Below are 115,343 nucleotides of genomic sequence, written 5' to 3' on the forward strand. Positions count from 1 at the left end.
GTTTCTAATTTTCGCCATTGTTGCTGTTATTGTTATATTTCTTTTGTATGCAATATGGAATATCTACAAAGAGGTAATATCAGAAAAGATCGATTTTTAAACGCAAATCAGCATTTCCATGGCTACCATGGCAATAATACGCTCAATAATTTACAAACCTTTTTAAGGGTAAAATTTAGATTTCCTTTTTTAATTGAAAATACTCTTCGTCTTGGGTTGTAATATGTAGAATTAAACCAAGTACGGTTAAATTGACGAGAGTGTTTTCTGCATCTATTCTTGAAATAAATGCAATTCTGCTGAACTGACCAGCAGTAATTTTAGGGTTTACCTTAAAATGATCAAGGAGTACTTTTTCTTTCTCGGAAAGTGTCAGCCTTAATGATTGTCTGTGTCTCTCTGCCTTCCAAATCTTAAGTTGAATGTGAGTGGCAACTAAGTTTTCATCTCTGAACCTCACAAATGCTTTGAAGTCTCCATTTTTATCAGGAGCCTTATGAGGTTTCTTTTTGCTAGGTTTTATGACAACCTCAAGAATGGTCTTACCGTTAACTGTCCATTTTGCAATACTAAAAGGTATTTCAGGTTTACAGTACATCTGGGCTGCAGCCTCAATCATATAGTACTCCTCTTCGGAATCGATGCCTACAATGGCACCATTATCCTTAACACCAATAAGAAGAATTCCACCATCGGTATTTGCAAAGGCGGCCATTGCTCGGGCAATCTTTTTCGAATCGGTTATAGAGTGCTTAAAATCGAGCGTTTGATGCTCACCCTGTTTAATTAGGTTTATAACATGCTTGCTCACTACTCACTTTTTGTGGGATCGTTTATCCTACCCATAAATAGTATTAAACCTGAGGTTTTTTCTCTAATTAAAAAAACATAAGGTCGATTTACAATAAAAGTTCGTTCAATACCAATAGATTTCATTGCAATAACAACTGCTGTTGCAGCAGTTGCTTCAGTGCCTTCTTCATTCACCTCGATAAATGCTTTATGAAAAACATTAGAAATTTTCAGATCGTTTCCTGAACTCATCTTCGAGAAATCTGCATCATCAGAGAAGGGTTGTGGCATTCCCATATCTGAGAGTACTAGCTTTAATTGATAACCTGTTGATAGTTTATATTTTGGGATTGATATAGAAATGCTTTGTTCTGTCAACCCATTAATAATACTATTCAAATAATCCTGATTTATACCCTTTATTAATACGTCTACATTTTGGTCTTGCTGTGGAAGAATTATCAGCATCGAAAAATTGTTGCCAGAATAAGGCAGTTCTATAGCCTGAACTTTATCATCCTCAAAATAATCAAACTTACTTTTAAGGCCAATCATTTTGCATTTAATGGACTTTTGAGGAGTAACATAAAATTTAGCATCGCCTGTTCTTTCCTTTTGAAATTTCGTTTTCCAGTTTGCTTTAAAATAAACCGCATTGGTTAATACCAATCTTGTTAGGGTATTTAATGAATTAATAGGAAGAAGGTCTTTAATCCTGTCGGATGTTGCTTTTGATATATTATTGTTTATTAAAATCCGACTATCTTCATATTTATTTATAAAGTCTGCTCTTTCCAAAGAGGCACGATATTCATCCTTTAATGTTTTATCAAACGCTTTTTTTATGGTGTATGTCTTTTCAAGCCATATGGTATTTACCATGCTTAACTTTATGGAATCTGCCTTTGAACTTAACAATTTGAGTATACTTCCCTGCTGCCTATGAAATTTGCTACTGTTCGTAGGAAAATGAAATACCTTAGAAATCTGATTTTGTGTTTCCCCGTTTGCCCCAACATAAGTCATGCCCATTGCTGTACTAATGCTAATTGGGGAGAAAAAAACATTTCCTGTCCCATTTCCTGAAACCTTTTTGAAGAAATCGAAAGCGAACTGATTATTATAATCTGAAATATTGCTTTTTTGTGCTTGAGCATGGCTGTTAAACAATAGAAAAAAGCCAATTAGAATATTAAGTGTTCTCATTTTCCTTAGAGTATTTGTTAAAAGCGAAAGTACTAATTTTAGATTAACTATTATTCTTACCCATCTCTTTTGTTGACAACAACCCACATGCAGCTTGAATATCCTGGCCTCTTGATGCTCGAATTGTTGTAAAAACACCTTTAGTGGTTAATGCATTCCTGAATTCCATGATCCTCTCATCAGGAGTACCTTTCAAAGGGGTTAGTGGTATGGAATGGAATCGAATAAGGTTAATTCTACATTTCAATCCGCTTAGTAGTTTTACCAATGCCTTAACATGCTTATCGGTATCGTTAACCCCATCGAACATGATATATTCAAATGATATTCGTTGCTGTCTTCCAAGATCAGCCCTTTTAATTTCTGCAATTACCTCTTGAATAGGATAAACATTTTGAATAGGCATAAGTTGGCGTCTCTCATCATCAAATGGGTTGTGTAAACTTATAGCCAAATTACAATTACTCTTCTCCAAAAATGTAATCATAGCAGGAATTATTCCGATTGACGAAACGGTAATTCTTTTGGGACTCCAAGCATAACCCCATTCCGAGGTCAGAATCTCAAGGCTCGACAAAACATTATCAAGATTATCAAACGGTTCTCCCATACCCATATATACAAGGTTTGAGATTGTCTGAAACTCAGGAATGCTCCTAAATTGATTTAGTATTTCATTCGTAGAAAGATTGCCTTGAAATCCCTGTTTTCCAGTCATACAGAAGAGGCATCCCATTTTACAACCTGCCTGCGTTGAGACACAAAGGGTTGCTCTTTCGGTTTCGGGAATATATGCTGCTTCAACAAATTTATTGTTTGAGGTTGTGAAAAGATATTTTTTTGTTCCATCAGAGGAAACATCAACCTTTGTGAATGGTGTTAATCCAAATTCATACTTTTCGGATAGCTGTTCACGAATTTTCAGCGACAGATTTGTCATCTCCGAAATGCTTGAGATCTCCTTTTTGTAGAGCCAATCAGCAATTTGTTTTGCAGTAAAAGCAGGGAATCCTTCATCTTTTACGATTTGAGTTATTTCGCTAAATGTTAAACCATATAGTTGTTTTTTACCCTTGAGATCATGTTTCATGGCTCATGTTTAAAAGTAAATCTCTGCTAAAATATTTCTATAGGGAATCCCTTTTGAAATTAGTATATCCCTTGTATCTACTACCATTTCAGCAACACCGCAAAGGTAATACTTTTTATTAGGATCAACTTGATGTTCCTGAATGTATTGGGTAACCCGGCCATTAAAGTAATCAGTTGAGTAGAATTTTGAACAGCATCTAATATATCTGTCACCAAGTTCTTTTTCTAAATAATCTGCATAGTAAAAATAATCTGGGAAACTAACACCATGTATTAACGTTGCAGCCCTTCCTTTCCCTGATTTAAGCATCGATATAAAAGGAGCAATTCCTGTTCCTGTTGCAATTAAAATCGGAGAATCATTGTTTTCAGTAAAACTGCCAAATGGAGATGAAACTAAAATCTTATCTCCCTTTTTTAAAAGTGAAAGCATTGGCGTAAGTTTACCATCCGCTTTTTCAGTATAGAGAATTTCAACATAATCATCATTCTCGCCACTGGCAATGCTATAAAGTCTTGGTTCTATTAGAGTGTTAATACCAAGCCCAACAACCTGACCTGCTACAAAATTAAAGGTTCGCTTAAATGTCAATATGTAGGCATCTTTTGCTAAATTTTTATTGTCAACAACAAGTACCTCTTTGTATTTCAAATCATTCCATGTATTCATATTAACGATATTGCCTTTCCTCTATATTAAACTCTTTATTCTATTAAAAGTTCAATGTACTTTGGCTTTTCGAAGCAGGATACAGTTGATTCTTTTTAAAATAAACCTTTTACTACTATTTTTGTTTCGTTAAATAAAATATGAAATTTATGAAGACCTTTTTGTGTAAGACCTGTAACCAAAAATTTGAAGCCGAAGGAATGAGAGTTGATTGGAACGATCCAATTTATGGACCTTGTAGCAAGTTTACCGCAACATGCCCTTGTAATGGAGAGGATTGCGATGAATATCGACCTTTAAAAAGCAGTAAAGAGGAATTGATGCCAAGTGGTTCATGTGGATCTGGGGGATGCTGCTGCAGAAAATAATTAATTGAAAGGTTGGGAATTTAAGTTTGGAGCTAAATAAATTTCTGATAAAATTTTAACTTCGCTTAAATTCTAATCAACCAAAATGGATTCTTTTTTTAAAGATTTTGGCAACATAATAAACGGAATCACCCACCTATCGCCAAAGGAAGCATATCAACTTTGCCTTAAAGGAGCAATTCTGCTTGATGTGCGACTTGAGATTATGGCATCCTACAAGTCTTTTGACGTTCCGGAATATCTGCACTGCCATCATCAGGAGATATCGAACTATTTTGATAGGCTTCCAAAAAATCGACCTATAATTGTTGCAGATGCTGTTGGACTTCGTAGTAAGGAGGTTGTTATTTTTCTAATTGACAATGGCTTTACAATTATAGCCAACCTTGCTGGTGGAATTACCGATTGGGAAAAGGATGGCCTACCAATGGTTGTTGATAATAAACAAAGGCTCACCGGGAGTTGCATGTGCCAGCTTAGAGCTTGGGGGAAAAAGAGTAATTAATTGTGCTATAGCCTTAAAAAAGTTTTTTATAAAGATCCTTAATATAAAAATTAAATTCTTCATATCTTCACCAAAACTAAAACCCAATAAATGGAAATACTTAGTTTTGGTGCGTGGTGGGAAGGGTTATCAGCCTTTACCAAAATCTATTGGATGATTGCAATTCCTGCTTCTATCATATTTATTATTCAACTCGGAACATCTCTTCTTAAAACAAAGGCAGATACAGAAGTACTTGATACATCAAAAAATGCCGCCTGTGATGATAAAGAGAAAATCTCATTTCAATTAATCAATTTCAGAAATTTTATTGGCTTTTTTACAAGCCTCGGATGGAGCGGTTTGGCCTGCATTGATTCTGGGTTATCATCAACTTCAACCATCCTAACCTCTTTCATTTGTGGTATTTTGATGATGTCTACAATGGCTGTTATTTTCTACTTCTCCAGTAAATTGATGCAAACAGTAGAGCAAAATTTATAAATAACAAGCAGGAAAACCTGCTTGTTATAATGATATCTGCTTCTAATGTACTTTAACTATCGCCTAAGTTCTGCTGCCTCTTTATTCAAACGGATGTCCTCCTCGGATTCAGGTTCAATAATAATACCATGAGCACGAGGCTTTGTATTATCATCTACATGAACAAAGGAGATAAAACCATCAACAATTATAGAACTAGGATTGTTGACACGAGTAACTTTAACGTAAGAAGTAAGACTGGTTTTTCCAGCATAAACAATTTTGCTTGTGTAACAAATGCATTCGCCTGGTTTAACCGGACTGCTAAAATACATACCATGTATTTTAAGGCATATAATATATCGGGGATTTATTAATGATGATGCCGAAACAAAACCCGACTCAACAAACCATTCTGCACTTCTTCCAGCATAAAGCGTTCCGTGGTGGTTTAAATCCTCACTCTTAACAAGCCTATGCGTCGGATACTCATTAATCTTCATATATTATTTTTTAATGCTGCAAAGGTAAATTCAAAATCATCATCATGCCACAAAGTATCCATGTTATAAAACTCTGTTTAATAAGATGTAACCAAATAATTTGATACTAGGCGGAAGGATTACCCTTAAAAGAAGGCCTACTTACAAGGTAAACTCCAACAAAAACGAGGACAACAGCTACTATTTTAGGTGCATCAATAATGTCTTGTCCAACTAGAACTGCTACAAAAGATGCCAACACGGGCTGTGAATAGTTATATATACTAACAGTAGTGGCTCTTACATTTCGTAAACCCCAACTCATTAGCAAGTAGGCTAAAAATGTTGAACCAAGGAGTACGAATAGAATTGAACCCCATATAGATGCTGGTATAGTAGACCAACTAGTATCGAGTAATTCACTATAGCCAAAAGGCGCAACAAACAGAAAGCCAACAAAGAAAACACCTTTCATCACTGTTATTGGATCATATCTTTGCATAAGCGGTTTTGCAACAATCAGGTAACCGGCATATGAAAGAGTACTTAAAAAAATCATCACATTTCCTAAGAAGTGTTCTGAACTAAAACTGATTACCCCACGATTAAGTATAACTAGCAAAGCACCACTTGCTCCTAATATCAACCCAAAAATTCTTGTGAAAGTTATTTTCTCTCTGATTGCCATTGATGCTATTATCATTACAAGTATTGGATTAATTGTTACAATGATTGATGAGTCAATGGGTGATGTAAAATTTAAACCATTCAAAAATATAAATTGGTTAAAAGCAACACCAAGTAAACCTGCAGCAATAAAACGGGGATAGTCCTTTCTCTGTATTTTTTCCTTTTTTATAAAACTGGAAAGTAAAAAGTATAATGGAAACGCAATAATAATCCTAAGTAATGTAAAGCCATTTGGTTTAAGGTAGTTCGGCATTATGCCTTTTGCCACTGCATAGTTAATACCAAAAAAAATATTTGCACCTATAATAGAAAGGTGGGCTTTAACAATTTTATCTTTGAACATATTTTAATAGAGCCTTTACAGAACAGATTACAAAAGTATTTAAAAAAAATTTGGACTCATATTATCACAAATAGTTTACACACAAATTGATTTAATAACCTTTCTCAAACATATTATTTCTATTTTTGTTAGCCAACAATTTGAAAAATGCATAAAATTAAAGCCGATATTGGAGAAAGTCCTTTAACCCGAATAAAAATACGAAGTGCTATATACCCTATTATCATTGGATTAGGAGTTGTCGGGTATTTCTTTTATAAAGAATTTAATCCTAAAGCATTTGATGTAATAACTTTTACCAAATGGTCGGTTTTTTGGTTAATTGTTGCTATTGGATTTATGGGTTTTCGGGATTTTGGTTATATACTTCGCTTAAGGGTTCTTACTGAAAACAAACTCAGCCTTAGACAATCATTCCGAGTAATAATGCTATGGGAATTTACATCAGCAATCACCCCATCGGCAGTTGGAGGAACAGCCGTAGCCACACTTTACGTGAATAAAGAAGGAATTAGTGTGGGTAGAAGTTCGGCTGTTGTTATGATTACATCATTTCTCGATGAACTTTACTTTATCCTTTTTTTTCCAATCGTTCTTTTGATTGTCTCACCAACAGCACTCTTTGGTTTAGGAATAACTACTGGCGGAGTGGTTAAATTCTCCGAAGACCTATTCCTTTTCTGCCTAATAGGATATATTGTAAAATTTGTTTGGGTTGTTTTGCTCACTTATGGGCTTTTCGTAAATCCTCGTGGACTAAAATGGCTATTAATGCTTATTTTCAAACTTCCACTTCTGCGTCGTTGGAAACATGGTGCAAATAGAGCGGGTACTGATATTATCTATAGTTCAATAGAATACAGAAAAAAACCATTTAGTTTCTGGGCAAAAGCATTCGGAACAACATTTATTTCTTGGACATCAAGGTATTGCGTTGTAAATGCTTTGCTTTTATCATTTTTTGCCGTAGGTGATCACATGCTAATATTTGCTCGTCAGCTGGCTATGTGGATAATAATGCTGATAAGTCCTACACCTGGCGGTAGTGGATTTGCAGAATATATTTTCACCCGATACCTTGGAGAGTTTATCCCTGTAGAACCATTGATGCTTGGGTCTGTAGTAATAGCCATGGCATTACTCTGGAGGATGATAAGCTACTATCCCTATTTGCTGATTGGAGCAATTATTTTCCCACGCTGGATTAAAGAAAAATTTGTTAAAAAAATATCGCCAGAGATTAAATCAGAACACATTTAATTTTCTATAAAATGACAATCTATTATATCACAGGGACTAGCGTAGGAATTGGAAAAGCCATCGCAGAACAAGCTTTACAAATCGAAAACTCAATTGTATATGGATTTTCTAGAACTTGTAGCATTGAACATGAAAATTACAAACATACTTCGGTCGATTTAAGTAATATTAATGAGGTTAATAGCCTGAAATTTGAAAAACACCCTGTTGCTTTTAAGGTGGTTCTTATCAATAACGCAGGAGTAATTGGTGAGATAAAATCAATCGGGAATCAAACAAATGAATCGATAGTAAAGGTGTTTAACTTGAATACGATTTGTCCAGTTCTTTTATCTAATAAATTCATTCAAACTTATAAAGACCTTAGTGTTTCTATTGTAATTATCAATATTAGTTCAGGTGCTGGAAGGCATCCAATTGAATCATGGGCTCCATACTGCGCATCAAAAGCGGCAATTGACATGTTTTCACAAGTACTTCAGGCTGAGAATGGATATGAAACAGACAAAATTAAAATCTTCTCCATTGCACCTGGCATTGTAGATACCAACATGCAACAACAGGTAAGGGATTCCAAACCAACAGATTTTCCGCATTTAGAAAAGTTTATTGGGTATAAAAAGAATGGACAACTAGCAACAACTGATTCAGTTGCAATGAAAATCCTAAGAATTGCCGAAAAACCACTAGAACATCCAAACGTGCTACTGGATGCCAGAAATCATTAAAGATGTTATTCTTTTTCTTTAATATATTTAATAAGGGATTCAAAAATTAATTTGCCGTCTGTGTTCCCCAATTCATCATCAGAGGCACGTTCAGGATGTGGCATCATCCCAAATACATTCATATCCCGATTGCAAATACCAGCAATATTCTCAAGTGATCCATTAGGATTATCTGCTTCAGAAATATTACCATGTTCATTGCTGTATCGGAACATGATTTGACCATGCAGACGCATCTCTGCAATAGTTTCCCTGTCTGCATAATATCGCCCTTCTCCATGAGCAATCGGTATCTTTAAAGCTCTATTTCTTGGAAGGTAAATTGTAAGTGGTGAAGTTTTGCTATCGGGAACTAGAAAAACATTTTTACAAGAAAATTTCCTATGATTATTATGAAGAAGAGCGCCTGGTAGTAAACCTGCCTCGCATAGAATTTGGAAACCATTGCAGATTCCAAAAACATAACCTCCGTTATTGGCAAACTCAACCACCTTTTGCATTATTGGAGAAAAACGAGCCAAAGCTCCCGAACGAAGGTAATCTCCATAAGAAAATCCACCAGGAAGAATGATTACATCGACATTTTGAATATCGGTGTCTTTATGCCACAGTTCGACAACATCTTGCTCAAGAATATTCTTCAAAACATAAATGGTGTCTCGATCGCAATTAGATCCTGGGAAAACAACTACTCCAAACCTCATAACCTTTTTTGTATTTCCAGTCAAAGATATATATAAAAAATTACCTTCCAAAGGTTAAATGATCTTGTCGGTTTAAGGAAGTTTCATAACTTTAGCAAAACTAGTTTGAGTATGAAAACATTAAGGTTTATAGGTCTTATGTTGCTTACTGTTATTCTCCTTTTAGCATTATTCATTACCTATTCAACACTTACTTACTACAATCCAAAACAAGAACTCCTAATTGAAGAAAATTCCAAACCTGACACTATTCGGTGTGACTCCACTTTAAAAATTCTTTCGTGGAATATAGGTTATGCGGGTTTAGGCGATAATATGGATTTTTTCTATGATAGCGGGAAAAAGGTTCGAGACACATATGACAGGACAAAAGAAAACCTTGATTCTATAATTAAATTCTTATCGATCAATAAATCAAACAATTTTTTTCTAATTCAGGAGGTTGACTATTACTCCAAGCGAAGCTATTTTATTAACGAATTGGATACTATTGTTGGTAAAATCGGATACAATGCTGCACTTGCCCCTAACTATGTTGTAAAGTTTGTGCCCATTCCTCCAACCTCACCAATGGGACAGGTAAACTCAGGTATTTTAAGCTTAAGCAAATATCTCCCTAAAAAATCTACACGATATGCTTACCCTGGCAAATTTGGATGGCCTACAAGGTTATTCAACCTAAGACGCTGTATGCTGGTAAATCGATACCCTACCAAAAACGGAAAAGAATTTATACTTATCAACTCTCACATGTCAGCATTTGATGATGGTAGCCTGAAAAAGCAAGAAATGGTTTTTCTTCGTGATTACATTCTAAATGAGTACTCCAAGGGCAATTACGTTGTTGTTGGAGGGGATTGGAATCAGTGTCCTCCAGACTTCAAACTTAATACATTTGGGGAAAATTTTAAGGTAGAATTCTTTAAACTCACCAACATCAGCAATGATTTTATGCCAAGCGATTGGAGGTTTATTGATGACCCCAAACAGCCAACAAATCGTTATTTAAATGAACCTTTTTTCCCAGGAAAAACGTATTCATCAATAATTGATCTTTTTCTTCTATCTCCAAATATTGAGTTAATTCACAACAAAACATTCAATCTTAATTTTAAAAACTCTGATCATAATCCAATATCTATTGAATTTAAACTTAAAAATTAGATAGTCAGTAGATCCGGGTTAAATTTAAATTATCGTTAAAAGGATAACGATTTAAAATAAAAATCCATAAGACTTTTGCAGATTTGCAAAGTATTTATATTTTTAGCAAGTTAAAGCTTTGCTGAATTTTATTTTTTTGCTTTAATTACTAAGTGTTTATAAACAAATAGTATTGAATCAGGCGTTGGTAACCTGATAAAATCTCAGGCTTTTGATATGGTGGTAACAGATCAGGATCTTCAATACTTTGTAACGGCTCTTAAAAACGTAACTAAATATGATTTTACCGAGTATTCGGATAAATCATTAAAACGACGTCTTCTAAAAGTTCTAACCGATTTTAACTTAGACCTTTCGGGTTTAATTACTAATATCAAGTTAGATAATTGCTTTGCTGAAAAAATAGTTAAAGAGATTACTGTAAATACAACGGAACTATTTCGTGATCCCCCAGTATGGCATCTACTCCGTTCTCGGGTGCTCCCTCGATTTAAAAACAATAAGACCATTAACATCTGGCATGCAGGCTGTTCAACTGGTCAGGAGGTGTACTCGATGATGATTTTGCTAAATGAAATGGATATGCTTGATAGAGCTAAAATATTTGCAACAGATATAAATACAGATGTTTTAGACACCTCGAAGCGAGGGGTTTATAAATATCGATTTAATATAGGTTACCTAGATAATTTTGATAAAGTAATTAAACAAAACCCGTTGAACTTCGAAGAATATAATGAGGTTCCTTACGAAAAATATTTTGACATTGATAAACTAAAGGATACTATAACCATAAAGAAGTTCCTAACAGACAAACCTATTTTCCGTAAACACGATTTAGTAAGGGATGGAAATCTGTTTTTTGCAAAATTTGATTTAATTTTATGTAGGAATGTAATTATTTACTTTAACTATAGCCTACAGAATAAGGTTTTTGAACTTTTCAGTTCAAACCTTTACCCTAAAGGATGTTTATTGCTCGGTATGCACGAAACTATCCTTGGTCCTTGGGCAAATAAGTTTGAAAAAATTGGTCAAGCATATGTTAAAAAATAATATTATTCAATGTAATTAAAAATTTTTGAGATGAAGTTTACTCAAAACCTGAACCTGAATAAACGTATACTACTATTCATTATCCCAATAGTTGTGATTCTGTATGCAGCCTCTGGGTTTACGCTCTATAAACTTTCCACAAAGAGGGTAATGATAGTTGCCCAAAAAGAGATGAATGTTTTACTTAACACTCTATCGGAAACAATTCAAATGGTAGAGAATCAAACCGAATCAGGTTTTAGCAATTTCGATTATCAAATGCTTAAGCCATTGTTTAATCAAAGGGCATACTACAAAACAGATTTTCCTTTCCTAATAGATAATTCAGGTCAATACTTGATTCATGCCTTTAAGGAAGGTCAAAAAATTCCCACTTCAATACTCCAGCAACTAAAATCAACAAACAGCAAGCAGGGCGTTGTCAAATATTCTGATTATAAGGATGGTAGCAAACAAGATATGCTTTTCTATTTTAAATTCATAGATCAATACAAGGCATACTTAGGCATTTCGGTTGGTAAAGATGAAGTTCTTGAGAGAACTTCTCAAAACAGAACATTGTTAATTATCATAGTTATTCTCGCTTCAATAGTTTTCTTCCTAGCTATTACTTATACTTTAAAACCAATAATTAGTATTATTAATGAAATTAATGCTGCTGTCAACAATCTAGCAGGTGGGAAAACAGCCGATAAGATAAAGTACAAAAACAATGATGAGATAGGTCATATTGTGAATTCAATGAACCATTTGATAGACAATCTAAAGCATAAAGCTGATTTTGCTAATGAAATTGGGAAAAATCATCTGGAAGCGGAGTTTATCACTTCGGGAGAACAGGATTTACTTGGAAATTCGCTTATCAATATGCGAGAAAGTCTTAAACTTGCTAAAATAGAAGAATCAAAAAGAAAACAAGAAGACGAAGCTAGAAACTGGACAACAACTGGGCTTGCAAAATTCGGAGATATCCTTCGCCAAAACAACGATAACCTAAATAAACTTGCCGATAATGTAATTCAAAACCTTGTTAATTACCTTAATGCTAATCAAGGGGGATTATTCATATATAATGATGATAACCCTGAAAATAAGCATCTTGAATTAATATCTGCATTCGCGTACAACAGAAAAAAGTTTTTTGAAAAAAGGATTTTACTAGGAGAAGGACTTGTTGGTACATGTGCCGTTGAAAAGGAGACTATCTACCTCAAAGAAATTCCAACTGAATATATTAGAATTACCTCCGGTCTCGGTGAGGCAATACCTAAATCATTACTTATTGTTCCATTAAAACTTGAAGATTCAATTTTTGGCGCAATTGAAATTGCCTCATTCGACGAATTTAAGGATACTGAAATAGATTTTGTTGAAAAAATCGGTGAAAGCATTTCGTCAACGCTTTCGTCGGTGAAAAACAGCATTCGGACCAACCTCCTTCTTGAGCAATCACAGCAACAACGTGAAGAAATGTCCGCGCAGGAAGAAGAGATGCGTCAAAATATGGAGGAAATGCAAGCCACTCAGGAAGAAATGGCCCGCAAAACAATAGAAATGGAAGGGATGACTGCTGCAATAAATGAAGCATTGCTCTACTGCGAATTAAGCGAGGATGGAATTATCTATAACCCTAATAATAATATTCTAGCATTAATAGGTTCAACTAGATTGGAGACAGAAGGAAAGAATATATTAGAATTTATCCATCCCGAAGAAAAAGGGATGTTTCAAGGTTCATGGTCAGAAGTAATGAATGGAAACTCAAGTAGATCAACAATGCATTGGGTTAACAAAAACGGAATTGATCTTTATATTGTTGTTAATATAAGTCCTGCCTTAGATGATAGCGGTTCTATTTTTAAAATTTATTTACTCGGACAAGATGTAACTGAATCTAAACTTATCGAACTTCGAGCACAAAGCCAAGCAGTTGAACTTGAAGAAAGTTTACTGGAAATTAGGGTAGAACAGGAGCTAAACGAGCAACGGGAGGATGAGATGAAAGCTCTTCTTCAAGCTCTTGACCATACTTGTCTAGTCTCTGAACTTGAACCTTCGGGCTTAATCACTTATATCAACAACAAGAACACTGAAGTTTTAGGCGGTAAAAAAGAAGAAATTGAAGGTAAATTTATTGCCGATATAGATTATCTCGCTAAAAGCAAACCTGCAGAATTTAAAAAGTTTTGGGACAATCTCTCAAGCGGGAAAAAGCAAAGTCGAGAATTTAGTTTAACAATAGATAATAAAGAAGTTTGGATTTCTGAAGCATATACCCCAATCATCAATGAACACAATCAGATTACAAAAATAATTAACATCGGCTTCAATATCTCTGAAATTAAGCAAAAAGAAAAGGAGATGTCCGCTCTAGTTGCTGAACTTGAAACTTTAAGGAAGAAAAAATAATATAAAACAGGGCATAAATTGATATGATTAGATACGAAATTGGCATAGTAGAAACCCGAAACGTTATAAAAACAATCTTTGAAACCTATGGTTACGATTTCAGGGATTATGCACTTACATCCTTTAAACGCAGACTGGAGCAAGTAATAACGAATAATGGATTCAAAGATGCTGATGGACTAATTGATCGACTCACAAATAGCAAGGAATATTTTGACATTTTCCTGTGCGACATTACTCCTGAAACAACAGAAATATTCCGAGATCCATCACTTTGGAGGACTATTCGTGACGAAATTATAAATGATATCACGAAAGGATCTACAAGAACAAAACTTTGGATTGCAGCATTTGATTCAGGAGAGGAGTTGTTTTCTTTAGCCATCTTATTGAAAGAAGCAGGATTGCTCTCCGATGTACAATTATATGCATCGGTAATTTCTGAAAAAACTATCAATAAAATTAAATCCGGAAGAATTGATGCTAGAGAGTTAGAAGTTAATGATGCTAACTATGTTAGGTTTAATGGTAAACGTAATTTTTCTGATTATTATAAAATTGAAAACGGACAAGCAATTTTCGACACAAGTTTAATACAAGGGGTGAACTTTATTAAGCTAAATACAGTATATGATAATGTTCCAGGAGGTATTAAATTAGCTCTTTTCCGTAACCAGATGATATATTACAACCAAATACTCCAGGATAAGGTTTTAAATCAACTCTCAAATAGTGTTGTTCCTGGTGGTTATATGGTATTAGGAGTTAAAGAAACTTTGGAAAATACGAGCATGAGCAACAGATTTACTTTGTTTAATGATCCTGAAAAAATTTATAAGAAAAAAACGACATAGAGTAAATGTATTATAAAGCTGTTATTATAGGTGGGTCGGCCGGAAGCTTTCAGGTTATAACACGCATCCTCCACTCACTACCTCCAACATTTCCTTTGCCTGTGCTTCTTAGTTTGCACAGGTTGAAACACATACGTAGTGGTTTCGTTGAAGCCCTCTCAATAAAAGCATCTATACCCATTGTAGAGCCCTTTGATAAAGATCAAATAAAACCCGGAAGAGCTTACCTTGCACCCGCAAACTATCACATGTTCATTGAACTTGGTAACAAAATTGCACTTTCAACAGAGGAACCAGTAAACCATTCCCGACCAAGCATCGACTTATCCTTTGTCACAGCGGCTCAGGTATATCGAGAAAAACTTATTGGAATTATCCTATCAGGAGCAAATAGAGACGGAGCTTACGGCCTTAAAAAAATAAAGGATCTTGGAGGACTTGCAATCGTCCAAGATCCCGCAGAATGTCAGGTTAAAACTATGACTGAAGCATCTCTAAAATTAACAAAGGCTGATCACGTTTTTTCAACCCAAGAAATAATTAAGTTTTTACAAAACATAAAATCAACAGCCCCATGAGCCTGCTAAGACCAAACTCAAAATACCTACCAGGGGTTTTACTAATACTCCTGTTTGTATTTATATTATTGGTTTTCAAAATATTTCACAATGCCCTTTTGTCTTCAGGAATAAACTCAACCTCTGGGTGGGGGATATTTTCAATGGTATTAATCGCAAGCATTGGAATGATATTTTACATTCTTATACTTGATGCAAACAACAGATCGAAAAACTTGCAAAAAGAAATCGAGAGCCTTGTTTTTAGTGTTGAGGAGACTAAAATTCAAAAAGAAATAAAAAAAGAAACTATAGTAAGCGAAAAAATAGATTCTGAAAAAGAGGTAAAAACAATAATTCCAACAAACATTGAGAATTTAGTAAAGTTTGGAGAAATCCTTTTGCAAAATTGTGCTCGTCGTTTCAACATAGTTCAAGGACTTCTTTATTTAAAGAACCCGGAGGATGGGGTATTCTCATTTAAATCAGGCTATGCATTTTACTCCGAGTCTGAACCTGTAACCTATATTGAGGGAGAAACACTTTCAGGTCAAGTTGCCAAAAACAAAGCAGTATTAAATCTAAGTAAAGTACCTGATAATTACATAACAATACTATCGGGATTAGGCAATGGTTCTCCTAATTATTTGTTAATAATTCCTATTATTTCTCCAAATAGCGAAACAATCGGAGTAATAGAATTAGCGTCCTTTAAATCATTTAGCAGTGAAGTTGAAGAATTTTTTGCTTATCTTGGACACAAACTTGGCGAGAAATTAACTCAATCACCAAAATCTTAGAGTAAAAGTATGACATCTATTGGCAAAATATCAGACACTTCTAGCGGAAATGTTATTCGCCAAAGAGTTATTCTGGCTATAGCCTTTGGATTGCTCTTCCCTATATCTTCCTGGATAATTGATTTTTCTATCAAAGAAATTCCTTTCTCCCTATCTGGGATTGTTAAACTTCATAGCATTAACCCTACACATTGGTTTATTGATCTCATTCCTTTCATATTCGCTTTCTTCTCTTGGTTTCAACTAAAAAAATATTTCGAAAAAACATTATTCCTTGAGGAGGAATTGCATCAACGCGATGACGACATCAGCAAAAATGCACTATTCGCAAAAAAAATTGGAGAGGGAGACTATAATGCGCCTTTCGAGGCAACGGATGAAGAAGATGTTTTGGGTAAATCCCTCTTAGTAATGCGTGATAACCTTTTATCCAATCAACAAAAAGAATCGGAACTAAACTGGATAGCAAAAGGGAAAGAGGATATCTCATATATTTTGCGCTTACATACTAACCTTGATGAACTTTCATACGATGTACTTGTTAAACTTATACAATATATTAACATCGTTCAGGGTGCGCTCTATATTTACAATGAGGATAAAAATGTTTTAGTAAATTTAGCCACCTATGCCTATAATCGAAGAAAACACATCAATCAAGAGTTTAAAATAGGAAAAGGGCTTATTGGTCAATGCGCTTATGAAAAGGACTTTATCTATAGAACCGAAATTCCAGATGACTACGCAACCATTACTTCAGGAATTCTGGGGGATAAGAAGCCGAAAAGTCTTCTTATTATTCCATTAATCACCAACGAAAAACTTCAAGGAGTTGTTGAGTTTGCGTCTATTGACGAAGAAATTCCAGAAATCACAATCCGTTTCCTTCGTGAAGTTGGTGAAATTATTGCACGAACAATTTTTAACCTCAGCGTAAACCAAAAAACCGAAAAGCTGCTTCAGGAAGCTCAGCAAATGACTGAGGAGTTAAAGGAGAACCAAGAAGAGTTAAGACAGAATGCTGAGGAAATGCGTGCGACCCACGATGAACTTGAAAAATCTAACGCTCAACTCGAAGGTAAAATAATTGAGGTTGAGAATGCGCAAAAAAGACTTCACTCATTACTTGAAAATGCTTCTGAGATAATATCAATCTACAATCAAGATTTAAAACTTACTTACGTTAGCCCCTCCGTCACAAAAATCCTTGGCTATACTCCTCAAGAAATGATGAGTGGTAAGGACATTGATAGATTGACACGAAAAGGTGAAATTGATCTTAATCAGATGTTTGAAAATCTTAACAACAATCCACGTGTTGCCGTTACTATTCAGTATACATTTATGAAAAAGGACGGTGAGAAGATTTTCCTCGAAGTAACTGGTCGAAATCTACTTGATGATGCTGCAATAAATGGTATTATTCTCAACTCACAGGATATAACAGAACGGAAAAGAGCCGAAAAGGAAGAGCGTATGCGTAGCAAAATGCAATCGCTATCAGAAAACTCGCCCGATGTTATTTTACGACTTAATACTACTGGCCAATTCTTTTACGCTAACCCAATGGTTGAGCGTTATCTTAATATTCCTGCAAGGGAGCTTATAAATCAAACACTCAGTTCAATTCAAATAAATGAAAATCTAGCTAATTTTCTTAAAGATTCGATCAAGGCTATAAAAAATTCTAAGGAAAAGGTCGAAGGAGAACTCTCGTTTCCAACACAAATGGGAGAAACTATAATGCACGTTGTGGCAATTCCTGAATTTAATGAAAATGAACTAGAAACCATACTATTCGTTAGCCATGATATTACAGAGGCCAAACGAATTGAGATGGAGATACAAGATAAAAATCGAAAAATAACTGAGAGTATTAATTACGCCCAACGAATTCAAACATCCATTCTACCCAATAGTAGAATCGTTAGACAGTATTTACCAAAATCATTCATTTTTTATCATCCTCGTGATGTTGTAAGTGGTGACTTTCCTTGGTTCTTCATTAAAGAGGACTATATATATATTGCCGTAGTCGACTGTACTGGTCATGGGGTTCCTGGTGCGTTGTTATCTTTTATTGCTTACTTCACGCTGAATAATGTTGTTGACCACGATATATCATATTCAGCAGGAAAAATACTTGACCTATTACACTTTGGTGTTCGAAAAACGCTAAAACAGGATAGACCCGATGCTGATGCCAGAGATGGTATGGATATTGCATTATGTAAAATTCAACTTAAAAAACACGAATTGCAGTATGCTGGAGCACATCGTCCCTTATTCCTTCTTAGAAAAGGTGAATTACTAGAGTTTAAAGGTGATAGAAAGGCCATTGGAGGAATACCTCACCCTAAAAAAGGAGAAGAAGATTTTACAAACCACCAAATAGATATACTATCTGGAGATAAAATATTTTTCTTTTCTGACGGTTTAACCGATCAAGTTGGGGGTGAAGAAAAAAGAAAATATGGACCGATGAGAGTTAGGGATTTAATTTTGGGTAACCAAGAATTTACAATGCCCCAATACTCCGAACTTTTTGCAAAAGACTTTGAAGAGTACAAAGGAAATAACAAGCAAGTTGACGACCTTTTACTTATTGGTATTGAGTTCTAATTAAGATTAATATATTTGTAAATTATATAACTTTACGGGCTATGGATAAAAAAAATGTTAGAGGATTTCTTGAGTTCGTTTACGACTTTTATAAGTCGATGAAGGCTCATGAAATCACCCTTGTATATGAGGGAGAAATTACCCATCAGATTACCAAAGCCTTTACTTCCCTTACTGAGTCAAATATGGCAAAGGAGGAAGAATCTAATACTGTTCAAAAGAAAGTATTCCATGTTATGGTAGAATGCCTTCAGAACATCAGTAAACATGCCGACAGCTTTGGTTCGGACGATTTCTTGTTTGCTGGCCGAGGAATCTTTATGGTTAGCAAAGGAGACATAGAATACCATGTTACTACAGGTAATGTAATCGAGAATGCTAAAATTGAAGAATTATCTCGAATTCTCGATCACATAAACGTATTGGACAAGGAAGGTCTAAAACAACTTTACAAAACTCAAATGCGCGAAGGAAGACTTTCCGAAAAAGGTGGTGCAGGACTTGGTTTTATCGATATAGCAAGAAAAACTGGTAGAAAACTTGACTATCATTTTCTCTCTATCGATGAGGAGACCTCTTTCTTTATTCTAACTTCAACCATTTCCAGAACTGAGTAAACAAAACAACTATGAATACCATAAAAATAATGGGGACAGATGACACCCCAACTGTAATTCTAGACTCTGAAAACGAAATTTTTGAGATTTCAGGACGCTCACTACCTGAAGATGTAACTGCATTCTATGAGCCGATTTTACGTTGGCTCGAAGAGTATTCTTCTAGTCCTAATTCAAAAACCATCTTTACTTTCAAGTTGGTCTATTTTAATACTGCTAGTTCAAAACTATTGCTCGATATTCTTATGAAACTTGAGCAGATGCATGAAGATGGTAAGGATATGTTAATTCGTTGGTACTATCCGGAAGATGATGAGGACATGCAGGAAGCAGGTGAAGAGTACGCCGACATCGTGGATGTACCATTCGAACAGGTGAGTTACACTTTAAATTAGTAATACCTTTATTATATTAATAGTTAAGCAATGAGTGAAGAGATTCTCAAAGCGTTAATGCAACTTTTTGCAATAATTGCTAAGCAGGATGAGGGTGTGGTTTCGAATGAAAGGGAATATGTAGTAAACTTTCTCACCCAGCAGCTTAACGATGAAGCAGTAAAAGAGTATATCAACCTTTTCGATCAGCACGCTGGTTTACTCAATGAAAAAGAGGAAGAAGCAGAAGAAAGCGATAAGCCCAAAAAGCCTAAGCTTACTTCTGTTAAAGATTCAGTAAAAATATTGGGTATCTGTAAGAAAATCAACAAAACTCTTACCCAAAAACAAAAAATTGTTGTTCTAGTTCGTCTATATGAACTTATTAATGCTGACCGTAAGTTTACTGAGCAACGGATGGCAATCATCAATACAGTTGCAGAGGTTTTTAAACTTACCAAGGAAGAAATTAGTGATGTAGAAAACTTTATTGTAAAGAACGAACTTAGAGACCTTGACTTTTCAAGTTTCCTCACCATTCATGATAAGAAAGAGTTCGGTGATTCCTGCAAACATATCCCAACAGAGGCACTTGATGGATTTATTATCATTTTACAAATAAAGAGCGTTGATCTTTATTTCTTAAGATACACTGGAACAGAGGATATCAACCTCAATGGACTACCAATTAATAGTCGTAGAATTTATCTTTTTGCCAGTGGTAGTTCAATTAAACTACCAAAGGGTAAACCTATCTACTACACCGATGTTGTTGCCCATTTTCTTGCTGATTCCACCACGACTCGAATTTCCTACAAGGTTCAAAACCTTGAATATCGATTTAAAAGCGGAGCTATTGGCTTACGCAATATCAACTTCTCCGAGGGTCATGGCAAGTTGATTGGTATTATGGGTGCCAGCGGTGCTGGTAAAACCACATTATTAAATGTGCTTGCAGGTATCGAAATGCCAACATCTGGAAATATACATATAAATGGTATAGATTTTCATAATGAAAAAGACAAACTCGAAGGGGTTATAGGTGTTATTCCCCAAGATGATCTTCTAATTGAAGAATTAACAGTCTTTCAAAACCTTTACTACAATGCTAAGCTATGTTTCAAAGATAAAACCGAAGAAGAATTAGTACAACTAGTCCATAAAACACTTTATAATCTTGGCCTATTAGAAAGAAAAGATTTAAAAGTTGGAACACCATTAAATAAGATGATTTCAGGTGGTCAGCGAAAAAGATTAAATATAGCCCTTGAACTTATTCGCGAACCATCTATTCTATTTGTAGATGAACCAACATCCGGTTTATCCTCTCGTGACTCGGAGAATGTTATGGATTTACTTCGAGAGTTAACGCTAAAAGGTAAACTGATTTTTGTAGTAATCCACCAGCCATCATCGGAAATCTATAAGATGTTCGACAATATGATGATTCTCGATACAGGTGGCTACATGATTTATTACGGAAATCCCGTTGAGTCTGTTATGTATTTCAAACGGCTCGATATGCAGATTAACAGCGATGTAGGTGAATGTCCAACTTGTGGTAACGTTAACCCAGAGCTAATATTTAACATCATTGAGGCAAAAGTGGTTGACGAATTTGGTCGTTACACCAATATCCGTAAGGTTTCACCACCTAAATGGGAGGGATATTTTATTGATAACATCAAACTCGATAAAGTTCCCGATGAAACAAGTCCTCCTCCAAAATCTCTCAATATTCCTTCAAGGATAAAACAATTCTTTATTTATACCACCAGAGATTTTCTTTCGAAGGTTAGTAATACGCAGTACATTATCCTTAACCTACTTGAAACTCCATTACTTGCATTTATCCTATCATTTGTTATCCGCTACATTGCTGATCCAAATTCTAATATCTATATTTTCAGAGAAAACGAGAATATAAACATTTACATCTTTATGTCTCTTATTGTTGCTCTATTTATAGGGTTAACAGTAAGTGCCGAAGAAATTTTCCGTGACAGAAAAATACTTAAACGCGAAGCATTTCTCAACCTAAGCCGATCAAGCTATTTATTCTCAAAAATTTTCATACTTGTATTCCTTTCCGCCATTCAATCTATTGCATTTGTACTAATTGCAAATAGCATCCTTGAAATTCAAGGAATGTATTTCGATTACTGGCTGGTGCTATTCTCAACAGCAGTATTTGCCAATATGCTTGGATTAAATATCTCTGCAACATTTAACTCTGCGGTCACAATTTATATTGTAATTCCATTGATAATGATACCAATGATGGTTCTTTCTGGAGCCATGTTTAGCTTCGAAAAACTAAACCGTGTAGTTGGTAGCATCAATAAAGTTCCCCTTGTTGCTGAGTTTATGGTTACTAAATGGGGCTATGAGGCATTATTAGTACATCAATTCAAGGATAATAAGTTTGAAAAAGACATCTATGAGTTTGAAAAAACTGCTCGAAATGCAGATTTTAAAACAGTTTACTATATCCCTGAACTTGAAAAGCGTTTAAATCAGTGTATTGAACTTTCAGAAAAAAAGGACGATCCGAAGATTAAACCTAAATTTGACGATAACCTCGCAGTTGTTCACAAAGCCATTCAAAAAGAAACTCAAAAAGAATCCCCAGAAATTACTTTTGACCAGCTTGAAAATCTAAATACCCAAAAATTCACAAGCGATATTGGTTTTTCTGCCCTTGGTTACATAGAACAGCTTAAAGAGCATTACTCAAAGATTTTCAATGCAGCAGATCAAAAGCGCGATAGGATTATCAACTATTGGAAAGATAAATATAAAGGCGCTTTTGAAGCAAAACGTAGAGCTTATCATAACGAAAGCATCTCCGATTTAGCAACAAAAGCTTTTGAAAAAAATCCAATTTTACAATATAAGGATGAGCTTATTGAACAAATTGATCCAGTGTATCGCGATCCTAATCCTAGTTATTATTTAGATATTCGAACTCATTTTCTTTCCCCTCGAAAGCATTTCATGGGGAGATTATTCGATACATTTTGGTTTAATGTTACTATAATCTGGTTAATGACAGTAGTTTGTTACATCACTTTGTACTATGAATCGTTAAAGAAGTTATTAGAACTATTTTCGAAAATAAAGCTACCATCTTTATCTAAATAAATATTTTTTCTATCTTTACTTGATTACTTTTATGTAAAACATCTTTTATTCCGGGTTTCACCATGACGAGGAGATTTATATTTTTTATAGTCGTTTCCATACTGTTTTCATCATGCAATTCTTGTAGGAATTCAAACACTGACAAGAATCTTAATGTTGATTTTGATATACCCGACTCCATTAAGGAAGATAAACCTCTTCCAATCTCTGCAAAAACTATTGAAGAAATGTCAAATATTTCTTCACCCATCGAAACTGCTGCTGTAATTAAGGGTCTTAAGATTCCGTTCAATAAAGATTTAATTGCTAGTACAGATTACGCTGAAAATTTCAATACGAATTTTGCAAAGGCATTAGGATTGGGGATGTATGGATGTGACCTAGGATATCTAAACATGTATGGTAAAACATCAATGGTTCTTAACTATATATCAACAATAAGATCCTTAGCTGATGGTATTCAGGTTGGTCAGTTTTTCGATTTTTCTACCCTAAAAAGGCTAGCAACCAACAATGAGAACATCGATTCTCTTGTGCTCATCTCTCAGCAAAGTATGACAAGAATAGATAACTACCTTCGGGAGAATAACAGATCTAACCTAAGCGTTGTAATTGTTGCTGGAGTTTGGATTGAGGGTTTATATATATCTAGTATGGTTACTCAAGAAACGAACCATAAAAGGATGAGAGAAACCGTTGGCGAGCAAAAAGAAATCATTGGTCCACTTATGATTCTTATGAATAACTATAGGAAAGATCCGAACATGGCGAGGTTGATTGAGAATTTTGAAGAGATTAAATCAATATACAGTAATGTGAAAATAACCTCCGAGGTTGGAGAACCTACTGCTGTTGAAGTAAATGGGGTTCTTACAATTAAACCTAATGACACTCAGAATATTGATATGAGTGATGAAACCTTAAAAAAAATTATTAATAAGGTTCAGGAGATTAGAAATAAACTTTTAAAAGGATAACACTAGAATTTTATGAAAAATAAGTTCCTGATTTTTGCAATATTAATTTTCCTAGTGGGCTTTTCGGGAACCACTTTTGCCCAAACAGAGGATGAACTCGTTGAAATATGTGGTATGGTTGCTAAGGATGCCACATATCTTAAGGATTTCAAGGTTAGGTTGGATGCAGGTGATCCCCCTCCCCTTCAACGATTTTCTGTAATTCTAAAAAAAGACATAAAATATCGATTTTCTGTCTGTAACTCTAAAGATATGGAAGGAAAGGTTGTTCTGGAACTTTTCGACAATAATAGGTTAATTGCTACCACATATGTTATTGCTACTGGAAAAGATTATCCGTCCATTGATGTTGTATGTCAAAAAACTGGAGCCTATCACCTCTCATTCAAATTCAAAGAAGGGAAACCGGGACTTGCGGTTGGTTTGCTATCGCTAGTTGAAACGCTTTAAATCTTATAACAAAAACCCGACTTGAAGTCGGGTTTTTGTTATAAGATTTCTATCTCTTTGACCATTTTAAGTATTTCCGTCCAAGTTTCATCATTCATTTTCGGACCAACCACCTCAATTACCTTACCTGAAAGAATTGCACCAATTTGCCCACACTTATTAAGTGGTAACCCTTTTGCTAATCCATATAAAAAGCCTGCGGCATATAAATCACCCGCACCTGTGGTATCAACACTATTTACTTTAATAACCCCAACGTTCACAACCTCATTTTTCCTTTTGATCATTGATCCTTTTGAACCTATTTTAACAACGGCAATATCTACCATCTTAGCAATTTCATGTAATGATTCTTCGGGTGATTTCCCAGTAAAAGCTTTTGCCTCCTCTTCATTGGCAAAAAGAATATCAACATACTTCTCGATCATCTCCTTAAGAAATTCACGGTTGGCTTCAACAACGTTATAACTAGCCATATCTAAAGATATCTTAACCCCTTTCTCATGAGCAAGTTGCATTGCCTTCCGAATGAGGTCGTGGTTCTGAACAAGGTATCCTTCAACATGAAAATAACTATAACCATCAAACATATCGGAAGTTATCTCATCAGGAATCATTTCGATTGCTGCACCAAGATAAGTTCCAAAAGTTCGTTCAGAATCCTTTGAGATAAAAACTGTTGCTCTGCCTGTTTGGGCTTTACCTTTTAGTAAGATGGGCTCAATCCCATTCTTTACCATATCATCACGATAGTATTCGCCAAACTTATCATCACTGATTTTTCCAATGAACGAGCATGGAATTCCAACATTAGCTATTCCATTTATAGTATTTGCAGCACTTCCCCCTGCTGCTACGTTTTGCTTTAGCCCTTTTGTAACTTCCGTGGCTAATTTCAAAAAATTCTCATCCACCAGCTGCATGCTGCCTCTTGGCAGGTTAAGCTGATTAAGAATATTATCATTTTCGATGCTTATTAAAACATCTACCAAAGCATTTCCAAGTCCAAGTATTTTTGTCATTGCTATTTTATTATGTAAAATGTTTTTTGTAAAAATATTCAATTTAAGAATTAGGACAGCTCTGGCTATAAATTATTTTGCCCTAACTTTTTTTAAAGATTAAATCCTCAATCAAAACAATATCAGCTTGACCTGAACTATTTTTTAAAAAATAAAAAAGCCCCGATTTTCATCGAGGCTCGCTCCTCATCTAGGACTTGAACCTAGGACCCCCTGATTAACAGTCAGGTGCTCTAACCAACTGAGCTAATGAGGAGTGTTATTCTACATACTCCCTTTTGGGTTTAGCGGTGCAAATGTAATATAATTTTTATTTATCCAAACAATTCAGATAATTTTTATACTAAGATTTTATTCATTTTGTTAATTATACCTGATTGTCAACTCTTCCTCCAAGCCATGATTTGATATTGTTGATCACAATTTCGCTTCTTGCACAAATTGCCTCTTCGGTTGCAAAGCCTATATGTGGCAGTAAAATACTATTCGGTGCCGAGAATAAAGGATGGTTTCCCTCAATTGGAGGTTCGTGTTCATATACATCTATTGCTGCTCCTCCAATAATCCCAGTTATTAGAGCATTGGCAAGTGCTGTAGAATCAACTATTGGACCTCTAGCAGTATTTATGAGCACAGCATTGGGTTTCATTAACTTTAATTTACTCTCATTAATTAAACCATAAGTTTTATCGGTTAATGGTATATGAAGAGAAACGATATCCGAATTTTTAAGTAGATATTCGATTTCAACAAACTCAACTCCTTCAAAATTTTTAATGGTTCGTGACCAGACTATAACCCTGCAACCAAATGCCATTGCAAGTTTTGCAACTCGCTCTCCGATTGCTCCAAAACCAATAATTCCAAATGTTTTTCCATTTAATTCCCCGCCAAGAAAACCATCTCTGGTTTTGCCAGATCTTGTGGAATTATCTAATGGAACAATTTTTCTGTATAGGTTGATTGATAGAGCAATAGTCAACTCAGCAACTGCCTGCGTACTATACCCTGCGGCATTACAAACTATAATTCCCTTTGATCTACATAAATCCACTGGAATATGATCAACTCCTGTAAAGGCTACTGCAATCAACTTAAGGTTTTCTGATTTCTCAATTACTTCTTCAGTAATCCTATAGTTACTTATAACTAATACATTAACATCTTTACAACGTTTGATCAATTCATCTTGATTAGAGGGCATAGTATCATAAAATCTAATGGAATGACCAAGTCTTTCCATCTCAAAAGCAAAGGAATTCTTTTGAGAAACTGCTAACCCGATAGGTTCTGCAAAAACAATATTCATATGATTATCTTCTATTTATCATTTGTAAAAAAACGCCAAGGTTTTGATGACCAATGTTCACCCGCATAGTCCACTCCAATTCTTGGAGCAGTAATAATATTGTAATTATGGTGATTTTCTTCGACCCAAAGCCTTGGTGATTTAATTAAATCCTCACCATAAAAATCTTTTCCTATCATTAACTTCTTCGTCAGTCTCCCAGGGCCATAACAATCGTCCAATCCCCGAATGAGAACTGCTTGTGGATTATCGGGTTCTCCTGTAACAATATTCAACATCCAATACATGCCATATATAAGGTACACATAAACCAATCCTCCTTGTCTAAACATCACATCAGTCCGCGGAGTGCGTCCTTTACTTGCATGACAAGCTAAATCCTCAACACCCCTGTAGGCCTCAACTTCTGTTATAGTATAGCGTTGTGTTGAATTATTGCTAAAAGAACGAACTAACGTTTTTCCAATTAACTCCGGAGCGACCCTAAGAACATCCCTATTATAGAAACCAAATCCTAAACGTCTTTCTTTCATTCTTGTTTATTAAAATTGTAACCAAAAAAGAGTATTGAATAAAAAAGTGCTGCGAACGAAACACCAATATGTGTCTCGAATGTATCCTCGTTAAGCATAGATGCTATTATTATTATTTGAAAAACTAAGCAAAGAAATATTTTATGTTTCTTTTCCAAGAATAATGGGTAAAACAATCCTACAAGAAATAAAATCAACCCAAATAAGCCCGATGCGATCCAAACAGTTAGATACTCATTATGGGATATCGGCCAAAATTTCTGTTCAACTTTAAAGCCAATAGTTCTATAATAATCAAATAATGAATCGGATCCATCGCCCGTTCCAACCCCAAACAAAAAATGATTTTTTATAATATGCCAGGATGCCTTAAAGAAAATATATCGTTGAACAATAGAGCTACCTTCAACTAAGCCACGTGTATGATATGAATCTATTTCCCAAAGCATCTGGTAAAGTCGAGGGTAAATCCCGATCTTATGATCTCTATAGATCACACTAGCGACACTACCCTCTATCAACTTAACATCTATTGAATCCAATTGAGCAATGCCAACGGAATCCTTTCTTAAACCTTTTGATGCGAGATATCGAATTAACGTTAACCCGACTCTTTGCCCATCAAAATCTTTATCATCAAAAGAAAGCCGGCTAACTTTACTCCACTCCTTTTTTAATTCAGGATAACAAATGTTTATCCAAACAAGATTTCCGTTCTCATACTGTTGGCTTATAGTATCATGTGTATATGGATTACCATTAGGAGTCTCTTTAGGTAAACTCTTAAAATCAACTTTATTTCTAGTAAAGTAACTATCAACAGTATGTGTCAGATATGAAGCCCCAATAATTATTAATAACCCAAAACCAACTATAATAGTAAACCTCAGAATAGAATCATTAACCGATAAAATCCAGCGGATCGCTAAAAATAAAAACACTATTCCTAAAATAGCAATTCCAGTTAAGGATTGCAGTACAAAAAGAAATACATTCAACCAAATTGCAACAATGAATAATAATGATTTTATAAAATACCTACTTATATATTTGCCAGTAAAAGTAAAATATTCAAGAATGAAGATTGAAAGAAGTATCATCAAAGAAAGGCGAATATGTGATATATAGGGAGATATTGCCCTAACATTTTGACTTCCCTCTGAAAAATCTCTTAAATAAATTGAAAAACTGATTATGGTAGCAACAAATACCGATAAGCAAAACATCAAAAGCAAAAACTTAAACTCTCCCCATTTAAGAGGCGCACTTGTAGCCAAAATAATTGGTACGAGTAGTAACGGCAACCAAAGTCGAAGTTCTTTTAGTGCATAGTTTATATTATCCGAGTAAAAAAAGCCAATAACAATTGTTAAATAAATAAGTAAAAACGCCCAAAGGGATTTACGATTGATAAAACGATTTATCTTATCAACCCAAAATCCATCTAAAAACCAGTTTACTGCAAGGGTTATTAATCCAACACTTAATGCAAATGGAGAGTAAGGTAATGCACATAGGCTAAGGGCAAGACCTAAAAGAAAAAAAAATCTATGGATTTTAACAGTAAAAAGCATTGCTTTAGTATTAACTCCAAATGTAGAAAAAAATTATAGAGGGTAACATGCTGAATAATTAGGGATATAATAATTAGCTTTATGAAATAATTTATAGGTTATTCTTGTGGTTTAAATAAATAATTGTATTTTTGCATCCCGCTTATTATAACCACTTGTATCATAGGAAAGATCAAGTTATTAACTTAAACAAAGGAGTTTTAGACGTGGACACTTTGAGTTACAAAACGGTATCGGCAAATAAAGCCACTGTTAACAAGGAGTGGGTAGTAATTGATGCCAACAACGAGGTTTTAGGTAGACTTTCAAGTAAAGTAGCCAATATTCTTCGTGGAAAGTACAAAGCCAATTACACCCCACATGTTGACTGCGGTGATAATGTGATTATCATCAATGCTGAGAAAATCCGACTGACAGGGAAGAAATTAACCGACAAGGTTTACATTCGTCATACAGGATTTCCTGGAGGACAGAGATTTTCAACCCCAAAAGAGATGCTTAAGAAACGGCCAATCGCCGTTATCGAACATGCAGTAAAAGGTATGCTCCCAAAAAACAAATTGGCTTCTGCTCTTTATAGAAACCTTTATGTTTATGCTGGTATTGAGCATCCACATGAGGCTCAAAAGCCTAAAGTAATAACCTTAAGTTCATTAAAATAGTAAAGTATGCAGGTACTTAATTCAATAGGTAGACGTAAATCTGCTGTTGCTCGTGTTTATATGAATGAAGGAAAAGGCAACATCACTATTAACGGAAGAGATTTAAAAGAATATTTTCCTTCAGAGTTGATGCAGTACGTAGTAAAACAACCCCTTCAGGTATTAAACTTAACTAGTAATTTCGACTTCAATGTAAATCTTGATGGAGGAGGAGTTAAAGGTCAAGCTGAAGCACTACGTTTAGGAATTGCTCGTGCATTAATTTTGCACAATCCTGAATATAAACCAGCTCTTAAAGCTGAAGGATTTATGACCCGTGATCCACGCGAAGTTGAGCGTAAGAAACCAGGTCAGCCAAAAGCAAGAAAGAGATTCCAGTTCAGCAAACGTTAATCGATTTTTAATAATAATTATTGGCAAGCAGTTTAGGTACTAAATTGCCCAGACTTCCGATATCCGGGGCTACTGAGCGATTGCCATAATTCTAAACTAAATCAAAATGTCTAGGACAAACTTTAATGAGTTACTCGACGCTGGTGTGCATTTTGGCCACCTAAAGCGCAAATGGAACCCCAAAATGGCTCCATACATTTTTATGGAACGCAATGGTATCCATATCATCGACTTACAAAAAACTTCTGTAAAGATTGATGAGGCAGCCGCAGCTCTAAAGCAAATTGCAAAATCAGGACGTAAAGTTCTCTTCGTAGCAACCAAGAAACAAGCGAAAGAAATTGTTGCAGAAAGAGTAAAACAGGTAAACATGCCATACGTTACTGAACGTTGGCCAGGGGGTATGTTAACCAACTTCCCAACCATTCGCAAGGCTGTTAAAAAGATGTCGACAATTGACAAAATGGCTACCGATGGGACTTTTGAAAACATGTCAAAACGCGAAAAACTTCAAATTACCCGTCAACGTGCAAAACTTGAGAAGAACTTAGGTTCCATAGCTGATCTAAACAGACTTCCTGCAGCACTTTTCATAGTTGATGTTCAGAAAGAATACATCGCTGTTCGCGAAGCAAAAAGACTAAACATTCCTGTTTTTGCTATGGTTGATACTTGTTGCGATCCTTCTCTAATTGACTTTGTAATCCCAGCTAATGATGATGCTTCAAAATCAATTTCGTTGATTGTTGATATCATGTCAAAAGCTATTCAGGAAGGTCTTGAGGAGCGTAAAGCAGAGAAAGAAAAAGAACCTGCTCAGAATGAAAGGAAAGATGAGCCAGCCCATCATACTCGTGCCCGCAAAGGTAAAAAACCAATAACAGGTGAAGAGGAAAAACCTGAAGTTGAAGAACCAAAGGCTAATGATGAAGAAAAGGCTGAAGAATAATACTAGTCGAATTTAATAAACTTATAATACAATGGCCGAAGTAACAGCAGCTGATGTTGCAAAATTAAGAAAAGCTTGCGGAGCAGGCATGATGGATTGCAAGAATGCCCTTGTAGAGTCGAATGGTGATTTTGAAAAAGCTATTGAACTTATTCGCGAGCGTGGTAAAGCAATTGCTAACAAACGCGCAGATCGTGAAGCAGGCGAAGGCGTTGCTCTTTCTAAAGTTAACGCAGCAGGCAACCACGGTGCAATGATTGTTCTAAATTGCGAAACAGACTTTGTTGCTAAGAATAATGATTTTATTGCTCTTGCTCAAAGTATGCTAGATGTAGCTCTTGACAAAAAACCAGCTGATCTTGAGGCTTTAAAAGCATTAGAGATTAAAGGTCGTAAGATCGGTGATCTTGTAATGGATCAATCAGGTATTACAGGTGAAAAGTTTGAACTTTCATATTTCGATAAAATTGATGCTGCAAAAGTTGTTGCCTATATACACCCAGGTAACAAACTTGCAACTCTTGTTGGTTTAAACGTTGCTGATGTTGATACACAAGTTGGCAGAGATGTTGCAATGCAAGTTGCAGCAATGAGCCCAGTCTCGATTGATAAAGGTGATGTAACAGAAGAAGTTCGCAAGAAAGAATTCGAAATTGGTCGTGAACAAGCTCGTTTAGAAGGTAAACCAGAAAACATGCTCGATAAAATTGCCGAAGGTAAACTTCAGAAGTTTTATAAAGAGAGCACTCTACTTAACCAAGACTTTGTAAAAGATAACAAGATGACTGTTGGAAGTTATCTAAAATCAGTTAACAAAGAGCTTACAGTAACTGGTTTCAAGAGGGTTTCTTTGAACGCATAAATAAATTTTATATTTCATGAAAAGCCTCGTAAAGTCGAGGCTTTTTTATTATACATCTATTGACCTAACCAACTTTTAAAAGATGTTGCTTTTAATTTACTTATAATAATATCATCTGGAGTGGTCGGTTTAATAATAAGTTTCAACTTTTGGTTTCCATAATTATGAATTTTCTGAATAGATTTTGACGAAATGATAAACTGCCGGTTGGCACGAAAAAAATCGGTTGGATTCAACTCTTCTTCTAACGTATCGAGCGATTCGGCAATAAAATAACGTTTATCTTCATTGGTTACTAACATGGTAACACCATCTTCGGAAAGGAAATAGGCAACATCTTGCCATGAGATTGGAATAAGGCTATCGCCTGAATATACAAGAAAACGTTCACGATGCTTTTTTTGAACCAATCTACTTAGCAACTCATCAAAGTTATTAACCTGACTTTTCTGTTGAATGGTTTTATACTTATCAATACTCTTCTTTAAATCATCAGCGTTTATTGGTTTCAGTAAATAATCGATACTATAGAATTTAAAAGCTCGAATAGCATATTCATCGTACGCTGTTATAAATATGATTGGAATAGTTACATTGAGTTCCTTGAAAATGGTAAAACTCAGATCGTCGGCAAGCTGAATATCAGAAAAAATCAAATCGGGTAAAGGATTAGTTTGAAACCATTCTAAGCCGTTTTTTACGCTCTGAATAATTCCAACAACCTCGGCCGAACTATCGCACTCCTGAATTAACTTCGACAGACGACGATATGCAGGAGCTTCATCCTCTATAATGAGTACTTTCATGGATTAGGCTTCATAATCATCATACACTCTTTCCGTTTCTACCCTTTTTACCAAAGGTATTCGTACAACAAAAGAGTCATCTGTATCTTCAATAATTACATCTTTATTAACCAAAAACCTGTAGCGTTCGCTTATATTGTGCAGACCTACTTTTGTTGTTGAAGGCATGATGGTACGTTTCTGTTTATTGTTTGAAACTACTAATTGCTCTTCGTTGCAAAGTATTTTCACAACCAGCGGAAGATTGCTACTTATTTCATTGTGTTTTACTGCGTTTTCAATGAGCAATTGCACGGTCAGGGGCAAAATATAGTAGCTGATATGATTCTCACAAATATCCAGTTCAACAACTAAATCCTCTTCAAAGCGCATCTTAAGTAAGGTGATGTATGAGTGAGTAAACTTCAACTCGGAGGGCAAATCAATCCATGTATTTTTTTGGCTATTGAGTACATACCTGTAAACCACTGATAATTCCTGAATATAAGCAACCGCCTTGGGGGTATCTTCCTCAACAATCGTTGTAAGTGTATTCAAACTATTAAATAGAAAGTGTGGATTAAGCCTGCTTGTAAGATTTTGGTATTGTGCTTCAATGCTCTCCTTTTTATAGCGTTCTGTTTCAAGTGCCGTTTCTGATAAGCGAAGAAATAAATAATAACCCTCGTAAATAGTATTAATTAGAAAAGTCAGTAGGATTACTGTTAGTATAAGATTTTTCAAATCTAATAAGTCCAGATCACAATATTCTGGCTTTAATGTGAAATAAAAGTCACCAGCATAGTACAAACATAATGTAATTGAAATTGATATTACACATGATATTAATATCTGTATGGCTAATCTTAATCCGAATACAATTCGTCTACAATGCTTTCTGAAAAAATTACTTAAAGCCCTAATACTTATCCAACTTGCAATAACCCCAACAAAGGAAAGAATAAAATGAGCCAAAAATTGAATGCTTATAAGATTAAATGGATATGGGGTAAGAAAAAGTGCCGCCAAAATAGTGAAAGTAGGTATCCCAATAAATTTAATCCATCGTTCAACTTTTAAAAACTCATACTCAAAATGTTTTTCGCAGAAAAGCATAACTTTTAATATTTTCTACAAATCTAAGAATTTAATAATTAAGGAATAGCCAAGTAATTTCCATATAAAATCATCGATGCGATTCAATTTAACTTCATACAGAATTACCTGGCTATATTTCCTACCTTAAATTAACCTATACATAACTATTTTAAAAGCAACTTACACAATACAGGTGTTACAACTCTTGTAAATAACGTGGAACTAATTAGCCCTCCAATTATGGTCAACGCTAACGGTGAAAACATTTCAGAACCTTGCAATGCCAATGGAAGCAAACCTCCTATTGCAGTTAACGTTGTAAGGATAATGGGTATAAATCTTATTTTCCCGGCCGTTTGAATTGCTTCATCCAAACTGGTTCCACTTTCACGCAAATGGTTTGTATAATCTACAAGTATAATAGAATTTTTAACCTCAATACCAATAAGACTTATCATGCCTACAAAAGCAGTAAATGAGAATGAATATCCTGTAATATAAAGCAACACGATACTTCCAATAATTCCAAGAGGAATTGAAGAGGCAACTATCAATGAGCCCTTCACTGTTTTGAACTCCAGAATAAGAATTAGCAGGATTACAAAGAATGTAACGATAATGGCCGTATTCATATTACCAAAGGTTTCCTCACGACTTGCGATTTCTCCGAATGGCTGATATCTATATCCATCTGGTAGTTTCTCCTGATTAAGCTTAGCCAAAACGTTTTTTGTTACTTTATCGGTTAGATACCCAGGGATTACATTTGCACGAACCGTTATACTACGTTCTCTCTGATAATGCTCAATAACATTGAGTGAATTTTGAAATTCAATACTGGCTAGGTGTTTCAAAGGTATTTGTGCTCCGGTTAACGAACCAACATATATTTTATCAAGATCCTCAACTGCTTTTTTCTTATTCCCGCTAAGGGTAAACAGGAGATTATAATCCTTACCATCATCATCGGTGAACTTTCCAATTACCAAACCGGCTATTGCCATACGCACTGCCTTTTCGATCTCCACAACAGGCACGCCAAGCATTCCCGCTTTATCTTTATTAATCCAAATTTTAAGATCAGATACAGAAGATTTTAACGGATTCCTCACAAAGGTTGTTCCTTCGGTGTTTTTCAGTAACGCCTCGCCCCTAAAAGCCAGATTTTTTAAAGTATCCAAATTGGATCCGAAGAAGGCAATTTCAATAGGCGCTTCCTCGGCTGTCCCGTTCTGAAATTCCTTGATTTCGATACGAGCGCCGGGAATACAACTCAACTCATCGCTCAACTTTTTTAAGAAAACTGGAGTTTTATGCTGATCATATTTCTTCAGCTGTACAAAGAGTTGGGCGTAGTTAGGCTTTTCGTTAGCTTGCATCAGATTATAATACACCATCGGATTGCCCTTACCAACATTAGTACAGTAATTTTGCACCTCATCTTTCTTGCTGATTACCATTTCGACATACCGTGCAATGCTATCCGTTTGAATCAGATTTGTTCCTGCCGTAGTTTCAATATTGATAAAAAATTGAGGCTTTTCTGCTTTTGGAAATAGGCTAAAGCCTACAATGGGTAATAGCATAAAACTACCCACAACTGCAATAGCTGAAATCAGTAGGGTTCTAATAGGGTATTTTAGTCCAAGCATTAGCAATTTCTGATAAGGGCCATTGTTAACCTTATTCAGCATTCGTAGAAAGAAATTCTCTTTCTCGTACTCTTTTTCTTTCAGAAAACGCGATGCAATAAATGGTGTTAGAGTAAACGATACCAGCAACGAAGCGGCTAGCGTATAAACAACTGCAATTGGTAAACTTCGAATAAAAGTTCCCGGACCTCCAGGTAGTACCATTAGTGGAACAAAGGCAACAATCATAGTAGCAGTACAACCAAGCACCGCCCAACTTATCTGGGTGGTTGCTTTAAGAGTTGCATCGAATCGACTATAGCCATTCCGCATAAACCGGACAATATTCTCAACTACAACAATGGAATCATCCACCAGTAAGCCTAATGAAATAACTAACCCTACAATAGAAAGTTGATTCAACGAATAGCCAGTTAGGTAAAGCAGTACAACACCTATAAGCAATGATGAAGGAATGGCTACCATTACTATAACTGAGGCTCGTGTACCCAATGGAAGTAGAGTAAGTAATATTAGAAAGATGGCTATACCAAAGTCACGGTATAAGCCAGATAATCGAGAATCGACATTAACCGATTGATCGAATGCCTTTTCGAGTTTCATGGAAGTTGGTATGCTGGGAGCAAAGGCATCTACATTCTTATTCACCGCTTCTACAACTTGAAATATATTGGTTCCAGCTTTCTGGTTTACAGTAATAAATATTGCTTTCTTTCCTTTATATCGCCCGATATGCGTTTGGTCGTTATAATCGAATGATACCTGAGCGATATCCTTAAGGTAAACAACCTTGCCATTTCCAGCATGAATAATGGTATTCTGAATATCAGCCAACGATTTATAGTTTCCCATTGTTTTGATGTTAAACTTACTACGACCCATATCAAGATCTCCACCCGGAATATTCACATTATTACTCTGAATGGCTTGCATAACATTGTTTACTGCAATGCGTTTTTGGGCTAATTTCTGCAGGTCAACCTCAATGCGAATATCCTGTTTTGGGTAAGCCGATATCTCAACCTTTTTAATAGAGGTGGTTTTCTCAATCTCCTTCTTCAACTTTTTCGCCTGCTCCTCCAGCTCACTGTATGGTGCATTATCGGAAACCAGCGCATATTGTAGGATATTGACATTGGTGGTGGACCATCGACCAACCTCCAAACTATACAAATCCGCAGGAAGTTTACTGCGAATATTGTTTACCTGCCTGTTTACCTCATCGTATTTTCTATCGCCATCAACATCAGAATTGAACTCAATATTGATAACAGCAAGCCCATCATTCATGGTGCTGTTCAACTTTTTAATATCCTCCAACTCATTAAGCGATTCTTCCACAGGTTCAACCACAAGTTGTTCCATGTCCTTAGGGCTAGCCCCAGGATAAACAGCTATCAAATAGAAATAAGCAGCAGTAAGAGGTGGATCCTCGCTACGCGGCATGTTAATAAACGAATTAACACCTAGCACTGCCACCATTATGAATACAGTGATAGTTAGCTGATAATTTTTAATTGAAAATTTTGTTAGCATTTCTAGAAATTATTATCGAACAATATTTATCCTTGTACCCTCTTCCATAAAAGCAGCACCCTTTGTAATCACCTGACCTGCTTTACTCAATAGTTCATAAACAGCTATTTCATTATCTTGGATATATGCAACGGTAACTGGTATCTTCTTTGCAGATGTATTATCTGCATTTACAACGTAGACAAAACCTTTATTTCCATTTGCTTCAGCAATGGCATCAGGAGGGATAAGCGACACTCGTTGAGTATTGGAAGAGTTGATTTTTATTGATGCCACCATTCCGTTAATAAACGATGTATCGCCCTGCTTAACGCTTAATTCGATTTCAAATGTACCACTTAGCAGATCAACCACTTCGGCTAGTTGGGTAACTTGTGCTGAAAATTCTTTCCCTTGGTAAGCATCAAAAGTTACTGTTGCCTTATCACCTTTCCTGATGGAAACCATATCCTTATCGGAAATACCTGTTTTAACCACCCATTCATTACTACCTTGCTCACCAAATACAAGAACTGGCATTCCAGGTCCTGTTAATTCATTTTCTTCGGCTAGTATGCTAATAATCTTTCCATTTGCAGGTGCCATAATTCGCGAATATCTCTGATTAAATTCTGCTATATTCTTAGTTTCCAAAGCAGCATCAAATACTGATGTAGCATTTTGCAGTTGCTCAAGAGTTACCACAGAATCAGCGTATAAATTCTTTGCACGTTTTAAATCGCGATCGGCTTTTTCGAAAGCCACTTTTGCCTGCTGAACTTGCGCAGCTATTTCTGTCATATCAAGAGTTGCTAAAAGTTGACCTTTTGAAACCCTACTTCCCTCTTCAACATAAAGCCTATTAATGATACCACCAGTTTTAAAAGATAGTTTACTTATCCGTTTTGATGAAAGCAGACCAGCACATTGGATCGTTCTGGCAGCATCAGTTTCGACGACATGCTGTGCTTCTACACAAACAACCTCTGGAATATTTTCATTTATTGCAGGTTTTTTAGCACATGAAGTAGCTATTAGTACCACAGATACTGCAATCCATAAAAAATGTTTTGTTTTCATAACTTGAAGTTTTTCAATAACGTATTACTATAATTCATATCCAGCGTTGGCTCGTTCCAACTCTGCCAACCTGATCAGCGTTTCAAAGTGAGATACTGCATAATTAATTTGTGAACTGGTCAGCTGGTTACGGGCATCAAGCAAATCGAGCAGCGATTTTTGCCCTTCAGCATAGTGTAGACTTATTACTTTATAATACTCTTTGGAACTGGTTAACGAGCTAAGATTTGCCTTCTCTGTCCGAACAGATGTCTCTAGATTATTTTGCGATAATTGTAGTTGTAAATCAAGCTGCTGTCCTGTCTCAGCATATTTTTTATCCAGTATATCCTTATCAATTCGTGCCTGACTAATCCTTCGACGATTCTGAAGTCCATCAAAAATTTTCCAGCGGAAATCTATTACATTCATAGCATAGCGTTGTTCGCCATTGAACTTATACTGATTTCCCTGATATCCCAAATCAGTAATATTACTAATGGTTGGAATCCAGTATGCTTTTTTCATATTCAAATATATCTGAGATGCATTAACAGCACTCCTAATCTGGGTTAACTCTTCACGTATTTCGACTTCAGCAATAAGAGGTTTAACAGATATTACTTCTTGATTATTCAGCAGTAAACTATCCGTTTTTATCTCGCTTTGTAAAGGTTGATTGATAATAAAATTAAAATAGGATATTGCCGATTTTCTATCATTCTCAGCCTTTGTTAGCTGTGCTTCAACCTGACTTAACTCCGCTCTTATGCGATAAAGTTTATCATTACCAACCATTTGATTCTTCACCAACTTTTCATTTACTCGCAGGGCCTCTGCAACCAATTCGGAAGCACTAGAATACGCCTCAACAACCTTTACCAACTGCAAGTATCGCATATAGGCTATCTTGATTTCCTTCACCAGTTCACGTTTATATACTTTTACTTCGGCTTGAGAGTAGTTTATTTGCTCCTTTTTGAATTTTCGGTTATAGTAAATCTCGGCATTCACCAATGGTACAATAATTTGAATTTTCGTATCGTGATAATCATTGGGAAGAAATTGTATTTTCTGATTGTCTATTTGAGGAAAGTTGCCCTGTTGTCCAATGTTTTGTAACAGTTGGTTTAGAGAAGAATATACTGGGTTAAGCAAATCACCAATGGGCAGATTAACAGAGCGACCACCGCTTGCAAGCATATACTGAGCATTCAACGAAACCGAAGGATAAAATAGCCCATTGGCCTCCTTCAACGCTTGCAGGCTTTTTTCAAGATTGAGGCTCTTCTGCTGAAGTGCAAGATTATTCCCTAAGCCCTGACTTATATACGATTTCAGAATAAGGCTCGATTGCGCCTTAGCAACCTGAATTGTAATTAGAAGAACACAAACAAAAAACACTAAACGATTCATGACATAATAATTTTATGCCACAAAAGTCGAGTTGTTTACTTATGCTTCCTATAAAAAACCTGTGAGGTGGATAAAATTGGAGGTGAGATGGATATTGACCGTCTATTTTGGGCTTAACAAAAAATGAACCTCCCCTTCGCAAGTGGTATGGAATTAACCCTTAAAGATTAACATTGAACTTAGTGGTCATCCAACCATGCTATACAACCCGAACAGGAGTATCGCTAAATGCATGGAAATTTCAATTTTCCATGAAAAATCAAAAGATGCTAGGGTTTTTCTATTTTATAGATCCTACAAAATTTATAAATCCTTAAACATCATACAGAAAAAAATTTTACTAGTTTTGAATGTTTAATACGATTTTATGAAAAGGAAATTGCTTTTTATCTCTCTTTTAACCATTTTATACAGTTCTTTAATACCAAATAAGACTTATTCACAAGCCGATACCGAATTTTGGTTCGTAGTGCCTGAAATTAGTGTTAACCATGGCTTTCCAGGGGGAATTCCCGCAAGTCTAAATTTTGCAACATCCAATTTACCTGCAACGATAACGGTAAGAATGCCAGCCAATCCAGTCCAATTTCCAGATATTGTTATAAACATTCCTGCCAATTCTGCTTACTCTTTAGATCTTTCAAATTGGATCTATTCCTCTAATACAGAGCAAAATAAACTTGAAAATAAACCACTTAATGCTTCGGGCATTAATAATTTTGGTCTTTATATAACATCTACAAGACCAATTACAGCCTATTATGATTTAAATAACGCTTACAATACTGATATCTGGGTACTTAAAGGTAAAAATGCGTTGGGTACAGATTTTTACACTCCTTTTCAAACGCATGGAGCCAATGGCAACTATGGTGCTCCTGATGCAACAGCACAACCTTATTCTGCTATTGATATTGTAGCTACAGAGAATAATACAACCGTAGTAGTTACTCCTACAAAAAATGCTAGTTATGGTAATTCTGGTTTTACAATTATTGCGAACACACCAAAAACTTTTATTCTCAATAAGGGTCAAACCTTATCAATTTTTCCTGAAAATAAAAGTCAATTAGCTGCTAATAGGTTGGCGGGCACCCATATTACATCCGATAAGCCAATTGCAATAACACTCAAGGACGACACAGCCAATCATTCAACGGGTGGTTGTAAAGATGTCATTGGTGATCAGATTATCCCGGTAAATTTAACTGGTGCTGAGTATATTGTGATGAGAACTTTCTTAACCAATAATGACTTTGTTTATGTTGTTGCAACTCAAAATGCTACACCTATATACATTGATGGAGTTCTAACTGCTACATTAAATGCAGGGCAACAATATCAAATTCAATTTCTCGCTACCCATCCAACAGGATTCATGAAGATTGCATCGCATTTAAATGTCACTGATCCATATAAACCTTTCTACGTTTTTCATGTTGGTGGTTTTGGTTGTGAACAAGGCGGAACAATAATTCCACCTATTGATGGTTGTACAGGTAGCCCAGCAATTGATATCAACCGTACAAGAACAACCCCATATTATCTCACGATTATGGTAAGGGATAATGCTCAGGACGGTTTTTTAATCGATGGAGTTGTGCGAAATGATCTAATTCCACCCGCTTCATTTCAACTTGTTCCAGGAACTTCTTGGAGGGTGGCCAGACTTGGTAGTTTTTCTACAATGAATTTAAGCTTAGGGCATCACAAAATATCTAACATTAAGGATATGTTCCACCTAGGCGTTGTTAATGGGGATGCGGCTAGCAGTTGTAAATATGGTTTCTTTTCGGACTTCAATAAATTTGCTCCTGAAGCACTTATCGTTGAAACCGGAGGGTCTGGTGGCTATTTTTGCTATGGTGACTCTGCTCAACTTTTTGCTTACGGGGGAATTAGCTATAATTGGACTCCAACCGATTTTCTTAACGATCCTCAAAGTTCTTTCCCTATTGCAAGAAATTTAACCCATTCGATAAAATACAAGGTAGTTATTACTGGTGCATGCAACCTAAAAGATTCGTCAGAGATTGAGTTGATTGTTGGAAAATTCATTGACTCAAAGTTTAATACGGATGTTATTGAAGGATGCTCTCCCCTTACCGTTAATTTTACCAATAACTCCGTTAATGCGGCACAAAATTTATGGGACTTCAATAGTGATGGGGATTTAGCAGATACTGGAGAGGGATTAAATAATTCAGCATCATTTTCTCATGTTTTCGACAACACAACCAATGATACAATAAGGTATAACATTACATTACTAATAACGGATGAAACAAGTACTTGCTATAAACAGCTAACCAAAAGTGTTCTTGTTTACCCTCATATAAAGGCTGATTACAGCACAACAATTACAGATGCAAACCATTGCAACCCTCTAAATGTGTCGTTTAGTAGCACTTCAAATCCAACCGGCACTTTATACAGTTGGGATTTCGGAGATGGAGAATCTTCCAATTTAGCAAACCCCGATCATTCATTTAACAACCAAAATCTAATAGCAACTACTTATAATATCAAATTAATCGTCAAGGACAAGTACAACCACTATAAGGATAGTATTACTAAACCTATCACCGTTCAACCTTCCCTCAAGGCGGATTTTGCAATCGATAAAACGGAGGGGTGTTCTCCTTTAACTGTAGCCGTAGATAATATTAGTCAAGGAAGCATTAGCAACTTTTTTTGGGATCGCGATGGAGATGGAACATACGAATATTCAGCACACGCACCTACGGGCTGGTCACTCTTTTACATTAATACTACAATAACAAATATTCCGAAAATAGTTACCATTAAACTGAAAGCAGTTAATGCAGCAGGATGCTCCGATATTTCATCAAAAAGTATAACCATCTTTCCTCCTGTAACGGCAAGTTTCACTATAAATAATAATGATAACCCATTAGGATGCTCTCCTTTAAAGTTAGATTTCACATCTACAACAATTAATTCTAATATTTTTAAGTGGTCGGTTGATGGCGATTCAATTAGTAATACCCAAAATCTTGTTGATACTTTTGAAAATCTCAGTGCCACACCAATAACAAAGATTATTATTCTCAAAGCATCCAATGAATATGGATGTTCAGCAATCCAGTCTTCGAATGTAATTGTTCAACCTTATGTTAATGCTGATATTTCAATAGTTAATCAGGTAGGTTGTTCGCCATTAACTACTAGTTTTGATAATACTTCATCTGTTGGAACTTCAATTTTCCAGTGGGATATTGAAAATAATGGTACTATTGATTTTTCAACTAAGAATATTCCAGTACAAGTTTTTACAAATACTACAACCAACCTTGAAGTAAGGTCTATTCCTATTAAACTCATAGCAAGCAATGCTGCTGGTTGCACAAGCAGCATTATCAAAACAATTAGTGTTAACCCACAATCTACGGCAAGTTTTTCTTACATCGATAATGGAAATGAAAACCATTGCTCTCCACTACTTGCAAGTTTCGCAAGCACGGTTACAAATACAGAGACTTACCAATGGGAATTTGGTAGTTATTACACATCAACATCAGCAGATACATCACTTTCCTTCGTAAACAATGGAACTATTGACATTACTATACCTATAAAACTAACTACAAATAATAGCTTTGGCTGTTCGGCATTTACATCACAAAATATTAATGTTAGACCGGGTGTGAAGGCTCTTTTTAGTTTAGATAATTTTGAAGGATGTCCTCCTTTCAACGCAAATGTTGATGCCTCCCCGTCTACTGGTCCAATTATAAACTACACGTGGAATTTTGATGGAACAAATTATTCTGGATTGAATCAGGTTTTCACAAATCCCATCAATTCTACTGGTCTTAATATCAATCGTAAGATAATACTTTCCGTAAGTAATGGTTTCTGTTCTGATACAATTTCCAAGAACATTGTTGTTCATCCACAAGTTGAAGCAAATTATACAGCATTGCCTATTTTAAATGGATGTAGCCCGTTAGCAGTAAACTTCGAAAATAAGTCAACACTACTCGGAACCACTACACCCATCAATAATATACTGTGGGATTTTAATGATAACACCACTTCCAACGTAACAATTGCAAGTCACACGTTCATAAATTCCGATAGTAATATCTCTAAAACCTTCAATGTGTCGATTGCAGCAACTTCTAATGATGGTTGTACCAACACTAAGAGTTTTGCGATAACGGTAAATCCCACTTTACAAGCATCCTTTAGTACCGAGGTTATTAAGGCTTGTACCCCAATGCAATTGAGGGTTATCAATACATCGCCAGCAGATCCAAATGCCACCTACAATTGGAACTTTAATGGTGGAATTCCGCAAGGTACAGTTGGTAATGACTTTTCAGTTGAGTATTCAAACTCTGATCCTGAGAATTCTATTAATAAAGTAATCTCTCTGGAGGTTCAGAATTCATTCAACTGCTCAAGTAGCGCATCGAAGACTATCACAATCGATCCTCTCGTTGTGGCGAATTTCAATATTGTATCCCCTCTCGATGGGAATGGATTTCCTGTTGATAGTTGGTGTTCTCCTGCCAACTTTACATTCGGCAATTTATCTACTGGAGGCGACCTAACTTATACATGGGATTTTAGTGATGGCAATAATCAAACTGTTTTTAATAGGATTAATATTTCACATCTATTCAAAAACATTACTAACGAATCCAAAACCTTTAGCATCAAATTAAACGCTCAAAATGCAAGTGGTTGCCTAAACACTGTAACATCAAATATCACTGTTAAGCCAATTCCAACTGTAAATCTTGGAGAAGATCAGCAAATCTGCGAAGGAAATTATGTAAGCCTTGATGCACAGAATGATGGGATGAACTTTCTTTGGAATAATGGATTAACCAGTAGAACAATTAACGCTAGTTCAGCAGGAGAATATTCTGTTGCTGTTACAAATAGTTTTGGTTGCATCCAAAAGGATACAATGAAACTAGCTGTTAATCCTAAGCCTATTGTTGACCTAGGTGCTGATAAATCAATCTGTGAGGGAGATAGCGCAATACTTGATGCGGGAAATTTTGGATCGGAACATCTATGGAATACAAATGAAACATCACAAGTAATTACTGTATTTCCTCCGGGTACATATTCTGTATTGGTAACCAATTCTGAGAATTGCTCAAATTCAGATGAAGTAAAAGTAACCGTGAATACAAAACCAAATTTAGATCTAGGCTCGGATACAATTAATACATCATTACCTTATACTTTGATTTCGAATACCGATAATGTGAATTATCTCTGGAGCACAGGCGAAACAACTCCTTCAATTGTGATAAATAACTATGGAAAATATTCTTTGACCGTAACCAATAGTTTTGGTTGCAAGGCTTATGACGAAACAGAAGTCATGATCTCAATCAATGTTGAAACCTCCGATGAATCCAACACCGCAGTATTGTTATATCCCAACCCTGTATCGGAAATTCTAAATATTACCGTTGAATCCAAAAACATAGATGTTTACACAGTTGAATTAATCGATCCAACATCAAGAGTTGTAAAAAGATTAACTTCTGAAAGCACAAAGTCATTCAAGGCAAAAATGAATATTCACGACCTTACATCGGGCATATATCTTGTTAAAGTGAGCACAAATAACGGTTCTATAACTAAAAAAGTTATTATTCAAAAAAAATAATTTCTGCATTTACACCTAATTAGTTTTGAGTGTGATGATTTTTCATAAAAGGCCTCGGTTTCTCTGAGACTTTTTTATTATATCTTTATAGCGTAAAAATTAATAACATGTCGAAATACAAACGTGTACTCCTAAAACTTAGCGGCGAAGCCCTTATGGGTGACGATAGTTACGGAATAAATACTGAGATTATTAACTCCTATGCAAAACAGATTAAGGAAGTTTCTGAACTTAATGTTGAAGTTGGAATTGTTATAGGTGGTGGAAATATTTTCAGAGGTTTAAGCGGAGTTTCAAAAGGGTTTGATCGAGTAAAAGGAGATCAGATGGGAATGCTAGCAACTGTTATAAATAGCATTGCCTTACAAAGTGCAATTGAGGGTCAAGGTGGAAAAGCAAAAGTTTTTACCGCAACTAAGATGGAACCTGTTGGAGAACTTTACTCCAAAGCAAAAGTTCTTGAATCGTTTAAACAAGGCTATGTTGCAATTATAGCAGGGGGTACAGGAAATCCATTTTTCACAACCGATACTGCATCGGCATTACGCGGGGTTGAGATAGAGGCTGAGGCTCTTTTAAAAGGAACTCGTGTTGATGGGGTTTATACCGCAGATCCTGAAAAGGATAAATCAGCAAAACGTTTCGATTCTATTACCTTTGCCGATGCTTATGAAAAGAAATTAAAGATAATGGATCTAACCGCTTTTACTATGTGTAGCGAGAACAATCTACCCATTATTGTTTTCGATATGAATACCTCAGGAAATCTAAAAAAACTTATTTTAGGAGAAAAAATTGGTACGTTAATTAAAAATTAGATAATTTTAGTTCCGAATTTTAAGTATACCACTATGAAAGAAGAAGACGCAGATCTATGTTTAGATATCGCCAATGATAGGATGCAGAAAGCTATTGATCATCTTGAAAATGAGCTTAGAGTTCTAAGAGCTGGTCGTGCTAATCCTAATATGCTATCGGGTGTTATGGTTGATTACTATGGAACACCAACACCTCTAACTCAAGTAGCTAGTGTTGGTAGCCCCGATGCCCGTTCAATTGCAATTCAACCTTGGGAAAAGAAGATGATTGAACCAATTGAAAAAGCAATAATGGCAGCTAATCTTGGGTTTAATCCTCAGAATAATGGCGAAACAATTCGTGTTGTTGTACCTCCGTTAACCGAAGAACGCCGCAAGGATCTTGTAAAGCAAGTTAAACATGAAGGGGAAAATGCACGTGTAAGTATTCGTAATGCTCGCCGCGATGCTATTGAAGAGTTAAAGAAACTTCAAAAGAACGGACTTGCTGAAGACTTAACAAAAGACGCTGAGACTAAGGTTCAGAAAATAACAGATGCTTTTAATAAGAAAGTTGAAGAGCATTTGGAAAAGAAAGAAAAAGAGATATTAACAGTTTGAAAATGAAAAATGAAAAGTGAAAAATTGCTTTTCACTATCTTTTAAATAATACTAAACCGTCAAAGCAATGACGGTTTAGTATTTTAAATATATTGGTATGACAAATCCATTGAAAGAAAAGAGTTTTGCTTTTGCTGTTGAAATTGTAAAACTTGCTCAATTTCTTGTTACAGAAAAGAAGGAATATGTTCTAAGTAAACAAATATTAAAATCGGGGACATCTATTGGAGCATTAATTCGCGAATCAGAATTTGCTGCAAGCAAGGCTGATTTCATAAATAAGTTAACCGTTGCATTAAAGGAAGCGAATGAGACAGATTTCTGGTTAATGCTATTGTTTTCAACTGATTATATTAGTAAAGAAAAATTTACGAAACTTCAGTCAGATTGCAAGGAATTAATAGCAATGCTTGTTTCATCAATCAAAACTTCAAAAAGTAAAAAACCTTAACTTATAATTTTTCACTTTTATCTTTTCATTTATCCAACTACCTCCATCCTCAGCAGATTTGCAGCCAATTTCAATCGCTGAGTCCAATCTCCGGGAAATATAAGATGATGATTTCCAAATGGATTATTTAAGAAATAGCTCTGTGCCGAATCGGTTAGCTGAACCTCAAGCTGTGTCCTACAGGCATTTTTGCATTTCGGATGATCTGTAACCTTTGCTAGGGTTATAAAAATTCTATTAAGAGTATTCTCAAATCTAAAAATGGTAACCATCTCCCCTTTTAATTCACCTGATAGAGCCAAACCTTTATCGGTTTCGTAATGGGTTTCTGTTTTAAAATTCTTATAGAGATTTGTAGGTGCTGTGCAATGAGCAAAAAGTGCCTTATCACCATTAATAAAAGAGGTGTTTGCCATCCAAGGAATAACTCCACAAACCTCACTGCCTAGCATTAACCCAACTGCACTACAGGTATCACCTTCGCATCCAGAAGGAAGTCCATCATGATTTAATTTTGATAAAGCCAGACAGGCTGTATGACCCGTTTGGTTAACTAACGAGAAACACTCAACCGATAACGCATTAAGTTTATAGAATGGCACCAAGGATGCAAGTCCTTCATAAATCTTACCACTTTCGAAAAGTTCGCTAGCATTATTCGCCTGAAAAAGTGATGTGAAATCAGGAGCAACCTGCTTAACTTCATCCAGAATAATATCGTTCCAGCTAATATCAACCTGTTCTACACCCAATCTGCTTTGCATAATAAATGGGCTAACCACCGATGACACCAACCAATCCGAAGGATTACCAATCAACCCCAACCTTTGTCCATGAAGCCTACGAATGCCATTCCTAACATAATAGAAATCGTTAATTAGTTCTACAACATTCTCATCCTCATAGTTAATGAGCATTGATGTGATATTATGTTGATTCATCCATGCCTTAACCTCCGTTGCCGATGCCCAAGAATTATCGTCACGAGAAGCTAAAATCAGATAAAACTTATATTCTTGAACAGAGTTGATCGCAACTCGCTCAGATCCACCTGTAAGAAACATTAGGACATCTGGCTTATCATTCACATATTCAACCTTATCCTGACTAAAAACATTTAGTAACTTCTTCTTTCCCTTATCAAAAACAGCCAATTCAGCCGATGGAAAAGTAAGTAGTTTAACACGCAATTTCTCCATTAACGAGAAGGTTTCTTCCTTCATATCTTTCAAAATCAATTATTAATAATATCAATTCCACAATCAATATACTTATATACATCCTCTGGATGACCATCTATTTTAATATTGCTTCGCATATGTCCTAACCGAACAATAATAGCATTTAACTCCGGGATGACAAATATATACTGCCCAAGGAGACCTCGTGCATAAAAGATGTTATAATTTTTATAGTTCAATAACCACCACTGCATGCCATACCTCTTATTTGGCTGGTTAAGTTCAAGATCAATAAGATGACTTTCCTGCTTAGTTATTTCTTTCACCCACCATTCTGGAACAATTTGCTTGCCTTTCCATTTACCACCGTTAAGCATTAGCTGACCGAAACGGGCAAAATCACGTGCATTTGAATTAAAGCAGCACGAGGCTTTCTCTGTTCCATTCTTCTTATCAAGACTCCAAAGTGCATCCTGCTCGGCACCTATTTGTTTCCATATTTTCTCGGATGCATATTCGGAAATCTTCTTGCCAGAAACCTTTTCTATAATAAGAGCCAACAGCTGCGGATCGCTCCCTCTGTAGTCATAAAATTTCCCTGGCTCACCCATTGAGTGAAGATTTAAGACAATTCTTTTAATATCATTCCCATAGTAGGCCTGTGTGGTGATTGAGAATAAACTGCTATACGACTCATCCCAGCTAAGGTTTGAACTCATGGTTAAAAGATTTCTAAGAGTAATTTTTGACCTATCACCCTCTTTATACTCTGGAAGAAAATCAGCAACAGGTTGATCAATATTCTTGATGTAACCATCCTGAATTGCACAACCTATCAACAAACTAATAAAACTCTTCGACATTGAGAACGAGTTGGAATAGGATTCCTTATTATAACCGCCCCAATAAGTTTCGGATAAAAGCGCAGTATCCTTAACCACTAAGTATGCAACAGTTTTATAGGTATCAAAATAGGTAAGTTGTTCTTTATTAAAATTATAACTATTGTATTTTTCTGAAACAGCCCATTTCTGTGGTTCGCCTTTTTCTACTTTACGATTATCAAACAGCTTATAGCTATCAATTTTTGGCTTTTGGTAGATCAATGCCCTAGTAATATAGTGGTTACGGGGGATTGCCAGAAATATTGCCAAACAAGCAATTAGTAGTATTGAAGTAATTTTTAATATCCTTTTCATTGGTATAAGGTGTTTGATTGATGATGCAATATAGCATAAATCAATTTTTTAACAAATTGAATGCTCAAATCAGGAAGTTGATTCCAAATTATAATGTATCCTCGGTTTTTTAGCGAGTAACATTTACATTGAAATTTGTGATTTCCAATTCTCCGCCAAAATCCGGGTAGGTATAGCGGAATGATTATATGGTTTGGAATGAGTTGTTACTGCTATTAAATCACTTGTTGTGATGTGGTTTTTCTAATTCGCTTGATTCTTTTAAATACCTCTTTCTTGTTTTTACTTTCCTTTTCAATATCGTAATCATCTTGGAGTCCAAGCCAAAACTTGGGGCTTGTACCAAAATAATGGCTCAACCTAAGTGCGGTGTCAGCCGTTATACTTCTTTTTCCTTTCAAAATTTGGGAAATTCTTGTTTGCGGAATTTCTGTGTCCTTTGATAGCCTGTAAGCGGTTATATTCATTGGTATTAGAAATTCTTCATTTAGAATTTCTCCCGGATGTACATTCTCTAACCTCTCCATAGTTAATCCTTTAATTAATGATAATCAACAATTTAAACGATTGTTTTTCCATTTTATCATCGACCTCAATAATTTTCAACATGTGTAACAGGCTGGCATTTTGCTATCAATGTTTTGTCAGCATTTCTATTTTTCAATTTCAAGTTTCAATTCTTTACAAACCTCTTTAAGCATTTCGCACGGGTCAACGTCAATTGCTAATGCAATTAAATAAAGTTCATCTACACGAAGTTTTGTGCTACTATTATTTGTCAATTCACTAAGCCGTGTCTTGCTAATTCCAGTCTTCCTCGAAACCTCGGAACGATTTATAGATTTTCGTGAAAGATAAAGCCCTAATTCGGTCATATTATCTGATTTTAAGAACATAAAAATACTTAATCAGAAAATATATTCAGATAATCTGAATTCATATTTTGTAAATTATCCGAATATCTTTATATTTGTTCATTAAATCGGATAAATTTAACTTAAATTAAGATATATGGGACGATTAAAATACACGAAAACCGATCTTGAGCACATCGTCATGGCACAACTGGAAAATCTGAATGCTATGAACGATCTATTATGTATCATGAAAGTTCAGAACGAGTTATTGCATAACGCTAATAAAAAATTGAATGAAGAAATTACTAAGTCCAAAGAAAAGCAATTTATCCATCAGTCAAAAAGTCGTTAGTTTTATATTAATGTGCTTGGAAAACACTAATAAAATCGTTTGTTTATTGGTTTTTTCTTTAAGAAATATACTGTTTCAAATGATTGCTCAGGGAATTTCTGTATAATGATTTTTTTTAGAATTAAGGGTATCCTCCGTTAAAACTGTAACTAAAAAACTAATGAAATACATATCTGCATCTCAGTCCTGTTGGATTAGGCGATGTTGTTTATTTTTCTTCGAAAGCCTTATTATCATATAGTTTTTTAACCTCCAAATCAATGGTTTTAATATGTTTAATATCTTGAAGCATAGTATATTTTTCTATGCGATTTTTAAAGTTTTTAAAATCTGAACTTGCCACGCCATTGTAAAGTAAAAAGACCATTTCATCACTGTCCATTTGTGCTCTTAATAAGTGTGCATATGTTATTTTGTGTGTATTAATGCAATAATTATCAATTATCTTTAAGCAGTTATGCATGTTTTTCATGTAGATTGCGGAACTCCCATCAATATCATCAAACACCGACCAAAAAGCCTCATATACAATATCTTCTATTTTTCTTGAATTATCTTTCTTTTTTAAATATGTAATTAATTTATTTAAGTCATTATTGATAAATTTAATTGCTTGCTTATTAGTGTATGTCTTTCGTCCTTTTTTTATTGAAATTAAATCCTTTTTCTCTTCTAATGAATCAAATAGAATCTGAAACATATTTTTAAATTCCGATTGACGGCTTTCTTTATTTTGATTATTTAATATATTATATGTAAGAACAATTCCAATTATTCCGATAAAAGGTGAGGTTATTCCTTCTAAATAACTTCCAAAATCACCCCAGTCCGAATTATTGCTTGAAGGATGTCCAATAAAGTTTAATAAATATCCAATAATACTGAATGCAACAAACGAAAGTCCAATTAAAAAAGAGTTTTCTGTAATAAACAATTGAAATTTCCTCATATAATTATTCTTCATTAACGATTGAAAATTCTGGTTTTATAATAATTTTACATCCATGGCACTCAACATCTTCATAATTTAGAACTCCAATAGGATATTCAAATGCCCGTGGTATTACCTCAAGTGAATTTGAACATTTGAAACAATCAAATACACAATTCCAATAGTATTCAGTTTCATATCCCATATTTCTTTCTTCGGAATTTATTTCAGCTACTCCAAAATCATTAATGTCAATTTCATTTTCAGTTCCACATTTCTTGCATTTAACTGAGAATTTGTTTGTTATTTCAATCATGTTTCAAATTGTTTGTTAATTTCCGTATAATATTGCCTAAATTTATATGATCATCGTCTATTGTATTTATAAAACCCCAAAGAAAAATCTTCGGGGTTTAAAATCATTTAGTTCGATTCCAACAATTTGAACAGCTCATCCAACTTTGGTGTAAGGATTATCTCTGTCCTTCGATTTTTCTGGCGTGCCTCTGGAGTTTTGGTTTTATCGAGGGGAACATACTGGCTTCGTCCTGCGGCTGTAACCCTAGCAGGGTTAATTTTAGTGCCGTTGACTAAAATCCGAAGGATTGTTGTTGCACGTTTGGTACTTAAGTCCCAGTTATCGAGCAGTATCGTGTTTCCTTTGAAGGGAACATCATCGGTATGCCCTTCAACCAAAATATTTATATCAGGATTTTGCTCAAGTACGGGGATTAGCTGCTTAAGGGCTGTAGCACCTTTAGGATCAACATCGTACTTACCCGATTTAAACATCAACTTCTCCTCCAACGATACGTAAACCTTCCCGTTTTGTACTTTTATGCTTAAGCCCTTTCCTTCAAAGCCGTAAAGCGCATCAGTAACCTTCTTCTTAAGGGCAAGCACAATAGAATCTTTGCTTCGTAGTATCTTTTCAAGCTCAATCAACCTTGCATTACGCAGCTCAAGTTCTTTATTCAACTTATCAAGATTAGCCTGCATCTGATCCAGATTACTCTTTCGCAGAAGTAGTTTTCTTTCCAACTCCTTTAGAGCATCCTCCTTATCCTGTAACTCTTTTTGAGTTATCTGGAGTTGGCTTAGCACTTTTCGGGTCTCCTTTTGGTTTCCTTGCATCAAGTTTTGCTGTAACTCCTGCAACTCATTATATTTACCAAATACCCGTTCGTAATCCTCCCTTAATCGCTTTAGCTCAACCGAACGATTTGCGCTATCCGCCATAAGCGCATCAACCTCTTTTTGTAGTACCTTTAGCTTTGTATCGCATTCTGTAACTCTAACATTTAACGACTCGTTTTCGGTCGAAAACTTTTCACGCTCTTCCTCACATTTCAAATTTTTATCCTGTAACGCTTGAAATTCTTTTGCAGGCACACAACCCAACAGAAAGGATGCAAGCACAATACAGATGTAAAGGGATTTACTTATTTTTGACATAGATAGATTTTTTAACAATCTTTACAATTTGGATTAGAGCAAAGATAAAATAATAGACGTTACTCATCGTTAAACAAAAAAGGTTTTTACGGGTTAAATTGTTTTAACTTTGCACCGATAAACATCCGAGGTTGAATATGAGCGGTAGCTACCCTTTATTAGATCAGATTAACTATCCAAGCGATTTAAAAAAACTTGAATCGGATCAACTCGTACAGCTAAGCGGCGAGTTGAGACAGTTTATTATTGATGTAGTATGCGAAAATCCCGGGCATTTTGGTGCTAGTTTAGGTGTGGTTGAGCTTACTGTTGCTTTACATTATATTTTCAACACACCCGAAGATAGAATTGTCTGGGACGTTGGACATCAGGCTTATGGGCATAAAATACTAACTGGTCGAAAATCAGTTTTTCACACCAATAGAAAGTATAAGGGGATTAGCGGTTTTCCAAAACGCAGCGAGAGTGAATATGACTCTTTCGGTACGGGTCACTCATCAACGTCAATATCTGCTGCTCTTGGAATGGCTATTGCATCTCAAAAAGAGGGAAATAAGCGTCAGGTTATTGCTGTAATCGGGGATGGTTCGTTAACCGGAGGTCTTGCCTTTGAGGGGTTGAATAATGGGGGAATCGAAAAATCAAATCTGCTTGTTATTCTTAACGATAATAACATTGCCATCGATCCAAATGTTGGTGCATTGAAGGAATATCTTCTCGATATTACTACATCAAAAACATACAATAAGTTTAAGACTGACGTTTGGAATATACTTGGAAAGGTGGATAAACTTGGTCCCAAAACTCGCTCCGCAGTTCAAAAAATTGAAAATGCAATAAAAGTTACTCTTCTAAAACAGAGTAATCTTTTTGAATCACTTGGTTTTCGATATTTCGGTCCTGTAGATGGTCACGATGTTGTCTATCTAACTAAAATATTAAGTGATTTAAAAAATATTCCAGGGCCAAAACTCTTACACTGCATAACAACAAAAGGAAAAGGATTTACTCCTGCGGAGGAAAATCAAACGCTATTCCATGCTCCTGGTGTATTCAACAAATCAACTGGTGAAAGAATTGTTATTGTCAACGATAAGCCCACACCTCCCCGATATCAGGATGTTTTTGGAAGAACTTTGGTTGAACTAGCATCAACTAACAGTAAAATTCTTGGAATTACTCCAGCTATGGCTAGCGGTTGCTCAATGAATATTATGATGGAATTGATGCCCGATAGAACATTTGATGTGGGCATTGCCGAGCAACATGCGGTAACCTTTTCGGCAGGGTTAGCAGCAGAGGGTTATGTACCATTCTGCAATATTTACTCTTCATTCATGCAAAGAGCTTACGATCAGATAATACATGATGTGGCTATTCAAAAGTTACAGGTTATTCTTTGTCTAGATCGTGGTGGATTGGTTGGCGATGATGGGGCTACACACCATGGTGCATTCGATATATCTTATCTCCGAAGCATTCCTAACATGGTTGTAGCAGCACCAATGAACGAGGAAGAACTTCGTAACATGATGTATACTGCTCAGCTGGAAGGAGGTGGCCCATTCTCGATTCGTTACCCAAGAGGAAATGGGGTTATGGTAGATTGGATAAAACCATTCTCTCAAATTCCAATTGGAAAAGGTAGGGTTGTGAGAGAGGGATCGGATCTTGCTTTTGTAACATTCGGTCATATTGGGAATTTTGCTTCAATTGTAGCAGATATGCTTGAATCTGATGGTGTAAGCATTGCACATTATGATATGCGCTTTACTAAACCATTAGACGAAAACCTTCTTAAAATCATTGGGAAAAAGTTTGAAACTATTATTACCATTGAGGATGGCTGCATACAAGGAGGATTTGGGAGTGCTATTTTAGAATGGTTGAATGATAATGACTTTAATACAAAGGTAATTCGATTAGGAATTCCTGATCGTTTTGTTGAGCATGGAACTCAGCAACAACTATATAAAGAGTGTGGGTTTGATGTAGAGGGGATATATCAAACGGCTAAGAAACTGGTTGCGCATAAAATTGTTGGAAAGGCAGTATAGTAACTATTTTGCATAACATTTGATTTCGATATTGCCCAAACCAAATAAACTTTATATCTTCGCAACCCAAAGTTCTTAGATTTACTGCCCGGGTGGCGGAATTGGTAGACGCGCTGGTCTCAAACACCAGTGGTAGCGATACCGTGCCGGTTCGATCCCGGCCCCGGGTACTTATCGAAAAAACCCTCGGATCGAGGGTTTTTTTATAATATAGAAAGTGGAGTAATCCCCATATTTATTGTCAGTTCAAATTTCAATTTATCGAAATAAAAGATTTCAGAACAAGGATATTTATCGATCAAAACAGCATACAAAACAACAATCGGTTAATCCGCTTTAATGTATGAACAAAGAGCTGTATCCATACGGAGAAAGACAAGATCAGTTCGACCGTCGTTACCTCGAAATGGCTCAAATTTGGGCTAAGAATTCCTACTGCATTCGCCGACAAGTTGGAGCACTATTAGTAAAAGGTCGGATGATAATTTCCGATGGATTTAATGGAACTCCCTCTGGTTTCGAAAATATTTGTGAAGACGAGGAAGGAAAAACCAAATCTTACGTATTGCACGCTGAGGCAAATGCTATTACAAAAGTGGCTAAATCGAATAATAGCAGCGAGGGTTCTACACTATATGTCACATCGGCCCCATGTGTTGAATGTGCTAAGCTAATTATTCAATCGGGTATCCGAAGGGTTGTTTTCAAGGATGATTACCATAAGGTTGAAGGGATTGAACTTTTACAGAGAGCAAATATTGAGATCGTCAAATTAGAATTATAATACATTCTTTATGCAATACGAAAACAGGAAGAGAGATATCATCTACCCAATTATTTTGGGTGTTGTGCTAATTGTTGGAATTGTTATCGGATTCAAACTTAATAAGGGTAATGTTAGAACAAGTCTACTCGTTAATCCAAAAACGGATAAACTTACCAGCGTTCTTAAATATATTGAAGACGATTATGTTGATACGATTAGAATGGAAAGGCTTGTGGAACAGGCTCTACCAGCAGTATTAAAGAATCTCGATCCTCACTCAATATATATTCCAGCCTCAGAGTTTCAAGGCATGAACGAACCACTTGAAGGAGGTTTCGATGGCATTGGTGTTCAGTATAATGTAACCAAGGATACAGTTGTTGTGATTAATCCTGTTAAGGGTGGACCATCGGAAAGACTTGGCGTTTTGGCTGGAGATAGAATTATCAAAATAAATGGGAAAATAGTTGCTGGGGTAAAATTTCCACAGGATAGCGTTCCAAAACTTCTTAAGGGTCCCACCGGTACTAAAGTTAAAATTGGTGTTAAAAGAAACGGTCTTAACGAACTGATTGATTTCGAAATAACACGTGCTAAAATACCAATTTATAGCGTTGATGTTAGCTATATGCCAACAAAGGATATTGGTTATATCAAAATAACAACATTTGCTAAAACTACCTACCATGAATTCCTAAAGGCTGTTGTTAAACTAAAAGGAATGGGTATGAAAAAACTCATCCTTGATTTGAGAGGAAACAGTGGGGGTTACATGGATGCAGCCACAGATATTGCCGATGAATTCTTAGATTCAACACAATTAATTGTTTATACTCAGGGTAAATCCAGATCACGTCAAAATATATTCTCAACCTCTGGCGGTGAATGTGTTAATGAAAAGGTAATAGTTCTTATAGATGAATTTTCAGCATCTGCTAGTGAAATTCTTGCTGGTGCAATTCAGGATAACGATAGGGGTACAATAATTGGAAGAAGATCGTTTGGCAAAGGGCTAGTTCAAGAACAGGTATTCTTTAAAGATGGTTCAGCATTAAGATTAACCACAGCACGTTACTATACCCCATCGGGTCGCAGTATTCAAAAGCATTACAACCCAGGTGATGATGAGTATTTTAACGATATTAGCAATCGTTTCCGACATGGCGAATTTCAACAGGCAGATAGCATAAAATTTGCTGATTCCCTTAAGTTTCATACAGCAGGGGGTAGAATAGTTTATGGAGGCGGAGGTATTATGCCAGATATATTTATACCTATGGATACAACTGGTATTAGTCCATATCTAACTAAGGTTGCAAATCGAAATCTTATCTACCGATTTGCCTTTGAGTTTACTGATAGGCATCGGAATGAAGTTCGTAGTATTAAAGATTTTGAATCTGTTAAACAGTATCTCAGTACTTTCAACCTGCTAAAAGAGTTCATTGCTTATGCTCAAAAAAATGGAGTAGAACCTAACGTGAAGCAAATTGATCATTCAAAGTTTATTTTAGAAACCCAACTTAAAGCTGTAATAGCACGAAATATTATTGATAATGATGGCTTTTACCCCTACATTCTTGAAGTTGATGAAACGCTTCAGAAAGCAATTGACTATTTTTCGAAAAAAGATATAGCCATTAATCTTTCAATATTCAGCCCTAAAATCACCATCGAAAATTGGGTGTGCTCCCAACTAAAAACACACCCTAAAAAGCCGCTGATTGCATTAAGTGCCTAATCTGACTTCTCTATAAAATCCTTATAACCCGAATTGTTAAAGAAAACAATTCGGGTTTTTTTAGTAAAATGCACGTCCTTCATCTTTTAGGTTTTTAACCTCATCTCTAAAAAAAGCACTATTCACTTTTTGCATTGACATGTATCAACCCAAAACATGCCCAGAAACATAAAAAATTATTGGTTGCTTAAGGATTTTTTTCGGAAAATTACAATAGGTAAATAAATTACTTATCTTGTTTCGTATAACACAAATCCAAAACCTATGAATGGTATATTCAGTTCTTCGCTTGGGAAAAAATTAATCATGAGCATCACAGGACTTTTCCTGATGATGTTTCTTTTGGTACACCTTACCGTTAACCTCATGCTTCTTTTTGGCGATGGTAAACTTTTTAATTTTGCGGCAAATTTTATGGCAACTAATCCGTTAATCGAAGTTGTTGAGCCAGTACTTGCCATTGGATTCATTATTCACATCATCTATGCAAGTATCATCACCTTGCTTAACCTAAGAACAAGACCAATGGCTTACGCCGAAACCAGTTCAAATGGCGTTACATCTTGGGCCTCAAAGAATATGTATATTCTTGGAGGAACAATATTCATTTTTCTGGTAATTCACCTTACAAATTTCTTTTGGAAAATCAAGTTTGGTGAAGTTGCCACCCTTTCTTATGATAATGGCTTAACCCAAATAACGGATACATATTCACTTGTTTCTGGGCTATTTATTACCTACTGGTGGTACAACCTAATTTACATTGCAGGTGCCTTGCTCCTTGGATTTCATTTAAGCCATGGATTCTGGTCGGCATTTCAAACCTTAGGTTGGAATAATAAAATATGGATCAAACGCCTTGAAATTATAGCCTATATCTATGCAATTATTATTGCAACTGGTTTTACCATTATTCCTCTATATTTTCTAATTCTGAAATAAAATTCCATATATGAGCAAACTAAACTCAAAAATACCGGATGGTCCATTAGCCGATAAATGGACAAATCATAAAGCATCACTTAAACTTGTTAACCCCGCAAACAAGGGCAAACTTGATATAATTGTAATTGGAACTGGACTTGGGGGCTCTTCTTCTGCTTCAACCCTTGGGGAGCTTGGTTATAATGTAAAAGTATTTAGCTATCAGGATAGCCCTCGCCGTGCACACTCTGTTGCTGCACAAGGAGGTATCAATGCTGCAAAGAACTATAAAAACGATAACGATAGCATCTATCGTCTTTTCTACGATATGCTTAAGGGGGGAGATTTTCGTGCCCGCGAAGCCAATGTTTACCGTGCTGCGGAGGTCAGTAATTTGGTAATAGATCACTATACTGCACTCGGAGTTCCCTTTGCTCGAGATTACGGTGGAACCATCGATAATAGATCGTTTGGAGGTGTTCAGGTTTCTCGCACCTTCTATGCAAAAGGGCAAACAGGTCAACAATGCTTAGTTGGTGCATACTCTGCACTTACAAGGCAAATAGCAAAAGGTACTGTTACTATGTACCCCCGACGTGAAATGCTCGATTTAGTAATTGTTGATGGCAAGGCACGTGGAATTATTACTCGTAACCTTGTAACTGGCGAAATAGAAAGACACTCAGCACATGCTGTAGTTCTTGCAACAGGTGGTTATGGCACAATTTACTACATGTCAACTCTTGCGCTAAATTCAAATGCATCGGCTACATGGAAAGCACATAAAAAGGGAGCTTTTTTTGCCAACCCAAGTTTTGTACAGATACATCCAACCTCTATACCTGTTTTAAACAGCTATCAATCCAAACTGACGTTGATGTCCGAATCTTTGAGAAACGACGGTCGAGTTTGGGTTCCCAAAAAACAAAAAGATACCAGAAAACCGAATGATATCCCAGAAGATGAGCGTGATTACTATCTCGAACGTCGTTACCCAGCATTCGGAAATCTTGTACCCCGAGATGTAGCCTCACGTGCCGCTAAAGAACGTTGCGATGCTGGATTTGGTGTTGGCTCTACAGGACTTTCTGTTTATCTTGATTTTCGTGATGCCATTAAGAAAAAGGGTAAAAAAGTTATTGAAGAGAATTATGGAAATTTATTCGATATGTACGAAAAAATTTCTGGAGAATCACCTCTTGAAACACCAATGCGTATATACCCAGCAGGTCATTACACCATGGGTGGTCTATGGGTTGATTATAATCTTATGACCACAATTCCTGGTCTGTTTGCCGTTGGCGAATCAAACTTCTCCGACCATGGGGCAAATCGATTAGGTGCTAGCTCCCTAATGCAGTGCTCCGGCGATGGATATTTTATACTCCCTTATACCATCACTGATTACCTTGCGTCTGACATTAAAACACCCAAAATAAAAACTGATAGTCCTGAGTTTGAAGTTGCCGAAAAAGAGGTTAGCGAAAGGGTTAAAAAACTTTTAAGCATCAATGGGAAAGAAACCCCTACCTCCTATCATCGTCGATTAGGTAAGATAATGTGGGATTATTGTGGTATGGTTCGTAACGAAGAGGGTTTGAAAAAAGCACTTGTTCTGATTAAGGAACTAGAGGATGAATTTTGGAAAAACCTAAAAGTTGCAGGCAAAGCCGAGGAGTTAAACCAAGAACTTGAAAAAGCTGGTAGAGTAATGGACTTTTTTGAACTTGCCAAACTACTTTGTACTGATGCTTTGAACCGAAAGGAAAGTTGTGGTGCCCACTTCCGCGAGGAGAGTCAAACCGAAACAGGCGAAGCTAAGCGTGATGATAATAATTTCTCTTACGTTGCTGCTTGGGAGTATAAAGGCCAAGGGCAGGAACCAGATCTTCACAAAGAGGAACTTAAATTCGAATACGTGAAACTTCAGGAACGTAGTTACAAGTAACCAATATTATCAGTTTCTCCGTGTTATTCTGTAAAAAATTCGTGTGCTCTGTGTTGAAAAACTCTAACACAGAGTTCCACGAAGGTTACACAGAAACTCACAGAGTCAAATAAAATAGCCGTTAATTAAATAACTTTCCGACAAATGAATATAAAACTCAAAATATGGCGACAACCAAATGCTAAGAGCAAAGGTCGCTTCGAAACTTACCCGTTAAATGATGTATCATCTGAAATGTCGTTCCTTGAGATGCTCGATTATCTTAATAACAGCCTAATTAAGGAGGGCAAAGAACCCGTTGCCTTTGAGCATGATTGTCGCGAAGGAATTTGCGGGTCTTGTGGAATGTACATCAGTGGTCGTCCACATGGCCCACAGCATAAAACAACCACCTGTGAACTTCGCATGCGAGAATTCAAAGACGGACAAACAATTACCGTAGAGCCATGGCGTGCTGCAGCATTTCCTATAATTAAAGATTTAATTGTAGATCGAAATGCTTTTGATAAGATAATGCAATCTGGGGGATTTATCTCTATTAATACTGGCGCAGCACAAGATGCCAACAGCATCCTTGTTCCAAAAAAGAATGCTGACGAGGCATTCGATTCAGCATCGTGCATAGGCTGTGGAGCCTGCGTTGCAGCTTGTAAAAACTCATCAGCCATGCTTTTCATTTCTGCAAAAGTTACTCATCTGGCACAGTTTCCTCAGGGAAGAACAGAGGCGGAAATTAGAGTAAAAAATATGGTTGCCAAAATGGAGGAACTAGGGTTTGGAGGATGCACAAATACACGAGCCTGTGAGGCCGAATGTCCCAAGGGGATTTCCATTTCGAATATAGCCAAACTAAATAGAGAGTTTTTTGTAGCCAAATTAAAGGATTAAACCGATATTATAACCTTAAAAAAGAAGGCGGTAAAAAACCGCCTTCTTTTTTTCATTCTAATCAATCCTACGGAGCAAAAACCCATCCCTCCCACGATTTTTGAAGATTAGGGCTGCTATTGAGTTGAGGATCTTGTTCCTTATAATTAGTTCGTAAAGATTCAATCGAAACATTCTCTTTTAGGTAATCGAACATATCCTTGTATGAAACTTTCCCTTTACAATCTTTCAATTTTTTCAAAAAATAGTATGTAAACATTCCATGCCCTTTTTCAGAAAATGGTAAAGATGATTGCTCACCTGAACATGCAGTGAAAACAACAATATTTCCAACAGCCTCATCTTCTCTAGGTTTTATTCTAACTCCTCTCGCACTAACCAAGCCACCTTCACGACCACCACCAGAAAAACAAGCATCTAGTATAACTGAAACCCTTTTAGCTCCACAACTATTTAACTTTTCATAAAGATCAGATAGTTTAATACCCTGATTGATATTTATAATATTTACATCTACAGGTATCAGATATGGCATTCGAGTCTCTTCATCAGGAAATCCATGTCCTGCATAATAAAAGAAAAGTTCAGCCATTCCATTCATTTTAGAGATAATCTTAGTCACCAATTCAATCTTCTGATTCATTGTTCCAGCCGTGGCATTGGTAAGGAAAAAAATATTTCGCTCCTCAAGGCCAAGAACCTTTTGAGCGTACATCTTAAATGCTGTTGCATCGTTTATTGCATACCTAACATTGGATTCAGCCCCTAGATTTTTTTGATAGCTCGAATAATCCTCATTTCCAATAACCAATGCAAATCGTTTTGGGTTTGAGGGATTTACGGGAATATCAATATCAACATCTGATTGTATGCTTATTGCAGGCTGCGTATTTGGTATAATATTTTGATTTGCCACAGTTTTACTGATTCCAATCTGATTACTACTTGTGTTGCTAACACTCCCATATGCAATTATTGCTGGTTTCGAATTAACCATTTCACCTCCATTCGAAACTTTAAGAACGATGCTATTATTCCCTGAATTTAGCGCTACCTTTTTCTGAAAATAGTAATCATTTTCAATTTTAACTAAATCGTCTTTTGAAGCGGGAACTGGAAAATCATTTACAAAAAGTAATAGATTTGATATCGTCTTCAACGACGTAATTTTAGCTTTTACGATATACTCTTCAAGTTGAGATTGTTCCACGGTTTGTGGAGAAATCCAAGAGATACTGGGTTGTGGGCAAATTAATGTTTTAACGTTCCAATAATCAGTATAAATAATTGTTGAATCGGGTGCTTCAAAACCCATCCAATTTCCCATCAATGGTTCATATGGCATTGAATGAACAAGTTCCTCATTGAGGAAAAAGCAATACGTATTATCAACCTTCCGGATAGTTAACTTATTGTAATCCTTAGTTTTCACTAAAGGTGATTTTACCCATTTTAGGATGGGAACCCACTCATCATTGATAAGTTTATTTACACGATAGTAACCGTTGCCTGAAAAACCAAAAAGATAATAGTTCTTAACATCCTTTCTGGACCAGCACATCCCAATAAAAGCATTATCGTTTCCCTTAACAAACTTTATGCTAGCCTCAATTTCAAAATCACTATTAGGGTTAATAAGAATTTCATGTCTAATTATTTTTGATACACTATCAAGAACTTGAAGAAAATAATATCCGTTTTCAATTCTTCCATTAGTTTTATATTCGTTGTTATACAGATACCATTTATTCCTATTGTCAACAAAATCATCTTTAAAAACATCAACCTTCCCCCAATTTAGAATATCCTTATACCCACTTTGAGCAAAACTTGATAGAATTGATGTTGAAATAAGCCAAACAGTTAATATTTTTTTCATTTTAGATAAACTTGAATCGTATACAAATTTATGGAATGAATCAATTAGGGTAATATAGATTCTTTGTTTTTTTTACTAGTTATTCTAAATAGAGCCTTTACAGAATATTACTTATCAGGTGCAAACCTCCATTTCTCCCAAGTTCCTTGTAATGTTGAACTCGTTTTTATTTGGGGATCCTGTTCTTGATAATTGGTTCTTAAAGATTCGATAGAAACATTCTCTTGAATGTATTTTGCCAATTCCGCATAGGATAAATCTCCCTTGCTCTCTTTCAACTTTTTAAGCAGAAAATAAGTAAACATTCCATGCCTCTTTTCTTTATATGGAAGAGATGTTTGCTCCCCCGAACTAGCTGCAAAAACGACTAGATTTCCAATGGCATCTTCCTCTTTAGGCCGAACCTTAACACCTCTTGAGTTAATTAAGCCACCCTCGCGCCCACCACCAGAAAAACAGGCATCAAGGAAAACTGAAACTCTCTTTGCTCCGCAACCATTGAGTTTCTGATAAAGATCAGAAAGTTTTATCCCTTGATTAATGTTCAGAATATTAACATCAACGGGAATAAGGTATGGAATCTTTGTGTTTTCATCCGGGAAACCATGTCCGGCATAGTAAAAAAACAGTTCAGCCGAACCATTCAACTTTGAAGCAATTCTCGTAATTAATTCAATCTTTTGATTCATTGCACCAGCTGTTGCATTGGTTAAAAAGAAAATATTTCGATCTTCAACACCTAATATTTTTTGTGCATAAATTTTAAACGCTGTTGCGTCATTTATTGCATAGGCAACATTCGCCTCTGAACTCAAATTTCTTTGGTAACTCATATAATCTTCATTACCAATTATTAATGCAAATCGCTTTGGATTGATAGGATTTTGTGGAATATTCTCATCAATGTCAGAGGTTCCTACATTACTGATGACATCTTCTTGCTTTGATATTGGTACCTGAACGGTTTTAGTTTCACTACCATACATCACCATTATTGGATTTGAAATAGCATTTCCCTGAGAATTTGATGTGCTTAGCACAACCTTATTTCCACCTTGAGATAGCAGAACTTTCTTTTGAAAAAAATACTCCTTACCAATCTTAACTAAATCATCCTTTGATACCTTAACAGGAAAACCATTATTGAGAAGCGTAAATTCTGAAATTTCAGTCCCCGAAGTAATTTTCGCTTTTAAAAGGTACTCATCGTTACTTGAATTTGCTGAATTATTTGAGGGATCTATCCAAGTAATAATAGGTGATTTATATAGAATTTGTGAAGCTCTAAAGAAATCAACTCTTATAGATGATTTGTCATTTACCTGAATGCCAAGCTTATTGCATCTAACCGGTTCGTATGGCATTTGATGAATAAGATTTTCGTTTACAAAGAAGTAGAAGGTATTTTCAACTTTACGAACAGTTAATTTATTGTACTCATCTTGCTCAATCAATGCTTTTTTCCAATCCAAAATAACAGTCCATTTCCCATTCTCTATTTTTTTTATAACATAATAGCCATTTCCAGACATTCCAAGAGAATAACTATTATCACCATCAACCCACGACCATTCTAATGCATTCATATTATTATCCTGCCCCGATATGTACTGAATGCTTGTTTCAATCTCCCAGTCACCGGATGTATTCATATTGATGTCTTTGTAAACAACCCGAGGTTGGTCTACAAGGGATTCAACATTGTAATACCCTGATTTTATATTTGCTCGGGTCTTGCCATTATCACCAGTATACCAATTGCTTGAATTATCATCAAAATTATCAAAAAGAATATCCTTTCTATCACTGGGTGCTATATCAGTGTATAATACCTGAGAGTAGCAGTAGGAACAAATTGTTATAATTAGTCCCGAAAATATTATCTTTTTCATTGAAGTAATTTTTCTAATACAAAGTTAAATTATTTCAATTGTTTAGCACATTATAATGGGTAACAAAAAATGAAAATTATGTATATCGGGTTTGACTTTACACTTTTTGAGCTTTCCTAAATGTTTACGTCTATTAAGAATCTTGGTTTATCCCCTTTGAAGAAGAAAAGAGCCTGCGAAGATTAGTTGTTAATATCAAAAAATATGCCTTCGCTCAATATTTATGAACACTTTAGCAAAAGAATAGGTTCAAAGATTATACTAGTTAGGTTTGGAGAAAAATCAGGATTACATCACTTAAAAACTATTCCGATATTCGATTCAAGTGGCTAGCTAATGATACAATACGGTGTATTCTGATACGTGTAATTATTCAATTCATCTAAAACGCTAAATATATTTCTCATAATCAATAGCATATTAACTTTCACTTAATAGCTAGCGACTTGGGTCAATTATATCGAACCTTATACAATATCTGATTTATTGGAACTTTGATCCTTTGATCCTCTCATATAAATAATTAGCCCATTTAGGAAGTTGCGAAGGAGTTGATCACCACAAGGCTTATAGTTTGGGTGATCATCCTTTCTAAATACAGCACTTAACTCACTTCTTGTAATATTAAAATCAACAAGTTTAAGAATCTGTATAATATCTTCATCCCTTAAATGAAGAGCAACTCGTAATTTTTTTAGTACATCGTTGTTTGACATTCAAAGTAAGATGAATTAATTAAAACCTAATAGCTCTCAATCAAGCGTTTTATATTGTAATGTAACTCTTTTACTGCTTTTTGATGGAAAATGGGATACAACCTCTTTTCTCTAAACTTTGATCTATTTCGATATCTTGTTTCTTGGGTTATTAGCGTATTACCATCGCTAGTTTCAACTAGTTTTACTTCTTGTGAGCCCTCTGTCATTCCATTATTCAGGTAGCAAAACTGAATTATCTTATTCTCCTCATCCACCTTAGTTACTTCCAAAGCTACACCAATATTTTTAATTCCTCCAAGTAATTTAAGGTTTAAGAAAAAAATCTCCCCCTCCTCAATATCTTTAAAATCATCATCATTATAGAATATTTGATTCAATCGTTTTGAGTATAAGAAACCGAAGGAAACCATCCTTCCACTATATTCATCTTTTGGTTTTAACCCCTTTAACTTTTTCCATACTTTTTGAATCACCTCTCGAATAATATTTGAACTTTTTTGATAGCTGTACTTTAAAGAATCCTGTACATCATAACACGATGGTTTAAGGTCGCTAAAAAATTCTACTCCATTAAGAGTCTGCTGTTGAACAAGTTCTCTAACCTTTTTTTGTGGAATTCTCTCAAGGTTAACGGTTGATATGGGCAATTGAGCATATGAGGATCTACTGCACATAATACAAGAAAATAGCACCAAAAAAATCAATATCCTTATATTGGTATTTTGCTTCAATGTATTCAAAATTAAAGTTTTATTGGCACATCTACCTAATCTCTCAGAGCGTAAAATCCGACTTTTTTAGGATTAAAGAGTCTATTTAACTCTATCAAAGATAATTATTTCGGTGAATTTGTATATTTCCCGATGAAAAACTTAGAAATTTAACCAAAACAGAAATCATTATTGTGACTAAACACCTTTATCACCGAATATGATGTAAATCAAGAGTGAGCAAATAATTCAATAGTGCTCAAAAGGGGTATACAAAAAATCACTATTTTTATTATGCAATTACTCATAGGGTTATTTTATTATTGACACTCTTATTACGAAAAGCATTAACAAAAATGAGAAACATATTTTTGATTTTAATGATTGGAAATATTTTAGTTGGAGATCTCTTCGCTCAGTCTCCCAATCTAAATAAAAGTACAATTATTAACAAATACGTTCAATCAGATAAAGAATTGAAGGAAAAAGTATCTAAAGAATTAATCAAGCAAAATATTGATTTTGATAGCCTATTTCATTACCTTAAACAGGGGAAGTTGTTTAGCAGTGATGTACAAAAGGGATTTCTTGAGCGTAACTTTAAAAATAAGTTTGGGGTTGAACACCCAAACCTTGTTTTTATTCCTTACAAGTATGATCCAAAGAAAAAGTACCAAGTTCATCTTTTCCTTCATGGCGCTGTTTCAAGTTTTGACATGTACCAAGTTAGTAGATCTATAAATAGAGCAGATACAAGTTGGCGTTCAGTAAATAAAATTTGCATGTTTCCTGCTTCTTGGGTTTTTTCAAAATGGTGGAACTATAGTCAGTATGAGAATATTTCAAAACTTATAGGCTATATCAAAGAGTATTATAATGTGAATGAAAATGACATTTACATAAACGGCATTTCCGATGGTGCTACAGGTTTGTTCTATCTTTCAAATTTTTATCAAACCCCTTTTTCATGCTATCTACCCTTTATTGGCAGCATGCATATGTTACACAAAGTTCCCGACAAGCAATTCTATATGAAAAATTATCAAGGACTTTCATTTTTTGTTGTTAACGGAAGGGAAGATGAAATTTTTGATATTCAAAGTGTTATCCCATATGTGAATGAACTTAAAACTGTGACTAAAGATGTTAAATTTATTGTTGTAGACTCATCAAAACACAACACAAATTGGTATCCTGTTTTAAGAGACTCAATAAAGGGTTTTATATCAGCTCATAAACGAAACCCTTTCCCCGATTATATTTACTATGCAACGGAAAAGCCAGATACTTTTGGCAGAAAATTTTGGGTTGTAATTGATAAGATCGGAAGAATGAAAAATGAATATGCCTCTGATTCTACAAGAATGATATATTACAATCAATCTGATTCAACGTTAAATCACACAAGGCTTTTTGGACAAATAGAAGTGGTTAAAACAGGTAATATAGTTAATGTCAGAACACAGAATGTGAAAAAATATACCCTCTTAATATCTCCTGATTTTTTTGATCTAAGCAAACCGATAACAGTATTTACTAATAATTATTTATCATTTGATGGTATGCTAACAAAGGATATTAGAACTCTTATTAAGTACAATATCATGGACAACGATAGAACAATGCTCTATTCTTCGGAACTAAAAATAACCGTTGGGAAAATAATCAAAAAGGAGTAAGTTTCGTAACAACTATTGGATAAGACACATCCTTACTTCTGTTCTAAAGCTTTTCCATAAATCCTGAATGCCAGAACAAGATCCATTAATCTTAGTATCAACAACAGATCTAAAAGTGGCAAAGCGATTTTTATCTTTTAACGCTTGTCCAATAAATGTTGTCCACTTAACAACGTTAATATCAATATCCTGCTCATTAAATGCAGTAAAGTACTCACAAGGATATGTTTCAACAAACTCTAAGCATTTACTAGAGACTAAATTTAGCATCTTTTCATCCGACAAATCCACTATCTGATTAAATATGAAGAAGTAAAATGGCCTTGTTTCCTCATTTTTTGTAAGAACGCTATCTAGAATTCCATAAGTAATTGCATTGTTAGAAATTGCCAATTCGCCTTTAAAAAACATTTTTGAATGGGAATCAATTTGAGGATGATTTAGGTAAAAACTAACTTGATGACCGACGAGCGTACTAATTCTATTTTTATTCCTATAATCATTTTGCTTCGATTGATTTTTCGTTGCTGCTGTTTGGGCTAAAGCATTACCAATCAAAAAAATAAATATTACTACAAATGCATTTCTCATTTTTTATCGCTGTCGTTTAATTTTTATTTATCTTATTGTAAATCTAAAGGAACTCACGTTATTGTAACTTTCCTATTACCTCTTTTGGGCTATTACTCCAAAGAGCTAAAAAATTATCCGCCAAAACTATAAAATCAAATTTTTCTTTTAATAACTTATAGGGGTATTTTACACAAAAGTATCATAATAAAAAACGAAGTGTATTTTCGTTGATTTATGGTTATGCAAAATTGAATGTTTTTAAAAATGAAAAAATAATGAAACTTTAATCACTTTTGAATAATAAAATCGTATAATTCTCATTATATATATAATAACTGACCATTTAGAATTAGAAAACGTATCAATCTATAAACTTACTAAACGATTAATACTATCAAAAATATAATGTAAATCGACTTTTTTTAATTATGATTGCAGTTTAATTGCATCAATTGGGGCGTGATTTTTGTTGAAAATTTAGCATATATGAATACAAATAGATTGTACAATCAGTTCATGGTTCTTTTCGGAAGTATAATGACAGTATTCTACTTTGGAATTGGACTATATTTTATTTTTTCAGGTAATGTATCACATATCGATAAGTTTATACGTTATTTAGTTGGAGGAACATTTATTTTCTATGGCATCTATAGGCTATTTAGAACCATAATGAAAGTTAAAGAAGAGTTCTTTTCAGATAAGTATGATTCAATGTAACTAGAAGACCGGTGGGTTATTTTTTTATTGAATCTGTTAAGCGACACTTTATATTTTGATGTCTGCTTAGTACCAGATATTCAAAATTTTATTATCATTGCGTGCCTAATTTTGTTTTATTTTAACTTAAAAAAATGAATAAAAAGGTTAGTACTTATACATTTAATGGGATATGGATAACCCTTTTAATCCTGTCGCTTTTATTCATTTCATGTTTATCAGGAAGCAAAAAAGCCATTGATGAAACTCCAACTCGAGGAAGTATTAAGATTTTTGTAGATGAATCATACCAACCAATTATAGATTCAGAAATATATACATTTACAAGTCTTTATACATACGCTAATATTACACCAATATTCAAACCCGAAGTTGATGTTATTAATGATTTTATGAATGACTCGGTTAAGGTTATTGTAACAAATAAAAAACTTACCGATGCTCAGATTAAGTATTTAAGGGATACACTTATAATTGCTCGAACTTTTGCTTTTGCTTATGATGCATTAGCTTTGATTGTAAATAATTCCAATCGAGATTCATTACTATCCTATAATACAATTAAGAATATTTTTCTTGGCAACATTAAAACTTGGAAGGATATTAATGATAAATCGAATCTCAGTAACATAAGTATAGTATTCGATAATACTAAATCTGGTAATATTAGGTATTTTAAGGAAAAATTTGAAATCACGAATAAACTTCCAAATAACTTCTATGCTGTTAACTCAAACGAGGAGGTCATTAACTTTATCAAAAAGAACCCGAATGCTTTAGGCATTATATCTGTTAATTGGATTAGTGATAAAGACGATCCTCGTAGTCAAAAATTCATCAACGAGGTAAAAGTTATTGGTGTTTCATCCGAATTTGATCCGTCATCATATTATTTGCCTGAACAAGGTTCAATATATAACAAATCATACCCTTTTACACGTGAGGTATATCTTATTTCACGTGAAACATTTTCGGGACTTGGTTCTGGTTTTATTTCCTGGGTTACCCATGATCAGGGTCAAAGGATAGTACTAAAATCGGGTCTTGTACCGTCTGTTGCCCCAATTCGACTAATTCAAGTAAAACACTAAATAATGTTTGACATAACCATAACACATATGAGAAAAGTTTGTTTTAAATCGGTTTTATTATTAGCAAGTTTGTTTTGCATTTTTGTTACAAGCAATATCAATGCACAAGATCTACAAACTGCTATTACCCTAACCAGAAGCGAGCAGTACGATGAGGCGGAAGCAGCTTATAATCAAATTATTCAAAAGGAACCCAATGTTAGTAAGAATTACTTCTTCCTTGGTGAAAACATATTGTTAAGCTATTTTGCCGATACAATTTCAAACTCCTTAAAAGAATTAACCACTCAAGCAAAAGATGTTTATCTAAAAGGTGTAAATGCAGATAGTTTGAATCCTTTAAACTACATAGGTCTATCAAAAGTGGCTTTCTACTTAGGACAAGATCAAGAAGCTGCAAAATTCAGACTAAAGGCAAAGAAAAACCTGCCTGCTTACAAGAAAGTCTCCAAAATTCTGAACCCAAAAGATTACGCTTTTGCATTAGCAAAACTCGCCGAATCTTATATTAGAAACGAAAAGGTTGATACCTCTAAGGCTTTGCCTTTACTTAAAGAGGCGATTAACATTGATTCAAAAACCCCTGAAATCTTTATTATTGCAGGTGATATCTATTTCCTTGCAAAGGATGGATCAAATTCAATTAGAAACTACAATATTGCAAATAATCTTGATAAAACTCGTCCTACTGCAAATATGAAGATTGGTAGTATTTACATGAAGGGGAGAAATCTAACTGCTGCAATTCCATACTTTGAAGAAGCAATTAAATTAAACGCTAACTATGCTCCTGCATATCGTGAACTTGGTCTGCTCTGGTCAATGGCCGGTAAATATGATAAATCGAAGGAGTACTTTAAGAAATATCTTGAGATAACTAAAGGTAATATTCCCGCTAAAATTCGTTACGTCACTGCTCTTTTCTATGCAAAAGAGTATGATGAGGCTGTGAAAAATGTTGAGGAGATATTCAGTATAGATCAAAAGAGAACTTACTTAAACCGCATTGCTGCTTACTCAAGTTTTGAGAAAAATCCACCAGCTTATGATAAGGCATTGGCATACATGGATAAACTATTTAAAGATATGCCCGAAGACAGAATTATCCAAAAGGACTATACCTACTATGCAAAGATTCTTTTAAAGAAAAATTCTGACTATCCCAAAATGGTACAGAATACTGAAAAATTAGAACGCGATTTAGCCAGAAATCAAGAGAGATACGATGCCGCCAAAACAGCAGACGCAAAGGAAAAACTCAAAGTTCAAATAGATACACTTACAAATCAAATTACCAAATTCAGAAAATTAATTTCTATAGATGATGTTGAACTCGACAAAGCATTTTTAGCCTATAAAAAAGCACACGAATTAACACCCGAAGATAAATATCTATTAAACGATGTTGCAGTAAATCTTTACAACTTCAAACGTTTTAATGAATCCGCAAAATATTTTGAAAAACTGATTGCTCTAGGGAAAAATGATGCTAATGATTATTTGCAAGTAGGAAAAGCATACAACCAAGGTAAAAACTATGTCAAAGCAGATTCAGCTTTATCAATTTTAGTTCAAAAATTCCCAGATAATATTCAAGGTTATGTTTGGATTGCAAATACATATTCTGCAATGGATCCTGATAATAACAAGGGAATTGCTAGACCAAAATTTGAAATGGTAATTCAAAAAGCACGTATGGATAGTGTTAAATATGCCTCAGATCTATTCAATGCATACCGTTTCATGGGAGGTGATTATTTCTCTCAAAAGAATTATGTAAAAGCCAGAGAATACTACTATAGAATTGTTAATCTTAGCGCAGATAATAAAGATTATAAAACCATTGGTTATAATTCTATTGGATTAACTTACTATTCAAACAGTGAGTTTGACAAAGCTATTGAAGCATATAGAAAGACGCTAGAAATAGATCCTAAGAATCAAAATGCTACCATTTCAATAAAGAACGTTGAAATAGCAAAGAATAATCAAGTACAAGTAAAACCTAATGAGATAAAGGGTCTCGTTAAGGATGTATTTGGTAGTCCAATTGCTAGTGCCTCTGTACGTGTTAGAGATACAGCTGCTGAGGCATGGACAAATGCCGACGGAAAATATGCTTTTGAAATTCCTGAAGGCTCCGAAGCATTAATCGTAAGTGCAAAGGGTTATAAATCAAAAGAGGTTATAATTACTAAAGCACGAATCTATAATATCAGCCTTGAACAACAATAAGTATTTGTTTTACAGCATAATAGCAATTCATCAAATATGCTGTAGAGCAATAAAAAGTAAATAAATGAATCTATATATTTGCAACTTAAAAAAATTCTAAACCTAACCAAACAATACGACAATGAGTAAAAAAGGAAGTAAGTTTAAAGATGTGTTTGCATCAATTTTCGCAACTGGTGCTATTTTGGTAGCATTTGCTATTTCCCTTTATCTATTTATTTTTATAATGGGAAGTCCTGTTAACTTTGAAGGTGGTAACCCTGCTGGACATCCACTACCAGGTAACTATTTAGGTATTATTTATAAAGGTGGAGTTATTGTTCCTATTCTTATGACTTGCGTTTTAGTACTTCTTATCTTCACATTCGAAAGATTTATTACATTATCAAGAGCTCAAGGAAAAGGTAGATTAAATACTTTCGTTCGTAACCTTCAAAACCTAATGAATGAAGGTAAAATTGATGAGGCATTAGTTTCATGCGATAAACAACAAGGTTCTCTAGCAAATGTTATGAGAGCAGGCCTTACCCGCTACAATGATCTTAAAAATGATAAGGAATTAGAAAAAGATCAGAAAATTCTTTCAGTACAAAAATCTCTTGAAGAGGCAACAGCTCTTGAACTACCTATGCTAGGTAAAAACATGATTATTTTTTCAACTTTGGCATCTATCTCCGTGCTAATCGGTCTTATTGGTACTGTACTTGGTATGATCAAGGCTTTTGCTGCTTTGGCTCAATCAGGTGCTCCAGATGCTCTTGCTCTTGCAACAGGTATTTCTGAGGCTCTTATTAACACTGCATTTGGTATTACTGGTTCTACAATCGCTATTGTTATGTACAACTACTTCTCATCAAAAGTTGATGGTTATACATTCAAAATTGATGAAGCTGGTTTCAGCTTGACCCAGACCTTTGCAGCATCATTAAAAAACTAATTTAACTTTTGGCTTAAACCCAAAAAGTACGATCCATGCCAAAGATTAAATTACCAACAAAGTCCCCACATATTGATATGACGCCGATGGTTGACTTATTCTCGGTTGTTTTAACATTCTTAATGTTAACCACAACTATGAGACAACCAGAACCGGCTCCTATCGATACACCCTTTTCGATTTCAGATAAAACTGCCCCTGAAGCCAATATTATGACTGTTCTCTTATCAAAGGACAGCAAAGTATTCTTCAATATAGATAATGGTAAGGATACCGCTTTCCATTTTAAGGGCAAAATTCTGACAGAAATGGGTAAAAGGTACGAAATGACCTTTACCCCAGAAGAGGTGAAACAATTTGAAGCCTACCCGTCATCGTTTGGTTTACCCATACAGAAAATGCATGAATTTATTAAAACGAAAGACGCAAAAGAAAGGGCAACCCTACAAGTTAATGGTATCCCTGTCGATTCAACCGATAATCAGCTAGCTCTTTGGATTCTATTTGCACGCCAAGTTAACCCTGCGGTTCAAGCTTGTATTAAAGGTGATAACGATGCTCCGTATCCAATTGTAAAAAAGGTGCTGGATATTTTACAAGATAAAAATGTAAACAGGTTCAACCTGATTACAAATCTTGAAGTAACTAAGGTAACTACTCAAAGCGAACAGTGATATGGGAGAAATAATTCAAGAGGAAAAACAAAAAGGTGGAAAAAAGAGACCTAAGCATCACTCTACCCACATTGATATGACCCCGATGGTTGACCTTATGTGTCTTCTCATCACGTTCTTCATGCTTACAACAGCTTTTAGTAAATCAAAGGTAATGGAAATAGCCCTACCTGAAAGGGATCCTAAGGTTAAACCACCCCCAGTTTCTAAAGCTAGAACCGTAAATATCATACTTGGTCCCGAAAATAAAGTTTTTTGGTATCCTGGTATGGTAGAAAACCCAAAGAGTCCTCCTCCGCTACAGGAAACAAACTTTAGCGATCAAGGTATTCGTAAGATGTTACTCGAAAGAAATAAATTCTTATTCAAAAAAGTAGCTGCATTTAGAGAGAAAACCATTAAGGAGAACCCTACTATGAGTAGAGACTCTTTGCTTGCAAACATCAAAAGGTTTAATAAACTTGATGACTCTGGGCCTATTGTTCTGATAAAGGCGTATAAAGATTCAAGATATGCTAATGTTGTTGATATTATCGACGAAATGGCTATCTGTAATATAATACGTTACGCTATAGTAGATATTAATTACGTGGAAGAAGATATGGTGAAAACAGCTATGGCTGCCTCTACCAAATCAACTAAACCACAATAGAAAAGCCCATATACATTGAGCATTATGGAAAATGAACTAAAAAATATTCCCTCTTTTGACGACATCGTTTTCGAAAACAGGAATAAAGAGTATGGAGCTTATAATATTCGCAAAAAGTACAACCGTACCGTTTTGTGGGCGATGCTTGTGGGTACAATTATCCTTGGCACCGTAATTATTACTCCATATGTAATGGCTTCTGTTAGTGAACGAAGACAACAAAAAGAGGAAAAAGCCGTTACGGCTGAAATGGAGAAATTGGATACACCACAAGAAGAAATTGCTCCACCTCCACCTCCACCTCCACCAGCGGAAGCTCAGGCTGTGGTTAAATATGTTGCACCAGTTGTTGTTGACTCTGTTAAGACAGAAGATAGAGGAGATTTTGCAACCGTAGATGAGGTAAAAGAAACTGTAACAGACGAGGCTGTAGTTGAGGTTGTTGAACAACCAAAGGAAGAAGTTCAAGAGGTTAAAGAAGAAGAAGTATTCCTTGTAGTTGAAGAGATGCCTAGTTTTGGTACTGGTGATGCAAATGGATTCCGCAGCTATGTTTCTGCAAATATGAAATACCCTGAAGTTGCCGCAGAAAACGGTATTCAAGGACGTGTATTTGTTCAATTTGTTGTTGAATCTGATGGTCGCTTAACCAATGTTAAGGTTATCCGCGGTGTAGACCCTGCGCTTGATAGAGAAGCTGTTAGGGTAGTTGAAGGATCACCCAGATGGAATCCTGGTAAGCAGAGAGGTAAACCAGTTCGTGTATCATTTACCTTCCCAATTACTTTTGTTCTTCAGTAAATAAATTTATTTCTGTATATTTAAAAACCCTGATTTAATTTATCAGGGTTTTTTTATAAAAATACTTTCCACATGGCAAATCCAGTTATTACCTCTCGTAAAGCCGAAACGGCAATTCTTATTGGTATTATACTTCCGCGTCAGGCGGAGGAAGATATTCGTGATTATCTTGACGAATTAGAGTTTTTAGCCGAAACAGCAGGCGCTATAACGCAAAAGAGATTTTTACAAAAGGTTGATGCACCTAATCCCAAGACCTTTATCGGGTCAGGAAAAGTACTGGAAATTAAAGAGTACGTTGAGCAAAACGAAATTGACCTAATCATTTTTGATGATGAGCTTACTCCGACTCAACTTAGAAATCTTGAGAAGGAGTTTGAAAGAAAAGTATTAGATAGGACAAATTTAATTCTTGATGTTTTCGCTCAACGAGCAAAAACAGCTTATGCAAAAACGCAGGTAGAATTAGCACAGTGCCAATTCCTTTTGCCAAGACTTACCCGATTGTGGACTCACCTTGAGCGCCAACGAGGAGGAATTGGGATGAGAGGCCCTGGTGAAACTGAAATTGAGACAGACCGTCGTGTGATTAGGGAGAAAATATCAAAACTAAAAGAAGAATTAAAAAAGATTGACCGACAAATGTCGACTCAGCGAAAAGGCAGAGAAAGTATTGTTCGTGTGGCTCTTGTAGGTTATACAAATGTAGGAAAATCAACCATAATGAACATGCTCAGCAAATCTGACGTTTTTGCAGAGGATAAACTTTTTGCAACCCTTGATACAACGGTTCGTAAGGTTGTATTTGAAAATCTTCCCTTTTTGCTGTCGGATACCGTTGGGTTTATTCGTAAACTACCACATCAACTTGTTGAATCATTTAAATCTACGCTTGATGAGGTTCGAGAGGCAGATTTGCTACTACATGTTGTTGATATCTCACACCCAGCATTCGAAGAACAGCTAAATGTTGTTGTTCAAACATTACAAGAGATAGGTGCAGCAGACAAACCTGTATTACTAGTTTTTAATAAAATAGATGCCTATAAGTGGGTTAAAAGGGATGAAGATGATCCATCACCACTTAGAAGTAAAGAAAATTACAGTTTAGAGGAACTTAAGAATAGCTGGATGGCTAAAAGTAACTCTCCTTCAATCTTTATATCCGCAAAGCATAAAACAAATTTTGACGAATTTCGAGAAAAAATTTACAATTTGGTTAGGGATATACATACTACAAGGTATCCTTATGATAAGTTTCTGTACTAGGTTTTCATGCTAAAAATCTTATAGTAATATTATAAGTTTTACAATTAAGTACTTGCCACTTAAAACATTATATCTTCAATTATTAAAAATTGATATCTGGAATAGCTATGAAAAATAAATTTTACAACATCAGCAAAGGTTTATTCAAGATGCAATTAGCGTCGCAAAGCCTTTCAGGGTTCATGAAACCTAAAAAAAACAGACCTGTTAAAGAACTCCTAACAATTCGTTTTTCTTCACTAATCGCAATTTTAATTTTTTTCATGATTGGTTGTAGTAAAGAAGATGATAATATTGAAAAACCGAATCCTCTTATCTCAGAATTTGTAGAAGAGGTGAACTCCGATAGCCTCAGAAATTCTGTGGAATGGCTTCAAAATATGCAAACCCGGTTTATGTTAGCCAATAATAGAAGGCTAGTTGCAAAGAATATCCAAAATAAATTTATTCAAATTGGATACCCAAATACTAAAATTGATTCATTCAGTAACACTCGATCGTTTAATAATATAGTATACCAAACTTGGCAATATAATGTGATTGCTACACTGGATGGAGGTTCAACACCAAATGACTTTTGTATCCTAGGTGCTCATTATGATTGTTATACTAAAAATGTAGATCAATTTAATTTAACACTTGGGGCAAACGATAATGCCAGTGGAGTTGCTGTTATTTTTGAAATTGCACGTTTAATCCACAAACAGGCTTTCATACCAAAAAACTCAATTCAGTTTGTTGCTTTTGCAGCAGAGGAACTTGGATTGTATGGAAGTTTGGATTTTTCGGCTAAAGTCGCAAGCTCCCAAACAAATATAGAAATGATGCTTAACTTTGATATGGTGGCTCATTGGCCTGGAAGCGATCCTTCTCTATGGACTATAAATATAGTAGATTATGAGAATTCTATGCAACTTCGTTTAAAGGCCGAAAAACTATGCTCACTTTATACTAGCTTAAAAACAATAAATAACAATACGGATTATAATCGAAGTGATAGCTATTCCTTTTTCAGATATGGTTATCAAGCACTTTTTTTTATGAGTTCAGCAACTGATAATACTTATCACACAACTGATGATATTTCATCAAACTGTAATTTTGATTATTGTAGAGAAGTAGCAAAAGCATCATACGCTTTGGTAATTGACAATAATTAGTCCTAATTTGGTCATAGCTATTATCAACTACCTGTTCATGTTTTGTTGGGGTATAGTTTAAAAGCATTATATCATGAAAAAACTCAAATTCCTTTTCCACAACCGAAAGTTGTATATTTTCTCTACTAGCATCTTGTTAATAGGGTATTCGATTATTTATCTTTTAATAACAGCAGCAAAAACGGATTTTGAGCCGCCACTTCCCTCCTCAACCGACGAACTTGATTTTCTTGATGTTGATCTTTTAACATTAAGTCAGGATGCAAAATTTGCATTCGAAAAAAAGAGCTATAAGGATGCCGCAAAAAAATATATTGAAATATTACATTATAAACCATCCGACGTTACAACACTTTACAATTTGGCAAGTTGCTATGCACTTCTTAAAAAACCAGAACTTGCTGCAAAAGCCTTAAACCATGCTTTAGATGCTGGTTTAAATGATATTTCAGGCCTGCTTTCAGATTCTGTTTGGACTAATGTTAAGAATAATCTCGTTTTCAAATCCACTTATGATCAAGCTGAGGGTTATAGAAAGGAAAGGGGTGAGCCATTTTACGCTGAGTGTAAAGTTTTAATACGTGGTCGTTTAAGACGACCCGATAGTTATGACTCCACCAAAACATACCCATTGTTGATTCTTCTTCATGGATATGGATCGTATGCAGAATCGTATATGTCCGTTAGAGACAAGATGGGTGCAACAAATTTTTTTGTTGCTGCTCCTCAAGGGCCATATCCAGAAAAACTACTGGAAATAAATAGTCCATCATACAGCTGGTTTTATCTTACTAAAAACAAAGATTTATGGAATAGGGCAGATCCAATGGCAATAGATTATATCCTTAATGTTATTGATGAGATTAAATGCCACTACAAAATTTCGGGGGTATACTTACTTGGACACTCTCAGGGCGGAGGGTTGGCCTATATGACAGGAATTAATGCTTCGAATAAGATATCAGGTATTATTTGCTTTGGAGCTGCCAATCCTAAAGAACTCGTAAGTCCAATGGCATTGAGCACTGCTTCCAAAAATTTACCTATTTTTATTGGCCATGGTTGGAATGATCCTAAGGTAAATTTTGAAAAGGCGCAACAAGCAAAATATTTACTAAAAGATTACCAATTCAATGTTACTTTTAAACCTTTTAAGGGCGGGCATTGGCTAGATGCCAATACTCTAATAGAGGCCAAGAAATGGATTGAGGAGGTTGAGGAGAAAAGAAACAATTCAGCCTCAAATGGCAGCTAAGCTATTTTTTCAAGAATAAATTAGCTGTGAATAGAATTTTCCGCTAGTAAGTTTTGTTCGATTATCGCAAAATGCGATATACTTCACAATTTTACTTCAAGTGAAAAATGCTACTACGGTAAATCGATGCATCTCCTCTTTTCCTGTGACTATTACAGAACCACAACGTAACCATGCATGAGCCGTTAGCTTGTTCAAACCATCTTTACCAACACCAAGGTACAATGTTGATTTTATTCCTTTACGTTTAAGTACGTTTTTTGCTGATATTCCTTTTGCAAAGCAGGATGTTTTCCATGGAGAGTATCGAACAGCACGTCGAATTGATTTTGCTACTTTCAGAACAATTATTCGGTTTTCTTCAGGAATCTCTGAAATAGACTCCACCCCTAAAACGCCTATTTTTCTCAGAATGATTCGTCGAGGAACACAAATTATAAGCAAGTTAATAAATGCTGTTTTTGTAAAGGTCAAAAGGAACAAGTTTCGTTCAAAACGATCTAGTTTAAAAAATCGAGAAATTAACCCAGGCATATAATATTTACTTAGCGGGTATGATAGTTAGTAGCTTTTTATCAAGAAGATGGTTAAGAAACTCCATAGTCTCCGCTTCGCATTGCTCACGGCTAACATCAAACTCATCGAGGAGTAATTCAATAAGTGTATTGACCTTAATAGGATTTTCAATGAGCTCCCACATCCTACTACCCACGGAATTTAAGCCAAAATACTCGCCATTCTCAATGCTCATCATTACAGTTTCCCCATCCATATTACTAGAGACTAACTTATTGCTACGCTGAATGATAGATTGGTAATCAATGATAATCATTAAATTAATTTTTGACAAAGATAGTTTTTTAAAATAAGTTACTTGTTGCTGTTTCTAGTAATAACAGACAACTGATGCCCACATTCCAACAACTTGCAACTTGCGCCAATCTAAACAAATCTACAATTATACTGTTTATCACTTTTACAAAGAAAATTAGGTTTTAAAAAATAACTTTTTTACGATAGCACGCTTTTTGTAGATGAATATATGCTATACTATAACCAATTAACTGATATTGTAGTACCTTTGTAGGTCAAAGTAGGGTTTGGCGTTACCTATTTTGTAACTCATTGATTTTAGCAACGTAAAACATAAAGAGACAGTTGGGCATTTGCGAATTTTAAACGGTATGAAAACAAATATGCATATAAAGATCCTGATGAAAAGAAAATTCATTCTTAGCCTTGTCCTGCTTTTGATTATGATGCTTAGTAATGAGGTTACTTTTGGAGCAACTTACTCAGCAGTGAAATCAGGATCATGGAGCGACCCATTAACTTGGGCTGCTGGTGGTACTACATTTCCTGGATCAGGTGATAATGTTACCGTACCTTTATCTTGGACAGTAACATTAACAGCAAATGCTGCTTGCAATAATTTGACTTTACTAGGAACCACAGGCACTCGCCTAGCAATCGGGGATTATACATTATCCGTAAATGGAACATTAAATGGCCCAAGCAGTTCATTTATCAATAATGTTATCATTACTACTGGAACTTCTGGTGAATTAAAATTTGTGGGTGGATCAAGGGCTTTGTTTGGAGCAAACTGGTCTGCTTCTCATACAAGTGCTTGGAATTGGAGGTGTGAGATTGCTCTTAACGTCGGAGCAATAGGAACTGCTTCAACCCATGTAAAGATGGGAGAACTAATCGTAACAGCTGGAACTTTTACTGTAGGAACAACTGTTGCTGCAAGAGATTTGCGAATTGATGGGGATGGTACAGACGGTTCCGGTACTGTTACAATTGCATCAGGTGCGTATTTAATTGTAACTGGCAGTATGGGTACAAGAACAACATTAACAACAACATATTGTGGTACAATTAACATTGATGGAACACTGATAATACAGGGAGCAAGGCTTAACGGTACAATAAACATCAACTCCGCAGGAGTTTTGGTTATGAAAAGACTAACAAATACCAATGTTGTTTTATCTAATCCAACGAATAATTTTACATATGCTGCTGGGTCAACATTACAATATGATTTGGAAGGATCGATTGGTAAAATTAATACTGGGGCTGAAATATCACAAGCAGTTTCATCAAGTTTATATCATTTAACTGTAAACAATACAAACAGTATAAATTTAAAAAACGACATTACAGTAAACGGAATATTAAAAATAATTCCTAGCGACATATATGCTGATGCAGGTGTGGTAATTACCTATGGTAGTTCTGGAGAATTATACTACCAGGGAGCTTCCGCTCAAACAACTTCCTCTCTTACCTTTCCTTCTGTTAATAGTCCATATAACTTTACTGTTGACAACCCTATGGGTGTAACTTTACATGATAATAGAACAATTAATGGCACTGTTACTGTAAAAACAAGTGCAATACTTGATGCACAAGGTTTTTCGATAGATGGAACAGGAAGTTTTATTTTAGAACCGAATGCTACCATTGTTACTGCTCATCCAAATGGTTTAGATGGAGTTAACGCAACAACTGGGGCTTCAATCTATGATCCTACTGCAAATTATGTGTTTAATGCAGCCTCAACACAGGTAACAGGAACTAAACTTCCCATTACATTGAATAACTTAACAGTTGATAATGGTTCTATATTAACCTTAACAAATAACTATCTTACTGTTAATGGAATTCTTCATGTAAAGATCGGAACTTCTTTTGACGCTAGAGGAGTCTCAATTGATGGTACAGGAAACTTTAATGTTGAAGATTATTCAACTTTTATAACGGCTCACCCAAACGGTCTTGATGGCACAAATGCTACAAGCGGAGGATCATCTTTATTTGGTATTGCTGACTATGTATTTAATTATTCTGGGACTCAGATAACAGGAAACCAGTTACCCTCAATTATTAATAATCTTTTAGTTGATAATTCTTCAACATTATCATTAAGTAACTCAATTACATGTAACGATGTAACAGCTATTGGTTTAACACAACTTATAGTTCCTCCCGGTATTGGGCTAACATCAAATGGTGTTGCAACTTTCGGGGATCATAATCTTGGTTCGGGTAACCCATTACTGCTTAAAACCAGTACAACTTCCTTTAGGCCAATTATGGGAACATTTATTAACAACCCTGCCAACGGAGTAATGGGATTAATTTCCTCAGAATTTAGATACACTTCTAGAGGGGGGGATATTAGTAAGTTAGGCGGCAGATCCTACTACTTTTCACCGTCAACTTATGAGGCCACTAGTGGTTTATTTAGTCCTGAAGGAAGTCCTGCTAATGGGGTCAATCCTTTTAGCCACTACAATTTTGGCCCTACACCTGCTAGGGGCTGGGCAAGAATTAGTGATGTTTCAACTGCCTTGCTGACAATGAATGCTTATGGTATTCGATCTGCAACATCTCAAACATTCACAGTAACGGGATTCCCCAACGATCAGGTTTCCTATTCAGTTAGTTTGCCATGCCCATCTCCTTCAAACACTTGGTGGTATATGGTTGGTAATCCTTACCCTGCGGTCATAGATTGGGATTTAATAACGCTACCTGCGGATATTGATAATACCATGTACTATAGAACCTCTACTACTTCTGGTTCAATGTGTACTGATACTTACCAACAAGGATCGGGCGTTGGGACAGCTAATAATGGAACAAACGTTGATGGCAAAATTCCGCCAATGCAAGCCTTCTGGGTTAGGGCAACAGGAACTAGTGGTAGCGCAACTCTTACCATTACTGCTGATGCAAGAGGTCATGTATGGGGAGGTACAAATGCTTTTTATAAAAGTAAACCCAAAACAAAAACTATTCCTAATAAGGAAATTTTCAGCCTTTTCATGTACACTAAGAGTTTAAGAGATCAGTTAATAATTGTTCAGGCAGATTATGCCTATGATGCCTATGACAAATGGGACTCCTTCAAACGGTTTGAGGATGATACATCGAGAGCAGCACTTTACTCCTTTACACCGGAACTATACAAGACTGTAATTCAGTCTATAAAACCAATTTCTGGCGAAAAAATATTCCCAATAGGGCTTTTTAATACATACCCAACCAAAACGTTTAGATTTGAGGCTGATTTTAGTAAAGCATCATCAAAATATAACTATTTTCTTGAGGATACAAAGGATAATATTACGCAGGATCTGAAACAGAATCCAACCTTTACATTCACATCCACTACACTTAAAGATAGTATTGGAACTCGCTTTAAACTTCATGTACTACTTGCACCTAAAGTTATTGTTAATAATTCAGTCTCTTCTTGTTCATCACAAACAGTAGATCTTACAGCATCTTCTATTACTCAAGGATCTGATAACGGTTTAACTTATTCCTATTGGCTTGACTCTAACGCAACCCAGCCATACTCTACTCCAGTAAATGCGGTTGCAGGTACTTACTATATCAAAGGAACTGCGGCAAACGGTTCATATTCTATATCGGCTCCTATTGTTCTAACAAATAACCCGCCAACACTTGTTGCAACTTCTCCAAATGCTGTTTGCGCGCCAATGACAGTTGATCTAACAAAGCCTGAGATAACATCAGGTTCTTCGGCAGGACTATCTTTTACATATTGGACAGATTCAAATGCAACAATAAACTACAGTACCCCTACCGCTGCTACAAGTGGTAACTATTACATAAAGGGAACAGATCCTTATGGATGCTCAACTATTTCTGCACCTATTCAAGTAACTATTAAAACACCACCAACGGTTGTTGCAACTTCTCCAAATGCAGTTTGCTCACCCATGAGAATTGATTTAACTAAGCCCGAAATAACATTAGGTTCTTCGGCAGGGTTGACTCTTACTTACTGGACAGACTCCAAAGCAACGATAAGCTACAGTACACCAGCCTCTGCTACAAATGGTAGTTACTTTATAAAGGGAACGGCTTCTGATGGGTGCTCTACGATATCTGGCCCTATTCAAGTAACCATTAACAACCCACCAACCCTTGTTGCAACTTTTCCAGATGCAGTTTGCTCTCCTGTGACAATTGATTTAACTAAACCCGAGATAACATCAGGTTCATCGAGTGGGCTAACTTTTACATATTGGACAGATTCCGATGCTACTATAAACTACAATACCCCAGTCTCTGCTACAAATGGCGTCTATTACATAAAGGCAATTGATTCCAATGGCTGCTATGCTGTTTCTGGCCCTGTTGTTGCAACTGTAAATATCTCCCCAACAGTAATTACAACAAACCCAGCAGCAGTTATATCTCCAGCAACGGTTGACTTAACTGTTCCTGAAATCACATTCGGTTCAACCGAAGGGTTGGATTATACTTATTGGTTAGATGCTGCCGCAGTATCGCCTTATTCAACACCTCAAATAGCAATAGCAGGTAATTACTATTTAAAAGGAACAGATATTAATACTGGGTGCTATTCAATTGCTGGTCCTGTAACTGTTACGGTCAATCCAATTACAGGGGTAGATCCTGAGGGCTTAAAAGGAATTTTTATTTATTCTAATGAAAATCAGATATATATTATTAATTGTCAATCCAACTCTGAAATTAAAATCTATGATATGCTTGGTAGATTAAATTATTCTGGTTTTACAAAATCTCTAAATGAAGTAATAAACTGTAATTTTAAAACAGGTTTCTATATAGTAAAGGTTCTAAATACACAGAATATAAAAACTGAAAAAGTATTCATTCATTAATTTAAAAAATGAAGATAGAAGGTATCAAATCCACACAAATAAAAAAGGTTTGGAGTAAACCCCGGTTATTATCGGGGAAAGAGATTGGTTTTTTTGGTTTAGGGCATGTTCAAACTACACCATCTACTGATTTTAGTTAAAATTTTTCAGAGTACATTAAGGTTCAATTATCGATATACACTGGTCAATGTAAAGATGTTTTGCCTACTTTAAATAGGTTATACTATTATTCCAATACTGCCTCATTGTAAATAGCTCAGTGAACTTATTCGATGTTTCATATTAAATCTATCTGGAGCAAAAGGTCTTATAGATTTATTCTTTAATTACTGTATAACTTGCTAATGGAATCTATTTAGAACTTAATGAAAGGGAATAGACCATAGAGGTAAGTTTCATATTTTAAGAAAGTTATTAAATAACAAGATTTGTCACTTGATATATGTCATTCATAAAAAAGACACTTTAATATTTGTAAAAACTCTTATTTATAGACTAATTTTAGTGATATAAACACAATTAATAAGTTCTATGAAACGATTTATTTCTATCTTATTTGTCATTATTGCCTCATACAATATATCAGCTCAAGATTTTGGTTTTTTTAATTATCAGGCAATAATTCGCGATGCGAATGGTAATGTTAAAGCGAATACAAACGTTACAATAGCAATCGAAATTCTTCAGGGTTCTACCAGTGGTGCAGTAGTGTATAATGAGACACATGCCACTTCCACAAACGAATATGGATTGGTCACTCTTCAAATTGGCTCAATAAATCCTTCAAGTTTTTCCACAATCAATTGGTCGAATGCTCCTTTCTTCATAAAAATTTCAGTCGATGGAACAGTAATAGGGACTAGCCAGTTATTGAGTGTACCCTTTGCTCTTCATGCTAAGGAAGCAGAAACCTATTCCGAAACCGATCCTGTTTTCTTGGCTCATCCGGCGAATGGAATTACATTAACAAATTTATCTAATTGGAATACTGCGTACAATTGGGGAAATCATGTTAATGCAGGCTACTTGACCAATTTTACAGAAGCTGATCCCGTTTTTGGTGCTTCTGCGGCCAATGGTATCTCCTCAACAAATATTTTCAATTGGAATGCCTCCTATAACTGGGGGAACCATGCATCTGCTGGCTATCTAACTAGTTTTAGTGAGACGGATCCAATTTTTGGAGCATCTGTCGCCAAAAACATTACCGCATCAAATATTACTAATTGGAATACTGCTTATGGATGGGGAAATCATGCAACTGCGGGCTATTTAACCAGTTTTACAGAGGTTGATCCCGTTTTTGGTGCTTCTGCCGCTAATGGTATCACTTTAACAAATATTTCTAATTGGAATACTGCTTACGGATGGGGAAATCACGCTAGTTCGGGTTATTTGACTAGTTTCACAGAGGTTGATCCTGTTTTTGGTGCTTCTGCTGCTAATGGTATCTCCTCAACAAATATTTCTAATTGGAATACTGCCTATGGATGGGGAAACCATGCTGGTTTATACAAATCAATATCATACATACCTGATTGGAGTGAACTAACAAATAATCCTTTTAACCTATCCTCCCCGTCCAACAATCAACTTCTTAAATATAACAATGCTTCAAGTAAATGGGAGAATTGGACTCCTAATTTCTTAACAACTGAAAACCAATCATTAACGCTTAATACTAATCAACTTTCAATATCAGGCGCAGGTGGTAATACTGTAACCTTCACAAACTGGGATACAGATAAAACTGATGATGTTACTCTTGCTACTCCTATAAATGGCGATATGCTTTATTTTAATGGCACAAGTTGGACAGCAGTACCTAAAGGTACTACAGGACAAGTCTTAACGATGAATGCATCTGGAATTCCTGAATGGCAATATACTTATACCGCACCAACCGCTTCAACACAACTTGCAACATTTAGTCTTCCTTCAGCAATACTTAACGGAGTTGTAAATCCGAATAAACTACCCACAACAGTGACTTTTCAGTATGGAACAACGCTCAGTTACGGAAGTGCTGCAACTGCAACTCAAAGTCCTATTAATGGGAGTTCAAACACAAATGTAAATTGCAGCGTTAGCGGTCTTGTAGCCGGAACAACTTACCATTTTAGGGTAAAAGCGGAAAACGCCTTTGGTATAACCTATGGCGATGATATGACTTTTACTTTACTGGGCACAGGCATCACATGGGAAGGTGGTTTAATTTTCTATCTGGATGCTACAGGTCTACATGGACTTATAGCTGCACCGAGCGATCAGGTAAGTGCAGACTGGGGTTGTTACCCATCAGTAATTTCTGGTGCTGATGGTACGGCAGTTGGAACTGGAAATCAAAATACTATGGACATAATTGCTGGTTGTACAACTATTGGCATAGCGGCAGAGATCTGCGCTAACCTAAATTTAAATGGCTATAGTGATTGGTTTTTACCATCAAAGGATGAACTGGGATTAATGTATACCAATCTTTATCTTGCTGGTAAAGGATCTTTTGGCACCACTATTTATTGGAGTTCGAGTGAATATAATATCAATTATTCTTATCGGTTAAATTTTAGCGGAGGCGTTTCAGGAACAAGTTTGAAAAATTCTATTCAAAATGTTCGCGCTGTAAGAGCATTTTAACTCTTGGTACTATGTGAGATCAAATACAAAATCTGTATTTAAAGGGGATTCAGTTAAGAATCTCCTTTTCTTTTGTAATGATAATCGTTTCACTTATTTTTACGCTTGAAAAACATACTTATGAATTTCCTTGTACTCGGTTCTGGTGGTCGTGAACATGCAATAGCATGGAAATTATCACAAAGTCCTATTCTTAAAAAACTATATATAGCACCAGGTAATCCAGGCACTGCAAATGTTGGAACTAATTTAGATATTGATATTCTCAATTTTGAGTCCGTAAAACAGGCGTGTATTGATCACAAAATAGATATCGTTTTTGTTGGCCCGGAAGAACCTCTGGTTAGAGGAATTCATGATAGTTTTAATATTGATCCAAGGGTAAATCAGGTAAAAATAATAGGCCCAACGAAAAATGGAGCAATGCTTGAGGGCAGCAAAGATTTTGCCAAAGCATTTATGACTCGCCATTCGATACCGACTGCGCGTTATAAGACATTTATTTCTAATCAATTTCAAGAAGCAAAACAGTTTTTATCCGAATTAAAACCACCTTATGTGATAAAGGCAGATGGACTTGCTGCTGGAAAAGGTGTTGTTATCAGTGCCGAAATAGAGGATGCAGAAAAATGCATACAGGAATTTTTTAGTGGTAAGTTTGGAGAGGCAAGTAAAAAGGTGGTTATTGAAGAGTTCCTAAAGGGAATAGAACTTTCAGTGTTTGTATTAACGGATGGTAAATCGTATGTAATTTTACCCGAAGCTAAAGACTATAAACGCATTGGCGATGGAGATACAGGCTTAAATACAGGAGGTATGGGTGCTATATCACCAGTTCCTTTCGCCAATCCCGATTTTATGAGGAAGGTTGAGAACCAAATTATATCTCCAACTATTAATGGGTTAATCAAGGATAGTATAGATTATAAAGGCATTATTTTTATTGGATTAATGAACGTTGAAGGAAATCCTTTTGTAATTGAGTACAATGTTAGAATGGGGGATCCTGAAACCGAAGTTGTTATCCCTCGGATTGAAAGCGATTTAGCAGAGATGTTCGTTTTAGCAGGTGAACGTAAACTTTCCGATTATAAACTAATTATAAGTAACCAAGTTGCTTCAACAGTAATCATGGTTTCTGGTGGATATCCTGAAGAGTATGAGAAAGGAAAAGTAATAAATGGTTTGGCAGATTTCTCCGATGTAGTAATATTTCACTCGGGCACAAAAAGGGTTGGAAATTCGATAGTTACTGCAGGAGGAAGGGTGCTTGCTCTAACAGCATTGAGTGCTACAATGGACGAATCTCTTGCGAAATCCTATAAGGTTGCAAACATAGTGAACTTTGAAGGGAAATATTTCAGAAAAGATATTGGGAATGATCTAAAACATTTCAAACACTAAAATGATTCTAAAATTTTTCAGGCAGACACTTCCTCAAGTAATCATTGTATTGATACTGATTGCCATTCTATTATGGGCTAGAAATTTTTTTTCTGAACAAATCGCACCTTTCTACTTTGATAGCATTAAAATGCCCTTCTATGGGCTAATTACAGGCTGGATTTCAGAAAATATTCTTTATGGAAAGTTGATTACTTTCACTATAACGCTTTTTACCGCATTTTATCTCCTCCAAATTAACTCAAAGCATATAGTAATTAAACAACGAACCTATCTTCCAGCATTTTTTTATATCTTATTAACATCATGCTTTATAGCCCTTCAAAGGGTTAATCCTGTAATTTTTTCTGCTTTATTTTTTGTATTTGCATTCGATCATATTTTCTCAATTTACCATAAAGAAAATGCATTAGATAATATATTTAAAGCAGGATTTTATATTGCAATTGCTTCATTATTCTATGCTCCTTCAATTTTGTACATTATTGTATTATTCCTCGCAATAATGTCAATCCGAACCTTCAATATTAGAGAATGGTTTGCTGCTCTTTTTGGGGTTATTACACCTTGGTTTTTCTTTTTTTTCTATCACTATATTATCAATAGTGATTTGTCTATTTCATTCAAAACGCTAAATTTAAATTTATTCACCCCTGTTAATCAGGATAATGATAGTTTTTTAATTTATGTTTTTTACGGTTATTGTTTGCTTTTATTTCTGGTAACAGGTTTTTATCTACTTAAAACACTGCCTACTCAAAAAATAAATGTGAGGAAGTACTATGGCGTTTTCTTCTGGTTTAATCTGGTTTCAATTTCTATATTGATACTTATCCCTAGTATTTCTTACGAAATACTATTTATAGCGGTAATACCTCTTTCATTTCAGTTTGCTTATTACTTTACAACATGTAAGCGCAATTTTTGGTCTGAACTTCTTTTTTTATTACTATTTGTGATTGCTATATTAATGCAGTACAACAATTAAGTCAGTGGGTTAAACTTTTTATTTTGCATGAGTCCCTGTAAGTAATCATTATTGACTTTTAGGGTAAGTCTCAACTCAGATACCCTGTCTACAAATCCGTCAAAACCTTGGTAATTCCCAATATTCCTGTTACTTCATCATTATTGTCAATAAGGGGGAGGATTGTTACTGCAATTTTATGTTCTACCCTATCGCTCATTTTTTCTATATAGACTTTATTTATAATTGGAGTTTTAGATTTTATAACATCCTGTTCATCCATATAATTTCTTGAGGCTAGTTCTCTGTCCATTAAATCGTAATCGGAAAGTCCAATTACTTCAAAAGGGCTAGATACACTAAAAACACTAAGCATTGAATTGCTAATATGGACATATTTTCCATCAATATCTTTTTGATAAATATAATCGGGTGAATTATGAAGGAGCGTATCAAGCAATGATTTATCTTCACGAAGCTCATTCTGGATTACTTCTTGCTCCTGACGTTTGCGCTCCATCTCTTCTTGGGTTGCTTGTAACTCTTCCATATTTTGGCGCATTTCCTCCTCCTGCGCAGCCATCTCTTCGGCTTGTTGTTGCGACTTGGCAAGGAGTTCTGCGGTACGAATATTTATACGCACACTTGATATAGTTGAGGCTATGCTACTTGCAATTTTTTCAATGAATTCAATATGATATTTTTCATATACCTTAAAGGTAGCCATTTCTATAACTCCCAGAATATCATCGTTAACCTTTAGCGGCACAAGAAGTAGACAGCGAGGATTTTCTTTACCAAGGCCAGATGTTATGGTGATATAATCCTTTGGAATATCAACCATAAATATCGATTTACCTTCAAGAAAGCATCTTCCAACAAGACCTTCACCAATAATTATACTTTTTTGCATGTGCTTTCTCCTATCGTAAGCATAGCAGGCGGTCATATCAACGGTTGGATTGTCCTTATCGTTATCATTAAGAACAAAGATTCCTCCCTGGATTGAACCCGTATACCCAACTAAATTCTTGATAATATTGTATGAGAGTTCGGCTAGGTTATCGTTATTTTGGCGAAGAATATCTCCAAACATTGCGATACCTTTTGTAGCCCAGTTCTGCTTTTCTTCCTCTTTTTTTCGCTCAATTTCAACTTCATTTGAGTGTTTAAGGCTTTTTTGCATTTCGAGAAGTGATTTTCCCAGAATATCGTTTTCACCAAGAAGTTCGAATTTAGCATCAAGGTTTCCTTTTCCAATTTCCCGAGCAAAACTTTCTGTACTGTTTAATCCATCAATCACCTTGCTAACAGATTTTGCCATCGCCTCTATTTCATCTCCACTCCTCACAAAAACCTTTTTGGTTTTATCTATATCTCCTTGTGCAAGGTTTTGTAAAAGGTTCGTGGTTTTTTGAATGGGTGCTGTTATAGAACCAGACAATATCCATATTACAGTACCTAATACTATAAGCCCTAATAGGGTAACAATTATCCCGCTAATCATCGAAGAGCGAGCATCATGCATAATAACGCTGACAGGAATTGATAATCCAATCGACCATGGTGTTGGTGTTTGTCCCACCTGAATTGGCTCATAAATATTGAGACGCTTAACCCCACCAACATTAGTGTAGAAATTAAACCTAGTGCCCCTTTTAATTTTTTCTGAGATTTGATATTCGGCATCTTCTTCAGGCATTATTGCCCTTAGAGTTTTTTTTACAAAATCGATATTGGTATGGGCAACTATTGTCCCATTGTTCGATAAAAGAGATACAATGGTGTTACTGTATAATTTTGATTGATCAACAATTTTTTGAAATTTACTTAAATCAAGGTCTATCCCACCCAAGCCCTGAAACGCACCATTACGTCTAACAGGCACACTAACTGAAGCACCCAACAACTCAACTCCACCAATTTCAAAAACATATGGGTCTAGAACCATCTCGCAATTGCATGTTTTAGATGCGTAATAGTTACTTGTAGTTATATCTCCTGTGAGGTTTTTGTGTTCAACATCAACCATTGGTACACCATTTTTACTAAATGCCGTATAGGATCTTCTCCCATAATTGAGGGCGTATCCCTTTTTTATTAACGAATATTCAAGGGTAAACCAAACACTCATGTATCGTGGATTCTCAACAACTTGCTTTTTGAGAATGTTATAGAAAATAGAATCTAACCTCTCAGGATCGTAATTATTATAAATATTTAGGGCATTTGCTAAGGATCGAGAAAACCCTAGGTCAAGTTCAAGATCGGCCTTTACAATGTTTGCCATTTTTTGGGCTTCACCCAGTGCAATTAAAGTCGCATCATTTAAAGCAATTTGATTTAAACGATAAGCCACAAAACCACCAACAACGGACAGAACAGAGATGGTTGTTACCAGAACATAAATTAGCATTTTTGTTCTGATCATATTTTTAAGCCCTACCTTCATCTTAGTGCAATTTTAAAGAATAAATCTGGGTGATTCTTAAATATCATTATGTGTTCCCAGATCAATACCTATTAATTCGGTTAAAAATACGAAATGTTTTAATAGAATAAAACTCATTTCAATTTGGTTGTTACTAATATTATTTCAAATAATTGTTTAGTTATTGGAGCACTTGAGTTGCCATCATGAGTTGTTACTTTGGTAAGATTATTAGAACCCTCAACTTTGAGTACCTGTTTTTAATACATAAATGTCATAAAGATAAATCGGCATAATGATGAATCTTTCTTAATAACTTTTTAAAATTATATTCCGAAATATTGATGCAATAGCATAACTTTAACAGGAAAGTTTTTAATCTATTTCGTTATCAATAATTGATGTTTGTTAAATGATGAAAGGTTGTTGGTTTCCTATTTGTGCATGCTTTATTCTCTTATTTTCAACTCTTTCGTATTCCGATAATCCACTTGTTGAAAATGACGAGGAACGTCTTTCAATGCTTTTGGATAAGTGTGAAAAAATTAGGGCTACTAATCCTGATTCCGCAGTTATAGTTGCTCAACAAGCATTATCAATTGCCATAAAAATTAACAAAGATTTGAGCATTGTCCAAGCCGAACATCTCTTGGGTTATTGCTATTACAGCCGAAATGATTTTGATTTAGCAATCACACATTTAGAAAAATCACTTGAGATTGCTCGTCGGAATAATTTTGAAGAGTGGATTGCTTCGGGGTTAAACCGCTTAGGAAATGTTTATCAACTGAAAAGTAATAACCTTCAGGCATTCGATTCTTACAAGGAGGCTCTTCAAATTAACCAAAGGCTAAACAACAAGCACGAAATAGCCCGGACTTTAGTAAACCTTGGATCGATTTATAACCTTTTTGGCAGCTACCAGAAATCTATTGAATATTTTCTTGAAGCATTAGCTATTTATGAAAACCTTAACGAACAGGAAGGGGTAGCTTGGACCTCATTAAGCATTGCCCGATTATTCAAAAGGCTTGGACTGCATGAAAAGGCAATACAATATGCAAAGCCAGCATTGCAGAAATATCAGGAAATAGAACAAAAAACGGGTAGTTCAAATGGCATCACTCTTTCCTTAACGGAATTAGGGAATATCTATTTTCACCTTGGTCTTTACGATAAGGCGATTGAAAACACCCAAACTGTTCTTGATATAAATACTAAAAAGCACAATATACAAGGACAGGCAGCCAATCATTTATCATTAGGAATCATCTGTTTTGAAAAAGGGGATCTGAACAATGCTGAGATAGATTTAAACCGAGCTCTTGAGTTAAAAAAACAGGTTAATGATAGTTTAGATCTGTCTATGCTTTATCGATACTTGGGCGAAACTGCAATAAAGAAGAATAATCTTCAATCAGGTATTAAAAATATCGAGAAAGGATTGAGTATTGCAAATAAACATCATCTTCTTTCAGATATAAAAGACTCATATCTTAGCTTATCCAAAGCTCAAATAAAAAGCAAAAATTATCCTAAAGCATTAGAGTTTCAAATGCTTTATTCTGCATTAAAGGATAGCATCAATTCCAGTGAAATTGCAAGGCTGGAAATGCAATACGATTTCGACAAACGTGAAAAAGAGCAAGAAATAATTACCAAACAAAGGGATGCTGTTCAGCAAGCAAAACTTGAAAGACAGCGAATGTTTACCATTTTTACTGCAATTGCTCTTGTTTTAACCATAATGTTAACCTCAGTTATATTTTACTACTATAGAGAAAAGAAAAAGACCAATCAGGTTTTACTGGTTCAGAAAAATGAAATTGAAAAACAAAAACAGGAGATTGAAAATCAGCGCGACATTGCAACAAGGCAACGCGATCAGATTGCCGATCAACAAAGACTAATTACCGATAGTATTCGTTATGCTAGTAGAATTCAATCCGCCGTTTTCCCAAGAGAGAGCACGATAGAGGGATTTCTTAAAGAATATTTTATCCTTTATAAGCCTAAAAATATTGTTAGCGGAGATTTTTATTGGGTTTCGGAATTACATGATGGAAGGCTTGTTGTAGCAGCAGCCGATTGTACCGGGCATGGAGTACCTGGCGCTTTTATGAGCATGCTAAGTATTACCCTGCTCAAGGAGTTAACAGCAACCATGCATGATGTTGTTGCTGGCGACATTCTTTTCAAACTACGCAGTTTAATAATATCCTCTCTCAGTCAAACAGGTAAAGAGGGCGATTCGGTTGATGGATTGGATATGTCCATCGCAATTATTGATAGAAAAACCAGCACCCTTGAGTACGCTGGTGCGTTTATGCCTATATTGATTTGTAGGAAAATGACTAAGGAGACCCAACCCTTGGAATATTTTGACGATCAGGTAAGTTCCGAGAGTTATAGTATTTTCGAGATTCGTGCGAATAAAATGCCTATTGGGTATTATGTAATAGGCGAAAAACCTTTTACTACACATAGAATAACCATTGCAAATACAGATACAATCTATCTGATGACTGATGGTTATTGCGATCAATTTGGGGGCGCAAATAATACAAAGTTTTTACTTGCTAACTTTAAGAAACTTCTGCTAAACCTACAGCACATGACCCTTCAAGAGCAGAAAAAGGTGCTTAAACAAACCATCGAAACCTATCAAGGAGGTCAAAAACAGGTTGATGATATTCTCGTGCTGGGATTCAGAGTATAAGATGAATTAACTATTTACCAAAACCTAAATTCTTTGAGCTTCCCTTTCTCTTTTATTGAATTTAATAATCTCCTTATAACCCAACGCTTTGAGTTCGGAAATGGCCTCTTCAAAGAATTGTCCTATATTTTGCTCAACATGAGCATCTGAGCCAAGAGTGATGGGTACTTTATATTTGGCCAATTTTTCTAGAAATACAGCCGAGGGGTAGAATTCCGCGCAGGGTTTACCCCTCCCGCTGGTATTTAATTCTACTACAACCCCAGCTTTGCGGAAAATTTTTGCAGTTTCTTCATAAAGGCGTTCAAGTCGAAAGGATGGATAGTACCCGAATTTCTTTGCCAAATCGCAGTGTCCAATAACATCAAATAAACCTGATTTTGCCGATTGTTGAACAAGTTTAAAGTAATCAGTATAAAATTTATCAATACTTATTTGGTCGTATGGTCGAATATCTGTATCAAAATTCCAATCATTAATAAAGTGAACCGATCCAATGGTAAAGTCGAATGGTATAGAGTTAATTAGTTCACCTATTTGTTTTTCCATTCCTGAATAGTAGTCAATCTCTGCTCCAAGTTTTACAACAACTTTTGTGTCATTCTTACTCATAGCATTAACCTTCTCTATCATTGTATTTACTTCCGACATCTCCATTGCCCAACCGACGGGTTTTATGCTAATATGATCGGTAAATCCAATTTCAGGAATACCTTTGAAGGCAGCTGATGCGACCATATCCTCGTGGGTATCTTTCCCATCGGATAGGTATGTATGCATGTGATAATCAGGAAGCATCAATGACTTTGTTGTTAATTTATTATTACTGATATAACAGAGATTATTGATAAATATATGTAAAGATAATAATACAAGAAATCCGATACGATTTTTTAATTACAATAACAACACAAGATTTAATTCTTTATGTGTTTGAATTAAAAATCTAACCAAAACCAATTATAATTAACATCATGTTATATGGCTATTTGATAACATTTTTAACAACTAAATTAGTTAATTGTTTTGAAGTCTGATTTTAAAAAAGCAGGAATATTTCTTACTAATTTAACAGCCTCTAAAACGACAAAAGATTCAACAAGGAATAATTTATGTATACCATCATCGATATTGAGACTACTGGTGTGAGTCCTCAGCGTGATAAAATTACAGAGATTGCCGTATATGTTCACGATGGTACTAAGATTATTAATGAATTCACAACGCTAATTAATCCTGAGAGAGCTATACCTTATTATATATCACAGATGACTGGGATTACCGATGATATGGTTGTGGATGCTCCACGCTTTTTTGAAGTTGCTCGTAAAATAGTTGATCTTACCGAAGGGATGATTTTTGTAGCGCATAATGCACCATTCGACTATCGTTTTATTCAAAGCGAGTTTAAGCAGCTAGGTTTCGATTTTGAACGTCAGACCCTTTGCACTGTTAGGCTAAGCAGAAAATTAATTCCAGGAAAATCGTCATATAGCCTTGGAAATCTATGTCAAAATTTAGGCATTAGAATTGAAGATAGACACCGTGCCGCAGGAGATGCATTAGCAACCGTAAAACTTTTAGAACTTTTACTTAAAATCAGTAACGAAACACAATCAAGCATAATTAGCACTACTCCTGATCGAAAAGGACTTCACCCCAATCTAGATCTTAGTTTGCTATCTAAAATACCAGAGAAAACAGGCGTTTACTACCTTTACGATGAAAGAGGCGTACTAATTTACGTTGGTAAAAGCATAAATATTCGTCAGAGGGTTCTCCAGCACTTGGGATCAACTAAATCAAATCGTGCGGCAGAAATGCGAGGTAGAGTAGTTGATATCAGTTTTGAAATAACTGGAAGCGAGTTAATTGCTCTCCTTCTTGAAACCGAAGAGATTAAAAGGAACAAACCAGTATTCAATCGTTTAGGGAGAAGAACAGGTAATAGGCTAGGACTATTTAGTTACGAAAATGAGAATGGTTATTTGTGCTTAATAATCAAACGGATGATTTCCAAGGATGGAATCCCTTTAACATCTTTCTCTAATACCGATGAATCAAGGGAGTTTCTTGAACGGCTAATGGAAAAATACGACTTATGTCAAAAACTATGCAACCTATACTCATCTGGTGGAGCATGTTTTCACTATGAGATTAAAAGGTGTTCTGGTGCTTGTATTGGCGAAGAACCTGCTGATGTATACAATCTCCGAGTTCAAAAAGCTATCGAAAGCATTGGGTTATCCTCAAAGAGTTTTTTACTTTTCGATAAGGGTCGAAATGATTCCGAAAAATCAGTTGTTAAGGTAATTAATGGTAAACTAGTTGGTTACGGCTTTTTTGACCCGTCGAGCATAGATGGGAATCTTTCATTGCTCGATGATATTATTTCTCCATGCTCCGACAACCGAGATGCTCAGTCAATAATCCGGTCATTTTTAGGTAAAGCCAAACAGGGATCTGTGCTGTATTTTAATGCGGAATTCCAGGTAGATTGATTCCCTGTAATACCCTAAATTGTTCTAGTGCGTATAAATCCGTCATTCCAGAGATATAATCTAAAACAGACATTAGCTTCTGGTAATTTGAGCCATCGTTACATCTGAACTGTTCGGGGAGGAGTCTTAATGTCTTTGCATTGTATACTCCTTTAGGTTCAATAATTGCTTTACAGAAATTATCAAGCAGTACACCTAAAATTCTATAACCACCAAGTTCAATTTCAATAACCGTTTTGTGGTTATATATTTGCTCAATTGATATCTCCTTGACCTTTTTCATAGCAGATAGAGAGGAATCATCAATGCAATCAATTAGCGATGGCACTTGTACTCCGTTGATTATTTGATCATAGTTATCGGAAAAAACCTTAGCACAATCATTAATTAATTTGCTTATTACCAAAGCCCTCAAAAATGATATTTGTTCGTTGGTATCGGTTACCTCTTTAAGAGTTTTGCTAATTTTATCAATTTCACTCGAATTTTTCTTCGAATCGAAAAAGTTTAAATAGAGTTCTTTAACGAGGTTGGTTGAAATAATACCAAGTTTATGTGCATCCTCAATATCCATTATTTGGTAGCAAATATCATCGGCTGCTTCGACCATGTATACGAGAGGATGACGAACAAAGCCAGAAGCATCTCCTTCTTTTTGAATTAAGCCCAGGCGATTGGCTATCCTCGAAAATATTTCCTCTTCCGATTGAAAGAACCCAAACTTTTTGCCCTTTGATGAGGATGGATACGGATATTTAACAAGCGAAGCAAGTGTAGCATAGCTAAGCCGAAACCCACCACTCCTACGGCCTTTCAGTTGTTGCGTAAGCAAACGGAAAGCATTAGCATTCCCTTCGTATCGGGTTAAATCCAACCACTCCTTATCGCTTAAAAGGTGTTTGTAAAAATCAGTTTGGTCTATAAAATATTTTTTTATTGCCTCTTCTCCGCTATGCCCAAACGGGGGATTTCCTAAATCGTGGGCTAAACTGGCAGTTGAAACGATTATTGGAATTTCAGTAATCAGATCAAAATTCAGATCGTCCTCTTTTTGTTTGATGATGTTCACAAGGATACTCCCCAATGTTCGACCAACACTTGCAACCTCTAAACTATGTGTTAAACGATTGTGAACGAACACGCTTCCTGGTAATGGGAATACCTGAGTTTTATTTTGTAGCCTGCGAAATGGGGAGGAGAAAATAATCCTATCGTAATCGCGCTGAAATTGAGATCTTGCATAACCCGAATCCAAGACGTTTTCGCTTTCTGCTCCCAACCTCAGAGGATTAAGGAGTTTATCCCATGTCATCAAATGCTTCATTGCGGTGTTTTTAAAAAATCAAGGCTCAAATGGATGTCTGAGCCTTAATGTATGCAATTATAACTTTACGATATTTATTTTTTACTAACGATATTTGCGGTTTTGATAATCTTATACACTTCACCGTTTTCATCTGCCAGCGGAGTATACGTTTCCTCCGAAGTATATGATTTATTGTTTATTGTAAATTTGTTGGTTGTCTTTAAGACAATTCCATTACGCAGATCGTTCCAAAACTTATCATTTTCAGTCTTTTGCTTTTCAGTAAACTCCATTTTATCAGAATGATGAGTTCCAACTAGTTCATTAGAGGTTACTCCTAACAGATCCAAGTAATGATTATTAATATAAGTAATATACCCTTTAGGATCATATTCAACTATATAAATAGAGTTACTAATTGCGTCGATATAGTTTTGCATATCCAAAAACCTCTGTGATGCAATCTTATTTGCTTCAATCAGTTCTTCTTCTAAATGTTTTGTGTCTGATATGTCAAATTGAATACTTAATAAGCCCGTTTTTCCTGTATTGGGTATTATAAATGGCAGTTTTGTCGTTCTTAAGTACTTTTTCTTAAGCCCACTTGTATCCTCAAAGATATATGTCTGACTACCCTTTTCCATAATTTCTATCTCTTGCTTCCTCCAGTTATCGACATCTTCTCCACGGTGATTGTCATAATCGGTCGTTCCAATAATTTCATCAATGGATTTATTGTAGCCAGCAGCAACATGAGAGTTGGCAATTAAAAATACGCCATTTTCGTCTTTTAGAGATATTTTAGCAGGAATTGAATTTAGTAACTCTGTAAGTAATTTGCGATTTTCTTCATGTTTTTTCAAAGTATCCTGCATACGCAAAGCATCATCCTGCTTTAAACGCTCCATTTCTTCTTGAGTAGATTGAAGTTCCTCCATGTTTTGCCTCATCTCTTCTTCTTGAGCGGACATTTCTTCTGCTTGCTGCTGAGTTCTTGAAAGCAATAATGTGGTTCTTATGTTTGTCCTTGCAGATGTTAGTGTTGATGCAATACTTTGTGCCAATTTTTCTACAAACTCAATCTTAAACTCCTCAATCTCAGAGAAAGAGGCAATTTCTAAAACTCCAAGTACTTTTTCTTCAATTAGTAAAGGAACTATAAGCAAACAACGTGGACGTGCTTCACCTAAGCCAGAAGTAACCTGAATGTAATTTTCAGGTATTTCTGTTAGATAAATCGTTTGTTTTTCCAATGCACAAGCGCCAACCAATCCTTCGCCTAGAAGTATTTGTTTTTTTAAGTATTTGTGACGATTGAAAGCAAATGCTGATAATAGTTCAAAATGAACATCTCCAGATATGTCATCATTATAAATGAAAACACCACCCTGATTTGCATCGAGATAATGTACTAAATTCTTGATTATATCAGCCGCAAGTAATTCAAGTTTATCATTATTTTGACGAAGTATATCGCTGAATTTAGCTAATCCTTCATTTGTCCACCTACGTTTTTCGTCTTCAATCTTTCGTTTTTCCTCCTCAAGTTTTGCTTTCTTAAGGCTTTCTCGCATATTAATTAACGATTTTCCTAACGTATCTTCTTCACTTAAAAGATCTAGATCAACATTTAGATCTCCAGCACCTATTCTTTCGGCAAAGTCGGTCTTTTGGGAAAGTCCCTTAATGTTGATATTAAGATAATTGAACATCTTCCCCATTTCGTCTTTTTGATCATCCGAATAAATCATTCCTAAATCAGCATGGCCAAAAGAAATTCGTTGTAAAGTATTAACAATACGAGTAATTGGAGAAATAATAAATTTTTTTGAAAAGATGTATGTGATAATTAAAAGTATTGTAATTCCTATTAATCCAATGATAATTGACTCCCAAAAAGTAAAGACAGAAGATCTTACAACCTCTGACTTTGGAACTACCGTTACCAAAGACCATGGCATTTTGCTTTTCCCAACAATAATTGGTTTTACCGAAAAAAAGGAGGTTACACCATTAACATCAGATGCTGTAAAGAAAGCAGATTCGCCTGAAGAAATCTTGTCAGTTACATCATTTTTAGTGAATATACTTTCATAATCTTCAAGGGCGTTTTGACCTATTTTTTCTTTATCGGGATGTGCAATATATTTAATATTATTAGATAGTAGGAATGCGTAACTATTTTCATATGGCTTAATAAGTCTGATATCATTATAATACCTTGATAATTCAATGTCAATACCTATAACTCCTATAAAACGTCCATCAACTAAATTCGAAACAACTATACTTGTTATTAAAAACTGATTCTTGCTATCACTGGTGAAACTAAAAAAGTAAGGATCCTCAAGACTTTCCGATTTATCTCTTTTTATTCTAGCATAATCAACAGGATCTCCACTAACGCTTCCAATTTCAGTACCATGTTTTATTTGCCCCTTCTCGCGCCAGTAATAACACCTATAACGACCATAATCTTTTTTGTAAGTAAGATCAATGTAGTTTAACTCCCAACTATCCCAAACAGAAAGAAGGTCTGGATTTTTAATTAGAGTCTCCTCATATAGTTTAGCAAAAAGTTCTTTCCATTTATCTTCTGAGAGAAGTTTGTGTACTTGAATTGAGTTTGAAAGAGTACGAGCTATAAAAAGGTCTTTCTCTAGAGAACCCTTAATTTTCGAAGCATGATAATCCGCAACTACATTGATATGTTTAATTGCATCATTAATAGAGTCTTTTCTGGATTTTAGGGCTATGTTTCCAACTGTAAAAATGAAAACAATAGTAGACGCTCCGATAACCATCGAAAGAATTTTTTGCTGTAGCGATAGCTTTTCGAATACATTAATCTTCATACTAAAGCCTTTTAAAAGTTATAAAAAAAGCATCTTGGAGGATGCTGTTGGATAAAACCCTACCCTAAAAAGAGCATTTAGATGTTTTAGGAACTAATAAAAACTTTGGTATTTACGAGTCCTTGGGTTTACACACATTACAGGAACAGTGGTTGTTCCTTGTTTATTGTTCTGAACATAAACATCATATTTATCGGCCATAATAAGGATAAGATCAGCATCAATATTTTGAGCAAACCTGAACACCTCATCACGAAAATCGCTTTTTTTCTTTGCCGTTTTTATACCGTATATGATTTTGTTCCCATCAAGCATCTTTTTTGTAAAATAGATGTTGTTGGCCATGTGCTTCTTTTTCCCTTCGTCGTAAATAAATGGTTTTATTAAGTTGATGTTACATTTATAATACTTAGATAGATATATTATCCAATGAACTGTTTCTTTGTATTTTCTGTCATGATCTAGAGGAACAACAATCTCAATATAGTGACTATGTGCAGGAGGTCCATCAATGATAATAAATGGGATGGTGAAATTTTTTATCACCATGTTTTTGAGAAAATTCGGAGCTTGGTACTGCTTTTTACCGTAGTTGTATATTTTTGACGATACAATTAGGTTAAAGTTAATATCACCAGTTGTAATAAGATCCTTAACAAGTTTCCGTGGATGTCCTTCAAGAACAAGGGTTTGAGGTCTAAAGTTGTATTTATTATATATATCTTCAACAACTGCTTCTAGTCTCTTTCTGGCATCATGTATCTCTTTTTGACTACCTTTTTGATTGAGAAATTGATAGATCAATGTACGGGGAAGAATATGCAATAGCATAATTTCATTCTCACCAGCAGCAGCAAGCTGAATAGCATGAAGTAAAGCATTATCAGAGCCCTCCGAGAAGTCCCATGGTACAAGTACGACCTTCTTAACACTATCCATAAGGAATATTTTATTTAGGATACTGCACTTAAAAAATCAGTGTTAAATGTAACAAAAATAATTAAGAAGCGAGAAAAATCAAGGTAAATTTATAATTTATTTTTTTCAATCCATTTCTTAATATTCTCAAGTTGGCTGTTTTTATTGACGTTTCGAAGTTTACGAGCGGTGTTAGTAAAATATTGATGTTTTTCAATAAATTTAATTTGTAGCTCATTCCACTCCTGAATTGTTCCAATTTTGCCATGTTCATGTAACTCCTTATACAACATATTTGAGACTGGAATAAAATCAGTTCTTCCAAGATAGTCCAAATCTGCATCGCACATTATTGCCTCCAACAAGTTTTTTGGTTTTGGTGGCAGCTTAGTTATCATTATTAGATCCGATATTATTTCAATTTGTCTTTCAGCGTACTGATACTCTGGAAGTATTTCTCTTGCAAGTTTTACCCCCATTTCTTCGTGAGTATCATAATCTATTAAGTGTCCAGCATCATGAAATAGTGCTGCCGTTTGAAGTAAAAGTTGCTCCTCTAGGCTTACATTTTCGGAGCGTCCTATCAATTCAACCTGAGTATAAACGTCAACCGTATGCTTTAAATTGTGATAATATAAATCTTTTGGTAGTCCCTTCTCAAGTTTTTCAAGAATAAACTCCTCCAAATCGCCGAATCGTAAAAACTGAAGCTGAATTTGAAAATCGTTATTGGGCTTAAAGCAATCCAAATTGCTAGCGAGGGAGGGTTTAATGCCGTCAACAAAATACATTTCAATATCACCTTTGTTCTTTATGGGCATTTTACCTCTATAAGTACATAAGAAGTAATCCTGTACGAGCATATGAGTATTACCCGAAATATTTATTTTACCTACCTCCCCAGAGGATTCCATTCGGGATGCAGTATTAACTGTTGATCCCCATATATCGTATGATAGTTTGTTTCTACCTACAACGCCTGCTATTACTGGACCAGAATCTATTCCTATTCTTAAATCCCAAATATTTTGTCCAGGATTATGCTGACGGTTAATTTCACGCATGAAGTAAAGCATTTCAATGGCCGCAAGTACTACTTCTACCGGGTTTGTTCTGTTTTTATGAGGGATTCCGCCTGCACACATGTAGGCATCGCCAATTGTTTTAATTTTTTCGATACGATATTTTTCAACAACAGAATCAAAGTAAAGAAAAAACTTATCGAGTTGATCGATTAGATTTTCTGGATTTAGCTCATCTGTAATTTTCGTAAAACCCTGGATATCTGAAAATAAAACGGTAACAATTTTAAACCGCTGGGTAGTCACTTTACCAGTTTCTTTCAGTTCGTTTGCAGTTTCACGTGGTAAAACTCTAGCAAGAAGGTTGTCCGTTTTTTCCTTCTCTCTAACTAATTCTTCTGTTCTTCTGTTTATAATGCTTTCGAGTTTAAAACGCTCTAATGCATGTCTATAATTTCGCCACTGATAAAAAGAGAGAAATGACAGAAGAACAAGTACTATTAACGAAATCCTAGTAAATTTCGTTTGAAAGAAATCGGGAACAATATTAAAAGTAAACTTAAGCTCAGGAGACTCAAAATCATATACGTTTCGGACCTTTGCTATAACAATATATCTACCAGGATTCAAGTCACTTAGTATAAACTTTGAGTTTGTGGTCCATTCTTTCCATTTGGATTCAGTACCCTTAATTTTAATTGAGTATGTGAGATTCTTCCAATTGAAGTCATCCAAACTACTTAAAGTAATCTCGATTGTGCGACAATGCTTGATTTTGAATTCAGAAATAGTATTAACAGTTTCAGGAATGATACCATTATATAAGGGATGTATTTTATCTCCGTCTTGTGTAGCTATTGACAAAATATATAAACTTGGACGAGTATTGTTTTGACTCCTTATATAATCAGCAGATATTTTAATCAATCCTTGAGAGGTTGATATCCATCCACAGGAATCAGAGTCTAGAAAAGTAGAGTTTACTTCAAAGGTATTATCTAATGCATAAAGATTTTTTTGTTTTAAAAAGCGTCCTTTTTTAAATTCCTTTTCTAGAATTATTGTTTGGTAATTTGGGCGAAACACCGAATGAACATTAACTATTTGCTGCCCGATGTTCGTTACTCCAATATTCTTCGCAACCCCCGTTTTGAAAGTTTTAACTAATTTATCATTCAATACTGAGAGTGTATCACCATTTATAATAGGCTGATTATTTTGAGAAACGATTTGCAACGGAGTTAAACAACCTTGGATTGAAGGGTTATTACAGTCAAAAGAATAATTATACCATTTTTGATTATCCAACATTAAAAGTAAAAGATTGTCAACACTAAAAAAGTTTACGAAAGAGGAAGAATTATTCCTTTGAATTTCATGTAGCAGGAAAGGAGATGTCAGGGTTGAATAGTAAATATGACCCTGACTATCTAAGAAAATTGCCTTTGAAGGCGTTGATTTGGTGAAGCAGGTTTTGCTAAAAACCATTGGTTTTGCAGTTATTCTATCTACCCTATTATCAGATAATACATATAAACCATTAGATCCAATTGCAAAGAGACGACCCTGATTCTGGGTAAACGCATTGAAATTACCCTCTTCAATTAACTCGAAAACGCAACTTTTTTTCAAATTTTTTCGAGTATAAAGCCCGTAAGAGGTGGCTATATATAACTGGTTTTTAAATTCGATTGCAGCATTTACAATTCCTTTAAGGTTTTTCTTGTAGTTAAATAGCTGAACCATGTTAGGTTTGGTGAAGCTAAAGATTTGAGTGGGAGTAATAGCAAAAAAACAGGTATCGTTTGCGGTACAAATTTCAATAGGTGTGATTGATAAAGAGCCTCCAAAGTCAACAAAACGGTTGACAGATTTGCTTTTAGAATCAATCATTAAAAGACAATTTTTTGATGTGGAGATGAAAAAGTAACTACCTGTTGTCCAAACGTTCAAAATAGTTTCACTCGGTTGTAAATAACGATGAATACTACTAAATAGCGATGTGTCTTTGCTAGTTAAATTATAAAACCAAGGAAAATCTCGGGTAACTGCAAGAAAATCATTCTCCAAAGCAATAACCTTTACCACAAGTTGGGACGAAAGGTTTTTTGAATTCCTTAATGGGTTAATTGTCTTTCCCTCAATTGTATAAAATCCTTTTTCGGTACTATAAAAAACTAAACCTTTCCTTGTATTATAAATATTAATGGTTTGGGCTGACGAATCAATAGGAGTTGGTTTATCATTATAAATCCAAAGCGTTGACCCTGTTGAAAAATATACCTTTTGGTTATCGATTCCCACCCCAACTATTTTATGGTGAAAATTTGAAGTAGAGGGGGTGATTATTTGATTAATACGATACTTACCCGAATCATTTAAAGCGAGTAAAGAAAGAAAATTATCATCCGCAATTATGATTTTCCCTTGGTCATCGAAGGCTATAATTGGCTTTCCAGTAGTTTTAATTTTCTGGTAATTAACGCCATCATAAATTAGCACTTCTTGGTCGGTAGTAATAAAAAGCCTATTACCTTTGTCTACAAATAAAGATTTATAGGATAATGGATAGGGTTGTGGTATACGTGGAATCTCAATAACTATTGGTTGACCAACAAACGCTGAATCATTATAGTTAATCGGTCTAGCGATATTCACCAGCAAACAGAATAAAAAAAAGAGAGTCGAGTATTTAAAAAAACTTGAAAAATTCATACATTAGAGCGATTTTCAGCTTAAAGATATTAGGGTGCAAAGTCTAAATATCTGAAAAAAAAGGTTTAATCAAAACATTTTATTGAACCTTAATTATTAAAATGTAATTATCTATTTGAAATATAGATACTTAGTATTGACTAATTTCGAGGTTAAAGAAAGATATTTCATACAAAGAAACCGATTAAGACCAAAATAGCATTACGGCAATGAACAATTTAAAAAAAACAATATTGGTTCCCACCGATTTTACCCAAGTTGCAGACTATGCCCTTCAGCATGCAGTAAGAGTTTCGTCAGTGGTTCATGAACCTGTAACCCTTTTACATATCGTAGATAATCCCAACAAAGTTGCCGAAGCTCAAGCAAAAATGGATCAACTTGCCAAAGAGACTCAAACTAAATACAATATACTACCAGCAACCATTATACGACTTGGAGATATATTTGTTGATATAGCAAAAGTAGCTGTTGAGATAAACTCAGGTATGGTAATAATGGGTTCACATAGGATTAAGGATGAATCTACACTTAATGACTCAATCGCATTAAAGGTTATACAAAGTTGTAAAGTTCCATTTATCACTATACAAGAGCCTCCTATTAATAAGCGGTATGACGAAATAGTTTTTCCTATTGATGATACTGCTGAGAATATCGAGAAGCATTCATGGATATCATATTTTTGCGATTATTATGTATCACGTTTTCATCTGATTAAACCGAATATCACCGATCCAAAACTTCTTGCAAAGGTTGATATGAACATGGCTTCTGCTCGTAGGTATCTTGATGAGAAGGGAGCAAGGTATTATGTTTACACTGTCACTGGCAAAAAACCATACGCTGAGGAGGTGCTGGAAATGGCAGCGAATATCAGAGCCGATTTGATTGTTATTATGACAACAAAAGTTTCCAACGAATCAACCTATACCGTTGAACCCCATGAGCAGTATATAATTTCCAACGCAAGTTATATTCCTGTAATGTGCATTAATCCTCAATAACATCCTGTTTCATGTCTCATATCTTACGGGAGTTAGTATTTGCCACCAATAATCCTCATAAGTTGTCGGAGGTTCAGCATCTTCTTGGTAATAGTTTTCATCTTTTATCGCTACTAGATATTAATTTCAAAGATGAAATACCAGAGGATTATGATACTCTAGAGGAAAATGCTTTGCAAAAAGCTCAGCATATCTATACTATTACCAAACAGAACTGTTTTGCTGATGATACTGGACTTGAGGTTGAGGCTCTTAATGGAAGACCCGGCGTTTACTCAGCACGCTATGCTGGTGAAAGCAAAGATCCCAAAGCGAATGTTCAAAAACTCCTTATGGAGCTAAAGGGTGTTGAAAATCGAAAAGCCAGATTCAGAACTGTTGTTGCTCTTATATTAGATGGGAAAGAGCATCTTTTTGAGGGCATAGTTAATGGTCAAATAATAGAAAGTGAAAGAGGTGCGGATGGTTTTGGTTACGATCCTGTTTTTTTACCCGATGGTTACTCCTCAACATTTGCTGAAATGAATCTTTCCCAGAAAAATAAGATAAGCCATAGAGCAAGGGCTATAAAATCTTTGGTTAATTTTCTAAGAAATTTATAATAAAAACCTCATTTAAATAGTTTGAATTTAATTCTCTAAAATCTTTACAAATGAGGAAAATTATCTTTCCTGTTTTATTAGTGCTTTCGCAACTAGTGCATTCGCAGATAAAAGTTGGAAATTGGCGCGATCACTTTTCGTATAATAATTGTATAGCCATTACAAAAGGAGACAATAAAATATATGGAGCAACATCAACTGGTGTTTTTTGGTATAGCACATTAGAGGGATCAATAGGGAAAATAAACCGCATTCAAGGGTTGAATGATATTGATATTAATACTATTGAATACTCTTCGCAGCAAAAAATTCTGGCTGTGGGGTATGAGGATGGGAATATTGATTTTATATTTCAGAATAGAATTTTAAACATGCCCCAAATTAAAGATAAACTAATGCAGGGCAGTAAAAAAATTAATGGCTTTACCTTTTATGATAACCTAGTATTTACTTCTACAGATTTTGGAATTGTAGTTATAGATATTTTAAAGGAGGAAATAAAAGATACCTACTACATTGGTGATTTGGGTGAACCACTAAGAGTTAACCGATCCGCTATTCTGAATAGTTCAATATATGCTGCTACTGAAAAAGGATTGCTTCGTGCCGATATAAATGATCCTTTGCTAATTCAATATCAAAGGTGGACACATGAATCTTTCTTTAGCAATTCTACTGATGAATGCATTGATGTGACAGTATTCGGATCGTCCATAATTGCGGTTGAAGGGAATGCAACCAATCAAAAAGATATTGTTTGGGTTTATAATGGATTAACTTGGGTGGAACTTGGAAGGCCATATAATACAGTTTTGCATGTTAGGGCTGATCAAACAAAACTTTTAATCACGTCTAAAGAAGGTATTTCAAGTTATACATCTATTATAGATATCCCAATTGTTCATACTAGCTATAATTTCACATGGCATTTCGACCCATATATGGCTATCCCCATTGAATCCGAAAAAATAGCTATTGCCGATAATTCCTCTGGAATTGTATACGGAGAGTTTGGAGCCTTAAATTCATATCTACCAAATGGACCCACAAATAACAGAGCATTCTCTATTGGCGTAAGTAGCGAAAAGGTAATTGTTGCAGCGGGAGCTTACGATGCTGCTATGGGAAATCGCTGGTTTCCCTTTTCATACCATAATTTCGAGAAGGAGCAATGGCAAACTTTTGAGGAATCGGTTGATTTAGATGCTATTCGTGTTGCTTTTAATCCATCAAATCCTAACGAATTCTACATTTCCAGCTGGGGGAACGGAGTTTTTCAATATACCAATGACGAGCCAGTGAAGCATTTTGATTACCAGAATAGCACTCTTCAAACTATATATCCCAATCAACCCTATTGTAGAATTAGCGGAATAACATTCGACAGCAAAGGAAATTTATGGGCAGCAAATGTTATGGTTCCAAAACCTATCTCTGTTAGAAAACCTGATGGTTCTTGGTATTCATTTGCTTATGCAGGTGCAATAAATTCTGACCAATTATCGGATTTATATTTTTCTCCATCTGGGCAACTATGGCTAGTTCTTCCCAGAGGTATAGGTCTATTTGTATTAGATCCTGGGAAAAATATCGAATCTGCAACCGATGATCATTATCGTAAGATTAAACTTTTTGATAGTAACGGGAATATTCTTCCTAACGATATTTATTCGCTAGCATTCGATCGTGAAGGATACGCTTGGATAGGCACAAGTGAAGGTGTTCTAATCAGCTACAATCCCGATAAGGCAATAGATGCTTCAACTTTTGTCGTTCAAAGAGTTAAAATTCCTGATGTTGTCCAAGGACTTGCAGCCTACCTTCTCCAAACAGAAACGGTAACATCCATTGCCGTTGATGGCGGTAATCGGAAATGGTTTGGAACAAGTAAATCGGGTGTTTTCCTTCAATCATCCGATGGCTCAAAGGAGTTACTTCATTTCAACACACAGAATAGCCCACTACCCTCCAATTCTATTGTTGATATTAAGATTCACCCAACATCGGGAGAGGTTTTTATTGCAACAGATAAAGGACTTATGTCCTATCGTGGTGAAGCAACTGAACCCTCAGAAAAATTTGGTAAAGTGTATGCTTTCCCAAATCCAGTTAAGCCAAACTATAATGGGATAATAACCATAACGGGGTTAGTCGAAAATACTACTGTTAAAATCACCGATATTAGCGGAAATCTAGTCAATGAAACTCAATCGTTGGGTGGACAGGCAACTTGGGATGGAAAAAATCTAAATGGACACAAAGTATCTACTGGTGTTTACCTAATATTCTGTTCCGATAGTAAAGGTGAGGAGACCGCTGTTAGTAAGTTACTTTTTATTAAGTAAACTGAGTCCGATATAATTTTAACACAAAGATCTTAAGTTCCGGATCTAACAAAATGGTTGTTTTAATAAGATACAGGTATACCATAATGATGTTTATTGATATTGAGAGACTCAGAGAACACGGAGGTTTGCTAGTTTTGCATAAATGCAAAAACAACAAGGTATAATATCTTAAATTCTCAACTTTAATGTAATTCTTTATCTCGAATTGACGTTAAGTAACAGTTATGATTCATAAAACCAAGGCAATTGCGCTCCACACAATTAAGTACGGTGATAGTAGCCTAATTGCTTATGTTTACTCCGAATCACATGGGCGTTTAAACCTGATGGTTCATAGCGCTTATGGGAGAAAGAAATCAGCAGGTAAAGCCATCTTCTTTCAACCGCTAAGCCTAATTAATATTATTTATTACCATAAGGGTTTTCAGTCTCTTTGTAAGTTAAAAGATGTATCAACAGAGGTGAGTTTTAGTTCTATCCCTTTCGATCCCGTTAAAAGAGCCATCGCATTATTTATTGGAGAGGTTGTATATCGTACAATTCGCGAGGAAGAACCAAATCCCACAATGTATAACTATCTCGAAAACTCAATTCAACTCCTTGATGTGATGCACAGCGGGATCTCAAATTTTCATTTGATATTTTTGGCACAACTCTCCCGTTATCTTGGTTTCTTTCCCGGAAATAATTGGAGCGAAGCAAAGCCAATATTCGATTACAAGAATGGTTTATTCATTCATGCCCAGCCATTACACCCGCTTTTTTTCGATAAAGAGAATAGTAAATTAATTGGGCAGGTGCTACAAACCCCTTTTCATGAGGCAGAGAAATTACAGCTTAACCATAAAGTTAGAGCGCAACTAATAAATAATTTTTTATCCTTTTATCAGGTGCACATCGAGAGTGTTTCAAACATAAAATCTTTGCCAATATTATCTCAGGTGTTTGAAGAATAAAGTCAAATTTAACCACGAAGAACTCAAAGGATACACAAAGCAAAAATATTGCAAACAAACACTTTGTGAATTTTGTGACATACTTCGTGCCTTTTGTGGTTAAACTCTTTTCAATTTTTTGGATACTCACAGAGGAAAACTCCTTTGGCCTGAAGACCCTGCAAATTTCAAATTTCTTGAGTTCTACCTAAAATCTTTAAATCTTTATTTTCAGAATTTTAGGCTTTTCAACGGCAAGAACAATTCCCACATAAATTAGCAAAAGCAATGAATGGAATAGGAATCGAAAAATTATTCCATCTATTACAACAATGGTTTTGACAAAGTAGAGCAGTATTGCAGCACCCAGATATCCAAAGAATTTTAGTAGATTATATTGAACTGGGAAATATCTTTGACCAATTAGGTAGGAAAGTACCATCATAGTTCCATAGCATATGAATGTTGCCCAAGCTGAACCGTAGTAGCCGTAAATTAGATGATCTGGCGATAATGGTATCCACCAAAAATTTAAAACGAGTGTTATAACGGCTCCAATAACCGAGAGCCAAGCTCCCCAAATGGTTTTGCCAACTAATTTATACCAAATTGAAAGATTGTAGTAAACTCCTAGGAAGAGATTAGCAAGCATCAGTACTGGTATAACGCCTCTTCCTACCCGGTATTTTTCACCAACCAAAACATTCAGTATAAAATCATCTAAATAAACCATTGTTACTAGGAAAATCAGCGAAACCACGATAATAAAATAATCCATAATACGGGCATACACCAGCTTGGCATCCTTTTCCTTTGCCTGAGCAAAAAAGAAAGGTTCTGCAGCATAACGATAAGCCTGAATAAATATGGTCATTAGAATTGAAATCTTGTAGCAAGCGGTATAAATCCCAACCTGATAGGTGGCTATATCCTTAGGAAGCAGATAGCGGAGTAAAAGTCTATCGAACGTTTCGTTTACAATCCCCGCCATTCCAGCAAAAAGCAATGGGAATGCATAGAAAAGCATTTTCTTCCATAAATCGGGATGGATTTTCCATCGGGTTGCAGCAATCTCGGGGAAAAGCATTAGAAGTGTAATGCCGCTGGCTATCAGGTTTGATATGAAGATATACTCAATACCCCAATCAGTGCGATAAATTAATTTAACAAGATGTGCGGCTGTGCTATTTCCAAAACTCTTAAGGATAAACGGGCATAGAAGAATAAAAAAGAGGTTGAGGAATATATTTGTGATAATATTTACCATCTTGATTGTTGCAAACCGTTTAGCCTTGTTTTGCGCACGAAGCCGTGCAAATGGGATTGATGCTATTGCATCAAGAGCCAGAATCCATGCAAACCATATAACATATATTGTATAATTCGCATAATCGATAAATTTAGCAATGGATCCAGCGTAGAACGAAACCATTACCAGGAAAATAATGGATGTGATTAGTAGCGAGATCATCCCCGTGCTGAAAACCTTATCCTTATCCTTATCGTTCTCCTTTTCGTTAAAACGAAAGAAAGCCGTTTCCATTCCATAGGTCAAAACCACCATTAGGAAGGAAACATAAGAGTAGAACACATTCACATTTCCGTATTCCTCGGGAAGAAATACACGGGTGTAAAGCGGAACTAGCAGGTAGCTAAGAATTCTACCAAGTATACTCGGAATTCCGTAAATAGCGGTTTGTCCGGCAAGTCGTTTTATTGCATTCACGGAAGCAAATATAATGATTATACCAATTGGAGGTATTTATCAATCCAATTGTCGTTTCACTTGACGGATGGTTATATAAAACTTTCTCTCCTTTTATATCTTAATATATCGCAAATTGCGATAATGATGTAAGGGTGGTATTAAACCACTAAGGAATTAAAGGATACTCAAAGAAAACAAGGTAAAAGTTAGAGTTCCGAACTTTTAAAAAGTTCGGAACTCTAGGGTTTATACGTTGGGGTTAATCTTTAGCTCGGGTTTATTGCTTTAGTAGCTGTTCGAAATCACTATACCTTACAACAAGAGTTTCCTCAATTCTATTAAGTTCAAGTAAGTCTTGGTCGCCAGTAATTAAGAAATTAGAATGTGAATCGATGGCTAAGGAAACTAAGTAGTTATCTTTTGCATCTCTACAAACATTGGACTTAGTAGCCAATTCTATGCAATCAGATGATTCATCAAGTAATTCAAAAAACTCTTCCACTTGTTCTTTAGTGAAATACTTTTTGATTTTTGGTTTTTTAAAAACTTCCGATAATTCGCAATACTGTTCCTTACAAGTGATTATTTTTATGCTCTGAGAGTCAATATGATTTTGCAGACCTCGTAAACTCTTGCCAATCAAGAACGAAATCCAAATATTCGTATCAATAATAATTTTATATTTCTTGCTTTTTCTTTTCATATCTTCGTTTCCTAACAGATTCGACCTCTTTGGTTATTTCTTCCAGAGTCAACTCATTTGTTTTTGTTGATTTAAGAAGGTTATTAAACCTTTTAAGAAACAAAGATTTCTTCAATTCATTAAAAATCTCAAGTTTATCACTATCGTCAAGTTTATTCAAGATTTTAATAAACTGATTTTTATCTAGTTCTATATTTATCGTTCTCATTCTCTCTCCAAATAAATTTTATCAAATTTAGTAAAACACTTGGCACTAAGCAAATATCATTGGGGTATAACTTATTTATAATCCAACCCCTATTTGGATTTATAAACTTCTAACCCTTTAAGTAAAAACAATGAAAAAAAATTCCTATTCCTTTGCTTTGTCAGCATTAATTGGTTCCCATAGCTCTATTTTGTTACCCTCTGAGTCCATAATATGTATAAACTTTCCAAAGTCGTAAGTGGCAATGCTGTCGAGTATGGTTACACCGTTTTCTTTGAGTTTTTTTACAAGTCCTTCAAGGTTTTGAACCTGGTAGTTAATCATAAAATCCTTTTTGGATGGGGCAAAATATTCATCCCCTTTTTTGAAAGGTTTCCATTGAAGGGAGTTTACCTCGTCGGGTCTATTGATGTTTCTGGACTCAAAACTGGAAGAACCCCAATCATTTATTTCAATCCCTAAATTTTTGGTGTACCACTCTTTCGTTTTCTTAACATCGTCCGAATAAAAGAAAATTCCACCAATCCCTGTTACCTTAGGGGTTGTATCTTTAACTGAAGCTGTGCTTGTAGCTTCGTTTTTTTGTTTATCCATACTATTTGATTTTTTGCTTGTTTCACTTGTCCGATTGCAACCTATAAAAATTGTTACAATTGAAATTGCTAGTAATAGTCTTTTCATTTTGTTGTTTAGGTTTTTTAATGTTGTGTTGTTTTTAACTTCGGTATATTGGGTAAAAAACTATAAAAGGTATATTCCTTTAATTTTATTGCCATTTGCTTTATGATTAGGAGTTCCGAACTTTTAAAAAGTTCGGAACTCTAGGGTTTATTTGTTGGAATTAATCTTTAGTTCGGAGGAGGCGTTAAATATCTATCTTTACTCCATATTTTACTATCTGATTTACAATTGGAATACTAAAATCAAACTCTTCTTTAGTAAAGGCGTGAGGTTCAATTAAAGTTTCTTCTCCTTTGCGAATTACCATTAGTTTTACTTCGGTTTCAAAAGTGTGACTAACATTACTATTGAGAACAATGGCAATATCTATATCGCTATTTTCATGCTGGTTACCTTTTGCATACGAACCAAACAACCAAGCTTCAGAAAATCCCAAATCAGAACTTTGAACTCGTTGTAAATAACTTTTGCTAATCCTTAAAGCATCGCTTTTATCCATATTCTACAGTCTTTAATTTTATCAATCCACTCTGCTGTAAAACTATCCGTACAAAGTTGATAAAAACTATGTTTGTAATCATCGTATCTTGCATTAATATTGAATCTTGAGATGCTGTCCAAAATAATTTGATGTGATATATCAAGGTCAATATTAGCTTTCTCACAAATTCGTCTCAAATCATGAATCATTGGAGGGAATTCCCCTTTTGATTTTACATATAAAGCTTTAAGTAGTTTTTCAATCACCAAAT

Annotated in this window: 95 protein-coding genes, 2 tRNA genes and 1 pseudogene (2 of these 98 cut by a window edge); 55 read left to right on the forward strand and 43 right to left on the reverse strand. The window is 35.2% G+C overall.

The features are described 5' to 3' along the window. On the forward strand, window positions 1-100 hold the end of the coding sequence (locus HOO91_09455; protein NOU17771.1) for a hypothetical protein. It extends 479 nt beyond the left edge of the window; only the last 100 of its 579 coding nucleotides appear in the window; the start codon falls outside the window, past its left edge; the stop codon is at window positions 98-100. A gap of 75 nt (window positions 101-175) precedes the next feature. Here the strand turns inward: HOO91_09455 and HOO91_09460 are convergent, their stop codons facing one another. Genes HOO91_09460 through HOO91_09475 form a run of 4 tightly spaced genes read right to left on the reverse strand, consistent with a single transcriptional unit; the run spans window position 176 to window position 3,760 of the window. Then, window positions 176-811 carry an ATP-binding protein gene (locus tag HOO91_09460; GenBank protein NOU17772.1) on the reverse strand — a complete coding sequence of 212 codons (636 nt, stop codon included), beginning with the start codon at window positions 809-811 and terminating at the stop codon, window positions 176-178. Further along, window positions 811-1,998 (reverse strand): serpin family protein, encoded by a 1,188-nt coding sequence (locus HOO91_09465; protein NOU17773.1) that lies wholly within the window; start codon window positions 1,996-1,998, stop codon window positions 811-813. The genes HOO91_09460 and HOO91_09465 overlap by 1 nt, the downstream gene beginning before the upstream one ends. Window positions 1,999-2,041: 43 nt before the next feature. After that, on the reverse strand, window positions 2,042-3,088 hold the full coding sequence (rlmN, locus tag HOO91_09470; GenBank protein NOU17774.1) for a 23S rRNA (adenine(2503)-C(2))-methyltransferase RlmN: 1,047 nt from the start codon (window positions 3,086-3,088) through the stop codon (window positions 2,042-2,044). A 9-nt stretch (window positions 3,089-3,097) separates the two neighbouring features. Continuing rightward, window positions 3,098-3,760, reverse strand: coding sequence for an oxidoreductase (locus tag HOO91_09475; GenBank protein ID NOU17775.1), 663 nt, complete (start codon window positions 3,758-3,760; stop codon window positions 3,098-3,100). A 149-nt stretch (window positions 3,761-3,909) separates the two neighbouring features. Between HOO91_09475 and HOO91_09480 the strand changes: the two genes are divergently transcribed. From HOO91_09480 to HOO91_09490, 3 genes are all read left to right on the forward strand, one after another. Beyond that, on the forward strand, window positions 3,910-4,128 hold the full coding sequence (locus HOO91_09480) for a hypothetical protein (protein ID NOU17776.1): 219 nt from the start codon (window positions 3,910-3,912) through the stop codon (window positions 4,126-4,128). An 85-nt stretch (window positions 4,129-4,213) separates the two neighbouring features. Beyond that, complete coding sequence (locus HOO91_09485; GenBank protein ID NOU17777.1) at window positions 4,214-4,633, forward strand: rhodanese-like domain-containing protein; 420 nt, start codon at window positions 4,214-4,216, stop codon at window positions 4,631-4,633. Window positions 4,634-4,723: 90 nt separating this feature from the next. Continuing rightward, window positions 4,724-5,116, forward strand: coding sequence for a hypothetical protein (locus tag HOO91_09490; GenBank protein ID NOU17778.1), 393 nt, complete (start codon window positions 4,724-4,726; stop codon window positions 5,114-5,116). A gap of 56 nt (window positions 5,117-5,172) precedes the next feature. On the opposite strand, the gene HOO91_09495 is transcribed toward HOO91_09490, so the two are convergent. Beyond that, window positions 5,173-5,598 carry an acyl-CoA thioesterase gene (locus HOO91_09495; protein ID NOU17779.1) on the reverse strand — a complete coding sequence of 142 codons (426 nt, stop codon included), beginning with the start codon at window positions 5,596-5,598 and terminating at the stop codon, window positions 5,173-5,175. A gap of 106 nt (window positions 5,599-5,704) precedes the next feature. Further along, a complete protein-coding gene (locus HOO91_09500) occupies window positions 5,705-6,610 on the reverse strand; it encodes a DMT family transporter (GenBank protein NOU17780.1) in 906 nt (301 codons plus the stop codon). Between the two features lie 147 nt (window positions 6,611-6,757). Between HOO91_09500 and HOO91_09505 the strand changes: the two genes are divergently transcribed. Both HOO91_09505 and HOO91_09510 read left to right on the forward strand, forming a co-directional pair. Next, window positions 6,758-7,870, forward strand: coding sequence for a flippase-like domain-containing protein (locus HOO91_09505; protein ID NOU17781.1), 1,113 nt, complete (start codon window positions 6,758-6,760; stop codon window positions 7,868-7,870). 11 nt (window positions 7,871-7,881) lie between these two features. Beyond that, the gene (locus HOO91_09510; protein ID NOU17782.1) at window positions 7,882-8,598 is read left to right on the forward strand and encodes an SDR family NAD(P)-dependent oxidoreductase; all 717 of its coding nucleotides are present in this window, start codon (window positions 7,882-7,884) and stop codon (window positions 8,596-8,598) included. Window positions 8,599-8,603: 5 nt separating this feature from the next. Here the strand turns inward: HOO91_09510 and purQ are convergent, their stop codons facing one another. Beyond that, window positions 8,604-9,302, reverse strand: coding sequence for a phosphoribosylformylglycinamidine synthase subunit PurQ (gene purQ, locus HOO91_09515; protein ID NOU17783.1), 699 nt, complete (start codon window positions 9,300-9,302; stop codon window positions 8,604-8,606). A 111-nt stretch (window positions 9,303-9,413) separates the two neighbouring features. On the opposite strand from purQ, the gene HOO91_09520 reads away from it, so the two are divergent. The 12 genes from HOO91_09520 (at window position 9,414) to HOO91_09575 (ending at window position 24,326) form a co-directional block, all read left to right on the forward strand. Beyond that, window positions 9,414-10,466 (forward strand): endonuclease/exonuclease/phosphatase family protein, encoded by a 1,053-nt coding sequence (locus HOO91_09520; GenBank protein NOU17784.1) that lies wholly within the window; start codon window positions 9,414-9,416, stop codon window positions 10,464-10,466. 216 nt (window positions 10,467-10,682) lie between these two features. Further along, entirely contained in the window at window positions 10,683-11,522 is an 840-nt protein-coding gene (locus tag HOO91_09525; protein ID NOU17785.1) for a protein-glutamate O-methyltransferase CheR, read from the forward strand. Between the two features lie 30 nt (window positions 11,523-11,552). Further along, on the forward strand, window positions 11,553-13,931 hold the full coding sequence (locus HOO91_09530; GenBank protein NOU17786.1) for a PAS domain-containing protein: 2,379 nt from the start codon (window positions 11,553-11,555) through the stop codon (window positions 13,929-13,931). Window positions 13,932-13,954: 23 nt separating this feature from the next. After that, the gene (locus tag HOO91_09535; GenBank protein ID NOU17787.1) at window positions 13,955-14,785 is read left to right on the forward strand and encodes a protein-glutamate O-methyltransferase CheR; all 831 of its coding nucleotides are present in this window, start codon (window positions 13,955-13,957) and stop codon (window positions 14,783-14,785) included. A 5-nt stretch (window positions 14,786-14,790) separates the two neighbouring features. Then, on the forward strand, window positions 14,791-15,363 hold the full coding sequence (locus tag HOO91_09540) for a chemotaxis protein CheB (protein NOU17788.1): 573 nt from the start codon (window positions 14,791-14,793) through the stop codon (window positions 15,361-15,363). Next, complete coding sequence (locus HOO91_09545) at window positions 15,360-16,142, forward strand: GAF domain-containing protein (GenBank protein NOU17789.1); 783 nt, start codon at window positions 15,360-15,362, stop codon at window positions 16,140-16,142. Before HOO91_09540 ends, HOO91_09545 begins: the two co-directional genes overlap by 4 nt. A gap of 9 nt (window positions 16,143-16,151) precedes the next feature. Next, the gene (locus tag HOO91_09550; GenBank protein NOU17790.1) at window positions 16,152-18,764 is read left to right on the forward strand and encodes a PAS domain S-box protein; all 2,613 of its coding nucleotides are present in this window, start codon (window positions 16,152-16,154) and stop codon (window positions 18,762-18,764) included. Between the two features lie 41 nt (window positions 18,765-18,805). Then, window positions 18,806-19,381: a hypothetical protein gene (locus tag HOO91_09555; protein NOU17791.1), complete on the forward strand. Its 576-nt coding sequence runs from the start codon at window positions 18,806-18,808 to the stop codon at window positions 19,379-19,381. 11 nt (window positions 19,382-19,392) lie between these two features. Beyond that, complete coding sequence (locus tag HOO91_09560) at window positions 19,393-19,776, forward strand: DUF1987 domain-containing protein (GenBank protein NOU17792.1); 384 nt, start codon at window positions 19,393-19,395, stop codon at window positions 19,774-19,776. Window positions 19,777-19,806: 30 nt separating this feature from the next. Further along, complete coding sequence (locus HOO91_09565; protein NOU17793.1) at window positions 19,807-22,899, forward strand: ATP-binding cassette domain-containing protein; 3,093 nt, start codon at window positions 19,807-19,809, stop codon at window positions 22,897-22,899. A 62-nt stretch (window positions 22,900-22,961) separates the two neighbouring features. Further along, on the forward strand, window positions 22,962-23,876 hold the full coding sequence (locus HOO91_09570; protein NOU17794.1) for a hypothetical protein: 915 nt from the start codon (window positions 22,962-22,964) through the stop codon (window positions 23,874-23,876). Between the two features lie 12 nt (window positions 23,877-23,888). Beyond that, window positions 23,889-24,326, forward strand: coding sequence for a hypothetical protein (locus tag HOO91_09575; protein ID NOU17795.1), 438 nt, complete (start codon window positions 23,889-23,891; stop codon window positions 24,324-24,326). Window positions 24,327-24,364: 38 nt separating this feature from the next. Here HOO91_09575 and HOO91_09580 read toward each other — a convergent pair whose 3' ends face one another. The 5 genes from HOO91_09580 to HOO91_09600 form a co-directional block, all read right to left on the reverse strand. Further along, window positions 24,365-25,348 (reverse strand): adenosine kinase, encoded by a 984-nt coding sequence (locus HOO91_09580; protein NOU17796.1) that lies wholly within the window; start codon window positions 25,346-25,348, stop codon window positions 24,365-24,367. Window positions 25,349-25,530: 182 nt separating this feature from the next. After that, a tRNA-Asn gene (locus HOO91_09585) sits at window positions 25,531-25,604 on the reverse strand. 111 nt (window positions 25,605-25,715) lie between these two features. Then, the gene (locus tag HOO91_09590) at window positions 25,716-26,657 is read right to left on the reverse strand and encodes a hydroxyacid dehydrogenase (GenBank protein NOU17797.1); all 942 of its coding nucleotides are present in this window, start codon (window positions 26,655-26,657) and stop codon (window positions 25,716-25,718) included. Between the two features lie 11 nt (window positions 26,658-26,668). Next, window positions 26,669-27,190: a DNA-3-methyladenine glycosylase gene (locus tag HOO91_09595; protein ID NOU17798.1), complete on the reverse strand. Its 522-nt coding sequence runs from the start codon at window positions 27,188-27,190 to the stop codon at window positions 26,669-26,671. Beyond that, on the reverse strand, window positions 27,187-28,764 hold the full coding sequence (locus HOO91_09600) for an O-antigen ligase family protein (GenBank protein NOU17799.1): 1,578 nt from the start codon (window positions 28,762-28,764) through the stop codon (window positions 27,187-27,189). Before HOO91_09600 ends, HOO91_09595 begins: the two co-directional genes overlap by 4 nt. 206 nt (window positions 28,765-28,970) lie before the next feature. Here HOO91_09600 and rplM point away from each other — a divergent pair, with 206 nt between their 5' ends. From rplM to HOO91_09620, 4 genes are all read left to right on the forward strand, one after another. Next, window positions 28,971-29,426 (forward strand): 50S ribosomal protein L13, encoded by a 456-nt coding sequence (rplM, locus tag HOO91_09605; protein NOU17800.1) that lies wholly within the window; start codon window positions 28,971-28,973, stop codon window positions 29,424-29,426. A 6-nt stretch (window positions 29,427-29,432) separates the two neighbouring features. Beyond that, complete coding sequence (gene rpsI, locus HOO91_09610) at window positions 29,433-29,819, forward strand: 30S ribosomal protein S9 (GenBank protein ID NOU17801.1); 387 nt, start codon at window positions 29,433-29,435, stop codon at window positions 29,817-29,819. A gap of 106 nt (window positions 29,820-29,925) precedes the next feature. Further along, complete coding sequence (gene rpsB / locus HOO91_09615) at window positions 29,926-30,768, forward strand: 30S ribosomal protein S2 (protein ID NOU17802.1); 843 nt, start codon at window positions 29,926-29,928, stop codon at window positions 30,766-30,768. A 31-nt stretch (window positions 30,769-30,799) separates the two neighbouring features. Further along, the gene (locus HOO91_09620; GenBank protein NOU17803.1) at window positions 30,800-31,630 is read left to right on the forward strand and encodes an elongation factor Ts; all 831 of its coding nucleotides are present in this window, start codon (window positions 30,800-30,802) and stop codon (window positions 31,628-31,630) included. 56 nt (window positions 31,631-31,686) lie between these two features. On the opposite strand, the gene HOO91_09625 is transcribed toward HOO91_09620, so the two are convergent. From HOO91_09625 to HOO91_09645, 5 genes are all read right to left on the reverse strand, one after another. Then, window positions 31,687-32,436 (reverse strand): response regulator transcription factor, encoded by a 750-nt coding sequence (locus HOO91_09625; GenBank protein NOU17804.1) that lies wholly within the window; start codon window positions 32,434-32,436, stop codon window positions 31,687-31,689. A 3-nt stretch (window positions 32,437-32,439) separates the two neighbouring features. Continuing rightward, the gene (locus HOO91_09630) at window positions 32,440-33,531 is read right to left on the reverse strand and encodes a histidine kinase (GenBank protein NOU17805.1); all 1,092 of its coding nucleotides are present in this window, start codon (window positions 33,529-33,531) and stop codon (window positions 32,440-32,442) included. A gap of 146 nt (window positions 33,532-33,677) precedes the next feature. Further along, entirely contained in the window at window positions 33,678-36,701 is a 3,024-nt protein-coding gene (locus HOO91_09635; protein NOU17806.1) for an efflux RND transporter permease subunit, read from the reverse strand. Window positions 36,702-36,713: 12 nt separating this feature from the next. Beyond that, a complete protein-coding gene (locus HOO91_09640) occupies window positions 36,714-37,760 on the reverse strand; it encodes an efflux RND transporter periplasmic adaptor subunit (protein ID NOU17807.1) in 1,047 nt (348 codons plus the stop codon). Window positions 37,761-37,787: 27 nt separating this feature from the next. Further along, window positions 37,788-39,155, reverse strand: a complete 1,368-nt coding sequence (locus HOO91_09645; GenBank protein NOU17808.1) for a TolC family protein — start codon at window positions 39,153-39,155, stop codon at window positions 37,788-37,790. A 367-nt stretch (window positions 39,156-39,522) separates the two neighbouring features. On the opposite strand from HOO91_09645, the gene HOO91_09650 reads away from it, so the two are divergent. The 4 genes from HOO91_09650 (at window position 39,523) to HOO91_09665 (ending at window position 46,683) form a co-directional block, all read left to right on the forward strand. Further along, complete coding sequence (locus HOO91_09650) at window positions 39,523-44,814, forward strand: T9SS type A sorting domain-containing protein (GenBank protein NOU17809.1); 5,292 nt, start codon at window positions 39,523-39,525, stop codon at window positions 44,812-44,814. A gap of 107 nt (window positions 44,815-44,921) precedes the next feature. Further along, entirely contained in the window at window positions 44,922-45,632 is a 711-nt protein-coding gene (locus HOO91_09655; GenBank protein ID NOU17810.1) for a UMP kinase, read from the forward strand. A 33-nt stretch (window positions 45,633-45,665) separates the two neighbouring features. After that, on the forward strand, window positions 45,666-46,232 hold the full coding sequence (gene frr / locus HOO91_09660) for a ribosome recycling factor (protein NOU17811.1): 567 nt from the start codon (window positions 45,666-45,668) through the stop codon (window positions 46,230-46,232). A gap of 97 nt (window positions 46,233-46,329) precedes the next feature. Continuing rightward, complete coding sequence (locus HOO91_09665) at window positions 46,330-46,683, forward strand: four helix bundle protein (GenBank protein NOU17812.1); 354 nt, start codon at window positions 46,330-46,332, stop codon at window positions 46,681-46,683. A 29-nt stretch (window positions 46,684-46,712) separates the two neighbouring features. Here the strand turns inward: HOO91_09665 and HOO91_09670 are convergent, their stop codons facing one another. From HOO91_09670 to HOO91_09685, 4 genes are all read right to left on the reverse strand, one after another. Then, window positions 46,713-47,906 carry a hypothetical protein gene (locus HOO91_09670; protein ID NOU17813.1) on the reverse strand — a complete coding sequence of 398 codons (1,194 nt, stop codon included), beginning with the start codon at window positions 47,904-47,906 and terminating at the stop codon, window positions 46,713-46,715. A gap of 11 nt (window positions 47,907-47,917) precedes the next feature. Further along, window positions 47,918-49,063 carry a serine hydrolase gene (locus tag HOO91_09675; GenBank protein ID NOU17814.1) on the reverse strand — a complete coding sequence of 382 codons (1,146 nt, stop codon included), beginning with the start codon at window positions 49,061-49,063 and terminating at the stop codon, window positions 47,918-47,920. Window positions 49,064-49,278: 215 nt separating this feature from the next. After that, window positions 49,279-49,590, reverse strand: coding sequence for a HigA family addiction module antidote protein (locus HOO91_09680; GenBank protein NOU17815.1), 312 nt, complete (start codon window positions 49,588-49,590; stop codon window positions 49,279-49,281). Between the two features lie 126 nt (window positions 49,591-49,716). Further along, window positions 49,717-49,938: a helix-turn-helix transcriptional regulator gene (locus tag HOO91_09685; protein ID NOU17816.1), complete on the reverse strand. Its 222-nt coding sequence runs from the start codon at window positions 49,936-49,938 to the stop codon at window positions 49,717-49,719. Window positions 49,939-50,074: 136 nt separating this feature from the next. Here HOO91_09685 and HOO91_09690 point away from each other — a divergent pair, with 136 nt between their 5' ends. Next, window positions 50,075-50,272, forward strand: a complete 198-nt coding sequence (locus HOO91_09690) for a hypothetical protein (protein ID NOU17817.1) — start codon at window positions 50,075-50,077, stop codon at window positions 50,270-50,272. Between the two features lie 208 nt (window positions 50,273-50,480). Here HOO91_09690 and HOO91_09695 read toward each other — a convergent pair whose 3' ends face one another. The 3 genes from HOO91_09695 to HOO91_09705 all read right to left on the reverse strand — a co-directional run bounded on the left by HOO91_09695 (window position 50,481) and on the right by HOO91_09705 (window position 52,658). Continuing rightward, window positions 50,481-51,236 carry a hypothetical protein gene (locus HOO91_09695; GenBank protein NOU17818.1) on the reverse strand — a complete coding sequence of 252 codons (756 nt, stop codon included), beginning with the start codon at window positions 51,234-51,236 and terminating at the stop codon, window positions 50,481-50,483. Further along, complete coding sequence (locus HOO91_09700) at window positions 51,226-51,519, reverse strand: hypothetical protein (GenBank protein ID NOU17819.1); 294 nt, start codon at window positions 51,517-51,519, stop codon at window positions 51,226-51,228. Before HOO91_09700 ends, HOO91_09695 begins: the two co-directional genes overlap by 11 nt. Window positions 51,520-51,626: 107 nt before the next feature. Beyond that, window positions 51,627-52,658, reverse strand: coding sequence for an OmpA family protein (locus HOO91_09705; protein NOU17820.1), 1,032 nt, complete (start codon window positions 52,656-52,658; stop codon window positions 51,627-51,629). A 137-nt stretch (window positions 52,659-52,795) separates the two neighbouring features. On the opposite strand from HOO91_09705, the gene HOO91_09710 reads away from it, so the two are divergent. The 7 genes from HOO91_09710 to HOO91_09740 all read left to right on the forward strand — a co-directional run bounded on the left by HOO91_09710 (window position 52,796) and on the right by HOO91_09740 (window position 60,982). Next, entirely contained in the window at window positions 52,796-54,715 is a 1,920-nt protein-coding gene (locus HOO91_09710; GenBank protein ID NOU17821.1) for a 1-deoxy-D-xylulose-5-phosphate synthase, read from the forward strand. An 86-nt stretch (window positions 54,716-54,801) separates the two neighbouring features. Next, window positions 54,802-54,885: transfer RNA gene (locus tag HOO91_09715), tRNA-Leu, on the forward strand. Window positions 54,886-55,058: 173 nt separating this feature from the next. Next, on the forward strand, window positions 55,059-55,499 hold the full coding sequence (locus HOO91_09720; protein ID NOU17822.1) for a dCMP deaminase family protein: 441 nt from the start codon (window positions 55,059-55,061) through the stop codon (window positions 55,497-55,499). A gap of 10 nt (window positions 55,500-55,509) precedes the next feature. Beyond that, window positions 55,510-57,222: a S41 family peptidase gene (locus HOO91_09725; GenBank protein NOU17823.1), complete on the forward strand. Its 1,713-nt coding sequence runs from the start codon at window positions 55,510-55,512 to the stop codon at window positions 57,220-57,222. A gap of 264 nt (window positions 57,223-57,486) precedes the next feature. Next, window positions 57,487-58,164 carry a succinate dehydrogenase cytochrome b subunit gene (locus HOO91_09730; GenBank protein NOU17824.1) on the forward strand — a complete coding sequence of 226 codons (678 nt, stop codon included), beginning with the start codon at window positions 57,487-57,489 and terminating at the stop codon, window positions 58,162-58,164. A 10-nt stretch (window positions 58,165-58,174) separates the two neighbouring features. After that, window positions 58,175-60,094, forward strand: coding sequence for a fumarate reductase/succinate dehydrogenase flavoprotein subunit (locus HOO91_09735; GenBank protein ID NOU17825.1), 1,920 nt, complete (start codon window positions 58,175-58,177; stop codon window positions 60,092-60,094). Window positions 60,095-60,238: 144 nt separating this feature from the next. Beyond that, complete coding sequence (locus HOO91_09740) at window positions 60,239-60,982, forward strand: succinate dehydrogenase/fumarate reductase iron-sulfur subunit (GenBank protein NOU17826.1); 744 nt, start codon at window positions 60,239-60,241, stop codon at window positions 60,980-60,982. Window positions 60,983-61,049: 67 nt separating this feature from the next. On the opposite strand, the gene HOO91_09745 is transcribed toward HOO91_09740, so the two are convergent. The 4 genes from HOO91_09745 to HOO91_09760 all read right to left on the reverse strand — a co-directional run bounded on the left by HOO91_09745 (window position 61,050) and on the right by HOO91_09760 (window position 66,146). Further along, on the reverse strand, window positions 61,050-62,861 hold the full coding sequence (locus HOO91_09745; protein NOU17827.1) for a caspase family protein: 1,812 nt from the start codon (window positions 62,859-62,861) through the stop codon (window positions 61,050-61,052). A 107-nt stretch (window positions 62,862-62,968) separates the two neighbouring features. Next, window positions 62,969-64,753, reverse strand: a complete 1,785-nt coding sequence (locus HOO91_09750) for a hypothetical protein (protein NOU17828.1) — start codon at window positions 64,751-64,753, stop codon at window positions 62,969-62,971. 467 nt (window positions 64,754-65,220) lie between these two features. Next, the gene (locus tag HOO91_09755) at window positions 65,221-65,469 is read right to left on the reverse strand and encodes a DUF1456 family protein (protein NOU17829.1); all 249 of its coding nucleotides are present in this window, start codon (window positions 65,467-65,469) and stop codon (window positions 65,221-65,223) included. Window positions 65,470-65,495: 26 nt separating this feature from the next. After that, entirely contained in the window at window positions 65,496-66,146 is a 651-nt protein-coding gene (locus HOO91_09760; protein ID NOU17830.1) for a hypothetical protein, read from the reverse strand. Window positions 66,147-66,538: 392 nt separating this feature from the next. On the opposite strand from HOO91_09760, the gene HOO91_09765 reads away from it, so the two are divergent. Further along, window positions 66,539-67,861: a hypothetical protein gene (locus tag HOO91_09765; GenBank protein ID NOU17831.1), complete on the forward strand. Its 1,323-nt coding sequence runs from the start codon at window positions 66,539-66,541 to the stop codon at window positions 67,859-67,861. Window positions 67,862-67,873: 12 nt separating this feature from the next. Here HOO91_09765 and HOO91_09770 read toward each other — a convergent pair whose 3' ends face one another. Then, window positions 67,874-68,452, reverse strand: coding sequence for a hypothetical protein (locus HOO91_09770; protein NOU17832.1), 579 nt, complete (start codon window positions 68,450-68,452; stop codon window positions 67,874-67,876). Between the two features lie 468 nt (window positions 68,453-68,920). Between HOO91_09770 and HOO91_09775 the strand changes: the two genes are divergently transcribed. The 10 genes from HOO91_09775 to HOO91_09820 all read left to right on the forward strand — a co-directional run bounded on the left by HOO91_09775 (window position 68,921) and on the right by HOO91_09820 (window position 79,228). Continuing rightward, window positions 68,921-69,154 (forward strand): hypothetical protein, encoded by a 234-nt coding sequence (locus HOO91_09775; GenBank protein NOU17833.1) that lies wholly within the window; start codon window positions 68,921-68,923, stop codon window positions 69,152-69,154. A gap of 134 nt (window positions 69,155-69,288) precedes the next feature. Next, window positions 69,289-70,245: a phosphate ABC transporter substrate-binding protein, PhoT family gene (locus HOO91_09780; protein NOU17834.1), complete on the forward strand. Its 957-nt coding sequence runs from the start codon at window positions 69,289-69,291 to the stop codon at window positions 70,243-70,245. A 27-nt stretch (window positions 70,246-70,272) separates the two neighbouring features. Beyond that, on the forward strand, window positions 70,273-72,480 hold the full coding sequence (locus HOO91_09785; protein ID NOU17835.1) for a tetratricopeptide repeat protein: 2,208 nt from the start codon (window positions 70,273-70,275) through the stop codon (window positions 72,478-72,480). Between the two features lie 226 nt (window positions 72,481-72,706). Next, the gene (locus HOO91_09790) at window positions 72,707-73,417 is read left to right on the forward strand and encodes a MotA/TolQ/ExbB proton channel family protein (GenBank protein NOU17836.1); all 711 of its coding nucleotides are present in this window, start codon (window positions 72,707-72,709) and stop codon (window positions 73,415-73,417) included. 35 nt (window positions 73,418-73,452) lie between these two features. Further along, window positions 73,453-74,091, forward strand: a complete 639-nt coding sequence (locus HOO91_09795; protein NOU17837.1) for a biopolymer transporter ExbD — start codon at window positions 73,453-73,455, stop codon at window positions 74,089-74,091. Between the two features lies 1 nt (window position 74,092). Further along, window positions 74,093-74,743 (forward strand): biopolymer transporter ExbD, encoded by a 651-nt coding sequence (locus tag HOO91_09800; GenBank protein ID NOU17838.1) that lies wholly within the window; start codon window positions 74,093-74,095, stop codon window positions 74,741-74,743. A 24-nt stretch (window positions 74,744-74,767) separates the two neighbouring features. Then, a complete protein-coding gene (locus HOO91_09805) occupies window positions 74,768-75,544 on the forward strand; it encodes an energy transducer TonB (protein ID NOU17839.1) in 777 nt (258 codons plus the stop codon). Between the two features lie 72 nt (window positions 75,545-75,616). Then, the gene (gene hflX / locus HOO91_09810; GenBank protein NOU17840.1) at window positions 75,617-76,813 is read left to right on the forward strand and encodes a GTPase HflX; all 1,197 of its coding nucleotides are present in this window, start codon (window positions 75,617-75,619) and stop codon (window positions 76,811-76,813) included. 107 nt (window positions 76,814-76,920) lie between these two features. Continuing rightward, window positions 76,921-77,973: a M28 family peptidase gene (locus HOO91_09815; protein NOU17841.1), complete on the forward strand. Its 1,053-nt coding sequence runs from the start codon at window positions 76,921-76,923 to the stop codon at window positions 77,971-77,973. A gap of 73 nt (window positions 77,974-78,046) precedes the next feature. After that, the gene (locus HOO91_09820) at window positions 78,047-79,228 is read left to right on the forward strand and encodes a hypothetical protein (protein ID NOU17842.1); all 1,182 of its coding nucleotides are present in this window, start codon (window positions 78,047-78,049) and stop codon (window positions 79,226-79,228) included. Window positions 79,229-79,324: 96 nt separating this feature from the next. On the opposite strand, the gene HOO91_09825 is transcribed toward HOO91_09820, so the two are convergent. Further along, window positions 79,325-79,762 (reverse strand): lasso peptide biosynthesis B2 protein, encoded by a 438-nt coding sequence (locus HOO91_09825; GenBank protein NOU17843.1) that lies wholly within the window; start codon window positions 79,760-79,762, stop codon window positions 79,325-79,327. Window positions 79,763-79,769: 7 nt separating this feature from the next. After that, window positions 79,770-80,060 (reverse strand): lasso peptide biosynthesis PqqD family chaperone, encoded by a 291-nt coding sequence (locus HOO91_09830; protein ID NOU17844.1) that lies wholly within the window; start codon window positions 80,058-80,060, stop codon window positions 79,770-79,772. Window positions 80,061-80,442: 382 nt separating this feature from the next. On the opposite strand from HOO91_09830, the gene HOO91_09835 reads away from it, so the two are divergent. The 4 genes from HOO91_09835 (at window position 80,443) to HOO91_09850 (ending at window position 89,953) form a co-directional block, all read left to right on the forward strand. After that, the gene (locus HOO91_09835) at window positions 80,443-84,924 is read left to right on the forward strand and encodes a T9SS type A sorting domain-containing protein (GenBank protein ID NOU17845.1); all 4,482 of its coding nucleotides are present in this window, start codon (window positions 80,443-80,445) and stop codon (window positions 84,922-84,924) included. A gap of 531 nt (window positions 84,925-85,455) precedes the next feature. Further along, window positions 85,456-87,561, forward strand: coding sequence for a hypothetical protein (locus HOO91_09840; protein NOU17846.1), 2,106 nt, complete (start codon window positions 85,456-85,458; stop codon window positions 87,559-87,561). A 120-nt stretch (window positions 87,562-87,681) separates the two neighbouring features. Then, window positions 87,682-88,965 (forward strand): phosphoribosylamine--glycine ligase, encoded by a 1,284-nt coding sequence (purD, locus tag HOO91_09845; GenBank protein NOU17847.1) that lies wholly within the window; start codon window positions 87,682-87,684, stop codon window positions 88,963-88,965. A gap of 1 nt (window position 88,966) precedes the next feature. After that, window positions 88,967-89,953 carry a hypothetical protein gene (locus HOO91_09850; protein NOU17848.1) on the forward strand — a complete coding sequence of 329 codons (987 nt, stop codon included), beginning with the start codon at window positions 88,967-88,969 and terminating at the stop codon, window positions 89,951-89,953. 88 nt (window positions 89,954-90,041) lie between these two features. Here the strand turns inward: HOO91_09850 and HOO91_09855 are convergent, their stop codons facing one another. Next, window positions 90,042-92,384, reverse strand: coding sequence for a GAF domain-containing protein (locus HOO91_09855; GenBank protein NOU17849.1), 2,343 nt, complete (start codon window positions 92,382-92,384; stop codon window positions 90,042-90,044). 391 nt (window positions 92,385-92,775) lie between these two features. Here HOO91_09855 and HOO91_09860 point away from each other — a divergent pair, with 391 nt between their 5' ends. Continuing rightward, window positions 92,776-95,082 (forward strand): tetratricopeptide repeat protein, encoded by a 2,307-nt coding sequence (locus HOO91_09860; protein NOU17850.1) that lies wholly within the window; start codon window positions 92,776-92,778, stop codon window positions 95,080-95,082. Window positions 95,083-95,106: 24 nt separating this feature from the next. Here HOO91_09860 and HOO91_09865 read toward each other — a convergent pair whose 3' ends face one another. Further along, a complete protein-coding gene (locus HOO91_09865) occupies window positions 95,107-95,880 on the reverse strand; it encodes a histidinol-phosphatase HisJ family protein (protein ID NOU17851.1) in 774 nt (257 codons plus the stop codon). 314 nt (window positions 95,881-96,194) lie between these two features. On the opposite strand from HOO91_09865, the gene HOO91_09870 reads away from it, so the two are divergent. Continuing rightward, complete coding sequence (locus HOO91_09870) at window positions 96,195-97,583, forward strand: GIY-YIG nuclease family protein (GenBank protein NOU17852.1); 1,389 nt, start codon at window positions 96,195-96,197, stop codon at window positions 97,581-97,583. Here the strand turns inward: HOO91_09870 and HOO91_09875 are convergent. From HOO91_09875 to HOO91_09890, 4 genes are all read right to left on the reverse strand, one after another. Beyond that, window positions 97,558-98,895: a deoxyguanosinetriphosphate triphosphohydrolase gene (locus HOO91_09875; protein ID NOU17853.1), complete on the reverse strand. Its 1,338-nt coding sequence runs from the start codon at window positions 98,893-98,895 to the stop codon at window positions 97,558-97,560. The two genes, HOO91_09870 and HOO91_09875, sit on opposite strands and share 26 nt — an antisense overlap. An 86-nt stretch (window positions 98,896-98,981) precedes the next feature. Then, on the reverse strand, window positions 98,982-101,744 hold the full coding sequence (locus HOO91_09880; GenBank protein NOU17854.1) for a GAF domain-containing protein: 2,763 nt from the start codon (window positions 101,742-101,744) through the stop codon (window positions 98,982-98,984). Between the two features lie 93 nt (window positions 101,745-101,837). Next, window positions 101,838-102,683 carry a universal stress protein gene (locus HOO91_09885; GenBank protein ID NOU17855.1) on the reverse strand — a complete coding sequence of 282 codons (846 nt, stop codon included), beginning with the start codon at window positions 102,681-102,683 and terminating at the stop codon, window positions 101,838-101,840. 89 nt (window positions 102,684-102,772) lie between these two features. After that, entirely contained in the window at window positions 102,773-104,995 is a 2,223-nt protein-coding gene (locus HOO91_09890) for an HD domain-containing protein (protein ID NOU17856.1), read from the reverse strand. 1,613 nt (window positions 104,996-106,608) lie between these two features. On the opposite strand from HOO91_09890, the gene HOO91_09895 reads away from it, so the two are divergent. The 4 genes from HOO91_09895 (at window position 106,609) to recO (ending at window position 111,312) form a co-directional block, all read left to right on the forward strand. After that, a complete protein-coding gene (locus HOO91_09895) occupies window positions 106,609-107,406 on the forward strand; it encodes a universal stress protein (GenBank protein NOU17857.1) in 798 nt (265 codons plus the stop codon). Window positions 107,407-107,417: 11 nt separating this feature from the next. Further along, window positions 107,418-108,008 carry a non-canonical purine NTP diphosphatase gene (locus HOO91_09900; protein NOU17858.1) on the forward strand — a complete coding sequence of 197 codons (591 nt, stop codon included), beginning with the start codon at window positions 107,418-107,420 and terminating at the stop codon, window positions 108,006-108,008. 50 nt (window positions 108,009-108,058) lie between these two features. Beyond that, on the forward strand, window positions 108,059-110,353 hold the full coding sequence (locus HOO91_09905; GenBank protein NOU17859.1) for a T9SS type A sorting domain-containing protein: 2,295 nt from the start codon (window positions 108,059-108,061) through the stop codon (window positions 110,351-110,353). A 227-nt stretch (window positions 110,354-110,580) separates the two neighbouring features. Continuing rightward, window positions 110,581-111,312: a DNA repair protein RecO gene (recO, locus tag HOO91_09910; GenBank protein NOU17860.1), complete on the forward strand. Its 732-nt coding sequence runs from the start codon at window positions 110,581-110,583 to the stop codon at window positions 111,310-111,312. A 196-nt stretch (window positions 111,313-111,508) separates the two neighbouring features. Here recO and HOO91_09915 read toward each other — a convergent pair whose 3' ends face one another. From HOO91_09915 to HOO91_09940, 6 genes and pseudogenes are all read right to left on the reverse strand, one after another. Beyond that, a complete protein-coding gene (locus HOO91_09915) occupies window positions 111,509-113,017 on the reverse strand; it encodes an oligosaccharide flippase family protein (GenBank protein ID NOU17861.1) in 1,509 nt (502 codons plus the stop codon). A 259-nt stretch (window positions 113,018-113,276) separates the two neighbouring features. After that, window positions 113,277-113,702 (reverse strand): putative toxin-antitoxin system toxin component, PIN family, encoded by a 426-nt coding sequence (locus HOO91_09920; GenBank protein ID NOU17862.1) that lies wholly within the window; start codon window positions 113,700-113,702, stop codon window positions 113,277-113,279. Continuing rightward, complete coding sequence (locus HOO91_09925) at window positions 113,677-113,910, reverse strand: hypothetical protein (protein ID NOU17863.1); 234 nt, start codon at window positions 113,908-113,910, stop codon at window positions 113,677-113,679. Before HOO91_09925 ends, HOO91_09920 begins: the two co-directional genes overlap by 26 nt. Window positions 113,911-114,054: 144 nt before the next feature. Next, the gene (locus tag HOO91_09930; GenBank protein ID NOU17864.1) at window positions 114,055-114,504 is read right to left on the reverse strand and encodes a VOC family protein; all 450 of its coding nucleotides are present in this window, start codon (window positions 114,502-114,504) and stop codon (window positions 114,055-114,057) included. A gap of 271 nt (window positions 114,505-114,775) precedes the next feature. Further along, window positions 114,776-115,090 (reverse strand): nucleotidyltransferase domain-containing protein, encoded by a 315-nt coding sequence (locus HOO91_09935; GenBank protein NOU17865.1) that lies wholly within the window; start codon window positions 115,088-115,090, stop codon window positions 114,776-114,778. Beyond that, a pseudogene (locus HOO91_09940) lies at window positions 115,069-115,343 on the reverse strand (HEPN domain-containing protein); it runs 124 nt beyond the window's last position. Before HOO91_09940 ends, HOO91_09935 begins: the two are co-directional and overlap by 22 nt.

The organism is Bacteroidales bacterium, assembly GCA_013141385.1.
Lineage (GTDB): Bacteria > Bacteroidota > Bacteroidia > Bacteroidales > Tenuifilaceae > UBA8529.

Coding starts and splice junctions, on each gene's coding strand:
- HOO91_09465 (NOU17773.1), bottom strand. CDS start 1,998: ATGAGAACACTTAATATTCTAATTGGCTTTTTTCTATTGTTTAACAGC.
- rlmN (NOU17774.1), bottom strand. CDS start 3,088: ATGAAACATGATCTCAAGGGTAAAAAACAACTATATGGTTTAACATTT.
- HOO91_09475 (NOU17775.1), bottom strand. CDS start 3,760: ATGAATACATGGAATGATTTGAAATACAAAGAGGTACTTGTTGTTGAC.
- HOO91_09480 (NOU17776.1), top strand. CDS start 3,910: ATGAAGACCTTTTTGTGTAAGACCTGTAACCAAAAATTTGAAGCCGAA.
- HOO91_09485 (NOU17777.1), top strand. CDS start 4,214: ATGGATTCTTTTTTTAAAGATTTTGGCAACATAATAAACGGAATCACC.
- HOO91_09490 (NOU17778.1), top strand. CDS start 4,724: ATGGAAATACTTAGTTTTGGTGCGTGGTGGGAAGGGTTATCAGCCTTT.
- HOO91_09495 (NOU17779.1), bottom strand. CDS start 5,598: ATGAAGATTAATGAGTATCCGACGCATAGGCTTGTTAAGAGTGAGGAT.
- HOO91_09500 (NOU17780.1), bottom strand. CDS start 6,610: ATGTTCAAAGATAAAATTGTTAAAGCCCACCTTTCTATTATAGGTGCA.
- HOO91_09505 (NOU17781.1), top strand. CDS start 6,758: ATGCATAAAATTAAAGCCGATATTGGAGAAAGTCCTTTAACCCGAATA.
- HOO91_09510 (NOU17782.1), top strand. CDS start 7,882: ATGACAATCTATTATATCACAGGGACTAGCGTAGGAATTGGAAAAGCC.
- purQ (NOU17783.1), bottom strand. CDS start 9,302: ATGAGGTTTGGAGTAGTTGTTTTCCCAGGATCTAATTGCGATCGAGAC.
- HOO91_09520 (NOU17784.1), top strand. CDS start 9,414: ATGAAAACATTAAGGTTTATAGGTCTTATGTTGCTTACTGTTATTCTC.
- HOO91_09525 (NOU17785.1), top strand. CDS start 10,683: ATGGTGGTAACAGATCAGGATCTTCAATACTTTGTAACGGCTCTTAAA.
- HOO91_09530 (NOU17786.1), top strand. CDS start 11,553: ATGAAGTTTACTCAAAACCTGAACCTGAATAAACGTATACTACTATTC.
- HOO91_09535 (NOU17787.1), top strand. CDS start 13,955: ATGATTAGATACGAAATTGGCATAGTAGAAACCCGAAACGTTATAAAA.
- HOO91_09540 (NOU17788.1), top strand. CDS start 14,791: ATGTATTATAAAGCTGTTATTATAGGTGGGTCGGCCGGAAGCTTTCAG.
- HOO91_09545 (NOU17789.1), top strand. CDS start 15,360: ATGAGCCTGCTAAGACCAAACTCAAAATACCTACCAGGGGTTTTACTA.
- HOO91_09550 (NOU17790.1), top strand. CDS start 16,152: ATGACATCTATTGGCAAAATATCAGACACTTCTAGCGGAAATGTTATT.
- HOO91_09555 (NOU17791.1), top strand. CDS start 18,806: ATGGATAAAAAAAATGTTAGAGGATTTCTTGAGTTCGTTTACGACTTT.
- HOO91_09560 (NOU17792.1), top strand. CDS start 19,393: ATGAATACCATAAAAATAATGGGGACAGATGACACCCCAACTGTAATT.
- HOO91_09565 (NOU17793.1), top strand. CDS start 19,807: ATGAGTGAAGAGATTCTCAAAGCGTTAATGCAACTTTTTGCAATAATT.
- HOO91_09570 (NOU17794.1), top strand. CDS start 22,962: ATGACGAGGAGATTTATATTTTTTATAGTCGTTTCCATACTGTTTTCA.
- HOO91_09575 (NOU17795.1), top strand. CDS start 23,889: ATGAAAAATAAGTTCCTGATTTTTGCAATATTAATTTTCCTAGTGGGC.
- HOO91_09580 (NOU17796.1), bottom strand. CDS start 25,348: ATGACAAAAATACTTGGACTTGGAAATGCTTTGGTAGATGTTTTAATA.
- HOO91_09590 (NOU17797.1), bottom strand. CDS start 26,657: ATGAATATTGTTTTTGCAGAACCTATCGGGTTAGCAGTTTCTCAAAAG.
- HOO91_09595 (NOU17798.1), bottom strand. CDS start 27,190: ATGAAAGAAAGACGTTTAGGATTTGGTTTCTATAATAGGGATGTTCTT.
- HOO91_09600 (NOU17799.1), bottom strand. CDS start 28,764: ATGCTTTTTACTGTTAAAATCCATAGATTTTTTTTTCTTTTAGGTCTT.
- rpsI (NOU17801.1), top strand. CDS start 29,433: ATGCAGGTACTTAATTCAATAGGTAGACGTAAATCTGCTGTTGCTCGT.
- rpsB (NOU17802.1), top strand. CDS start 29,926: ATGTCTAGGACAAACTTTAATGAGTTACTCGACGCTGGTGTGCATTTT.
- HOO91_09620 (NOU17803.1), top strand. CDS start 30,800: ATGGCCGAAGTAACAGCAGCTGATGTTGCAAAATTAAGAAAAGCTTGC.
- HOO91_09625 (NOU17804.1), bottom strand. CDS start 32,436: ATGAAAGTACTCATTATAGAGGATGAAGCTCCTGCATATCGTCGTCTG.
- HOO91_09630 (NOU17805.1), bottom strand. CDS start 33,531: ATGCTTTTCTGCGAAAAACATTTTGAGTATGAGTTTTTAAAAGTTGAA.
- HOO91_09635 (NOU17806.1), bottom strand. CDS start 36,701: ATGCTAACAAAATTTTCAATTAAAAATTATCAGCTAACTATCACTGTA.
- HOO91_09640 (NOU17807.1), bottom strand. CDS start 37,760: ATGAAAACAAAACATTTTTTATGGATTGCAGTATCTGTGGTACTAATA.
- HOO91_09645 (NOU17808.1), bottom strand. CDS start 39,155: ATGAATCGTTTAGTGTTTTTTGTTTGTGTTCTTCTAATTACAATTCAG.
- HOO91_09650 (NOU17809.1), top strand. CDS start 39,523: ATGAAAAGGAAATTGCTTTTTATCTCTCTTTTAACCATTTTATACAGT.
- HOO91_09655 (NOU17810.1), top strand. CDS start 44,922: ATGTCGAAATACAAACGTGTACTCCTAAAACTTAGCGGCGAAGCCCTT.
- frr (NOU17811.1), top strand. CDS start 45,666: ATGAAAGAAGAAGACGCAGATCTATGTTTAGATATCGCCAATGATAGG.
- HOO91_09665 (NOU17812.1), top strand. CDS start 46,330: ATGACAAATCCATTGAAAGAAAAGAGTTTTGCTTTTGCTGTTGAAATT.
- HOO91_09670 (NOU17813.1), bottom strand. CDS start 47,906: ATGAAGGAAGAAACCTTCTCGTTAATGGAGAAATTGCGTGTTAAACTA.
- HOO91_09675 (NOU17814.1), bottom strand. CDS start 49,063: ATGAAAAGGATATTAAAAATTACTTCAATACTACTAATTGCTTGTTTG.
- HOO91_09680 (NOU17815.1), bottom strand. CDS start 49,590: ATGGAGAGGTTAGAGAATGTACATCCGGGAGAAATTCTAAATGAAGAA.
- HOO91_09685 (NOU17816.1), bottom strand. CDS start 49,938: ATGACCGAATTAGGGCTTTATCTTTCACGAAAATCTATAAATCGTTCC.
- HOO91_09690 (NOU17817.1), top strand. CDS start 50,075: ATGGGACGATTAAAATACACGAAAACCGATCTTGAGCACATCGTCATG.
- HOO91_09695 (NOU17818.1), bottom strand. CDS start 51,236: ATGAAGAATAATTATATGAGGAAATTTCAATTGTTTATTACAGAAAAC.
- HOO91_09700 (NOU17819.1), bottom strand. CDS start 51,519: ATGATTGAAATAACAAACAAATTCTCAGTTAAATGCAAGAAATGTGGA.
- HOO91_09705 (NOU17820.1), bottom strand. CDS start 52,658: ATGTCAAAAATAAGTAAATCCCTTTACATCTGTATTGTGCTTGCATCC.
- HOO91_09710 (NOU17821.1), top strand. CDS start 52,796: ATGAGCGGTAGCTACCCTTTATTAGATCAGATTAACTATCCAAGCGAT.
- HOO91_09720 (NOU17822.1), top strand. CDS start 55,059: ATGAACAAAGAGCTGTATCCATACGGAGAAAGACAAGATCAGTTCGAC.
- HOO91_09725 (NOU17823.1), top strand. CDS start 55,510: ATGCAATACGAAAACAGGAAGAGAGATATCATCTACCCAATTATTTTG.
- HOO91_09730 (NOU17824.1), top strand. CDS start 57,487: ATGAATGGTATATTCAGTTCTTCGCTTGGGAAAAAATTAATCATGAGC.
- HOO91_09735 (NOU17825.1), top strand. CDS start 58,175: ATGAGCAAACTAAACTCAAAAATACCGGATGGTCCATTAGCCGATAAA.
- HOO91_09740 (NOU17826.1), top strand. CDS start 60,239: ATGAATATAAAACTCAAAATATGGCGACAACCAAATGCTAAGAGCAAA.
- HOO91_09745 (NOU17827.1), bottom strand. CDS start 62,861: ATGAAAAAAATATTAACTGTTTGGCTTATTTCAACATCAATTCTATCA.
- HOO91_09750 (NOU17828.1), bottom strand. CDS start 64,753: ATGAAAAAGATAATATTTTCGGGACTAATTATAACAATTTGTTCCTAC.
- HOO91_09755 (NOU17829.1), bottom strand. CDS start 65,469: ATGTCAAACAACGATGTACTAAAAAAATTACGAGTTGCTCTTCATTTA.
- HOO91_09760 (NOU17830.1), bottom strand. CDS start 66,146: ATGTGCAGTAGATCCTCATATGCTCAATTGCCCATATCAACCGTTAAC.
- HOO91_09765 (NOU17831.1), top strand. CDS start 66,539: ATGAGAAACATATTTTTGATTTTAATGATTGGAAATATTTTAGTTGGA.
- HOO91_09770 (NOU17832.1), bottom strand. CDS start 68,452: ATGAGAAATGCATTTGTAGTAATATTTATTTTTTTGATTGGTAATGCT.
- HOO91_09775 (NOU17833.1), top strand. CDS start 68,921: ATGAATACAAATAGATTGTACAATCAGTTCATGGTTCTTTTCGGAAGT.
- HOO91_09780 (NOU17834.1), top strand. CDS start 69,289: ATGAATAAAAAGGTTAGTACTTATACATTTAATGGGATATGGATAACC.
- HOO91_09785 (NOU17835.1), top strand. CDS start 70,273: ATGAGAAAAGTTTGTTTTAAATCGGTTTTATTATTAGCAAGTTTGTTT.
- HOO91_09790 (NOU17836.1), top strand. CDS start 72,707: ATGGGAAGTCCTGTTAACTTTGAAGGTGGTAACCCTGCTGGACATCCA.
- HOO91_09795 (NOU17837.1), top strand. CDS start 73,453: ATGCCAAAGATTAAATTACCAACAAAGTCCCCACATATTGATATGACG.
- HOO91_09800 (NOU17838.1), top strand. CDS start 74,093: ATGGGAGAAATAATTCAAGAGGAAAAACAAAAAGGTGGAAAAAAGAGA.
- HOO91_09805 (NOU17839.1), top strand. CDS start 74,768: ATGGAAAATGAACTAAAAAATATTCCCTCTTTTGACGACATCGTTTTC.
- hflX (NOU17840.1), top strand. CDS start 75,617: ATGGCAAATCCAGTTATTACCTCTCGTAAAGCCGAAACGGCAATTCTT.
- HOO91_09815 (NOU17841.1), top strand. CDS start 76,921: ATGAAAAATAAATTTTACAACATCAGCAAAGGTTTATTCAAGATGCAA.
- HOO91_09820 (NOU17842.1), top strand. CDS start 78,047: ATGAAAAAACTCAAATTCCTTTTCCACAACCGAAAGTTGTATATTTTC.
- HOO91_09825 (NOU17843.1), bottom strand. CDS start 79,762: ATGCCTGGGTTAATTTCTCGATTTTTTAAACTAGATCGTTTTGAACGA.
- HOO91_09830 (NOU17844.1), bottom strand. CDS start 80,060: ATGATTATCATTGATTACCAATCTATCATTCAGCGTAGCAATAAGTTA.
- HOO91_09835 (NOU17845.1), top strand. CDS start 80,443: ATGAAAAGAAAATTCATTCTTAGCCTTGTCCTGCTTTTGATTATGATG.
- HOO91_09840 (NOU17846.1), top strand. CDS start 85,456: ATGAAACGATTTATTTCTATCTTATTTGTCATTATTGCCTCATACAAT.
- purD (NOU17847.1), top strand. CDS start 87,682: ATGAATTTCCTTGTACTCGGTTCTGGTGGTCGTGAACATGCAATAGCA.
- HOO91_09850 (NOU17848.1), top strand. CDS start 88,967: ATGATTCTAAAATTTTTCAGGCAGACACTTCCTCAAGTAATCATTGTA.
- HOO91_09855 (NOU17849.1), bottom strand. CDS start 92,384: ATGAAGGTAGGGCTTAAAAATATGATCAGAACAAAAATGCTAATTTAT.
- HOO91_09860 (NOU17850.1), top strand. CDS start 92,776: ATGATGAAAGGTTGTTGGTTTCCTATTTGTGCATGCTTTATTCTCTTA.
- HOO91_09865 (NOU17851.1), bottom strand. CDS start 95,880: ATGCTTCCTGATTATCACATGCATACATACCTATCCGATGGGAAAGAT.
- HOO91_09870 (NOU17852.1), top strand. CDS start 96,195: ATGTATACCATCATCGATATTGAGACTACTGGTGTGAGTCCTCAGCGT.
- HOO91_09875 (NOU17853.1), bottom strand. CDS start 98,895: ATGACATGGGATAAACTCCTTAATCCTCTGAGGTTGGGAGCAGAAAGC.
- HOO91_09880 (NOU17854.1), bottom strand. CDS start 101,744: ATGAAGATTAATGTATTCGAAAAGCTATCGCTACAGCAAAAAATTCTT.
- HOO91_09885 (NOU17855.1), bottom strand. CDS start 102,683: ATGGATAGTGTTAAGAAGGTCGTACTTGTACCATGGGACTTCTCGGAG.
- HOO91_09890 (NOU17856.1), bottom strand. CDS start 104,995: ATGTTGGATAATCAAAAATGGTATAATTATTCTTTTGACTGTAATAAC.
- HOO91_09895 (NOU17857.1), top strand. CDS start 106,609: ATGAACAATTTAAAAAAAACAATATTGGTTCCCACCGATTTTACCCAA.
- HOO91_09900 (NOU17858.1), top strand. CDS start 107,418: ATGTCTCATATCTTACGGGAGTTAGTATTTGCCACCAATAATCCTCAT.
- HOO91_09905 (NOU17859.1), top strand. CDS start 108,059: ATGAGGAAAATTATCTTTCCTGTTTTATTAGTGCTTTCGCAACTAGTG.
- recO (NOU17860.1), top strand. CDS start 110,581: ATGATTCATAAAACCAAGGCAATTGCGCTCCACACAATTAAGTACGGT.
- HOO91_09920 (NOU17862.1), bottom strand. CDS start 113,702: ATGAAAAGAAAAAGCAAGAAATATAAAATTATTATTGATACGAATATT.
- HOO91_09925 (NOU17863.1), bottom strand. CDS start 113,910: ATGAGAACGATAAATATAGAACTAGATAAAAATCAGTTTATTAAAATC.
- HOO91_09930 (NOU17864.1), bottom strand. CDS start 114,504: ATGGATAAACAAAAAAACGAAGCTACAAGCACAGCTTCAGTTAAAGAT.
- HOO91_09935 (NOU17865.1), bottom strand. CDS start 115,090: ATGGATAAAAGCGATGCTTTAAGGATTAGCAAAAGTTATTTACAACGA.